General features: G+C 31.8%; 92 protein-coding genes and 1 pseudogene (1 of these 93 cut by a window edge). 30 read left to right on the forward strand and 63 right to left on the reverse strand.

The genetic code is table 11. The features are described from left to right. The 3 genes from BLW23_RS03795 to BLW23_RS03800 form a co-directional block, all read right to left on the reverse strand. Positions 1-401, reverse strand: partial view of a carboxypeptidase-like regulatory domain-containing protein gene (locus BLW23_RS03795; protein ID WP_093667895.1) — the 5' portion only. 283 nt of this gene lie to the left of the window's left edge; the window shows 401 of its 684 coding nt (coding positions 1-401); the start codon lies at positions 399-401; its stop codon lies beyond the left edge, outside the window. Positions 402-634: 233 nt separating this feature from the next. Beyond that, positions 635-808 (reverse strand): hypothetical protein, encoded by a 174-nt coding sequence (locus BLW23_RS23115; protein ID WP_176829746.1) that lies wholly within the window; start codon positions 806-808, stop codon positions 635-637. Positions 809-878: 70 nt separating this feature from the next. Next, entirely contained in the window at positions 879-1,283 is a 405-nt protein-coding gene (locus BLW23_RS03800) for a hypothetical protein (RefSeq protein ID WP_093667896.1), read from the reverse strand. 359 nt (positions 1,284-1,642) lie between these two features. Between BLW23_RS03800 and BLW23_RS03805 the strand changes: the two genes are divergently transcribed. The 11 genes from BLW23_RS03805 (at position 1,643) to BLW23_RS03855 (ending at position 14,407) form a co-directional block, all read left to right on the forward strand. Then, the gene (locus tag BLW23_RS03805) at positions 1,643-1,849 is read left to right on the forward strand and encodes a hypothetical protein (protein ID WP_143032103.1); all 207 of its coding nucleotides are present in this window, start codon (positions 1,643-1,645) and stop codon (positions 1,847-1,849) included. Positions 1,850-2,058: 209 nt separating this feature from the next. Next, positions 2,059-2,838 carry a tetratricopeptide repeat protein gene (locus BLW23_RS03810; protein WP_093667898.1) on the forward strand — a complete coding sequence of 260 codons (780 nt, stop codon included), beginning with the start codon at positions 2,059-2,061 and terminating at the stop codon, positions 2,836-2,838. Between the two features lie 20 nt (positions 2,839-2,858). After that, positions 2,859-3,302 (forward strand): IS200/IS605 family transposase, encoded by a 444-nt coding sequence (gene tnpA, locus BLW23_RS03815; protein ID WP_093667899.1) that lies wholly within the window; start codon positions 2,859-2,861, stop codon positions 3,300-3,302. Next, entirely contained in the window at positions 3,265-4,305 is a 1,041-nt protein-coding gene (locus tag BLW23_RS03820) for a sensor histidine kinase (protein ID WP_143032104.1), read from the forward strand. Before tnpA ends, BLW23_RS03820 begins: the two co-directional genes overlap by 38 nt. A gap of 2 nt (positions 4,306-4,307) precedes the next feature. Next, complete coding sequence (locus BLW23_RS03825) at positions 4,308-4,973, forward strand: DNA-binding response regulator (protein ID WP_093667901.1); 666 nt, start codon at positions 4,308-4,310, stop codon at positions 4,971-4,973. Between the two features lie 276 nt (positions 4,974-5,249). Beyond that, positions 5,250-6,065, forward strand: coding sequence for a hypothetical protein (locus BLW23_RS03830; protein ID WP_093667902.1), 816 nt, complete (start codon positions 5,250-5,252; stop codon positions 6,063-6,065). Between the two features lie 265 nt (positions 6,066-6,330). Then, a complete protein-coding gene (locus BLW23_RS03835) occupies positions 6,331-8,190 on the forward strand; it encodes a DNA topoisomerase IV subunit B (protein WP_093667903.1) in 1,860 nt (619 codons plus the stop codon). A 64-nt stretch (positions 8,191-8,254) separates the two neighbouring features. Continuing rightward, positions 8,255-10,969: a DNA gyrase/topoisomerase IV subunit A gene (locus BLW23_RS03840; RefSeq protein WP_093667904.1), complete on the forward strand. Its 2,715-nt coding sequence runs from the start codon at positions 8,255-8,257 to the stop codon at positions 10,967-10,969. A gap of 53 nt (positions 10,970-11,022) precedes the next feature. After that, positions 11,023-11,712, forward strand: coding sequence for an aspartate/glutamate racemase family protein (locus BLW23_RS03845; RefSeq protein WP_093667905.1), 690 nt, complete (start codon positions 11,023-11,025; stop codon positions 11,710-11,712). Next, the gene (locus BLW23_RS03850) at positions 11,712-12,563 is read left to right on the forward strand and encodes a mechanosensitive ion channel family protein (protein ID WP_093667906.1); all 852 of its coding nucleotides are present in this window, start codon (positions 11,712-11,714) and stop codon (positions 12,561-12,563) included. Before BLW23_RS03845 ends, BLW23_RS03850 begins: the two co-directional genes overlap by 1 nt. Positions 12,564-12,874: 311 nt before the next feature. Beyond that, entirely contained in the window at positions 12,875-14,407 is a 1,533-nt protein-coding gene (locus tag BLW23_RS03855; RefSeq protein ID WP_143032105.1) for a hypothetical protein, read from the forward strand. Positions 14,408-14,524: 117 nt separating this feature from the next. Here BLW23_RS03855 and BLW23_RS03860 read toward each other — a convergent pair whose 3' ends face one another. Next, complete coding sequence (locus tag BLW23_RS03860) at positions 14,525-14,833, reverse strand: DUF6787 family protein (protein ID WP_093667908.1); 309 nt, start codon at positions 14,831-14,833, stop codon at positions 14,525-14,527. A gap of 225 nt (positions 14,834-15,058) precedes the next feature. On the opposite strand from BLW23_RS03860, the gene BLW23_RS03865 reads away from it, so the two are divergent. Beyond that, positions 15,059-15,784, forward strand: coding sequence for a DUF542 domain-containing protein (locus BLW23_RS03865; RefSeq protein WP_093667909.1), 726 nt, complete (start codon positions 15,059-15,061; stop codon positions 15,782-15,784). 5 nt (positions 15,785-15,789) lie between these two features. On the opposite strand, the gene BLW23_RS03870 is transcribed toward BLW23_RS03865, so the two are convergent. Together BLW23_RS03870 and BLW23_RS03875 are read right to left on the reverse strand one after the other, a co-directional pair. Next, positions 15,790-16,506 carry a LytR/AlgR family response regulator transcription factor gene (locus BLW23_RS03870; protein WP_093667910.1) on the reverse strand — a complete coding sequence of 239 codons (717 nt, stop codon included), beginning with the start codon at positions 16,504-16,506 and terminating at the stop codon, positions 15,790-15,792. Then, positions 16,499-17,449, reverse strand: a complete 951-nt coding sequence (locus BLW23_RS03875) for a sensor histidine kinase (protein WP_255362727.1) — start codon at positions 17,447-17,449, stop codon at positions 16,499-16,501. The genes BLW23_RS03870 and BLW23_RS03875 overlap by 8 nt, the downstream gene beginning before the upstream one ends. A 399-nt stretch (positions 17,450-17,848) precedes the next feature. Between BLW23_RS03875 and BLW23_RS03880 the strand changes: the two genes are divergently transcribed. Together BLW23_RS03880 and BLW23_RS23120 are read left to right on the forward strand one after the other, a co-directional pair. Beyond that, a complete protein-coding gene (locus BLW23_RS03880) occupies positions 17,849-18,727 on the forward strand; it encodes an ABC transporter ATP-binding protein (RefSeq protein ID WP_093667911.1) in 879 nt (292 codons plus the stop codon). Between the two features lie 175 nt (positions 18,728-18,902). Next, positions 18,903-22,457, forward strand: a complete 3,555-nt coding sequence (locus tag BLW23_RS23120; protein ID WP_093667912.1) for an ABC transporter permease/M1 family aminopeptidase — start codon at positions 18,903-18,905, stop codon at positions 22,455-22,457. 120 nt (positions 22,458-22,577) lie between these two features. Here BLW23_RS23120 and BLW23_RS03890 read toward each other — a convergent pair whose 3' ends face one another. After that, entirely contained in the window at positions 22,578-23,903 is a 1,326-nt protein-coding gene (locus BLW23_RS03890) for a phosphatidylserine decarboxylase family protein (RefSeq protein WP_093667913.1), read from the reverse strand. A 273-nt stretch (positions 23,904-24,176) separates the two neighbouring features. On the opposite strand from BLW23_RS03890, the gene BLW23_RS03895 reads away from it, so the two are divergent. The 3 genes from BLW23_RS03895 to BLW23_RS03905 all read left to right on the forward strand — a co-directional run bounded on the left by BLW23_RS03895 (position 24,177) and on the right by BLW23_RS03905 (position 26,693). After that, positions 24,177-24,665 carry a hypothetical protein gene (locus BLW23_RS03895; protein ID WP_093667914.1) on the forward strand — a complete coding sequence of 163 codons (489 nt, stop codon included), beginning with the start codon at positions 24,177-24,179 and terminating at the stop codon, positions 24,663-24,665. Positions 24,666-24,743: 78 nt separating this feature from the next. Beyond that, a complete protein-coding gene (locus tag BLW23_RS03900) occupies positions 24,744-25,121 on the forward strand; it encodes a hypothetical protein (protein WP_093667915.1) in 378 nt (125 codons plus the stop codon). Between the two features lie 12 nt (positions 25,122-25,133). Further along, positions 25,134-26,693, forward strand: coding sequence for a metallophosphoesterase family protein (locus BLW23_RS03905; RefSeq protein WP_093667916.1), 1,560 nt, complete (start codon positions 25,134-25,136; stop codon positions 26,691-26,693). A 57-nt stretch (positions 26,694-26,750) separates the two neighbouring features. Here BLW23_RS03905 and BLW23_RS03910 read toward each other — a convergent pair whose 3' ends face one another. The 3 genes from BLW23_RS03910 to BLW23_RS03920 are packed head-to-tail and all read right to left on the reverse strand — an operon-like array spanning position 26,751 to position 30,799. Next, positions 26,751-28,748 (reverse strand): urocanate hydratase, encoded by a 1,998-nt coding sequence (locus BLW23_RS03910; protein ID WP_093667917.1) that lies wholly within the window; start codon positions 28,746-28,748, stop codon positions 26,751-26,753. Between the two features lie 2 nt (positions 28,749-28,750). Beyond that, a complete protein-coding gene (hutH, locus tag BLW23_RS03915; RefSeq protein ID WP_093667918.1) occupies positions 28,751-30,241 on the reverse strand; it encodes a histidine ammonia-lyase in 1,491 nt (496 codons plus the stop codon). Between the two features lie 27 nt (positions 30,242-30,268). Further along, positions 30,269-30,799, reverse strand: coding sequence for a GNAT family N-acetyltransferase (locus BLW23_RS03920; RefSeq protein ID WP_093667919.1), 531 nt, complete (start codon positions 30,797-30,799; stop codon positions 30,269-30,271). A gap of 94 nt (positions 30,800-30,893) precedes the next feature. Between BLW23_RS03920 and BLW23_RS03925 the strand changes: the two genes are divergently transcribed. Beyond that, positions 30,894-31,781, forward strand: coding sequence for a LysR substrate-binding domain-containing protein (locus BLW23_RS03925; RefSeq protein ID WP_093667920.1), 888 nt, complete (start codon positions 30,894-30,896; stop codon positions 31,779-31,781). 90 nt (positions 31,782-31,871) lie between these two features. Here the strand turns inward: BLW23_RS03925 and BLW23_RS03930 are convergent, their stop codons facing one another. From BLW23_RS03930 to BLW23_RS03965, 8 genes are all read right to left on the reverse strand, one after another. After that, positions 31,872-32,321 carry a DUF4442 domain-containing protein gene (locus BLW23_RS03930; protein ID WP_093667921.1) on the reverse strand — a complete coding sequence of 150 codons (450 nt, stop codon included), beginning with the start codon at positions 32,319-32,321 and terminating at the stop codon, positions 31,872-31,874. Between the two features lie 256 nt (positions 32,322-32,577). Beyond that, positions 32,578-34,167, reverse strand: a complete 1,590-nt coding sequence (locus BLW23_RS03935) for a GMC family oxidoreductase (protein WP_093667922.1) — start codon at positions 34,165-34,167, stop codon at positions 32,578-32,580. Between the two features lie 14 nt (positions 34,168-34,181). Continuing rightward, complete coding sequence (locus BLW23_RS03940) at positions 34,182-35,156, reverse strand: NAD(P)H-dependent flavin oxidoreductase (RefSeq protein WP_093667923.1); 975 nt, start codon at positions 35,154-35,156, stop codon at positions 34,182-34,184. A gap of 7 nt (positions 35,157-35,163) precedes the next feature. Further along, positions 35,164-36,501, reverse strand: a complete 1,338-nt coding sequence (locus BLW23_RS03945) for an NAD(P)-binding protein (RefSeq protein ID WP_093667924.1) — start codon at positions 36,499-36,501, stop codon at positions 35,164-35,166. A gap of 21 nt (positions 36,502-36,522) precedes the next feature. Then, positions 36,523-37,008 carry a styrene-oxide isomerase StyC gene (styC, locus tag BLW23_RS03950; protein WP_093667925.1) on the reverse strand — a complete coding sequence of 162 codons (486 nt, stop codon included), beginning with the start codon at positions 37,006-37,008 and terminating at the stop codon, positions 36,523-36,525. Between the two features lie 27 nt (positions 37,009-37,035). After that, complete coding sequence (locus BLW23_RS03955) at positions 37,036-37,689, reverse strand: OmpW/AlkL family protein (protein ID WP_093667926.1); 654 nt, start codon at positions 37,687-37,689, stop codon at positions 37,036-37,038. A gap of 32 nt (positions 37,690-37,721) precedes the next feature. Further along, a complete protein-coding gene (locus BLW23_RS03960) occupies positions 37,722-39,149 on the reverse strand; it encodes an aldehyde dehydrogenase family protein (RefSeq protein ID WP_093667927.1) in 1,428 nt (475 codons plus the stop codon). A gap of 1 nt (position 39,150) precedes the next feature. Beyond that, positions 39,151-40,722: a long-chain-fatty-acid--CoA ligase gene (locus BLW23_RS03965; RefSeq protein WP_093667928.1), complete on the reverse strand. Its 1,572-nt coding sequence runs from the start codon at positions 40,720-40,722 to the stop codon at positions 39,151-39,153. 162 nt (positions 40,723-40,884) lie between these two features. Here BLW23_RS03965 and BLW23_RS03970 point away from each other — a divergent pair, with 162 nt between their 5' ends. Continuing rightward, positions 40,885-41,778: a helix-turn-helix transcriptional regulator gene (locus BLW23_RS03970; protein WP_093667929.1), complete on the forward strand. Its 894-nt coding sequence runs from the start codon at positions 40,885-40,887 to the stop codon at positions 41,776-41,778. Positions 41,779-41,845: 67 nt separating this feature from the next. Here the strand turns inward: BLW23_RS03970 and BLW23_RS03975 are convergent, their stop codons facing one another. From BLW23_RS03975 to BLW23_RS04035, 12 genes and pseudogenes are all read right to left on the reverse strand, one after another. Beyond that, positions 41,846-42,634 carry a hypothetical protein gene (locus tag BLW23_RS03975; RefSeq protein ID WP_093667930.1) on the reverse strand — a complete coding sequence of 263 codons (789 nt, stop codon included), beginning with the start codon at positions 42,632-42,634 and terminating at the stop codon, positions 41,846-41,848. Next, positions 42,631-43,665 carry a Rieske 2Fe-2S domain-containing protein gene (locus tag BLW23_RS03980; RefSeq protein WP_093667931.1) on the reverse strand — a complete coding sequence of 345 codons (1,035 nt, stop codon included), beginning with the start codon at positions 43,663-43,665 and terminating at the stop codon, positions 42,631-42,633. The genes BLW23_RS03975 and BLW23_RS03980 overlap by 4 nt, the downstream gene beginning before the upstream one ends. Then, positions 43,665-44,063 (reverse strand): hypothetical protein, encoded by a 399-nt coding sequence (locus tag BLW23_RS03985; RefSeq protein WP_093667932.1) that lies wholly within the window; start codon positions 44,061-44,063, stop codon positions 43,665-43,667. Before BLW23_RS03985 ends, BLW23_RS03980 begins: the two co-directional genes overlap by 1 nt. Positions 44,064-44,271: 208 nt before the next feature. Further along, positions 44,272-46,224, reverse strand: a complete 1,953-nt coding sequence (locus tag BLW23_RS03995; RefSeq protein ID WP_093667934.1) for a thiamine pyrophosphate-binding protein — start codon at positions 46,222-46,224, stop codon at positions 44,272-44,274. A 201-nt stretch (positions 46,225-46,425) separates the two neighbouring features. Continuing rightward, a complete protein-coding gene (locus BLW23_RS04000) occupies positions 46,426-48,039 on the reverse strand; it encodes a glutamate synthase-related protein (protein WP_093667935.1) in 1,614 nt (537 codons plus the stop codon). A 182-nt stretch (positions 48,040-48,221) separates the two neighbouring features. After that, positions 48,222-50,526 (reverse strand): annotated as a pseudogene (locus BLW23_RS04005) (DNA topoisomerase 3). Positions 50,527-50,626: 100 nt separating this feature from the next. After that, entirely contained in the window at positions 50,627-52,855 is a 2,229-nt protein-coding gene (locus BLW23_RS04010; protein WP_093667936.1) for a M1 family metallopeptidase, read from the reverse strand. 69 nt (positions 52,856-52,924) lie between these two features. Further along, entirely contained in the window at positions 52,925-53,419 is a 495-nt protein-coding gene (locus BLW23_RS04015; RefSeq protein WP_143032106.1) for a DUF6702 family protein, read from the reverse strand. Positions 53,420-53,571: 152 nt separating this feature from the next. Continuing rightward, positions 53,572-54,351, reverse strand: a complete 780-nt coding sequence (locus tag BLW23_RS04020) for a carboxypeptidase-like regulatory domain-containing protein (protein WP_176829747.1) — start codon at positions 54,349-54,351, stop codon at positions 53,572-53,574. Between the two features lie 43 nt (positions 54,352-54,394). Further along, positions 54,395-55,198 carry a carboxypeptidase-like regulatory domain-containing protein gene (locus BLW23_RS04025; RefSeq protein WP_093667939.1) on the reverse strand — a complete coding sequence of 268 codons (804 nt, stop codon included), beginning with the start codon at positions 55,196-55,198 and terminating at the stop codon, positions 54,395-54,397. 324 nt (positions 55,199-55,522) lie between these two features. After that, positions 55,523-56,077, reverse strand: a complete 555-nt coding sequence (locus BLW23_RS04030; RefSeq protein WP_093667940.1) for a hypothetical protein — start codon at positions 56,075-56,077, stop codon at positions 55,523-55,525. Positions 56,078-56,315: 238 nt separating this feature from the next. Continuing rightward, positions 56,316-57,116 carry a hypothetical protein gene (locus BLW23_RS04035; RefSeq protein ID WP_093667941.1) on the reverse strand — a complete coding sequence of 267 codons (801 nt, stop codon included), beginning with the start codon at positions 57,114-57,116 and terminating at the stop codon, positions 56,316-56,318. 329 nt (positions 57,117-57,445) lie between these two features. Here BLW23_RS04035 and pepE point away from each other — a divergent pair, with 329 nt between their 5' ends. The 4 genes from pepE to BLW23_RS04055 all read left to right on the forward strand — a co-directional run bounded on the left by pepE (position 57,446) and on the right by BLW23_RS04055 (position 62,275). Next, the gene (gene pepE / locus BLW23_RS04040) at positions 57,446-58,147 is read left to right on the forward strand and encodes a dipeptidase PepE (RefSeq protein ID WP_093668449.1); all 702 of its coding nucleotides are present in this window, start codon (positions 57,446-57,448) and stop codon (positions 58,145-58,147) included. A 175-nt stretch (positions 58,148-58,322) separates the two neighbouring features. Continuing rightward, on the forward strand, positions 58,323-58,958 hold the full coding sequence (locus BLW23_RS04045) for a TetR/AcrR family transcriptional regulator (RefSeq protein ID WP_093667942.1): 636 nt from the start codon (positions 58,323-58,325) through the stop codon (positions 58,956-58,958). Positions 58,959-58,968: 10 nt separating this feature from the next. After that, on the forward strand, positions 58,969-59,445 hold the full coding sequence (locus BLW23_RS04050) for an Mpo1 family 2-hydroxy fatty acid dioxygenase (protein WP_093667943.1): 477 nt from the start codon (positions 58,969-58,971) through the stop codon (positions 59,443-59,445). Between the two features lie 61 nt (positions 59,446-59,506). Further along, complete coding sequence (locus BLW23_RS04055) at positions 59,507-62,275, forward strand: membrane dipeptidase (RefSeq protein WP_093667944.1); 2,769 nt, start codon at positions 59,507-59,509, stop codon at positions 62,273-62,275. Between the two features lie 1,269 nt (positions 62,276-63,544). On the opposite strand, the gene BLW23_RS04060 is transcribed toward BLW23_RS04055, so the two are convergent. From BLW23_RS04060 to BLW23_RS04130, 15 genes are all read right to left on the reverse strand, one after another. Then, positions 63,545-65,200, reverse strand: a complete 1,656-nt coding sequence (locus BLW23_RS04060) for a cadherin repeat domain-containing protein (protein ID WP_093667945.1) — start codon at positions 65,198-65,200, stop codon at positions 63,545-63,547. Positions 65,201-65,213: 13 nt separating this feature from the next. Next, positions 65,214-65,591: a hypothetical protein gene (locus tag BLW23_RS04065; protein ID WP_093667946.1), complete on the reverse strand. Its 378-nt coding sequence runs from the start codon at positions 65,589-65,591 to the stop codon at positions 65,214-65,216. Positions 65,592-65,684: 93 nt separating this feature from the next. Next, a complete protein-coding gene (locus BLW23_RS04070) occupies positions 65,685-66,248 on the reverse strand; it encodes a DUF6515 family protein (RefSeq protein ID WP_093667947.1) in 564 nt (187 codons plus the stop codon). Positions 66,249-66,360: 112 nt separating this feature from the next. Beyond that, positions 66,361-69,066, reverse strand: a complete 2,706-nt coding sequence (locus BLW23_RS04075) for a carboxypeptidase-like regulatory domain-containing protein (protein WP_093667948.1) — start codon at positions 69,064-69,066, stop codon at positions 66,361-66,363. Positions 69,067-69,076: 10 nt separating this feature from the next. Continuing rightward, positions 69,077-69,928, reverse strand: a complete 852-nt coding sequence (locus BLW23_RS04080; protein WP_093667949.1) for a GLPGLI family protein — start codon at positions 69,926-69,928, stop codon at positions 69,077-69,079. Between the two features lie 26 nt (positions 69,929-69,954). After that, positions 69,955-70,713, reverse strand: coding sequence for a hypothetical protein (locus BLW23_RS04085; RefSeq protein WP_093667950.1), 759 nt, complete (start codon positions 70,711-70,713; stop codon positions 69,955-69,957). Positions 70,714-70,848: 135 nt separating this feature from the next. Further along, entirely contained in the window at positions 70,849-71,562 is a 714-nt protein-coding gene (locus BLW23_RS04090) for a LytR/AlgR family response regulator transcription factor (protein WP_093667951.1), read from the reverse strand. 10 nt (positions 71,563-71,572) lie between these two features. Further along, positions 71,573-72,580, reverse strand: a complete 1,008-nt coding sequence (locus BLW23_RS04095; protein WP_093667952.1) for a sensor histidine kinase — start codon at positions 72,578-72,580, stop codon at positions 71,573-71,575. A gap of 442 nt (positions 72,581-73,022) precedes the next feature. Further along, positions 73,023-76,235, reverse strand: coding sequence for an AsmA-like C-terminal region-containing protein (locus tag BLW23_RS04100; RefSeq protein ID WP_093667953.1), 3,213 nt, complete (start codon positions 76,233-76,235; stop codon positions 73,023-73,025). Positions 76,236-76,305: 70 nt separating this feature from the next. Next, the gene (locus BLW23_RS04105) at positions 76,306-76,770 is read right to left on the reverse strand and encodes a hypothetical protein (protein WP_093667954.1); all 465 of its coding nucleotides are present in this window, start codon (positions 76,768-76,770) and stop codon (positions 76,306-76,308) included. Positions 76,771-77,004: 234 nt separating this feature from the next. Further along, the gene (locus BLW23_RS04110; RefSeq protein WP_093667955.1) at positions 77,005-78,468 is read right to left on the reverse strand and encodes an AAA family ATPase; all 1,464 of its coding nucleotides are present in this window, start codon (positions 78,466-78,468) and stop codon (positions 77,005-77,007) included. A gap of 71 nt (positions 78,469-78,539) precedes the next feature. Next, a complete protein-coding gene (locus BLW23_RS04115) occupies positions 78,540-79,673 on the reverse strand; it encodes a vWA domain-containing protein (RefSeq protein WP_093667956.1) in 1,134 nt (377 codons plus the stop codon). Between the two features lie 296 nt (positions 79,674-79,969). Then, a complete protein-coding gene (locus BLW23_RS04120) occupies positions 79,970-80,218 on the reverse strand; it encodes a hypothetical protein (protein WP_093667957.1) in 249 nt (82 codons plus the stop codon). 64 nt (positions 80,219-80,282) lie between these two features. After that, positions 80,283-81,251, reverse strand: a complete 969-nt coding sequence (locus tag BLW23_RS04125) for an alpha/beta hydrolase family protein (RefSeq protein WP_093667958.1) — start codon at positions 81,249-81,251, stop codon at positions 80,283-80,285. 947 nt (positions 81,252-82,198) lie between these two features. Further along, positions 82,199-82,813, reverse strand: a complete 615-nt coding sequence (locus BLW23_RS04130) for a hypothetical protein (RefSeq protein WP_143032107.1) — start codon at positions 82,811-82,813, stop codon at positions 82,199-82,201. Between the two features lie 466 nt (positions 82,814-83,279). Here BLW23_RS04130 and BLW23_RS23015 point away from each other — a divergent pair, with 466 nt between their 5' ends. Beyond that, complete coding sequence (locus BLW23_RS23015; RefSeq protein ID WP_143032108.1) at positions 83,280-83,510, forward strand: hypothetical protein; 231 nt, start codon at positions 83,280-83,282, stop codon at positions 83,508-83,510. 490 nt (positions 83,511-84,000) lie between these two features. On the opposite strand, the gene BLW23_RS23610 is transcribed toward BLW23_RS23015, so the two are convergent. Next, entirely contained in the window at positions 84,001-85,416 is a 1,416-nt protein-coding gene (locus BLW23_RS23610; protein WP_255362728.1) for a hypothetical protein, read from the reverse strand. 712 nt (positions 85,417-86,128) lie between these two features. Between BLW23_RS23610 and BLW23_RS23125 the strand changes: the two genes are divergently transcribed. Further along, on the forward strand, positions 86,129-86,305 hold the full coding sequence (locus BLW23_RS23125; RefSeq protein ID WP_176829748.1) for a hypothetical protein: 177 nt from the start codon (positions 86,129-86,131) through the stop codon (positions 86,303-86,305). A gap of 1,245 nt (positions 86,306-87,550) precedes the next feature. Here BLW23_RS23125 and BLW23_RS04150 read toward each other — a convergent pair. Beyond that, positions 87,551-87,928, reverse strand: coding sequence for a hypothetical protein (locus BLW23_RS04150; RefSeq protein WP_093667962.1), 378 nt, complete (start codon positions 87,926-87,928; stop codon positions 87,551-87,553). A 703-nt stretch (positions 87,929-88,631) separates the two neighbouring features. Continuing rightward, positions 88,632-88,784: a hypothetical protein gene (locus tag BLW23_RS23130; protein ID WP_176829749.1), complete on the reverse strand. Its 153-nt coding sequence runs from the start codon at positions 88,782-88,784 to the stop codon at positions 88,632-88,634. A gap of 457 nt (positions 88,785-89,241) precedes the next feature. Here BLW23_RS23130 and BLW23_RS04160 point away from each other — a divergent pair, with 457 nt between their 5' ends. Next, a complete protein-coding gene (locus BLW23_RS04160; protein WP_093667964.1) occupies positions 89,242-89,538 on the forward strand; it encodes a hypothetical protein in 297 nt (98 codons plus the stop codon). Positions 89,539-89,763: 225 nt separating this feature from the next. On the opposite strand, the gene BLW23_RS23135 is transcribed toward BLW23_RS04160, so the two are convergent. The 4 genes from BLW23_RS23135 to BLW23_RS23140 form a co-directional block, all read right to left on the reverse strand. Next, positions 89,764-89,910 carry a hypothetical protein gene (locus BLW23_RS23135; RefSeq protein ID WP_176829750.1) on the reverse strand — a complete coding sequence of 49 codons (147 nt, stop codon included), beginning with the start codon at positions 89,908-89,910 and terminating at the stop codon, positions 89,764-89,766. Between the two features lie 1,085 nt (positions 89,911-90,995). Next, on the reverse strand, positions 90,996-91,226 hold the full coding sequence (locus BLW23_RS04165; RefSeq protein WP_093667965.1) for a hypothetical protein: 231 nt from the start codon (positions 91,224-91,226) through the stop codon (positions 90,996-90,998). 20 nt (positions 91,227-91,246) lie between these two features. Beyond that, positions 91,247-91,369, reverse strand: a complete 123-nt coding sequence (locus BLW23_RS23615; RefSeq protein WP_255362729.1) for a hypothetical protein — start codon at positions 91,367-91,369, stop codon at positions 91,247-91,249. 18 nt (positions 91,370-91,387) lie between these two features. Continuing rightward, complete coding sequence (locus tag BLW23_RS23140; RefSeq protein WP_176829751.1) at positions 91,388-91,552, reverse strand: hypothetical protein; 165 nt, start codon at positions 91,550-91,552, stop codon at positions 91,388-91,390. Positions 91,553-92,629: 1,077 nt separating this feature from the next. Between BLW23_RS23140 and BLW23_RS04170 the strand changes: the two genes are divergently transcribed. Next, on the forward strand, positions 92,630-92,845 hold the full coding sequence (locus tag BLW23_RS04170) for a hypothetical protein (protein ID WP_093667966.1): 216 nt from the start codon (positions 92,630-92,632) through the stop codon (positions 92,843-92,845). 3 nt (positions 92,846-92,848) lie between these two features. On the opposite strand, the gene BLW23_RS04175 is transcribed toward BLW23_RS04170, so the two are convergent. Both BLW23_RS04175 and BLW23_RS04180 read right to left on the reverse strand, forming a co-directional pair. Next, positions 92,849-93,085 (reverse strand): hypothetical protein, encoded by a 237-nt coding sequence (locus BLW23_RS04175; RefSeq protein ID WP_093667967.1) that lies wholly within the window; start codon positions 93,083-93,085, stop codon positions 92,849-92,851. A 98-nt stretch (positions 93,086-93,183) separates the two neighbouring features. Continuing rightward, positions 93,184-94,089, reverse strand: coding sequence for a hypothetical protein (locus BLW23_RS04180; RefSeq protein WP_093667968.1), 906 nt, complete (start codon positions 94,087-94,089; stop codon positions 93,184-93,186). A gap of 659 nt (positions 94,090-94,748) precedes the next feature. Between BLW23_RS04180 and BLW23_RS04190 the strand changes: the two genes are divergently transcribed. Next, positions 94,749-94,952 (forward strand): hypothetical protein, encoded by a 204-nt coding sequence (locus tag BLW23_RS04190; protein WP_093667970.1) that lies wholly within the window; start codon positions 94,749-94,751, stop codon positions 94,950-94,952. A 156-nt stretch (positions 94,953-95,108) separates the two neighbouring features. Here the strand turns inward: BLW23_RS04190 and BLW23_RS04195 are convergent, their stop codons facing one another. The 6 genes from BLW23_RS04195 to BLW23_RS04220 form a co-directional block, all read right to left on the reverse strand. Next, positions 95,109-95,708 carry a DUF6642 family protein gene (locus BLW23_RS04195; RefSeq protein ID WP_093667971.1) on the reverse strand — a complete coding sequence of 200 codons (600 nt, stop codon included), beginning with the start codon at positions 95,706-95,708 and terminating at the stop codon, positions 95,109-95,111. 303 nt (positions 95,709-96,011) lie between these two features. Next, a complete protein-coding gene (locus tag BLW23_RS04200) occupies positions 96,012-99,098 on the reverse strand; it encodes an FAD-dependent oxidoreductase (RefSeq protein ID WP_093667972.1) in 3,087 nt (1,028 codons plus the stop codon). 709 nt (positions 99,099-99,807) lie between these two features. Beyond that, positions 99,808-101,052 (reverse strand): peroxidase, FMP-type, encoded by a 1,245-nt coding sequence (locus BLW23_RS04205; RefSeq protein WP_093667973.1) that lies wholly within the window; start codon positions 101,050-101,052, stop codon positions 99,808-99,810. A 40-nt stretch (positions 101,053-101,092) separates the two neighbouring features. Beyond that, complete coding sequence (locus BLW23_RS04210) at positions 101,093-103,198, reverse strand: flavin monoamine oxidase family protein (protein ID WP_093667974.1); 2,106 nt, start codon at positions 103,196-103,198, stop codon at positions 101,093-101,095. Positions 103,199-103,209: 11 nt separating this feature from the next. Beyond that, positions 103,210-104,940 carry an alpha-keto acid decarboxylase family protein gene (locus BLW23_RS04215; protein ID WP_093667975.1) on the reverse strand — a complete coding sequence of 577 codons (1,731 nt, stop codon included), beginning with the start codon at positions 104,938-104,940 and terminating at the stop codon, positions 103,210-103,212. An 892-nt stretch (positions 104,941-105,832) separates the two neighbouring features. Then, positions 105,833-108,217 (reverse strand): TonB-dependent receptor, encoded by a 2,385-nt coding sequence (locus BLW23_RS04220; RefSeq protein ID WP_093667976.1) that lies wholly within the window; start codon positions 108,215-108,217, stop codon positions 105,833-105,835. A 228-nt stretch (positions 108,218-108,445) separates the two neighbouring features. Here BLW23_RS04220 and BLW23_RS04225 point away from each other — a divergent pair, with 228 nt between their 5' ends. Both BLW23_RS04225 and BLW23_RS04230 read left to right on the forward strand, forming a co-directional pair. Beyond that, complete coding sequence (locus BLW23_RS04225; protein WP_093667977.1) at positions 108,446-109,531, forward strand: sensor histidine kinase; 1,086 nt, start codon at positions 108,446-108,448, stop codon at positions 109,529-109,531. Positions 109,532-109,543: 12 nt separating this feature from the next. Beyond that, entirely contained in the window at positions 109,544-110,296 is a 753-nt protein-coding gene (locus tag BLW23_RS04230; RefSeq protein ID WP_093667978.1) for a LytR/AlgR family response regulator transcription factor, read from the forward strand. A gap of 150 nt (positions 110,297-110,446) precedes the next feature. Here the strand turns inward: BLW23_RS04230 and BLW23_RS23620 are convergent, their stop codons facing one another. The 3 genes from BLW23_RS23620 to BLW23_RS04240 all read right to left on the reverse strand — a co-directional run bounded on the left by BLW23_RS23620 (position 110,447) and on the right by BLW23_RS04240 (position 115,134). Continuing rightward, positions 110,447-110,581, reverse strand: a complete 135-nt coding sequence (locus BLW23_RS23620; protein WP_255362730.1) for a hypothetical protein — start codon at positions 110,579-110,581, stop codon at positions 110,447-110,449. Positions 110,582-110,780: 199 nt separating this feature from the next. Next, positions 110,781-114,086: a M1 family aminopeptidase gene (locus tag BLW23_RS04235; RefSeq protein ID WP_093667979.1), complete on the reverse strand. Its 3,306-nt coding sequence runs from the start codon at positions 114,084-114,086 to the stop codon at positions 110,781-110,783. A gap of 181 nt (positions 114,087-114,267) precedes the next feature. After that, entirely contained in the window at positions 114,268-115,134 is an 867-nt protein-coding gene (locus tag BLW23_RS04240; RefSeq protein WP_093667980.1) for an ABC transporter ATP-binding protein, read from the reverse strand. Between the last annotated feature and the right edge of the window lie 209 nt (positions 115,135-115,343).

Here is a 115,343-nt window from a genome sequence, read left to right on the forward strand (position 1 = left end):
TTTATCGTTCCTTTAATTTTAAAACTTTCCGGTTGACTGATTTTTATAGGTTGTTCATGATTTTTTCTTAGCTCAATTTTGGGTGTATTCTTTTGAGCCATTATTTGTTGAGGAATAAACAAAGACAATAGCATCATTGCTAAACCATGAAAGAAAGTGTTTTTTTTTAATTGAGGAGGCTGTGAGTAAAGTACTTCTAATTGGTTGTTTTTAAATTTACCACATGTTTTGTTCGAGTTATTTTGTTTAAAGTAATTCAGTATTTCTTTTGACGACATATTGGTGAAATCAATCACTTCTTTTTTACACGCTGCGCAAAATCCACCTTTTTCGGTGGGTTGAAAATTTTTAAAATCTTCTTGACATGGTGATGTAATCGAAATCGAAAATTTTTCTTTCATATCTGTAGCTTTTAAGTTGAATATACATCAAACATATGGCGAGACATCAACCTTTAAAATCTGAAATGAGTGAACAGGCTATATGAGTAAGTGAAAAAGTAAAATGATAGAGTGTTGTATTTCGATGTGGTGAAAAAAACCTCAATTCTTAAGTAAATTTGAATTGAGGTAAGAGATATGTTTTTTATATAGTGATCTACTTATACCAGTGATGTTTGAAATTACAAATGGTATTAGTCTATAGTATTGTATTGATGTGAGTAAGTGGTATATAAAAACTTACTATTTTGAAAAGGTTTTAATTCTTTATTTACAGGAGTAATACTGCTAGTAGGAAGTTTTGTACTGTTTTCAGAGGCGATTGGATAATTTTCAGTTTCAATTTTTTTAAATATGTTAATATTCATTAAAACTACAGTAGTATTGGTGTACTGCTTATTATTTTTAATTTCTCTGTATTGGTAGTAAGTAATAATATTATCTGGCGACAGAAAGCAAACCATCAACAGAATGGAAGATAACGTTATTAAGTGGATGTGTTTTTTTTTTAAAACTTCCTAAAGACCATTTTTTGGTAGTTTGGGAGTTTTTAGTAATACTATTGCAAAAGTGAAGGTAGTTTAGGTAACCGAGGTATTCAGCAATACAATCCTTTAATTCTGTACTTGGCTCTTTTGATTTATTGTTTCTTCCTTCAACATGTTTTTCATAATAATTTTTCATGGTTTTAGCAGAAACACTAATGTGCTTGTATCTATGAAAAATTTCTTTGGTTAACACCTTTTCTTCAAAGAAATCAAAGCATCCAGTTTTGTTTTTTCTATGATTTTGGGGTTCACTTTTAAGCCTCGAGTAAAGTTTTTCTAATAATTCTCGTGTCATCAGTAGGTTTTTATTTATTGGTTAATCAAATGTAATAATGTGATTCATATTAATTTAAAGGAAACCCGTAAAAAATGGAAAATCTTTTCCATTTCTTTTCTATGAATTTTCCATATAAAACTTAGTAAGAATTCTAGTTTTGACAACGAATACTAAGAGAAGTTACTTTTAGTTTTTCATACAAAAAGATTACTCTAATGTTATTTAGAGGGGAAGTCTAAACTACCATTCAGAATAATCTTTTCTTCCCATATAAAAGAGTCGCGCGCCTCTTAAAAACAACTGCTTTCGAGCACCCTAAACTGAGTTTGGTTATTACTCAGCAGGCAATTTTATGCAAAATTTTAAATGTAGGAAAAATGAGAAAATTAAGTTTTATAGCAATAGTATTAGTAGGTGGTTTATTTACGGCATGTACAAATTCATCAGACGAAATGTTAAGCCAACCGCAGCAAATTGAAGTAGAAGAAATGAGTACAGGCGGTACTACAGGAGGAAATGGTCATGATACTGATCCGGAGCCTGATCCAAATCCCAAAGATTCGAATGATCAAACAGGTAATTAGTATATCATTTAAAGATTACTTAATATATAATGGAAAAAGGATTAGATTGTTGTCTAATCCTTTTTTCGTTTTTTATAAGGTTCCATCGAGAAGTTTCACCCCATTCTTTAATTTTCCTTGGATTTACCAAATAAGAATATATGTATTGTTAAAGTGTAAATTCGGCAAATAGATTTTTTAAAGCTTACAGAATTTAATATTTTAGGGGTATGAAACAAATGAAAGTGGTCCTTCTTTTCTTTTTTGTTTTGTATGCTAATGTATATGGACAGAAACGAAAGAAAATTAACTATAATCAAAAAATTGAAGAATTAAAAAAGGAACTTCAAGAAGATGAGGATGAAAAAATATTAGAGAACCGATACTATTCTATAGGCTATTATTTTAATAAAATAAATCAACCGGATAGCGCTTATAAGTACATATCAAAGTCAAAAGACTTGTGTTTAGAATTACAAGATACTTTAAAAACAGTCCAGAGGATGTTTAGTTTGGCAAGGATAGAATCTTTAAAGGAGTTTTTTACAAAAAGTGACTCTACAGCAATACAAGCTCTCAGGCTCTTGGGGACCAATAAAAACAAATATAAAATAACAGTTTCTTTGTACAATACGCTTGGAATTAATGCGAATAGTACAGGCCATTATCAAGAAGCTGTCAGGTGTTATAATAAAGTTCTAGAGATAGCTTCAGACTCTATAAGTATTATTGGATACAAAAGTAATATTGCTTTTAACTTTATTTATCTGGAAAAGTACGTTAAAGCGAATAGTATATATAATAACATTAAATCTAGTCAATATTTTGATAGTATTTCTGATTATATAAAAGCTAAAGTTTTGGATAATCATGCCTATTCTAAATTACTAGATAAAGATGGAGTTCAAGAATCAGATTTTTTGGAGGGGCAGAGTATCAAAAGACAGATAGGAGACATTAATGGTTTAATCGATAGAATTCCCCGAGGCTCTGCCTCGGGTGTAGCGTAAAGATATGTACTTTTGTAATTATGAGCGAACATATTTATAAGAGTCATAATAAAAGTTTGATTTTATATCATTTTGTATGTCCAGTAAAATATAGAAGAACAGTTTTTACTTCGGATATTTCAAAGACATTTAAAGATTTATGTTTGAAACTAGAGTTACGATATGATATTCAGTTTTTGGAAATAGGGATTGATGGTAACCATGTTCATTTCTTGATTCAAAGTGTTCCTATGAATTCTCCAAAAAAGATTATTGGAGCAGTAAAAAGTATAACGGCGAAAGAAATATTTAGACTTCATCCAGAAATTAAAAGGTTTTTATGGGGAGGAAAATTTTGGACAAGCGGTTATTATGTTAATACAGTAGGTCAATATGCAAATGAGGAAGTGATAAAAAAGTATCTTCAAAATCAAGGTAATTCAGATTATGAGAAGCTACATTCTGATCAACTCCGATTGTTTTGATACCTCGATGGCTCTGCCTCGAGGTAGTTCATTAACTAATTATCTTTACCTGTCGGAATATTATCAAGAAAAAGGAGATATTGAAAATGCACGGGAGCATGCCTATTTAGCACATGATTTGGTATTAGAGCATAATATGACAAGTTCTCAGATTTTAACTATAGATAGAATTCTATCTCTCGAGCCAGAATCAAGAGCTCGAGAATTAAGTATTGAAAAATCCAATATTTTAGACAGTATTCAAAAAGAGAAAAACGAATTCGCTACGACTATCTATAATTATAAAGACGAAGTCAATAAGCGAATTGTAGCAGAAAATAATTTGTCTAAAACTAAACTTCAGAAACAAAAATGGATTTTTGCTGTTTGTTTTGTTCTCGTAGGTTTTGTGGTGTATTTCTTTTATAAGAGAGAGCAAACGAAAAAAGAAAAAATTATTGAAGTTTATAAAACGGAAACCCGATTAGCCAAGAAAATACATGATGAATTGGCAAATGATATCTTTTTGGTGATGAATAAAGTGCAACAAAATGAAAATTCTGATGGAACTGTGTTAAATCACTTAGAAAAGATTTATATGCAAACCAGAAATATTTCACATGAAAATAGTCCAGTGTTAACAGGGAATAAATTTGAAACTTTTTTTAAACAATTGTTGTCTGAATTTTCAACGAACCAATGCCGAATCATTAGCAAGGGAATTTCAGATATCCAATTAAATAAGTTGTCTAAGGAGGCACAAATAGTAGTTTATCGTGTTTTTCAAGAGTTATTAATTAATATGAAAAAGTATAGCAATGCTAGTTTGGTAGTTATTAATTTTTGGGAAGAAAAGGACATGATTCATACTTCATTTAAAGATAATGGAGTGGGGGTAGATTCAATAAAAATAAAAAATGGGCTCCAAAATATGGAAACCCGTATTAAATCTATAAATGGTTCTATTACATTTGATTCAGAAGCCGATAAAGGCTTTCATGCGAAGTTTCAAATAAAAAAGTAATTATGTTTCAAAAAGTACTTATCGCCGAGGATACTGACTATATGTCTAGTGGAATAAAAATAGCCTTAGAAAGCTTTCAAATACCTCAAATTGAATATGCTCAATATTGTGATGAAGCTTATTTAAAACTGAAAAAAGCTTGGTTAAATGAAGAACCTTATGATTTGTTAATTAGCGATTTATCATTTGTAGATAACTACAGTCCTCAGAACTTAACTACAGGAGAGGAATTGATTGAAAAAGCGAAAGAATTACAGCCAAACCTTAAAACAATTGTCTTTTCTATTGAAGATAAGCCTTATAGAATTCAGCACCTTTGCAAAGAACTAATGGTGAATGCCTATGTTTGGAAGTCTATTCATGGACAGAAAGAATTAAAAAGGGCTATTAATTCGGTTTATGGGAACGATTTTTTTATCACACCCAAATTGGCACATTCTTTAAGAACAATAGAAACTTTTGAAATTACTGAATACGATGTTTCTTTATTAAAGCACTTGGCTGAAGGAAAAGATCAAAGAGAAATTAGTATCGATTTTAAAGAAAGGAAGATGAAACCTTCGAGTATCAGTTCTGTTGAAAAAAGACTGAAAATTTTGAAAGAAAACTTCAATGCTAGCAATCCAACACAATTGATCGCTATTACTAAAGATTTTGGACTTATATAGTAAACTAACGATATATGTAATGTAAAAAGTTTCAAATCTTGAAACTTGTGCCGTAATACTTTTAAATCTCACTGAATGATTTAAAATAAAACATAGTTTTAGCTAAGGTTTTTTTTAAACGAAGTAGAATGTAAAAAGAACTGTTCATATGCGAATTATCTATTTCTATATTCTACAATACTTAAAATTTTCATAACGCTATTTTAAACATAAAGTAAACTGTTTTTTTCTGAAAATGAAGAGATTTACGTCAGTTTAACCAAAAAATAGATACCAATGAAAAAAACTACTCAAACTTTAATGATGCTTGTAATAGGTTTACTTTTAAACCTCCAAGTATTCTCACAACAATCTGTTGATAGTGAGCTAGACGGAATGATCACTGCAACTCAACAGATAGAAACTAGTGCCAACCGAGCCAAAACAGCCTTAAAAACACTAGTGATAATGTATTTCGTTGACGGAACGACAACGGCTAATACTCAAGCTTTCTTAACACAGGTTTCCCATGAGTTAATAACAATTAATGGTTTATCAGGTGTTGTTTTAAATCATGTGTTTAATGCTGAATCAATAAACAATAACATCGATACCAATACTACTGAAGATCTAATACAAGAAGTTCAAGGAGCAAGATTTCAAGCGAATACGAATGCGATAGCATTGGTTAAAGCCATTGAAAATAACAATGCCAATGTTGCCTATCAATTAAATCGGTCTTTAAGAAGTAATTTCAATACAATTCTTAACTATTCGAAGCAACTTCAAACGGAAATTGAAAGTTTAAAGGCAGCTCCTAAAGTTTATAATATACGTATAGAATTGGTTGATTATAGAACAGGAGCACCTGTTACATCTGATGCAATTGATGGGTATGGAGCAACAAATGTAACAACTAATAGAAATTATTACTCAGAATACAGACAAGGAGAACCAAGAGATGTTATTTTAGGAGTACCTGAAGGAACATATCGCTTTGATGGGCGTGATGGTTATTTCGATGGAACAACTAGTACAACGTTAACGCTATCAGATAGTTTAGTTGAGCCTGATGGATTCATTGTTGTAACTCTTTCTTATTGGTACGAATAATGTTTTCAAAGATAAATAGTACAAATATCGTTTATGGAACGAAAAAATATTTTTAGAGTTATAATCTTCACTTCTTAAGGCAAGTTTTTATGAATTGAAAAATTCATATTCTTCTTAAGACTAAAAAAAAACGGTTATAATTGCCTGACGCCAATGTTTTTCAACAACATTGGCGTTTGTTTGTTAATTACTTTATGCAATTGCATTGGTAAAAAAATAACGTAAATAGTATATTAGCGGTTCATTCACGAATTTCAACTTATTTATGGCTCAAGAAACAAAATATACCGAGGATAATATACGATCACTGGATTGGAAGGAACATATTAGAATGCGACCAGGTATGTATATTGGGAAATTGGGGGATGGTTCTTCTCCTGATGACGGTATTTATATTCTTGTAAAAGAGGTTTTAGACAACTCTATTGATGAATTCGTCATGGGAGGTGGTAAAACTATTGAAGTTTCTGTGCAAGGAAATAAAGTAATTGTGAGAGATTATGGTCGTGGAATTCCTTTAGGGAAGGTTGTTGATGTAGTTTCGAAAATGAATACAGGAGGAAAGTACGATTCCAAAGCCTTTAAAAAATCTGTTGGTTTAAATGGAGTAGGTACCAAAGCCGTGAATGCCTTATCTGAATTTTTCCGAGTAGAGTCAACAAGAGATGGAAAATCGGCGTCAGCTGAGTTTGAAAAAGGAACCTTAATGAATCAAGATCTTCTAGATGAAACATCAAGAAGAAGAGGTACAAAGGTTACGTTTATAGCGGACGAAAGTATTTTTAAGAACTATAAATACCGTCCGGAGTATATCATTAAATTATTAAAAAACTATGTATATCTAAATCCCGGATTAACCATTGTTTTTAATGGAGAAAAGTTTTATTCAGAGAATGGTTTAAAGGATTTATTAGAGGATAATAACAATGTAGCAGACATGTTATATCCTATAATTCATTTGAGAGGTGAAGATATTGAAGTAGCCATAACACATAGTAAAACACAGTATTCTGAAGAATATTACTCTTTTGTAAACGGTCAAAACACTTCGCAAGGTGGTACGCACTTAGCAGCGTTTAGAGAAGCTGTTGTAAAAACAGTACGAGAATATTACGGTAAGAATTTTGATGCCTCAGATGTAAGAAAATCTATTATAGGAGCTATTTCTATTAAAGTAATGGAACCTGTTTTTGAAAGTCAAACTAAAACGAAACTTGGGTCTACAGAAATGGGAGGAGAGCTTCCCACTGTTCGTACGTATATAAACGATTTTGTTAAAAATAAGTTAGACAATTATCTTCACAGAAATTCTGATGTTGCCGAACAACTTCAAAAGAAAATACTTCAAGCTGAAAAAGAAAGAAAAGAGCTTTCAGGAATTAGAAAATTAGCAAGAGACAGAGCAAAAAAAGCGAGTTTACACAATAAAAAATTACGAGATTGCCGTATTCATTTCGCGGATATAAAAAGAGAAGGGTACTTAGATACTACTTTATTTATTACGGAGGGAGATTCGGCCAGTGGTTCGATAACGAAATCTAGAAATGTAAATACTCAGGCTGTATTTAGTTTAAAAGGGAAACCATTAAACTCATATGGTTTGTCAAAGAAGATTGTATACGAAAATGAAGAATTCAACCTTTTACAAGCAGCATTAAATATTGAAGATGGAATGGAAGGGTTGCGATATAATAATGTGGTAATTGCAACGGATGCCGATGTTGATGGAATGCATATTCGATTGCTATTAATTACCTTCTTTTTACAGTTTTTTCCTGAAATAATAAAAGAAGGACATTTGTATATTTTAGAAACGCCACTTTTTAGAGTTAGGAACAAAAAGGAAACGTTTTATTGTTATTCTGAAGAAGAAAAACAAACCGCGATAAAAAAATTAAGAGGAAATCCTGAGATTACCCGATTTAAGGGACTAGGTGAGATTTCTCCAGATGAATTCGTCCATTTTATTGGAGACGATATTCGTTTGGACCCAGTAATGTTAGATAAAGATATGTCGATTGAGCAGATGTTAGAGTTTTACATGGGGAAAAACACACCAGATAGACAGAAGTTTATCATTAGTAACCTAAAAGTAGAACTTGATTTACTTGATGAAGGAGCCTAATGCGTAAATTATCTGATATAAAACCAACAATAATTCCCTAACCTAAATAAACGGAGCTTTTTTTATGAGCGAAGACACTAACAATAACGAACACGAAGAAGACGTAAATTCACCAGCAGAAAATACAGAAACTATTACCAAAGTAACAGGAATGTACAAGGAATGGTTTTTAGATTATGCTTCTTATGTGATTTTGGAGCGTGCTGTTCCTTCAATAGAAGATGGTTTTAAGCCAGTGCAACGACGTATTATGCATTCTATGAAAGATTTGGATGATGGTCGTTATAATAAGGTGGCTAATATTGTTGGACACACAATGCAGTATCACCCGCATGGAGATGCTTCTATTGCCGATGCCATGGTTCAATTAGGGCAAAAGGAGTTATTGATTGATATGCAAGGTAACTGGGGTAATATTTTAACTGGTGATAGGGCAGCAGCGTCACGTTATATTGAAGCACGTTTATCTAAGTTCGCTTTAGAAGTTGTTTTTAACCCAAAAACAACGGAATGGCAACAATCGTATGATGGTAGAAAAAAAGAGCCTGTAAACCTTCCTGTAAAATTCCCATTGTTATTGGCGCAAGGAGCAGAAGGTATTGCCGTTGGATTATCTACTAAAATCTTACCTCATAATTTCAATGAATTAATTGATGCATCCATAAAATATTTAAAAGGGCGAAGTTTTACTATTGTTCCAGATTTTTTAACTGGAGGTGTTGCTGATTTTACAAATTACAGTGATGGTAAAAGGGGAGGAAAAGTAAGAGTGAGAGCTAAAATATCACAGCTAGACAAAAAGACACTTGTTATCACAGAAATTCCTTTTGCCACGACTACAACTACTTTAATCGATAGTATTTTAAAAGCAAATGATAAAGGGAAGATTAAAATTAAACGTATTGAAGATAATACGGCTGCAAAGGTTGAGATATTAGTGCACTTACCACCTAATGTTTCTCCAGATAAAACAATTGACGCTTTATATGCTTTTACGAATTGTGAAAATTCTATTTCACCCTTGTGCTGTATTATAGAAAATAATAAGCCTGTATTTATAGGTGTTTCTGAAATGCTAGAGAAATCAACAAACTTTACAGTTGATTTGTTGAAGCAAGAGTTAGAAATTCGATTGAATGAACTAGAGGAGCAATGGCATTTTTCATCTTTGGAAAGAATTTTTATCGAAAACAGAATTTACCGAGATATTGAAGAAGTGGAAACCTGGAAAGGCGTAATTGAAGCTATTGATTTAGGATTAAAACCACATACAAAACATTTAAAAAGAGAAGTTACCGAAGAGGATATTGTTCGTTTAACGGAAATACGAATTAAGAAGATTTCAAAATTCGATATTGATAAAGCGAAACAATTTATTGAAGGTTTAGAAGAACAAATAGCGGAAGTAAAGAAGCATTTAGATAATTTAATAGAGTTTGCTATTGATTATTTTAAAAACTTAAAAGCTAAATACGGTAAAGGAAAAGAACGAAAAACTGAAATCAGAATCTTCGATGATATCGTAGCAACGAAGGTTGTGATGAGAAATGCGAAGTTATATGTCAATAGAGAGGAAGGTTTTATAGGAACTTCATTGAAAAAAGACGAATATATTTCCGACTGTGCAGATATTGATGATGTTATTGTGTTTAGAGAAGATGGAACCATGATTGTAACAAAGGTTGCTTCAAAAACTTTTGTAGGGAAAGGAATCATGCATATTGCTATCTTTAAGAAGAAAGATAAAAGGACGGTTTATAACATGATTTATAAAGATGGTGCTCGCGGTCCTAGTTATATGAAGCGGTTTAATGTAACCAGTATTACACGTGATAAAGAGTATGATCTTACCAATGGAAGTAAAGGGTCTAAAGTATTGTATTTCTCGGCAAACCCAAATGGAGAGGCAGAAGTAATCACAATATTATTGAGAGCTGTTGGTAGTATTAAAAAATTGAAATGGGATATCGATTTTGCAGATTTATCAATTAAAAGTCGTAGCGTAAGAGGAAACCAAGTTACCAAATATGCTATAAAGAAAATTGAATTTAAATCGGCAGGGGTATCTACTTTAAAACCACGTAAAATTTGGTTTGACGATACTGTTCGACGTTTAAATGTTGATGAAAGAGGAGAATTACTAGGTGAATTCAGAGCTGAAGATCGCATACTAATAGCAACGCAAAGTGGAAAAATTAAAGCAGTGATTCCTGACTTGACGATGCATTTTGAGAACGATATGATTGTTCTTGAAAAATGGAAACCTCAAAAACCTGTCTCAGCCATTTATTTTGATGGGAACAAGGAGAAGTATTATGTAAAGCGCTTTTTAATTGAATCTACGGATAAAGAAGAGGTATTTATTTCAGATCATGAAAAGTCTAAATTAGAGATAATTACGACAGATTACCGACCAATGGCAGAAGTGATTTTTTCAAAACGTAGCTTAGAGAAAATAGACGTTAATTTTGAAGAGTTTATTTCAGTTAAGGGAATTAAGGCTTTGGGGAATCAATTAACAACAGATAAAGTTAGAACAGTAAATTTATTAGATTCGTTACCTTACGAAGAACCTGTCGAGAAAATTGAAGATATTGAAGTTCAGGAAGAGGAGGAAATTCAAGAAGAGGGACTTCCTTTAGAGATAGAGGATACGGACGAAAAAGATTTTACAAAAATAAAAGAAAATAAGGCAAAAAAGGCTTTAGAACGTGCGCTTCAAAAGAAGAAAAAGAATACTGAAGAAGACGATGATAGTCAAACAGCATTGTTTGAATAGCATTACATAAGTTCGACGCAGATCTAGTATGTTTCTGCATAACATTATAGCAAATGAACGCAATTGGATTAATTGGGGGAATTACTCCACAGTCAACCATTATGTACTATGAAGTATTAAATGGTTTAGCATCAAAAAAATATGGAAATAAGCATTCTGCTAAAGTAATCATCAACTCTGTAGATTTTGGTGAAATTTCGAGACTACAGCAGGAAGGAAAATGGGATGTTTTAGATAAAATTATGGCAGAAGCGGCTATGAGTTTAGAAAAAGCAGGAGCTGCATGTATTTTAATTTGTGCTAATACAATGCATTTAACAATTGATGCTATAAGAAAAGAGGTGGGTATACCCGTAATTCATATTGCCGATGCTACGTCTGAAAAAATAAAAGAAAAACAACTTAAGAAGGTCATTTTGTTAGGTACGAAGTATACAATGGAAAAGAGATTTTACATTGATATTCTCGAAAGTCATGGAATTCATGTAATTGTGCCTAATGAAGACGATAGAGAAATTATTCATAACGTTATTTACGATGAACTTTCTTATGGCATTTTAAAAGAGAACTCCAAAAGAAGTTACCTCAATATTATATCGAAATTGGTAGACGCTGAAGGAGCCGAAGGTGTTATTTTAGGCTGTACAGAAATACCATTATTAATAAAGCAAGAAGATGTTGTAATTCCTATTTTTGATACCACAACAATTCATGCAACTGAAGCATTTCAACTTTCTATTTAATGAAAGATTTTTTATCAAAATATCAGTTTAATTTAGATTCCTTTTTCGGTATACTCGGTTATGTCTTAGTGGTTGTATTTGTCGCTTGGATCGTATCAAGAATTATCAGGTATTTTATTGTTCTTCTAATTAAACACAAGAAAACTGATAGAGATGGTAGAACGAGTATTCAATTTTTCCGTAATTCTGTCAAGTTTTTTATAGGAATATTTGGTATAGTTTACATTATAATAACCGTTCCATTATTCAGAAGTAAGGCAGCATTTATATTCTCTGGGGCTGGGATTTTAGCGGCAATTATCGGTTTCGCGGCACAGGCCGCACTCTCGAATTTAATAGCAGGGGCTTTCATTGTTATATTTAGACCCTTTAGAGTTGGAGATTATATTAAATTAGATGAAGCTAGAGTGGGGATTGTTGAAGATATAACACTAAGACATACTGTTATTAACAACTTCGAAAATAAGCGATTAATTATTCCAAATTCGGTTATTAGTACAGATTCTGTTTTGAATCACACGATTGAAGATTTTCAGGTATTAAGTTTTAATAATTTTAAAATAGGCTTGAGAGGAGATATTGATCTTACGCGTCGAATTATTCAAGAAGAAGCGGTTAAATTACCTAAGGTTATCGATAATAGAACTCCTGAGCAAGTAATAGAAGGTATAGATCAAATTGATGTTCGAGTAATAGATATATATCCCGATCATATTCATATCAGAGCCTATGTATGGGTTAGTGAACCGTTCTTAGAATTTAAAACAAAATGCGCGTTAAAGGAAGCCGTTCATAAAAGATTTATAGAAGAAGGAGTTGATTTACCAATTCCAATTTTCGAACGTCTTTAATTTAAGCATACCATTTTATATAGTGTTACTATGTATTAAGACGGACATCGTTTTCGTTATTCTCTTTTTCTACACCCTGTTTATCAAAAAAACACCCAATTTATTATTGACTAATTTATAAGATATAAAATGTATACGATTTTTTTAAGGTCTTAAATGTCTATCTCATACCTAATTTTCAGCCTCTTATGTCTTTTTCTGTGCTGTAAGGTAAAGTTTTTTTAACTTATTGATACTAAAGGTGTTTTACTGTCTTTTGGCATAAATACCAAAGTATACGTAATCAACAAAAACGAACAAATATTTACATTATGAAAAATTATTGTATGTATGCGATAATAGCACTCATGCTATTTGCATGTAAAACCGAAAAGAAGGAAAAAGAAAAGAAAAAAATTCAAACATTTGGAATTACCACTATTCCCATGCCAAATACATTGGTATCAGGTCAAAGTTTCCCTACTGATTCAACAACGATTAATACTTGGGTCTCAGAAAGTAAAATAGTCAATAATTTAGAAACTAATACAGATATTATAACGCATGGTTGGGATATTTGGAATGCCTTGACGGAGGAAACGGATGAGAAAAATAATGGTCAGCCATTGAGAAGATTTGAGACATGGTATACACCGCAAGATATTCAAAAATCGCTTAGAGCGAAAACATCTAATACAGGATTAAGACTATCAAGTTTAGAAAGATTTGATACAGGGAATTTAGAAATTCCTCATCAGAACCAGCATGGTTTAAAGGTAAAAAGTTCAGATGTTGTGGGATTTGTTAAATGTGATCCTACTTCTGCACAACATATATACAATAACGAATTGTACTTTTTTGAAGTTTTAAAAAGTATGATTGAACCAGGTAAAATAGCTAATATTCCAGCGTTTCCAGCTTCAAGTGTATTGATAAAACCTGTTTTTTATCCATTAACTAAAACAGATTCCTTAAGTCCCAATACATATTCTTTACCTGCATGGCCAGGATACCATGATCAAGTTCCAATGGACTCTATTATCAAAAATGGTTTTGGATCAAACTATTGGAATAATGACATTACAATTACCACAACTGGAGAAACGGATAAGGAGAAAAAAGTGTTTTCAATAAATGATTTTATTCATTTTAAACTAAGCAAAACACAAGCAGCCAATATTATTAATGTTATTGATAATGGACAAGCGAAAGAAGGAGATTACGCCGTACTGGTAGGAATGCACGTAAATACTAGAGAAAATAGAAGATGGACATGGCAAACTTTTTGGTGGTCAGAAAATCCTAACTCGCCCCAAAGTCCTAGTTCTTCAACGATAGCGGAATTAAAGCCAACTACATTAGATAGAGCTTCGAAGCATTATTCAATGGCATTAGCTTATAATATGATTAGTCCTGCTCAGCCTTATTATGAAGGATCAAACTCTATAACGGAGGAAGAGCCTAAAAAGGAATCAATTTATGCATATAATCCGTATTTAGAAGCAGGATTCAATGCTGATACGTTTGATGTTTCTGCCTCTAGTCAAAACCCAAATAATTCGGGAGGAAATGATTCTATAAGAAAATATTATAGTGAAGGTTATCAAAAAGTAGGAGCGATTAGATTGAGTGAAAAATTATATGAAGGAGGAAAGTTGAATAGAGTAGGAATTGAAACTAATTGTATGAGTTGTCATGGTCAGGCAAGATTGTATGATGTAAAATCAATCAAAGATTCCTATCAGTATTATATTACAGATCAATATTTCGATTTAAACGCACCTTATTTTAAAAGTAGTGTGGTGTTAGATTTTGCTTGGAGTATTCAAGGAAGTTTAATTTATCGTGACTCCATATCAAAATAAATGATATCATTTATAATTTCAAGAACAACTGGTATTATAAAAAAGAAAAATCCCGATTCTATTATTGAATCGGGATGTTTTTTATGATTGACGAATCGTATTCTTTAATTTGATTTTTTATCTCTTCTTAAACAAAAATCCTAATCCTATTCTACTCAAAAATTTCTTTTCAAATTCCCAAAAGAATTTAAATTGTCCAAAGATCCATCCCACGATAGGCAGTGTAGTTTGATAAATTGGAAAAATTAACAAAATACGTAATGGCCAATAAAACCATGGTGATATTGTTTGTGGAGACAAGCCAATAAAGGCCGTTATAGGCTTAGCAACCCAGGCTGCGAATGAGCCATTAATAGCAAACACAATAAAAATGGCAATTAAATCCAAATTACTACTAATCCCCCAACGTTGTTTTAATTTTTCCATACGACAAAAGTATATAAAACTTAAAAAGAAGGCAAATACATATAGAATAATTAACCAAGTGTTTTTTATTTATAAAATTAACATAATTAATGATTTATTAATAAGTTTGTAGCTATGATTTTTATCATTTTTTAATAGAGTCATTATTTACATTTTTGTTTTTTAATCTAAATGATGAGAACAGTGATTTTTAAATTAACATTAATTATCTAAAACGATATTACTATGGTTGTTTCAGGGGGAGAAACGGTATCGAGTGTTGTTGTGGAAAATATAAAAACTTCTGAGGTTTTTATGAAATATGGTATTGATTATTACTGTAAAGGAAATATTGCCATAGAAAAAGTTTGTAAAAATCTAAATATTATATATGCTGAACTTAAAAGAGATCTTTCCGAAGTTGCTACCGTAAAAGATGTGTTCGAGGACTACAACAAATGGTCTTTAGATTTTTTAATTATTTATATTGAAAACATGCATCATTCCTATATTAAGAAGAGTTTGCCTGATATGTTAAGACTATTCGAAGCGTTGAAAAAAAACAGGGATGTATCAACAGAAGAGATCTCTAAACTTAATTGTATGCTGGTTCGAATAAATGAACTAACTCTATATCATTTAAAAGAAGAAAAAGAAGTCCTTTTTCCTTGTATAAGTAAACTTGTACTTACTTTAAAGAATTCGACTAAAGAAGGATTTACAATCGATGATAGGATTAGGAGTTTGATGAATAGATTAAAAAATAAACGGGTTGATATTGCAAGAGAATTAAAGGAAATACTACAATTTTTAGAACATTCTAACGCTCTCAATGTTTCAAATGCACATTGTAAAATACTACAGTCCAAACTTCAAGAATTTCAACGGGATTTACAAAGGTATTTTCATTTAGATAATAATATCCTTGAACCTAAAGTTATTCAATTAGAGAAGGAGTTATCTTCAAAATAAAGCCTTTAATTTTTATTGTGAATCAATAAGGTAATCTGATTTTTATATGTTTGACCAATTGGAACTGTGTGTTCTCCAATTAACTTCACTCTATTTCCTTCTATAGTTTTTATTTTATCTAAGGATATTATAAAGGATTTGTGTACTCTAATAAAATTAGGCTCAGGAAGAATTTCATCAAAAGAAGATATTTTCTCGTGACAAATAATAACTTCATTGGAAATAGTATATATTTTACTGTAATTCCCATAGGCTTCAACGAATAAAACATCGTTGGTATTAATTCGATGATGCTTCTTGTCTCCTTTGATAAAAAAGAAATGACTTTCTTTATTTTCAACAATTACTTTACTCGTGGTTTTAGGGGGTAGAACATTATCTGATACTTTATTTACGGCTTTTATAAAACGTTCAAAACTAAATGGTTTTAATAAGTAATCAAGAACATTTAACTCAAAACCGTCCAAAGCATACTCACTGTAAGCGGTAGTTACTATAATCTGAGGAGGATTTGAAAGGGTTTTTAAAAAGTCGAAGCCTTTTAGCTTAGGCATATTTAAATCTAAAAAAATCAAGTCAACTTCTTCAGTCTTCAAATACTCCATGGCTTCTATAGCGTTATAGCAATTTGTTTTTAAAGAGAGATTAGGAAGCATACCACAAAATTCCTCAATAATTTCATGAGCCAATGGTTCGTCATCTACAATAATATAATTAATCATGCATGTAAATATTTAATTGTACTTCAAATTCTTTTTCAAGTTTCTTAATACTTAAGTCGTACTTGTCAGGATACGTTAAAGCAAGTCTACGTTCCAAGTTTTTTAACCCAATACCACCAATAGCATCGTTCTCTTCTTCAAAGTTATTTTTAATGGAAAAGAAAATACCTTTTGAATTACTAACAAGCTGAATACGAATAAAAGGGTTTGTTGTTAATCGTTCTATACCATGTTTAAAGGCATTTTCAACCAAAATAATAAAAAGTAAAGGTGCTATTTCATTATTTTCAGTGTTATCAATATTGAATTGAATATCGTTATTATTTCTATATCTAATTTTATGAAGCTCAATATAATTTTTAAGGTAATTAATTTCTCTTTCAATAGGAACTCTTTCTTTTTCTCCTTCATAAATGGTGTATCTCATCATATCGGATAACTTCAAAATTACTTCGGGAGCCCTGTCAGAATTTTTTATGGTTAAAGCATATAAATTATTCAATGTATTAAAGAAAAAATGCGGATTGATTTGAGATTTTAATAAACTCATTTCTGCCTGTGTTTTTTCTTGCTTCAAAGTGTCTATTAATTTCCACTGCTCATATCCCCATAATAGGACTAATAAAGGAAGTGAACCGATTAATATAGGTAGAATCCATTCATTTTTAACGGCTAAATAGTGTTCATATTGATCTGCCTGAAAACGATAATAGTAAAAAGCTACTAATACCCCAGAATAGAAAACTATCAATATCTTTTTATACTTCTGGATAAACTTGGGAGCAAATAAATTAAAGATAACAAACCAAAAAACTAACATTAGTGTTATAGTTACTGGGTTATCAGGTATGTTAATCCAACGATCAATGAAAAGAGTTATGAAAAGTAATATTATGGAGATGCTAATCTTTATTCCTATCTTCTTTCTTCTCTTTTTTGTCATTTTTAACAAATTGTTCAATAGAAAAGAAAGCCCTATCCACCAAAAAAAAGTAATTACAAAAACTTCAATAGGCTGATTATTGGGGATATTGAGAACCCCAACCGTATGTAATATATACAGCAGTAAAATATGTATAGGTAAAACAATGACAAAAGCCTTGTATTTCTTTAAATAGGTTAAGATCATAGCGCAAAAATACTGATGTTAGTGAGGGGGAACAATTAATTTGATAAACATTGTCTTTTTTAGGATGTACTTGCTAAAAATTGGTATGAACCGCGTTGAACATAAATTTAACATTGAGTATATCAAAAACTATTTAGGTGGTCAATATAATTATAAAACAAGGCAACACGGGGGTACATTCGTATAACGATTTCAAAATATCAAAAACATTATATGAATAACTTAACTATAAAAAACATAACTAAACAATATGCCAACGGAGTAAATGCTTTAAATAAGGCTTCCTTAGAATTAAATAATGGATTATTTGGATTATTAGGGCCTAACGGAGCAGGAAAATCATCGTTAATGAGAACGATTGCGACTTTACAGGAGCCAACATCTGGAACTGTTTCTTTTAACGGAGTAGATTGCATACAAAACCCACAAGTTTTAAGAAGTCAGCTGGGATATTTACCTCAGGAATTTGGAGTGTACCCTAAAGTTAATGCAGAAGATTTATTGCATCATTTGGCCGTTTTAAAAGGAGTTGTTTCAAAAGGAGAAAGAAAGGATCAAGTGAATGCTCTTTTGGAACAAACAAATTTATACAATCACAGAAAAAAATCTGTAAATACTTTTTCTGGAGGAATGCGTCAACGTTTCGGAATAGCGCAGGCGCTTTTAGGTGCTCCAAAATTGATTATTGTTGACGAACCTACAGCGGGTTTAGATCCTGAAGAACGTAATCGTTTCTTGAATTTATTGAGTGAAATAGGAGAAAATGTCATTATCATATTATCAACCCACCTTGTTGAAGATGTAAGAGATTTATGTAATAAAATGGCCATTTTAAATAAAGGAAGAATAGTTGTTCAAGGAAATCCAATAGATTTGACAGAGACCTTATTAAACAAAACTTGGGTAAAAACGATAGCAAAAAGCGAAATAGAAATTTATCAGGAAAATTACCATGTTCTTTCTACAAGGCTTTTATCAGGTAAGACACAAATTCAAATTCTATCGGAAGAAAATCCTGGTAATAATTTTAATATCTATAAGCCCGACTTGGAGAGCGTTTATTTTTCTTACCTGAATCCAATATTGAAATAATACTATTTATATCCAAAACAACAAATGGTATAATAACGATCAAAAATCCATGATTATTATGACCTTACCTGTATTAGTCTCTCTTTTACGAATAGATAACATCTAACTAATAAACACTATTTCGTAGTGGCCAGACACCATTCTAGATAATAATCCTACAATTCAAAAATTACACATGAAATTAATCAACTTAATATTGTTTGAAATCAAATTTCAGCTCAAACAAAGAGCATTTATTGGTTTCAGTATTGTTTTTCTTTACTTTGGTTATCTTGTATCCAGTCAAGGATCCATTGCTCAAAATTTAGACTTTAATTCAGCTTATGAGATCAATAACAAAGTAGTATTGCTCAGTCTTGGAGCAGTCTTTGCCATTATGTTTTTCGCGGTGAGTGGTTTGCTAAGAGAAAAACAACATAAAATGGAAGCACTTATTTATTCGAGTCCAATTTCAAAAAAAGACTTCTTCATTAGCAGATTTTCAGGGGTAGTAATCCCTTCCATTATTGTTTTTAGTCTGAGCTTATTAGGACTCTACCTAGGGTTTAATCTTTCGGACTTAAACCCAGAGAGACTTCATAGCTTCCAATCAATTAAATATATACAAAGTTGGGCAATTTTTGTTTTACCGAATGTGTTTATATGTACTTCAATAATTGCTTCGATAAGTATACTCACAAAAAATAATTTAGCAACCTATGTAAGCGCTATCGCTATTTATACTAGCTACTTTTTATGTGCGATGTTTTTTAATTCTCCAATCATGGCGAATGCGGTATCACCTTCACCAGAAAACATGATGGTTGCCTCCTTGTTAGATCCATTTGGAATATCTGCTTTTTATGAACAAACTTTGTTCTGGACTCCAACGGACAAGAATTCAAAGATGATTTCTTTTTCTAATTTATTATTGTTTAATCGTTTATTATGGATGGCTATAGCTTATGTATTTATGTATATGTCATATCGTTTATTTTCTTTCAAACAAGGAAACAGGAAAGTCAAAAAAGAGAAAGTAGAGCAAAGCTATACTACTGCTAAGAAATATAAAAGTTTACAACCTCAATTAGGATTTTTAACTTCATTTAAAAGTTTTATATCAGTTTTAAAGCTTGAATTGAAATCAATTATTAGAAGTACTCCGTTTTTGGTTATTCTTCTATTGTGGATACTTGTTTTCGTTATGGAGGTTTATTCCAGAATTTACAGCGGAGGATCTTATAATGAAAGTTTATATCCAGCTACGAATACATTGATTGAAATTGTTGAAATCCCACTTCAATTATTATCACTGATATTAATTGTTTTCTATAGTGGTGAAGTAATTTGGAGGGAAAATTCCGATAAAATAAATCAATTAGTGTATACAACTCCAGCGTCAAATGTTGTGTTTTTTATGGCTAAGTATTTGTCAGTTTTTTTATTGCCTCTTATTTTATTTACAGTTAGTATTGTTGGTGCTATCGTTTTTCAAGTAATTGTTGGATATGATTATATTGAAATAGATTTATATTTAAATAGATTTTACTTTGTGATAGCCAATTACCTGTTTTATTTGTTCTTAGCATTCTTTATTCAAAGTGTTTCATCCAATAAATATTTGGGAATGGCTATTTCAGGATTATGCATTATCATTTTTGCTACCCCTTTATCTGGAATGATTGGATTAGAGTTACCTATTTTAAAATTAGGTAAACTACCAAAAGTAGGTCATAGTGATTTGTATGGGTATACGGATAATTTAAAAATGTTTAACTATTATGCTCTGGTATGGATGGTCTTAGGGGGATTACTAGCAGTATTATCTTTTAAATTATGGAAAAGAGGAGTAGAGTTTGATTTTCAACAGAATAAAAAGTTAGTAAGAAAGAAATGGAGTACTTCGCATAAGTTTGCTGTTGGCTTTTTAAGCGTACTTTTTATAATATCAATTGGAGGTGTATATTATAATACACATATTGTTACCTCTTATATGAACGCCGAAGAAGATTTAGATTTACGTGAAAATTATGAGCGCACTTATAAAAAATATGATGTCAAAAGACAATTAATACCGAGAGAATTAAAGTTTGAAGTAGATCTGTATCCTGCGGAAAGAGGTTATCAGGTTGTAGCAACATGTGTTTTGGAAAATAAAGGAGAACAGCCATTAAAAGAGCTATTGATTTCGGAAGTAATTCCTGTTGAATATATGCGAATAGAAGGAGCTGTATTAAAAAAACACGATAGTTTACATAATGTTAGGATTTATGAATTTAAAGAAGAGCTAAAGCATGGTGAAACTATCAATTATAAATACTCTTTGGAGTATAAAAACAAAGGGTTTGAAACGAGCAGAAGCATCGTAAAAAATGGTTCTTTTATAAATAGAGATTATTTTGATCCAGCTTTAGGGTATAGTTCTGGTTATGAAATTCAAAATACGCAAGAAAGAAAGAAAAGAGGATTACCCATTAGAGAAGAACACCATGATGAAGCCCATATGCATCTAAAAAGTGAGCACTACGAAAAGCTTGTTTTTGAAACTATTATTTCTACGCAGAGTGATCAAGTGGCAATTGCTCCTGGAGAATTGATCAAAGAATGGAAACAAGAAGAAAGAAACTATTATCATTATAAAGTTTCTAAAAAAGAAGCTCCTTTTATTGCTTTTATATCTGGTGATTACGAATTAAAGAAAGATGATTTTCAAGGAGTTCAGATAGAAAACTATTATCACGCTAATCATTCTTCAAATATTTCGGATATAGAGCATTTTACTAAAGAAACCATTGGCTATTGTCAGGATAATTTTGGGGAGTTTCCAAGTAATCATGTGCGAATTGCGGAAATACCTAATCATTTTAGATTTGGAGGAATTGCTTTTCCAGGAACTATTGTGATGGTTGAAGATAATCTTTATTCAATAGACAATAGAGAAACTGATTTTGATGTGGTTGCCAAGCGAACCATTCATGAAGTAGCCCATCAATATTGGGGACATAACTTAACTCCTAATAACGTTGATGGAGGAGGAATCCTCACAGAAGGTTTATGCAAGTACACGGAGGCTATTGTCATGGAAAAACTATTTGGAAAACAAATATTATGGCAATTAAACGAACAGGCAAATAATAGATACTTTTCTGGAAGATCGTATGCAACAGAAGAAGAAGTTCCTATTTATTTAGAAAATGGACAAGGGCACTTGATTTATGGAAAGGCTTGTATGGCATTTACAGCTGTAAAAGAGCTTATTGGGACCGAAATGCTAAATAAATCGATAAAAACGCTATTGGATACTCATAAAAATGAAACAAAACCTAGTGTTACATCCCATGATCTTATAAAAGCTATGTATGCCACTACTCCAGAAAAATACCACAAGTTGATTGATGATTGGTTTAAGCGTATTATAACGTATGATTTGACAATAGAAAAAGTTGAGAGCAAAAAACTAAAATCAAATGAATTTGAAACAACATTAATTATTAAAGCCAAAAGGTTTGAAGAGCAAGTAGGAGGGAACATGCTCGAAATAGACATCGATGAACCTATTCAAATAGGAGTTTTTAATGATCATCCTAGTATTGCAACTACTAAAGATGTTCTGCATTTGGAGCATCATTTAATGAATAAATCGAGGCAGGAAATTAAAATTGTAACGAAAGAAAAACCATTTTGTGTAGCTATTGATCCTTATGGTACTAGGGTTGAAGAACGAAGAGTAGATAATATTAAAAATCTATAATAGAAAAAGCCCGCATTTTTGCGGGCTTTTAGAATTTTATACCAAATGATATTACCGTAATAAATCATCATTTTCATTTGCCGTAATTTCTAATCATAATTGGTATTAATGTTTGGGGAATTATTTGATATTAGCAATGGCTATTTGAGCAGCCACTCGGATAAAAGGACCGTTGTTAGAATTATTGTTAGGTAACGGATTAACTACGGTAAATTGCTTAATAGCATTAGGTTGAAACACTAAACACATGCTTGAACCACCATAACTAAACCAACCTAATTCATCTCCTTTTTTAACATAGTCACCTGGTTTTATTTGAATCTCTACAGAAGAAATTTCAGTAATTCCTATTGGAATCACTGCTACTTTTCCAATCGCTGGATTCTCGTGCTCAATAATAACTAAGCCTCTTGTATTTACATTCGCTTCATAACCTTGCGAATATGTTCCTGCCGTTGGATCGAAACCATGATCGCCTTGATTTAGCAATTCACTAAACATATACCCAGGTATAACTTCTGCCTTAATAACTCTTCCAGAAATAGGAGCTCTCCATCTATGGTAATCATTACCACTTAAAAATGATTGGAATACAGTTCCTCCAACAAAATCATCTACAAAGTTGTTATCTAATAAATGTACCAGAGAATAAGGTTGGTTTTTAGCGTAAATATCGTCTTCACGTTTTACGTTTTCCGCAATTCGATAAACCGTACCATCGTTCGCTGAAACAATTACATGATCATTTCCAACACCATCTATAGGTCTTGATACAGGAATGATTTGTCTATGAAAGAAATCGTTAAAACTTTTAAATGTCCAATGACTTGGATCTTCTAGTTTCATTTCTTTGGTAACAAACTGGTCTAAATTATTCTTTATTACAGATTCAGGCGATAACCAGCCATCGCTATTAGTGGTTACTACATCAAGCGAAGCAGGTGAATCAAGATAAGCACACCATTCTTTTAAAATAAGTGAAAGTGCTTGATTAAAAGTTTCATTTCGAAATAAAATCCATCCATTTGGTGTAGCCATCATGTACACAAAAAGGCCTGACATTGGAAAAGCTGAATGACTTATGTTCGGTTGAAATTTAGGTGCACGAGTAATAATATAGTTAAGTGTAGTAAGTAAATTTTCTATAGTTTCGATCGCGTAAGGAGCGTCTGGTTCAAAATGTTTATGAACTTCCAATCCTTCTATGATTGTTTTATTAACAAGCTCCCTTAACTCTTGATCTTTTTCTAGCAATACTTGCAATGCTCTAACAGAAGGTTCATATTTTTCAACCTTATTTTCATGAGCTAATTTGACAATATCACTAAGCCATTTTCCAATTTGGGAGAGATCTTTGTCAATATAACCAGAAATTACTCCGTAACGATGCTCAAAGTTGTTTGAAAAACGTTCTCTCGCGGTTAGTTCTTTTTTTAAGGTTTCCATGTTGGTCAGTTTATAATTATTCAATACTTAAATATAACAGCAAGAATTGAGAAATTAACTAAGTGAAATTACTGAAAATGAACTAAGTATTTTTACTAGGTCTGATGGGTTTAACCCCCTTATCTGATTTTTTATAACAACTCAATGAGAAGCTTTTATTTTATTAAACATGATCAAATTGAAGTCAGATACCCCGAACTGACATGGCGTGATATATTTTTTACCCAAGTGCTTCCTGATATTTGAATAATTAATAATTAATAATTAAAAATTATGTCAAATACCGAAAAAACATTAGAAAGGAATTCAATTATTCCAGCTGTACCGCACAATGTAACATTAACCATACTAAATGAAACCGATACTATTATGAAATTAGAAGGTACGTGGTTTGATTCTGGTGAAATAAAGGAGGATTCGGAATTGCCCGCAATTATTAAAAGTGGAGACACACCAACAATTAAATTTGGAGTAAAAAAGCCGCATATAGCAGCAGGTGTAAGTGGTTATGTACAATACAAAATGAAAGATCAAGTAGTTACAATTGCATTTTCTAATCCATCGGTTGGAACCAATAAAGTTGGAATTGGGATAAGTGATAAAGATGGATCTAGTAATAAAATATGGGATAAAATGAGTAATCATAACTATAAAAAATTTAATGAACAATTTAATATAGCTTCTAATTACACCATTTCAGCTGAATGTTTATGCACTTCAGGAGGAAACAATACCTGTTATGTAGATTTAATTAAAAAGTAATTTTATAGAACTGTCATATTATAAACTATATGGCAGTTTTACTTTTTCCTATTTTAACAACTAATAGTATATCAAAATATGTCGAGTCAATTAAAATGTGTAGTATCAATTATAAACAATACCAAACATGTGATGCTCAGAAACAACGACCCTGTGAGCAAAAAGGGCACGTATAAATCTAAACCTCCAAATGTAATAAGTTCAAGTAAAAGTATACAGTTTGAATTAGTAGAAACCTTTCCAAAATCAGGAACATCTGGACTTTGTGAATATTATGTGTCACACCCTAATGGAACCAGCTTAATTCAATTTAGTTATAGTTGCCCTTCTTTATCGGATAATAAAGCCGATGCTATCATACTTTCAGGAAGAACTAACGATTTAGAAATTCAAATGATACCTAATCCACTTCCAGGAGGAGGACATCCAAATAAAATAGAATTTACAATATTTTAAAATACATAATTTATGTCGGAGATAAATCCCTTTGTTACCACAAGAAACCCCTTGCTAGCTCAATGGCAATCTTCTGCTTTTAAAATTGTAAAAGAAGAAATAAAAGATAATAATCCTACAATTTCTGAGAGAAAGTTAATTATCGAAGCCCATAATCACCCAATAATTCAAGGAGTTAATTTACATGCGACTCATTTTAATGAAGGTAATAAAATAGCTTTACAACAAGATGTCAACGCTTATGAAAACATGATTAATGCTTTGTTATCAGAGCATTATTTTAACGAATCACTTAATTTGTTGAACAAGAATGAAACTAACTTAGAGAAGAAGTTAGTTGAAGAAATTAAAACACCTTTTGGATTTCCTTTTAGTGATTATATTATCGATAAATGGATACAATGTGCCTATATATGGTTAAAGCAGGCGAATCCCAATAACTCGCCATATATAAAGGTTGATAACAATGGAGGTTTTGATTCTGATTTTCAAGTATTCGAAATACCAAACAATTCAAAACTAGTTGTTTTGGGTGATTTTGGTACTGGATTAAACGATTCTATAGCTATGTTAACTAGTATTTTAAGAGAGTTAAGTCCTGATTTTATAATCCATTTAGGAGATATTTATTATTCTGGTACTGAGGAAGAATGCCAAACCTATGTTAATACATTTAATAAAGCCTTTGAGCTTGCAAATAAAAAAGTTCCTGTATTTTCTATTCCAGGGAATCATGAATATTATTCAGGTGGTTATGGTTTTTTCAACAAAGTAATTAAAATAAACAAGGAAAATGGCTTTTTGAAATACGATCAAAAAGCGAGTTATTTTAGTTTAAGAACTCAAGATGGTGACTGGCAATTTTTAGGAATGGATAGTGGACTGAACTCTGTGAAAAATAATATTGCGATTAATTTATTTAAATTGATTGAGTCTAGAAGTTTTAAATTCAGTGATTTAAACCCAGATTATGGGCCATGGTTAGAGTTTGATGAAGCCAAATGGCATAGAGATAAGCTAGAAAATTTTAATGGAGAAACAATCTTATTATCACATCATCAGTTATTTTCGGCAGAAGAGCAAATAAATGGTGAATCAAATGTTTCCTATTTAACCGGAACCGATGTAAAAAGATTAAAATATTTAAATGAAAATTTGTTAAATGTCTTTAGTCCTTATTTTTCAAAAATTTCTGCTTGGTATTGGGCTCATGAACATCACATGGAAATATTTAAAAAAGAGCAATTAGGTTTGAAAAAAGGACGACTAATTGGAAATAGTGGCTATGAAGAATGGAAAGGGCAAGAAGTTTATAGAGAAACAGATTCGCCATTTTTAAGAGAACAATCAAATCCCAAACTAGGGGTGAGTTCTGTGCAGTTCAATTCTAAAGAATACGAGTTTTACAATCATGGTTTTGCTATGATTTCTGTAAATAAAGACGTGGGCAAGACTTCTTACTATGAATACCCTGTATTGTCACCAAATAAGCCATTAAAAGAGCCTTTTCCTCAAATAATGAAATTTAAGTTTGGGGAGGAAATACTTTTTGAAAAGGTTCCTACAATTTAAACAAACAAAAAAATCAAGAGTATTACCCTTGATTTTTTTGTTTATAAATATTTCAAATTAGAATAAATCTTCTAATAATGAATCCTCTACTAAATTAGCTACGGTTACTTTAAGATTAGGAGTACGTTGCATTTCACGTTTAATAGCGAATAAAGCTTCTTTATTTCTAGCCCAACTTCTTCTAGCAATACCGTTATTAACATCGTAAAATAACATCTTTTTTAAGCGAGCATCAGCCTCTGGAGTTCCATCTAACAACATACCAAAGCCTCCATTCATAACTTCACCCCAGCCAACACCACCTCCATTGTGGATGGATACCCAAGTAGCTCCTCTAAAGCTATCTCCAATAACATTGTGAATGGCCATGTCAGCAGTAAATTTACTTCCATCGTAAATATTAGAAGTTTCTCTATAAGGAGAGTCAGTTCCACTTACATCATGATGATCTCTACCTAATACCACGGGGCCTATTTTTCCTTCCGCAATAGCATTGTTAAAAGCCTCTGCGATTTTAGCACGTCCTTCAGCATCGGCATATAAAATACGAGCTTGAGAACCAACGACCATCTTGTTTTTCTTAGCATCTTTGATCCAAGTAATATTATCTTGCATCTGTAATTGAATCTCTTGAGGAGAGTTTTCCATAATTTCTTGTAAAACAGTCGCGGCAATTTCATCAGTAGTATCTAAATCCTCCGACTTTCCTGAAGTACAAACCCAACGAAAAGGACCAAATCCGTAATCGAAACACATAGGACCTAAAATATCTTGAACATACGATGGGTATTTAAAATCGATTCCATTTTCTGCCATTACTTCGGCTCCAGCTCTAGAACTTTCTAATAAGAAGGCATTTCCATAATCGAAGAAATAGGTTCCTCTTTCAGTATGCTTATTAATAGCTGCGGCATGACGACGCAGTGTTTTTTGAACTTCTTGTTTAAATACTTCAGGCTCTTCTCTAATTAGCCTATTAGACTCTTCATAAGATATATCAGCAGGATAGTACCCCCCAGTCCAAGGAATGTGTAAAGAAGTTTGATCAGAACCTACATGGATAAAAATTTCTTCTTCGTAAAATCGCTCCCATACATCAACAATGTTTCCTATAAAAGCTATTGATACAACTTCTTCTTTTAGTTGTGCTTCACGAACACGTGAAACTAATTCATCTATGGTATCAATTAGGATATCAACCCAACCCTGTTCATGTCGTTTAGTTGCTGCTTTTGGATTTACTTCTGCAGCAATAGTAATGCAATTGGCTATATTTCCTGCTTTTGGTTGAGCTCCACTCATTCCTCCTAAACCAGCAGTCAAGAATATTTTTCCTTTAGGAGTATCTCCTTTTTGTAATATTTTACGGAAAGCGTTCATTACAGTAATGGTAGTTCCGTGAACAATTCCTTGAGGCCCAATATACATATAAGAACCAGCGGTCATTTGACCATATTGTGTAACACCTAATGCATTAAACTTCTCCCAATCATCAGGAGATGAATAATTAGGGATCATCATTCCGTTGGTAACTATTACTCTTGGTGATTCTTTAGAAGAAGGAAATAACCCCATTGGATGGCCAGAATAAATATGAAGTGTTTGTTCGTCAGACATGGTTGCTAAATACTGCATTGTTAACAGATATTGCGCCCAATTTTGGAAAACAGCTCCATTACCTCCGTAGGTAATTAATTCTTCTGGGTGTTGTGCTACAGCTGGATCTAAGTTATTTTGAATCATTAGCATAATTGAAGCCGCTTGTAACGATTTCGCTGGATATTCTGCTATATCTCTAGCATGTATAGCATAATTCGGCTTAAAACGATACATGTAAATTCGCCCAAAATCATTCAATTCTTGAGCAAATTCAGTCGCTAACTCATAATGCCATTCAGCAGGAAAATAACGTAAAGCATTTCTGATAGCTAATTGCTTCTCTTCCTTTGATAAAATATCTTTTCTTTTAGGAGCTCTATTGATTCCTTCAGGATAAGCTCTTTTTTCAGGTAATTCTGACGGAATTCCCTGTACTATTAATTCTTTGAATATCATGGTTAGGCTACTTTAAATGCTTGTTCTTTTATTAATTCAATTAGGGCATAGATATCATCTTTTAATATTCTATCATCTTCTAACTTTGCTACTTTACTTCTAATTATCGCAAAGTTCTCTTCTATGATATCAGAAAAAGTATTAGGTCTTCTAAATTCCATAGCTTGTGCAGCATACATAAATTCAATCGCAAATATTTTTTCTAAATTCCCTAAAATTTGATTGAATTTTCTACTAGAAATACTCCCCATAGAAACGTGATCTTCTTGCCCCATAGATGTTGGAACGCTATCTGCAGAAGGAGGGAAGCATAGAGATTTGTTTTCCGTTACTAATGCTGCTGTGGTGTACTGTGGAATCATAAACCCTGAATTTAAACCTCCAGCGTTTGTTAATAAACGAGGCAATCCATATTTCCCTTCCAATAATAAATAACATCTTCTATCAGAGATGTTTCCTAATTCAGAAGCAGCAATTGACGCATAATCAAGTGCCATTGCTAAAGGTTGCCCATGAAAATTACCTCCAGATATTGCTTCGGTTTCACTTAAAACAATTGGATTATCTGTTACAGAGTTCATTTCAATTTCAGCCAATTCCTTTAAATGCGCATAGGCATTTCTTGATGCTCCATGAACTTGAGGCATACAGCGAATTGAATATGGATCTTGAACACGCTCACATTCGAAATGCGCTTCTAAATTTTGAGAACCGTCTAAAAGTGTTCTAATTCGTTCAGCAACCTTTAAATTACCTTTAAATGGCCTTATCGTGTGTAATTCTTCTCTAAAAGGTGAGCTACTTCCTTGAAATCCTTCTAAAGACATGGTTCCAGCAACATCTGCCAAATCCAACAAGTATTCCATTTTCTTTAATCCAGTAATTGCATGAGAAAGAATAAATTGTGTACCATTGATCAATCCTAATCCTTCTTTAGCACTTAATTCGATAGGTTGTAAATTGTGCTCTTTTAAAACTTTTCCAGCTGCTACAATTTCGTTTCCTACCCAAAAGTCACCTTCTCCAAATAATGGTAAAAATAAATGTGATAAAGGCGCTAAATCACCTGAAGCTCCAACAGAACCTTGCTCAGGAACAATTGGTGATAAGTTGTTTTCAATAAAGTAAATGATACGTTCAATTACTTCCAGTCTTACTCCTGAAAAACCTTGCGACAAGGCATGCACCTTGGTAATCATCATTAATTTTGATAAAAACTGATCGATAGGGTTACCAACACCTACTGCATGGGTAATCAATAAGTTTTTTTGAAGTAAACTCGTTTCTTCTGGAGAAATTTGAGTATCGCATAAAGGCCCGAACCCTGTGTTTATTCCATATACTGCTTTGTCAGATGCCGCCATGGTTTCTACTTTGGCTCTACAAATATTTATATTGTTGATGGCTTCATCGGTAAGTCCAGCTTCTAATTGGTTTTTAGCGATGGCAACAACTTTATCAACTGTTAGTGTATCAATTCCGTATTTAAACATTTTTCGTAACGTTTTTATTTAGTAGTGTTATATTCTATTTAATTTTAAGACCATTCGATCCATTCCTCTTAGTTCTTCTTTAAAACCAGGTTCGTCAATTCGTGTTTTACTGTGAAATTCGAAGCCTAATTTTTCGTAAAAGCCAATAGCGTCGTCATTTGATTCTACAACAGACAAGAAAAATTGTTTTTTTCCTAAATTTCTAATTAAGCCTATGAGCTCTTTCATAGCTTGTTTACCAATTCCTTTGCCGCTATATTCAGGCAGCATATAAATTTTTTCAAGTTCACTATCATGATTACTTTTAGACGTTATGTGATCTTTTATAAAGTTATTAAGTTTTATAAATCCGACATTAGCTCCATTGTGTTGGATAAAATAAAAAAGATGATCGACCCCTTCTATGTCGGACTTTAAACCAATATAACCCGCTTCCTTATGCAAGTATTGCTCCATTCCATCTTCAATCCAATGATTTGAAAATACAGAAGAATATGCCTTGACATATATTTTCTGCAATTCAGAAATATCATTTGTTGTTATGCTTTTCAATATCATATTAAATCATCTTTTTTAGAGTTATGGGAGGTTTTACAAATTTATCACTATTTTTGATAGACAACAATATTAATTAAAGCACAAATTAATAACTATGAGTTATCAATTAGAGTTACGGCATTTCAAGTATTTCTTGGCAGTTGCAGAAGAATTACACTATCGAAGAGCAGCAGAAAAGTTATTTATTTCGCAACCAGGTTTAAGTAAACAAATTAAACAATTAGAAGAAAATTTAGGAGTTCAGCTATTCGAGAGGCATAATAGAAAAGTAGCTTTAACTAAAGCTGGGGAATATTTAAAAGTGGAAATCACTAAAAATTTAAAGAACTTAGATAACATCCTGAACCATGCAAAATTAATTAATACGGGAAAAGATGGTAATTTAAAGTTTGGTTATGTTGGGTCGGCAATGCAAGACATTATTCCAAATTTGCTGGTACGATTAAATCAGCAGTACCCCAATATTACTTTTGGTTTAAAGGAAATGGATAATCAAAGCCAGCTTGAAAGTTTATTATCTAATAAAATAGATATTGGTTTTGTTCGTGTGGAAAAGGTACCAAAGAGCATTGAAAGAAAAACCGTTTTAAAAGAATCGTTTTGCTTAGTACTTCCAAAAAATCATCAAATAAATTCTTATAATTTTAAATCATTGAAAGAGTTCCAAACGGAGTCTTTTATTCTGTTTGATTCTAAGTATAGTGTTTCCTATTATGAAAAAGTAATGGAAATATTTCAACAATATCGATTTACACCAATAGTTTCTCATAATACTATTCATGCGGAATCTATTTATAAACTAGTTGAGAATGGATTTGGTATTTCAATTGTTCCGAAGTCTTTAACCAAAACAAATTACACAGGGATTCAGTTTATAGAATTAAATAGAATTCCTCAACGTACTACGTTATCTGCCGTTTGGAGTAGGGAAAATCGAAACCCAGTAATACAAAACGCGATTAACTTATTGCATTCATTTTAGTATAAAATACACAAGCCAAAAAAGTTTCAAAACGTATAATACAAACTAGCCATTTCTTACTATAATCAAAACTATACATAATTTCTAGTATTAACTCCTAACTTTAATACTCCATGTAAATTTAAATTCGGCGACAATATCCTTTGATTCATCCGTCCCTGTGCTGGTTAAGTCAAATTTTTTAGGAGTATTATGTGTTATTGCATTTTGAATAGCTTCTTCAATTTTTTGACCATCATGGCACGTAAAAATTATTTTACCAACGGCTTTTTTTGTGAAAAGAACTTCACTTTTTACAACCAACGAGGCTATGCTTTTCCCCGATGATTCAATTTTACTTAATAACATTAATCCTCCAGCAAACTCAGCGGCCATTCCTTCTACTGCCCAAAACATTGAACCAAAAGGGTTTTGATTAAGGAAATCTAGTTCTACTTTCGTTTTAAATGTTTGGTTATTATAACTTTCAAAACGAACTCCCGCTATCCAAGCAATGGGAATTTTTGTTTGTAAAATAGTATTAAATTTCTCTTCGTTCATCTTACCTATAAATTAAACTTAAAAAACTAACTAATCTTTATTCATGACTTCATAAACTGAAGCATATTCTTTTAAACTAAGTAGAGATATACTTTCCTTAAAGACTATATAGCTTTAGTTAATTCTTTAATTTTTCGGGCTATTTCAATTCCTGTATATTCTTCTACGAATTTCCTATATCTTTATATTGATATAAATGTTACTTCATTTGCAGCAATGCATTTAACCATTGACTTGTTACTGTTCATAACAGTATTTAATGATTCAAAATCATATCTGAAGCCTTTTCAGCGATCATTATGGTAGGAGCATTGGTATTTCCCCTAATTACATTAGGCATAATAGAAGCATCAACCACACGCAAATTTTGAATGCCATGAACTTTTAGCTCGGAATTTACGACTGACATATCATCACTTCCCATTTTACAGGTAGAAGTTGGGTGGTATAAGGTTTCGGCTGTATTTTTAATGTATGCTAAAATTTCATCATCACTTTCTAATGGTTTTTCAGGTTCAAAGAGACTTTTCCTGTAGGGAGAGAAAACATTAGCCTTTCCAAGTTTTTCAGCCAATTTGTAAGCCCAAATAGCTCTAACTCTATCATCTTCTGTATCTAAATAGTTGTGATCAATGATAGGAGAATCTTTAAAATTTGATGAAGCTAATTTTACACTTCCTTTACTTGTTGGATTCAGCACTTTTCCTCCAATTGAATATCCATTTCCTTTTTTGGGATTTCTTAATCCATGACTTACAAAAAATGTAGGAGCAAAATGAAACTGAATATCAGGAGAAGGTTGAGTAGAAGAGGAGCTAACAAATGCCCCAGCTTCGCCTACATTACTGTTAAAAGGTCCCTTTTTGTTGAGCGTATAATTGAGAAGGTTTTTAAAGACCACAGGGAAATTTTCTGCGGAATCTAAAGTCTTTTTGAAGCGACTATTAAAAATGGCGAAAAATACTAAATGATCCTGTAAGTTCTTTCCAACACCAGGCATGTGATGTTCCACTTCGACACCATGCTCCTTTAATTCTTTTTCATCTCCAATACCGGATAGCATTAAAATTTTGGGACTGTTATATGCTCCAGCGCTAACAATTACCTCTTTGTTAGCAAGTACATTGTGAGTGGTATTGTCTTTATGGTATACAACCCCTTTTGCGCTTTTATCTTCAATTATAATTCGTTCGACTTCAGCATTGGTAATGATTGACAAGTTTTTTCTTTTCGACGCAGGATGAAGAAACGCTCTAGCGGTACTACATCTTTCCCCATTTAAGTGAGTTACCTGATAAAAACCGAATCCTTCTTGAGAAACACCATTAAAATCTTGATTATAAGAATATCCAAGCTCTTTTCCAGCATTGACAAACATTTCTGATAATGGATTAGTATAATTACGATTAGTAACGTTTAAAGGGCCTCCTTTGGCGTGATATTCAGTATTTATGACTTCTTGATTTTGTGATTTTTTAAAATAAGGCAAGACTTCCTGATACGACCAGCCTTTATTTCCTAATTCACTCCATTCATTATAATCTTGTTTGCTACCTCGAATGTAAATCATAGCATTTATACTACTACATCCACCTAACATTTTACCTCTAGGTAAATACATTTTGCGATTGTTCATGTGTTTTTGCTCGCTAGTACTATAATTATAATCGCTTTTGGTTTTAAATAACTTAGGAAAGGCAGCAGGAATTTTCACATTGTTATTTTTATCACTTCCCCCAGCTTCAAGGATTAACACACTATGTTTACCATTTTCAGAGATTCGATTTGCAAGCACACAACCTGCAGATCCCGCCCCAATTATTATATAGTCAAATTGCTTAGTCATAGTTGTATGTTTTGTTATGTAATTAGTTTTGATAATCTGTTAGAAATAATTGTATTCGCATCTAACATAATTCTATCTATTAGTTCTTTACAAGTTGGAATATCATTGATTAAGCCTGCAACCATGCCACAGCTCCAAGCACCTACATCCATTTTTCCATTCATCATTACGTCTTTATATTTTCCAACTACATAGGGTGCTACTTCATCAAAAGAGATGTCTTTTCCTTTTTTTGCTTCTAGAGTTACCAATTCATCTACGGCTTTATTGCTAAGAACACGTTCTGTGTTTTTTAAATCCCTCATAATAAGTCTTGTGTCTAGCTCAGAAGCATTTACTATGGCTTGTTTTACGTTTTGATGTACAGGTGCTTCTTTCGTTGCCACAAAACGAGTTCCCATATTAATTCCTTCAGCACCTAAAGAAAGGGCTGCTACCAATTGTGATCCTGTTGCAAAACCACCAGAAGCGAGAAAAGGAATCTCCAGTTCTTCTAAAACTCTAGGTAATAGAATAAAATTCGGAATATCATCTTCACCTGGATGTCCTCCACATTCAAAACCATCAGCACTTACAGCATCACAACCTATTTTTTGTGCTTTTAATGCATGACGAACACTCGTACATTTATGAATTACCTTGATTCCATGTTCCTTGAGAGTATCCATGAATTTTTCTGGACTTCTTCCTGCTGTTTCCACAATCTTTACGCCTCCTTCAATAATGGCTTTTAAATACCCTGGATAATCAGGAGTGTTTACCATAGGCAAGATGGTTACATTTACCGCAAAAGGTTTATCGGTTAATTGATGGCATTTTTCTATTTCTTTTGCCAAATCATCGGGTGTGCGTTGTGTTAATGCAGTAATAGTACCTAAACCTCCAGCGTTAGATACTGCTGCCGCTAATTCTGCAAATCCAACATAATGCATTCCTCCTTGCATTATTGGGTGTTCAACACCAAACATTTCTGTAAATTTTGTTTTCATTACTTCATTATTGATAATTTCCTAAACGTTTTACAGCTTTTTTTGCTGGTTTTGATAAAAAAGCAGCCTTTATAGCATATCCAAAATATTTAAGGATTGGTTCATAACTCATAAAATTAAGTCGTGAATGATACATCCATAAAGGAAAATATTTATGTAACCTCAGTAAATTATCGACTGATACAGAGAGTTGCCTTGGCCAATCTTCAATTTTTTCTGGATGTGGTATAGGAATGACTTTATTTTTAGTTTTTTCGCTAATATTTACAAGTTCTAATCTTGCTATGGCCGCTGCGCTAAAAACCTGTTGACAAAATAGAATAGGTTGAAGTGTAATTAAATTACCTGAAAATACAGGTTCTTTTTTTAGTTTAGCTAAACCATTTGCGGTACAATCTATAAATATGGAATCCTCCTTGTAAGTAATGGTCTCTTCTTGTAAAATTAATTCTTTGGAGGTTATTCGATTTACATATCCTTTTTGTATAATATTAGTTACACTTCTAAGTTTTGTAAGTTCATCGGTACTTACCGTTGCGCATCTCCAATTAGTAGGTAGGGAAGAGGTGTCAATTCGCATAATACCTCCAGATTTTTCCATTTCTAAGAATATATCGTCAGGGCGTTGTGCTTTTGTCAATTTTGATACATGTGTTAAAATTTCGCCTGATACACATCCAACTTGGGCTATATCTCTATTAAAATACCAAGCATCACTTGGGGTTATCCAATGAATATTATCCGTTTTAATTCCCCGGCCTATCAAGTATAGAACGGCATCTATACCCGTTTTTCCATTACCGATGATATAAAAGTTTTTCCATTTTTTGTATTCTTCAACTAAATCATTCAAAGGTTTGAATGGGACACCTTCATCCACTAGATATTTAGGTTTTGTTGTAGAGGGGACTTCAACTTTCATATAGGAAGCATTAACTATTTTTTTTCTGATATTGAAATGCAGTACTTCATCGAGATTATCCATATTCTCTACCTTTCCGTTCCCTAAATAGTTGTGTTTACCTAAAAAAGTTACTTTTCCGCTATTTTCTAATTTTTCAATGGTTTTATTAAAATAGGTTAGAATCTCTGTTTTAGAAGAAAGATCTGTTGATCCATTTCCTAAAACACTAGAGTTTACACCATAATATGCTGCCGGTTGATGAAGCATTACATAAGGATATGCATTGTTCCAGTGCCCACCAACTTGAGGTCTACGATCTATAATGGTAATTGTTGCATGCGGATTTTGTGTATGCATTTCATCAGCAAAGGCCAGACCCATAGCACCCGCCCCTATAATTAGATAATCCGTGTGTATTTTTTTATGTAGTGGTGATATCATCCTTGAATTGAGATTTAATAATTAATTAGACTCTTTTGCTTTTTGAAAAGCACTTTTCATTAATATCCAAAAGGCAACAATCAAAACGAAAGCAAAAATCAATGCAGGCAATATGCCTATAACACCAGCAATACTTGTTTTTCCAAGCGGATTATCTCCAAAGGTTAAAGCTCGGTGATTTCCTGCAAATAAACCTCCGTAATAAAAGAGTGTATTGGCATATCCAGCTCCAACAAGCATCCAATACAATTTTTTGCATGTAAAAGTGGGTAGTTGCATTTTATTCATAACTACTGCAACTAAAATAATCATGAGCCCGTTCATAATTCCTCCACTATGTGCTCTTACCCATGCCGAAGGTGTTCCTGGCATTTCAAATTTTAAAATGTTTGTTGGGTAAATTTCAAATCCGCCTACTAAACTCATTACAAGACCGAAACCAGCCAAAAGTCCTATAATCATGATAATAGAACCATGACCTACCATTTTTAATTCTCTTTTATTCATTATAACATGTGTTGATTAGTTTATTTTTTAAAAGTTATATACCATACCAAATTGTATTGCTATTGGATTAAGTGTTAAGGTTGCCGTTGCGGGAGCTCCTCCTAAAACCGGAATTGCTGAGGCTACGGAACCTATGGCGTCAGTTTTTAGAAAACTATATGTAGCGGAGGCATTAATTCCTATTTTGTCATTGAAAAAATAGTCTATTCCTCCTCTAACAGATATTCCAAAAGCATTATCAGCTTCTAAGTTTGTTAAAGCATTATCTTCCGTATCAATAATTGCGTAGACAATACCAGCACCTAAAAAAGGTTTGAATTTATCAATATCAAAATGGTAGTTTCCTAGTAAAAATAAAGGAGTAATGGTAGCCTCACCAATGGTAAGTGTCGATAATGGACCTTCTCCTTGTATTGACGTTTTTGGTGGAATCGTAAGTACTGTAGAGAGTGAAATATTGTCATTCAAAAAATACCCTATCTGAATAGCTCCTGTACTAGGATCGGAAAGTTTTAATGTAGCCCCATCAATCGTATTTCCTGCAATACTTACAGAACTACTTTCTTGAAAGCTTATTTGCAAGAATCCAGCCTGCGCATAAAATCCTTTTTGAGCATTAGAAACTCCGATAGTAGATAAGAATAATAAAAATGTGATTAGTGATTGTTTTAAATTGTTCATCTTTATTGTGTTAATTATTTGTTAGTTCATCATCAAAAAAACTTAATAGTTAAGTCAATTAATTTCTGCTTGAAATCGTTGTAAGGAGGAAGTAACAACTCAAGAGCATTGGGAATATGCTGTTTTAGAATACCTCTTGGGTTTGAAAATGATTCAAATCCGTACCACCCATGTCCTTTTCCAATTCCACTATTGTTTGATCCTCCAAAGGGAAGGTTGGTGTTAAAGAAATGTACGGCTGAATGATTGATGCATCCACCTCCAGCTCGAGTATTTTCTAAAATGTAGTTGACATTCTTTTTACTTTTACTAAAAACATAAAGGGCAAGAGGTTTTTCTTTCTCATTAATTTTATCAATTATCTGATTGAGATTGTTAAACGTGTGAATAGGTAAAACAGGACCAAATATTTCTTGCTCCATAATTTTTGAATTCTCACCGACATTACTCAAAACAGTAGGAGAGATGTAGTTGTCATTACTATTTAATTGATTTCCTGTTTCAACGATTGAACCATTTTCTATTGCATTATCAATTAGTCTTTTTATTCTTTCATGATGCTTATTATTTACAATACGGTTATAAGAGTCTTCATTGGAAGCATTTTCAGAATAGAATTTTAAAATGTACTGTTTTACCTTTTTCAAAAAATCATTAGCTATTGATTCATGAACGAAAACGTAGTCAGGTGCTATACAAACTTGACCATTATTTAAAAATTTTCCCCAAGCAATTCTTCTAGCTGCGGTATCAATATTGGCGGTATTGTCGACAATAGTTGGTGATTTTCCTCCCAATTCCAGAGTAACCGAGGTTAGATGTTTTGAAGCTGCCTCCATAACTACTTTTCCAATAGAAGGCGCCCCAGTAAAAAAGATATGATTAAAAGGTAGACTCAATATCTTTTTAGAGGTCTCAATTCCTCCTTCGACAAGTACTACTTCATTTTCTTCGAATACTTCTGAAATTATTTTTTTCATTAATGAAGAAGAATGCGGCGTATGTTCAGAGGGTTTCACCATAATTGTGTTTCCTGCTGAAATAGCACTAACCAAAGGCCCTAAAGTAAGATTAAAGGGGAAATTCCATGGAGATATAATTAATACAACGCCTTTAGGTTCATATTTAATGAAAGAGCTAGAGCCCAGCAATGCTAAAGGAGTTCCTACTCTATGTTTTCTAGTCCACTTTCTTAAGTGCCTTCTAGCATGTTTAATTTCGCTAGTGACAGGATATACTTCTGTTAAATCAACTTCACTAGGATGTTTTCTGAAGTCCTTATACATCGCTTCTTTAATTTGAGGTCTGTATTTTAGGACTGTATCGTATAACTTTTTTAATTTTTTCTTTTTATCAGAAACACTTTCATTTCCTATTTTAAATTGATTTTGTTTAAGGAGTTGAAACTTTTCATCAATTATTGATGTACTGGTTTCTGGTGAAACTAATGTATTGTTCATATCATTTAGTTTTAAGTTTTGTTTTATCTATATTTCTAAGTTCTTTCTTAAGAATTTTACCGGTAGCACTCATAGGTAAAGTATTCACAAATTCAATTGATCTTGGATATTTATATGCAGCAATTTTTTCTTTTGTCCATTGAATTAAGGTTTCTTCAGAAAGCTCTTGCTTGTCTTTTAAAACGACAAAGGCTTTAACTTCTTCTCCGTATTGATTATCGGGAGTTCCTACAACAGCTACCATAGAAATTGATGTATGTCGCATCATAACTTCTTCCACTTCTCGAGGGTACACATTTAATCCTCCTCGAATAATCATATCTTTCGTTCTATCAACAATAAAAAAGAATCCATCTTCATCTTTGATGGCGACATCACCAGAGTACAACCAGCCATTTTTTAAAGCTTTTGATGTAGCCTCAGGTTTATTGTAATATCCTTTCATTACATTATGCCCTCTGTATATGAGTTCTCCTTTTTCTCCAACGGGAATTTCATTTCCTTTGTCATCTACAATTTTAACTTCTACTCCCCAAGCGGGTGTTCCAATACTTCCTCGTTTTCTTCCTACGGCTAATTGATTAAAGGTTACTACGGGTGATCCTTCAGACATTCCATAGCCTTCTAAAATTATCGCATTGAATTTAGATTCGAAATCTTCCAATATTTTAACAGGCAAAGAAGCCCCTCCTGAAACACATACTTTTAAATTATTACCAATATTCTTTATATCATAATTAGAAGTATCAGTACTTACTAACCCCCAATACATGGTGGGAACTCCAGCGAAAATGGATACCGAATATTGCTGCATTAAGTTAAGAACGCTTAGTGCATCAAAACGTGGTAATAAAACGCTTGTAGCGCCTTTGTAAATTCCAGAATTCATAAGGGCAGTCATCGCAAAAATGTGAAATAAAGGAAGCACAATTAATTGTATATCCTCATTTTTAGTACCGATAACTTCTGAACAAACAATGGCATTAAGTAATAAATTCGAATGGGTGAGTTCGGCTCCCTTTGGATTCCCTGTTGTACCCGAGGTATAGATGATAATAGCAGTATCTTCGGGTGTTGTTTGAATAGTCTCGAAATCGGTAGATTGATCTCTTGTTAAATCATTTAATGTTTTTACGCCTTTTATCGTAGGAACTCCTTCAGGATTAGAAGTAATCATGTAAAAGTCTTGACATGAATCAACTTTTTTAAATCCTTCATAATTGTGTTCTCCCATAGGTAACTGAGCGGTTCCTTCGAAAGAAATACAGATTTTTGCTTTGGAATCTTTAAGATGATAGGCAACTTCATCTTCCTTTAGTAGAACACTCAAAGGAACCACAACACCTCCTACTTTTAGGATACCGAAGTAAACTATTGGAAAATAAGGTAGATTTAGGCAATTTAAGGCTACTTTATCTCCTTTTTCAATTCCTATTTTTTTTAATCCATTAGCAACTTGATTCGCTTTTTTATTTATCGTTTCGTAATTTAAATGAGTATCTCCAAAAATAAATGCACTTTTCTTGGGATACGTGCGAGCACTGTCTTCTAGTATGTTACTTAAGTTTAACATTTATATTGAATTTACTATATTTTTTTGTTAAGTTTTTATTGTAATTGCTTGGAAATTATTAAATTAGCAAAAGCTTGTAACAAACAAATGAAAAATTCTTAACAAAAAGAAAAGGGATAGTCTCAATTAATGCTTCAATAGTCTCAAATTAAGAAAAGAGATATGATAGATTTTTCAAAGCCCTCATCGCAAAGTGCAAGATTTACCGCAAAAAATTCAGAGCTCTACATGAGTTATGATGTTATTAACGAAAATCGTGAATATCAATTCGATAATCTGGTTTTCGCCTATAACACACAAGGAAGTAAAAATGTTGATATAGCTAATTCTCTTTCAATTAATTTACAGCCAGGTACTGTAATCATGGGCGCTACTAAATTTGAAGCAAAGACAAGTTTGCCCAATGCTTCTCTTGATATACCAACCGTATGTTTAGTAATAGAAATATCAAAAGAAAAAGCATGGAAAGTTTTGGAAAAGGTTAATGAACAATATCAACTTCCTCATTTAATCAAAGAAGAAAGAAAAATTGATCCTATGGATGTATTTCATGGGAATGGAGGCAATCTTGTTTTGAATACACTTAAAAGTTTACAAAATCTATTAGCTGAAGATATTGCTTTTAAAGACTATTGGATAAATCTTAAAATAGAAGAACTTATTTTGTGTTGTTTACAAACTAATATGAGAAAGGTTCTTTTAGAAGGTTATTCTAAGAATTCGTTAATCAAACACCCCTTAGGTTTTGCTATTGAGTATATTAGGGAGCACTATAATACACGAATTAATATAAAAACGCTTGCAGACAAAGCTTGTATGAGCAAAGCCACTTTTTTTCGTCAGTTTAAAAATCATCTCGGTATGACGCCGATAACCTATATTCATTGTGAGCGTATGAAAGAGGGGAAAAAATTGTTGACTATGACTACGGAGTCAATTACGGAAATTAGCTATCGTTTGGGGTATGGTAGTTCTTCCTATTTTTCTTCGCAATTTGAAAAAAATTATGGATGTTCTCCAAAAGAATACAGGAAATCTTTAAAAGATATAATTTAAAGATAGACGGTTGTTATAAATCGAGTTTATTAAACAAAAAAGGTACTGAACTTTTCTTTTACATATATTATTTAGAATATATACTTGAAGAGTTGTTGGATACACGAATGTTTGCAATATCTATTTTTAGAAGATACCAATCATCAAGTTTTTCTACCAAACCTGTTATTTCTGAAGGCTTACCAATAAATGGTAAAACCTCTTGATTTATTGGTTTTCCATCTAAGTCCGTCAATAAATAATATTCTGAAATATTTTTTTGGGTTGAAACAAAAACGGGAGGTATCCCACCAGATATACAGCGAATGGCGCAACTTCTGTGAATTTTTCCAAAACCTGGTTTCATAACTCCAAAGTAACATTTAGGGTCTACAATTTCTCCTTTTAAAACAGCCTCTCCTATAGTTGTTTTTTGAGGTAAGTTTCCTTTTCCTGAAGTCAGGGATACTTTGTTTTCGTCAATTACCTGTAGAAGTGTTTTTCCATTGTAAAAAATCAAGTTTCCTTCAATGGTAAGGGTTTGTCCTTGTAAATCGGATTTCTTCTCTAAAATTACTCTTAAATAGGGATTAACACTTGATTTACCAAAGCCCAATAGTAAAACATTCTTAGAAATAGTATCATTAATCTTAACCCTTAGCATTGGATATGGAGAAATATGAAAGGTTCCTGTTATTTTTGTTAATTCGGATAATTCAAAAGTGCTATTTTTAAAAGGTTTCTGAATAAAACTAAAAATTAAACCACCTATAACTAGAAAACTAAAGGCAAAAAAGGCAAATCGTCTGAGCGTTTTCTTTGTTCTGGTTCCAAGACTTCCGTCAATATAGGCTACAAAAAATTCTTTATTCTTCATAATTCAATAGATAAAGGTTCAATTTCACTTCCTTCGGGAAATGCTTGTGGGTTGATAAAAACAAAACTATTTTCCAATTTTAATTGATACGTAGCGACTTTTTCATTAAATGGAGGAGGTGATTGCCCATTTTGAGGAAGGTATTGATAACCATGCCAAGGAGAGGTAATACAACCATCAATAATTTTACCTTCTCCTAAAGGACCTCCTTGATGCTTGCAAACATTATGAATAGCGGATAATTCACCATTATGTTTAAAAATAGCTACTCGTTCTTTTTTAGTAGTAAAAATTTTAGCTTTTGTCTCTTCAATCTCGTCAATATGACATACTTTAAGCCATTGGCTATTTTCGATGTATTTTGAATGATCTATTTTTCGTTCTTTAAACGCCGTTATTAGATGAAGTGAAGCAATTCCGATAAATCCTAAAACCATAAAACCAACAGTAAATAAAGATGCTTCTTGCTGAAAGGCTCCTAAGAATACATGTCCAATTAATAAAGCATAAGCTATATACACCATCATGTGTAACCTTTTCCATACTTTGGCAGAAAGGTTTGCTAGAAAGAAATCATGACTAGTTGATGCCATTATAAACAAGATAATTAAGGCTAAAAAACCTAGAACTTGGAAGGGAAAATTAACCAATGAATTATACTCGACGTTGGATATAAACAGTGAATATATTGGATTTGTGTTTCCTAAGGCATGAAATTGAAAAATTCCAAATCCCCCATGAATTAAAGCTGCGATAAACATACTAACACCTAAATGCCTTCTATTGTATAAAATTGGTAGAAAATTAGTGTTCAATCTGCTTAATGGACCTATTACAAGAATAACATGTAACATAATAATAGCCAAAGATCCAAAAGCTCTTATAACTAAGGTTTCAATGCTAGTTTCTGAGTTATAAGTAATGGTAACCAGAGCAAAAGCAAAGAGATAAACAAACATACTCACCGCAATAATGATATCGTATTGTTTCTTGTATTTATTCCAAATGACTAATTTGTAATCTAATCCCATTAAAATTTAATTTTAGTGATTTCCTTTTGTTTTAAGGTGTCGTATATAGCTATCTCGACAATATTTTCTTTTAAACTGAAATAGTGAGCTTTACCTGAATTAAAAACCTGACTTAATAAGATTTCTTTTCCATTTTTTTTCCGACCATAAACCAAAGAAAAAGATGACTTTAAAGGTTTTATTAAGGTTATAGAAATAGTTTTATTCTGTAACAGTTCTATTTCAACCAAATCGTTATACTTAATGTTTGGATTAGAAGGAGTAGCTTGGGTAATTAACTTCTCACTAGTATGTGTATTAAAATGAAGTTCTTTAATTGAAAAGAACATGAAAACCGTTATTGTGATTGTTAAAACAAACCAAATAATACGATGAGTTTTACGTTGCTTTAAATCCATATTATTTTGTTTTGAATAGTTTTCTGATTAAAAATGGCCAAGTACTAACTACTCCGGGTAAGAGTAAAAATCTCACTACTTTTCTACTATCCTTTAATAATGGATCAATCTTCGAGGCTTTTATTAGAAAGAATAATCCGAAAATAAAACCGATAAAAAAATAACCTCCCAATACCCCTAGAAAGAGTTTAATGATAAGTTCCATAGTTTAAATTAAATTTACATCCGCTATTATTTCGAGTACACCAGCTTTCGGTTGTTCATACAGTTCTTTCATGGCTGCTTCCAAATCTTCTTGTTTTTCAACTCGTTTTCCCCAAGCACCGCATGATTGGGCAAATGCCGCGAAATTGGGATTAGAAAGTGTTGTTTTCCATACATCGAATTCTCCAGCACGCTGTTCTTTTGATATTTTACCTAATTCATGATTGTTAATTACAATTAGTTTTACGGGCATATCATAAGCTACCAATGTTGTAATTTCTGCTAAATATTGACAAACGGCTCCATCGCCAGCAACTGCAATGATAGGTCTTGAATCTCCAACGGCTGCCCAAGCTCCAATGGATGCAGGTAAAGCGAAGCCAATGGATCCTAAATAGCCAGACATTAAGAAATCTTGATTTTTGGTTTCAAAATAGCGACCGAAAGAATAAGCATTGTTTCCAACATCCACACACATTACGGCATTTTCTGGTGTCAACTCGTTCATCGTTTCGAAAATCGCTATAGAACTAATTCCTTTATCAGAAGTTTCAGTTAAACGTTTCGCTTTTTCTTCCTTCCAGATTTTCCAGCGGTCTCTAATTTCATCTCGCTGATTGATTGTGTTAGTTTTACCTTGGATCTGTTCTTTAAAAATCTCTAAAGTTCTTGAAATTTCACCCCATACAGCAACTTCAACTTGATGAAATTTACTTAGTGCTAATGGATCAAAATCTATTTGAATAATTGGTTTTTTCGGAGTAATTCCAGTATGATTTGAAAACGAAGCTCCAAATACAATAAGCAAATCGCTTTCATTCATAAACCATGAAGCAATTGGAGTTCCACTTCTTCCTAAAACTCCTCCACCTAATGGATGGTTATCGGAAATGAGACCTTTCCCTTTAAAAGTGGTTACAACGGCTGCGTTTAATGTTTCTGCGAAATTTACAACGGCTTTTTTATGTTCACGAGCACCGTGCCCCATAATGATAACAGGACGTTTTGTTTTTTTAATTAATTCAAGAGCTTCAATGACTGACTCTTTGGGAGGTGCTATTGTTAATGGTGTTATTCTATTTTTAGAAGTTTTGGCTTTTGCTGTTGGTTTAGCTTTTAATTCTTGAATTTCATCAGGAAGTGTTAAATGCGATACATCTCTTTTTAAAATAGCATGTTTTATAGCCAGAGACATTAACTCGGCATGACGACTATCTTTTTGGATACGTTGATTGAATTCAGTAACGCTATTAAATCCTTGAACTAAATCTACTTCTTGAAAATTTCCTGTACCAACAACCTGTGTTTTAACCTGACCTGTAAGTGCTAAAATTGGAGCTCGATCAACCTTGGCATCCCAAAGCCCTGTATACATATTTGTTGCACCAGGACCTGCAATTGAAAAACAGGCAGCTGGTTTGCCTGTAAGTTTCCCATAGGCGGAAGCTGCAAAAGAAGCGGCTCCTTCGTGGCGAATTCCATAGAAATTAAGATTCCCTTGAATTTCTTGTCTTCTCATAGCATCTGCAAAGCCAAGATTGGAATGACCAACCATTCCAAAAACCTTTGTAACTCCCCAATTAATCATGGTTTCTACCATTATATCTGAAACTGTAGTCTCGTGTGGTTTTTCTTGTTCTAAACCAACAAAAACGACCTCATTTTCTTCCTTAACAAGGAAAGTATCAATCCCATCATCGTAGCCACCTGGAGGGAGACCAGTACAAGGATCAAAATCCCAACCATGCCAAGGGCAACGTAATAAACCATTTTCAATAGAGCCTTCTCCTAATGGACCTCCTTGATGTGGACAACGATTATCTAAGGCAGAAAATTTCCCTTTAAAATGTGTCAAACAAATTCCTTTATGTGCGGCAGTAACTGTTTTTACGCGACCCTCTGGTAGTTCTTTTTTGTTATTTAGTACTTTATGCCAAATGATGTTTTTGTGAGTCATGCTTTGTGAATAATTAATGTTTAGGTTTGTTATTTTTTAAGAAAAAGAATGTATTAAGGCTCCAGTGATTTTATAGTATAATAGTAATTGTATCAAGGCTGTTTAATTGTGAAGCATATAAAGAGTAAAACCAGCTGCAATTACAAGTAGTTTTATCTAATCACTTATACCAGCTATAAACAAAAAGGAGCTCTAATTCTTTTAAGGATTGATTCCAGCATAATGAATTCCTGTCAAATGATGTATATCTTTATTGAAAGTGGACAAATCCTCTTTATTGAACTTTTGAATGGCATCATACCCACAAGATCGAGCAACTACTTTAATCAAATCATTCGTAGCATTGAAGTAATTGTATAGTTGTTTCGCCGATTGTTCAATAATAATTCTACTACGCAGTGATTCTTTTTGTGTGGCTATTCCTACGGGACAATTGTTTGTTCCGCAAGCACGCATTCCTAGACAGCCTATGGCTTGTAAAGCGGAGTTAGAAACAGCAATGGCATCCGCGCCGAGCATTAATGCTTTGGCAAAATCTTCGGCAACTCGAAGCCCACCAGTGATAATGAGTGTTACATCAGATGCTCCGACTTTATCAAGATATTCTCTAGCTCTAGCCAGAGCAGGAATGGTAGGAACGTTAATATGATCTCTAAGAATAGTAGGAGCGGAGCCTGTTCCACCGCCACGACCGTCGAGAATTATATAATCGACACCAACGTCTAATGCAAATTGAATATCTTTTTCTATATGACTAGCTGCTATTTTAAAACCTATAGGAATACCTCCAGTACGATTTCTAACCTCATTGGAAAACTTTTTAAAATCATCGACAGTATGAAAATTAGGGTTTGCAGCGGGTGATATTGCGGTTTCACCTTCATTTAATCCTCTAACTTGTGCTATTTCTGCAGTAACCTTACTACCAGGTAAGTGGCCTCCCGTACCTGTTTTTGCTCCTTGACCTGCTTTAAAATGAAATGCTTGTACATGATCTAATTTATCCCATGAAAATCCAAATTGAGCAGAAGCTAGTTCATAAAAGTATTTAGAGTTATTAGCTTGCTCCTCAGGTAAAACACCACCTTCACCTGAGCAAATTCCTGTTCCAGCCATTTCAGCTCCCTTTGATAGCGCTATTTTTGCTTCTTTCGATAAAGCTCCAAAACTCATATCACTCACAAAAATAGGAATGTCTATTTTTAAAGGTCTTTTCGCTTTGGTGCCAATAATGGTTTCCGTTTTTACAGGATCATGATCTAATAAAGGACGAGAAGCTAGTTGTGCTGGTAGGAATTGAATATCATTCCATTTGGGCAAAGTATTTCTATCAACTCCCATGGATGCCGAAAAACCATGGTGACCAATTTTTTTAAGTTGGTTTTTCGCTAATTCTTTAATGTAACCGGTATATGGTTCGATTTCCTCGGGATGGGTATCAGCATAAGTTCCAAGGTAATCATCACGATTAAATGGCTGTGGATGAGTGATTTCAAATGCAATGATTTCATTCTCATCAATTAAAAGAGAATCACCTTCTATAAAGTGATTGAATTTATGGAGATATTCGTCATTATTATATTCACTTATTCCTGTATCATAACGATAATCCCAACCATGAACTCCGCAAATAAGGTTGTTACCATCAATGTGCCCATCAGCCAAAAGAGCACCCCGATGATGGCATCTTCCATATAATACAGAAATGCCAGTTTCATGTTTGATAATTACTAAATCTGTGTTTTTAACTAGGGCGTAGGTTGGTTTTTTTTCTTGTAATTTTGATAGTTTTGCAACTTCAATCTTTTTTATCATTCTCTTAAATGGTTAATTTAAACTTTTCAATTCATTTTGACGAATAGGTAACCTACTCATTACAGTTAAGTTAATGAATTTTTAGTTTATTGTGATAAAAAAGTTTAAAATGTAAAAATAATAGTATATATGTTGTTAAATTCTTTGTGAATTGATAAGAATGATTAAGAGTATTCTTGAATTTAGCTAGATATAATTTGATACACCAATTCTTTAGTCAATGGTTTTCCAGCGGCCATTTTTTTGATGTTTTCAAAGGTGAATACAAAATCGCAACCATTTTTATAATTTGAGCAACCATAAGCTGTTTTTCCTTTCAGTAAATCTCCTGTTTTACATTTAGGACATTTTGGAGTAGGGGAGTTTGTAGCCGCTGTTTTCTCCGTTTTTTGTTTAGGTTCTAATTTTAATTCGAAATTTTCATTGAATCGAAGTAAAGCTTCAATTTTACCTTGATCGGTTTTCCATCCTTTTAAATTAGTGGTACATCCTTTGTCAACAAGTCTTATTAATTGACTTTCAGATAACTTTTTTCCCATAAATTCAAAAGGGAGCATTAATTTACAGCCATTACTATATTCCGAACATCCATAGGCTTTTTTTCCTTTGAGTAACTTCCCTTTTTTACATTTAGGACAATCTTTTCCTACAAGTGTTTTCTTCTTAGAAGTAGTTTTTTTCTTTGCCGGAGTAATACTCTTTTGGGATTCAAAAGAAATACGTTTGTTTTTATTACTAGAACGAACTTCATACACTAAGGTATCTACCATTTTTTTCATTTGTTTGATGAAAGTACTTGGGTGGTATTCCCCTCGCTCAATTTCTTTAAGTCGTTTTTCCCATAGCCCAGTGAGTTCCGCAGATTTCAGTAGTTCGTTGTCAATTATATTAATTAGGTCAATACCAGTTTGAGTAGGAATGATTAGTTTTTTTTTGACGTTCTATATATTTTCTTTTAAAAAGAGTTTCAATAATACTAGCCCTGGTTGATGGTCGTCCAATACCATTTTCTTTCATTAATTCACGCATTTCATCATCATCAACTTGTTTGCCAGCTGTTTCCATGGCTCTTAACAAGCTAGCTTCGGTATAATTTCTTGGTGGTTTTGTTTCCTTTTGTAAAAACGAAGGCTCATGAGGACCTTTTTCTCCTTTTTCAAAAGTAGGTAATACTCCAGATTCGGAAGTTTTTTTAGTTTTTCCTTCAACTTCAAAAACGACTCTCCATCCTTTAGTTAATACTTCTTTTCCAGTAGTTTTAAAAGAAACGTCGTCGGCCTTTCCTGTAACAGCAGTATTGGCTATATCACTATCTGGATAAAATACACCAATAAATCTTCTAACAATTATATCATATACTTGTTGTTGATTGTATTGCAATTTTATTTGAATTCCTGTAGGTATAATAGCATGGTGATCCGTTACCTTTTTGTCATTGAATACTTTTGATGATTTTTTTATTTTCTTACCGAGAAGAGGCGCCGTTAAACTAGCGTATGCGGATAGATTTTTTAGGGTGCCAGGTACTTTTGGGTAAATATCATTTGGAAGAAAGGTCGTATCAACTCTAGGATACGTAACTACTTTCATTTCATATAGTTTTTGAGCTATTTTTAAAGTATCATCAGCAGAAAAGCCAAATTTATTATTACAATAAACTTGTAATCCTGTTAAATCGAATAATTTAGGAGCATACTCTTTTCCTTTTTTCTTCGTTACCGAGGTTATTTCAAACTCAGCTTCTTTTACTTTATTGGCAAAGCGTTCTCCGTCTTCTTTTTTTAGGAACCTACCTTCTTCACAATTAAACAGTGTTTCTCTATAGGTTGTTTGAAGTTCCCAATAAGCTTGCGGTTTAAAATTTCTAATTTCTGAATAGCGTTCAACTAACATCGCCAGGGTAGGAGTCTGTACTCTACCAATGGAAAGAACTTGGCGATCTCTACCAAATTTCACCGTGTATAAACGAGTAGCATTTAATCCTAACAACCAATCTCCAATGGCTCGTGAATATCCTGCATAAAATAGATTGTCGTATTGTTCTTCTTCTTTTAAATTATTAAAACCTTCTTTGATAGCCTCTTCGGTAAGAGAAGAAATCCATAATCGTTGAACTTTCCCTTTATAATTAGCCTGATTAATTACCCAGCGCTGAATAAGCTCTCCTTCTTGACCCGCATCCCCACAGTTTATAACAACAGCTGCTTTATCGAATAATGACTTTATAATATTGAACTGCTTTTGTATTCCGTTATCATCCGAAACTTTTGTATTGAAGCGTTCGGGAAGCATGGGTAAATTATTTAAATCCCAACTTTTCCAATAAGGTTTATAGTCTTTAGGTTCTAAAAGGGTACATAAATGACCGAAGGTATAGGTAACGGCATATCCATTTCCTTCAAAGTATCCATCACGTTTAGTATTGGCTCCTAAAATATTAGCTATTTCTCGAGCAACACTAGGCTTTTCAGCTATACAAACTTTCATTCAATCCTATTTAGAAAATCGAAAGTACTATATTTTGTGGTATTTATACAAACAAAAAACGTGGCTTATGCCACGTTTTTTCAACAATTACTATGTTTAGTTATTGTTTTATCTTGTTTTTGAACTTGTTAAACTTGTTTGCCTCTTGTTTTGGCCAACTATTGTTTGAAGTATCAATATCTGCAGTTTCTAGATCTGGATCAATCGCAAAACTTTTTATTTCTTTGTCTGACGAGAATACTCTTACTACGCTATTCTCATTTTTTTTCCAGATTTGAACAGGGTAGGTTTCACGTTTTTTAGTTCCATCAGCATATGTCATTTCAACAATGATAGGCATTACTAAACCTCCTGGCTTTTCAAATTCTACTTGATAGATATACTTTGGTAGTTTCTTTAAGTTAGCCTTCTTATCAGCTGGTAAACCATTTACATATGCTTCAATATCTTTATAGTTAGCATCTGCCTTTTCTGTGGTTAGATAAACCAATTTACCTAAGTTATTGAAATATGCAGGATATTGCTCTTGAAGCTTTTTGGTTTTTTCATTTGGCTTATCTGTAACATACAATGGTTTAACTTCTTTAATACCAATATCAGTATAATCTGTAGTATAGAACCATCCTCTCCAGAACCAGTCTAAATCCATTCCTGATGCATCTTCCATTGTTCTAAAGAAATCAGCTGGAGTAGGGTGCTTAAACATCCAACGCTTAGAGTAGGTTCTAAATGCATAGTCGAATAATTCAGGTCCCATAATAGTTTGACGTAACATATATAGTCCTGCAGCAGGTTTTGTATATGCGTTAGGTCCGAAATTATGAACATAATCTCCTTGAGACATGATTGGCGATAAACGCTTTTGATCTAAACTCATATAACGAACAATGTCTTTAGGTAAGTTATTCGTATTAAATGTAGGATCGTAATCAAGTTCTGCTAAGATCTCAACAAAAGAGTTTAATCCTTCATCCATCCAAGTCCATTGACGCTCATCTGAATTTACAATCATAGGGAAGAAGTTATGTCCTACCTCATGAGTAATTACACCGATCATTCCATTTTTGATACGATCAGAATAAGTTCCATCAGGGTTTGGTCTACCATAGTTGAAACATATCATAGGGTATTCCATACCTTGTCTTTTCGCGTGTACTGAAATTGCTTTTGAATACGGGTAATCAAAAGTCATTTTAGAATATTCTTCTAAAGTATTAGCAACAACTCTTGTTGAGTGCTCTTCCCATAAAGGATTTCCTTCTTTTGGATACAAAGAAACTGCCATTACAGATCTGCCGTTAATATTTACGGCCATTGCATCCCAAACATATTTTCTTGATGAAGCAAAAGCGAAGTCACGAACTCTATTGGCTTTAAAGTGCCAAGTTTTTGTTTTGGTAGCTCTGCTTTTTTCATTTTTTTCAGCCTCTTCTTGTGTTACAATGAAAACAGGGTTTTGATAAGATTTTCTTGCTTTTTCCCAACGTTTACGTTGTTCTTTAGACAAAACATCTTTTTCATTTTGTAAATCTCCAGTTGCGTCAACAATATGATCAGCTGGAACCGTTAATTTTACATCATAGTCACCAAATTCTAAGGCCCATTCACTACGTCCCCAGAACTGCATGTTTTGCCATCCTTCAACATTGTTATAAACAGCTAAACGTGGGAAGAATTGTGCTACGGTATAGTTTTTATTTCCATCAGGAAACGATTCAAAACCAGAACGACCACCATCATTAACGTAGTCAGGAATTAAAAAGTTCCATTTAATTCTAAACTTAAAAACATCTCCTGGCGCTAAAGACTTAGGAAGATTAATACGCATCATTGTACGATTAATCGTATGAGCTAAATCCCTTCCATCAGCATATTTTACAGCTTCAATATTGTAACCATAAGGTTTTGGTTGAGCCATATTATTTTTTACAAAATCAACAGGAGTAGAAAAAGAATCGGCTCCTTTTGAATCAGCCAAAGGGCTTTTTGAATCAGGTGCACGCATGTTTTGATCAAGCTGAACCCATAAATATTCTAAATGATCTTTAGAATTATTGTGATAAGTAATTGTTTCATCACCATATAATTTATTAGTAGCTTCATCAACTCTGATGTCCATTACATAATCTACCTTTTGTTGAGTATATGCATGTCCAGGAGCTCCTGAAGCTGTACGTTGATCATTTGGAGTTGCCAAAACGTCTTTTAACTGACGAAATTTGTTTTGGTCAGTATGACCTTTCTGCGGAGCTTTTTTTTCTACTTCCTGAGCAAATAAGGAAGCTGAAGCTAAAAAGACCGAAAATAGAAGCGATACGTTTTTTCTCATTTGTGCGTTTAAAAATTTGATTAAATTGTGTTGAAAATTAATATTAATATTAGTAAGATTAAGGTTTTATTAAAAATTTAACAAACCTTTATCATTTGTTTTGGTTAAAAAAAGACTTTTTCGATCTTTCCTTACCGTTGCTTTTATTAAGTTTTGTTGTTCTGGAAAATACTTTACCAACATGCTATTAGTTACATGAATAGATGCTACTTTATCTATGTTTTCGACTTCAAGATAAAAATAGAGGATATCCCCGTCATATTCTTTACCAATAAACTTATAAGTTTTTCGTTGATCGTTAATTTTTATTTTAAGATGCTTACTCAGATAATCGTAAAACAATTCATCTGCATTATCTATTTCAAATTTAGTGGCTAAATTTAAATTGGTAGCGTACTCTTTATTAACGGCTAGCTCAATGTCGTCTATAAAAACGTTCATAACCATTTCAACGCTCTTATTTTTTTCATTATGCTCTATTTCTGTTAAAGCGATATAATATTTATGCAAAGAAGTATATGATAAACATATAAAAGATATGCAGATAAGTATTACTTTTTTCACTGTTTAGTTTTTTAAATTAACCAATTGAAGAAGAGAACTGATGGTTCATTTAAGTTGTCATAACAATAGTAACATCATTTCATTCATTCGAAAAAAATGTACTCTTAAAACTGTAATAAATCAAGTAGCCCCTTTATGCAATTTAGTTGCATTTAGCCCCCTAAAGTAGTATTTTTATTGTAAAAATCAGATTTTAATTTCTTAAATTCTAAAGATTTGGATTTAATAAACTCAATAACAGCAAATTCTCCTTTTTGAAGTTCTAATTTGAAACCACGATCTTGTGCTAAAAAGTAAATAAACTGATATACATGATCTTCGTTAATATTTAATTCTCCGATAATATAATGAGTATAACTTTGTTTTAGTTTTTTTACAAGACTTTCTAAATCTTCGATGTCCTTAAGCTTTCTCAATTTTTTTATCCTACCCGATATGATGTTTAACATATAATCAGGAGACATTATAAAACCAAATCCAGTAAACATAACAGCAGAAGGCATTCCATTTGTAGCCGTATAAAGTCTTCTTTCTGCCACCGTTAATTTGGGAATACCAGCAAACGGAAGGTCTAAAGTCTCGGCATCAATTTGCTTTTCATGTTTTACTAGTTTGCTGTCAGAGGCTAAACTACCAATAAGATCAGTTTTTCGTATTTCTACTTCATTAAGATCAATTGATTTCTTCTCGAGGTAAATAACATTTCTTTTTATTCCGAAATGTTGTTTTTTTACCACCCAAGTAATATTCTTATAGCCCACAAATGAGATTGATAAGCTGTCATTTTCTTTTGCGTTTATCTTAAACTCACCGTTAACATTTGTGAAAGTACCATTTTTTGTTTGCGTATTAATAATATGAACATCGGGTAAAAAATCAAACTTATCCCTAATCTCAGCAAAAAAGAATGCTCTTTTTTCTTGAGAACTCATTTTTGCAATAATGAATACTAAGAGTAGGGAAGTAGCTATTTTTTTATTTATGTTCATTAATAACTTCGCTATACGATTTACTTTCGTTTTGTAGTATTTTAATTACTTCTAACTTTTCTCCTTTTTTATAATGGTTTTCAATGCCCAAAGGATTACAATATTCTAAAAAGTGATAGTATTTTTCTGGTGGAATTCCTAAATCAATAAAGAAAAACTTTGCTCCTAGTTCTTTCATTAGTTTTGCTGGCATTCCTTTTTTAAAGGCAAGTTCTTTTCGAAGGTTCCATAATTTTTTTGAATTTCCAAAAGGCATATTAACCGCAGTACCAACTCCTTCAAATAATGTTGTAGGGTCGGACTTTACTACGTCAGGACGCACATTTTTGTCGATATAATCATCACCATCTAAAATTCTCATATCAATTTCTGACAAATCCATTGTTTCCATTAAAGCATTATCCTTATAATTAACTGGAGTTTCTTTGATATCGGTTGTTATCGTTCCAATTAAATTATGCCTTCTAAGCTTAATTTCGTCAAGTGTATAGGTTGTTTTTTCAATAACGAATACATTTTTCTGAATACTTAGGTTCTTTTTCTCTATGATGACAAACTTGGTTTCGTACCCAACATATGAAAGTCGCAATAAATCATTAGGTTTTGCAGGTATTTCGAAATCACCGTCATCATTTGAATAAGTAGCCTGATTACTTGTTGTATTTACAATGTGTACATCGGATAACGATCCTAAGCGATTTAAAATTTTTCCCTTGATTAATTTTTGATTAATCTGAGAGAAAGCATGCAGTGAACAGAATATTACTATGTAGGTAAGTACGTTTTTCATTTGTGTTTTTTTAAGGAAAATAGGGGTTTAAATAAAAATTGATCTTGTTTTAATTGTGGGTTAATGACCAACAATTTAATTATCCAATGCTCGATTGGGTGTTTTAAAAAATTTCTCAATTAGACATCCTGTAAGAGTTTATTAGGGCGGTTCATTTAGTAATTTTTAATTGTTTCAAGATACGAAATACTTTCCTGTTGTAAAACATTTTTTATGCAATGGGTAGTACGGAATTAAATAAATCTCGAACAATTAGCAGTTTACAACTGGGGGTGGTTCGAGATTTATGAAGTTCGAATAAAATAAGATATCAATAGCTTATCTTTATTTCAATGGTTTATGATATAAAATACTTTCTTTTTTAAGAAGTTCTATTAATTCGAATGTTTTATTGTTTTGATATAACTCCTCTGCGTTACTATGTGAGCAGAATGTGATAAAATGATGATATTTTTCTTTTGGAATACCTAATTCTTCAAAGAAAAAATGATTTCCAAATTTCTTTAGTAAGCTATCTTCAAAGTTCAAATTTTGAGAATCCGGTTTCTCAGGTGTGCGATTATTTCTATTACTTTCCCAAAATACTAAACCTTGATTGTTTGGATTCGTTTTTTCGAAAAAGGGATCTGCTATACCATTTAGAGTTCTACAATCTAATTGAAGAGTATAGGGTATAACTGCACCGGGTTTAAACAAATGTAACTCGTCATGAGATTTTGGAAAAAAGAATATATCCTTATGAAATTTATCGATTTGTACTTTTAAATCATCGTTAAAATTATCTATTTTATAATTTAACGGAGTTTGCAGTGTTTTTTGCGCGATTGCAACATTAGCTGCGAAAAAAAAGGGAACGGAAATAAGTAGTGTTTTTAACATAGACGTTTGAGTTTTCTCAAATATAACTTTTCTCTTCTTAACTTTTAGTTAACCTTTGGTTAATATTCAGTTAAAAATAAAAGCGCTACGTTCGATAGAACGTATTAAAGTCGTTATGCATTAGAAGAGAGGATATCTCGGTACAACATTATTTCTCTTTTTATTGGCAAGGAGTATACTCGAAGTAACAAAATTAATTATACTAAATCATTGTTTAATAATGATATCATTTTAAAGTTTACTTGCTATTACTTTCATTAAGGTAACGTAGGCTTTCCTTTTTAAGAATTTCAATTAAAGGTAGTATTTCATTGGAATAAAAGAGTTTTTGAATGCCTTTGTATTCACAAAATGAGATAAAATGATAGTGTTTTTCTTTTGGGATTTTTAACTCATCAGTAAAGAAGTGACTTCCCAACTCTTGCAATAGTTTATGAGGAAAGTCTTGCTTTTGTTGTAATCGTTTTTTTCGTTCTCTTTCCTTTTTTAATCTTTTTCCGCTAGAAGAACTTACTCCTAAACCTTGAAATTGATTGGGCAAACCAACAATTGGAGCTGCCGAATAACGAATTTCATCACTTCCAATGGGCATTCTTGAAATCTCTGACATCATTCCTTTAATTCCAGAGGTCATTTTTCCAACTCTTTCTTCTTTATAATTAGTTGGCGTTTTTTTTGTATCAGATAATAAGTCACCTGATAATTGATGTTTTTTTACAACGACTTCCTTTAAAAGGTTGGTTTTAGTAGCCAATTGTATCGTCAGTTTTTCGTCGTTTATAATCACTTTAACCATTGTAATTATTTTAGTTTGATGTTGTATTGAGGTAATTTGGAGTTGATCATCTAAAGAAACGGTCATAGAAAAAGAACCTTCATCATTACTAAACGTACCTTGTTTTGTTGTTAGGTTTATAATATGAGCGTTGGTTACAATATCATGCTCGTCTGTAATTATTCCTTTTATAATTTTAGTCTTTTTTTGAGAATAGACTAGGGTGGTGGGTAGTAGTAATATAAAGAGTAGTGTTTTATGCATGAATATATGGTTTAGAAGAGTTTATACCATTTACAGGTGAAATTTACTGGGATAAAACATCATTTTCTTTTACAGTAAATTCAAATCATAAATGGCATTAGTTGTTTTACAAAGTAATAACTAATCCTTCTTAAATATGTTTTAAGAGCGTTGTAAACTTTTGTTAAAATCATACTTAATAGTTTTCGTATTTAAATTTTAAATGAATTTATTGGGGAATTTTGATAGAATACCTAGTTTTGATTCATATTTAATCAAAGAGCTGTTGTAATAGGGGAGGTTCCTGAAGGCAAATGAGCTCTAAATTTCCGATCATTAAAAACAAACAAATGAAAAAGCTGATTGTCGCAAGTACATCTACTGTTCATGGAAGTGGATATTTAGAATATATATTACCAAGGTTAAAAGATCATTTTAAGGATGTTACAGAACTATTATTTATTCCGTTTGCTAGGCCAGGAGGCATAAGTTACGATGGTTATACGCAAAAGGCGAAGGAGGCTTTTCAAAAGATAGGTATTTCGGTCAAAGGAATTCATGAATTTGATTCGGCAAAAGAAGCCGTAAAACAGGCAGAGGGAATTTTTACAGGAGGAGGAAACACCTTTGAATTGGTAAATCAGCTCTATAAAAATGAAATTGTTGAAGTTTTAAAGGAGGTATTAGAAGCTGGAACTCCATATTTAGGAACCAGTGCTGGAAGTAATATTTGCGGCGTTACGATGATGAATACTAATGATATGCCGATTGTATATCCACCGAGTTTTGATACTTTAGGAATGATTCCTTTTAATATTAATGCGCATTATTTAGATCCTGATCCGAGTTCAACACATATGGGTGAAACCCGTGAAACTAGAATAAAAGAGTATCATGTATTTAATGAAACGGCTGTTTTAGGTTTGCGTGAAGGAAGTTGGTTAGAAGTTTCTGGTGAGTCTACTGTATTGAAAGGAGAGTTAACAGCAAGACTATTTAAACCTTCAGCTGAACCCGTAGAATTAGAATCTAATACCGAAGTGAGTATCTAATAGCAAGAATAGATACTTTAGAATATAGCTTATAATATCATCTTAAAATCATTGTATTTTAGGGTGATTTTACTTTATGAATATGTTGTAATTACTTGATAATTTGGTTTTTATTTTAAAATTAGTATATTTATCCTAATAATTAGTACTCTTATACTAATTTACGTATTTCAAAATGAAACTCAAAACCAAAATATTATTGAAAGCAATTGAGCTATTCAATTCAGAAGGAATTGCGAATGTCTCTCCTAATAAAATAGCCAAGGCTCTTAATATTAGTGCAGGAAATCTAACCTATCATTATAAAACGAAATTAGATTTACTTACAGCCATCTTTGAGCGTATGGTAGCTGAATCTAAAGATTACTTAGGTTTCGGTACGCAACCAGCTTCATTAATGGAATTAAAACAGATTCTTTCAAATTTCAGGAAGTTACAGATCGATTATAATTTTATTTTTATTGATAATGTATTCATTACCAGAAAATATCCTACGATAGGGGAGCTGTTTAAACAATTAAGTTTAATAAGATTTGAAAATGGAAGAAAATTAATTGATGCTCTTATTGAATCTAAACGTGTAATTCCTGAGAATAACTATACAAACTACAATAATTTGGTTCATGTAATTTGGTTCATTAATATTTACTGGTCTTCCCAAGATGAACTGCTTCAAAATCATCTGAACAATAAAACCACTACTATTTCAACAGAAATCATCTGGAATTTGATTTACCCTTATTTAACCCCACTTGGAAAAAATGAATATGAAGAGATAAATGCATATAACAACGGAGTATTAAATAACTAAAATAAAAGAAATGAAATCAGTAGAACAATGGTTCGATGAATACGAAGTTAGTCATCAAACACCTTTTAATAAAACGATTCATTATATTTGTGTACCGCTTATATTTATAAGTACTGTAGGTCTTTTTTCTTCCATTCCTGTAGGTGATCTTTCAAGCATTTTTCCGTTGTCTATTGTTTCTTACGTGCATTTTGGAACTCTATTAATATTCTTATCACTGGTTTTTTACAGTACTTTATCAATTCCAATATTTGTAGGAATGTATGTCTTTTCAATGTTAACGTTATATATAAACCATTTAATGGCCGCGTATATAAACTTTCCTTTTTGGGCGCTATCCTTAATCATATTTGTGATTGCATGGATATTTCAGTTTATTGGACATAAGCATGAAGGAAAAAAACCTTCGTTATTCAAAGACATTCAGTTTTTACTGATTGGGCCAGCGTGGATATTAAATAAGCTTTACACTTTTTTTAAAAAGTAGGTTCACATCTTTTTTTAGTGATAAATCGCTAATTGACAATATCAAATTAATTCAACTTACTATGAAACAATTGTTTACACTTTTGATTCTGACATTGTACACTTCTGTATTATCTGCAGCAGTGAATGACCCAATTTATAGCTTGGCCAATACCTGTCAAAATATAAGTTTATTAAATTCAAAAGGAAAAGTCATTACAACAAACACCTATTTCCTAAAACCGTCTGCGTTAGGGGAGTTTATGTTGTACAAAAATGGCTCAGTACTGGTTGATGCCAGCGGAAATGTAGTTCTAAAAAACATTTCCACAACATATCATGGGCATGATTATTTGGTTTGGACTATAGAACAGTATGGTAGCACTTTCGCTTTTAGAAATAAGAGTACAGGAAAGTATATTAAAAAGAATGATAGCTGGTGGACATGGCTTCCTTGGGTGAGTGATTGGATTTCAACGTCTGATATAAATTCTGCCTCTAAATTTACGATGTCTCTAGCTGAAAATTGTGAAACTTTTCCGGAAATACCACTAAATGCTACTGTTACTGGAGATTTAGCTGGTAAAAACGCAGATGGAACACTTTATGGAATGGCTAATCTTCATGACCATTTCTTATCGGATAGAGCCATGGGAAATTTATTATTCACCGGACAAACGCATTCTCCTTATGGTGTTTACGATGCCTTTAATTGTTATGAAAGTCATGGAAGTCGTGGTCTTGACTTAACGAGTTTGGTTGCAATCGTTCATGATACTACAGTAGATACAGGGATTCATAACATTTTAAATCCAAATTTCAACTTATTTGGTTTTGCTGAATCTCATGATCCATATTCATATCCTGAATTAAATGCGTATCCTTCAGTAAAAGATATTGGACATCAAAAAGTATATTATCAATGGTTAAATAGAGCTAGGTTAGGAGGGTTACGATTAATAACCATGTTGTCGCAGTCGTCAAAATCGATTGTTCGTATTGCAAATCATGGTTTGGTAAAGAATTTATTACCATTTTTTAGCCCAGGAATGCAAATTACCCCAGTAATTACTGGTATGGAAGAGCATGAAATAGCTATGGGGAAATTAACAAGTTTAATTGACTATGTAGACGCGCAGGAGGGAGGTCCTGGAAAAGGGTGGCTGAAAATAGCCTATTCTCCCGCACAAGCAAGAAAGATTATTAATGATGGTAATCTTGCCGTAATAATAGGAATGGAACATCCTGATTTTTTGAACTGTACTGAAAATAGCACGCCTTGTACAAGAGCTTATATTGTTTCTGAACTCGACAGATTACATGCTCAAGGAGTTCGTGTTGTTTTTCCAACACATCATTATGACAATCAGTTTTCTGGTAGTAGTTTATTTTCTGAATCTGTTGAATTATTAGCTATGTTAGATACAAACAAGCCAATAGAATACCAAGTATCCGATGAAAACTTACCATTTAGTACCGAATATATACCTTCTTTAAGAAATGGTAATGTATCCATTGTTTTAAAAGGATTATTAGCAATTTTCGGATACAATCTATTCAATGGGTTTTCAGATATACCAAGAGATGTCAATGGAGAATTGTTCCATGGTTATGAAAATGCTAGAGGATTGACTCAAACAGGTGAAATTTTAGTAGAAGAACTACTAAAACGAGGGATGATGATTGATATGTCTCATATGAGTCCGCAAGCTGTTCGCGATGTTATTGCCATTACCGATGAATACGGATATCCACCTTTGTTTACGCATTTTTCAATTGAAGAAGGAGCACACCATGAAAGTGATGCGAGTTATATTTACACAAGAGGAGGAATTGTTTCACCACAAATTGATAGGAGCCAGGATGGAAGAGATTGTGCTTATACATCAACGAATTTAATTGCGGTTTTTAATGATACTGGCGATGTTTCTGAACAGCATAAAGGATTGCGATCTGCGAGCATGTCTACCGACTTCTTTGGGACGCTTACAGGACCAGGACCAAGACTGAACAATACGTTTAATCATTGTGAAAATTCAACTTCATTTGGAGGAACCATGGAATATCCTTTTACATCAAGAGACGGAAAAGTGGTTTTTGAGAAACAAACCTCTGGAAATCAGACGTACGACTATAATTATGATGGTATGGCACATATAGGTTTATTACCTGATTTAATTGAAGATATGAGAATTCAGTCTGATTCGGAAGGAGCCATTGCTGCTTTGTTCAATGGAGCTGAAGAATATGTGCGATTCTGGGAGGAATGTGAAAGAGCAGCATCAAGAGTAGAGGATAGGAGAGCTATTGTTTCAAATCCTGAAAAACCAAGAAACTTGAATCGACTTGAGGATCAAAATAGTATGAATGGATTGCCAATAGAGTTATTGGATAATTCGGTTGTTAGTGAGAATCTTGCAGCTTTACAGTCAAATACCCAAGCTGTAGAAAGTATCAAAGACTTGTTTAATATTGATATAACGAATCTCACTTCGGATGAGATTATCCATACTTTAATTGATGAATATCAGATCACTGCAGAACAAATTGAATTAGCAAATGATATCAACGGTACTGATTTGAACTTGAATGCTATTTCGAATTCACAAGAAGAAACTACAAACGAACCTATTTTCTCAAAGAATAGAATTAGCGTATATCCAACGTATGTGGAGAATAAAGTTAATGTAGAAAGTATTGAGGATGTTCGTGATATAACTGTGACGATTACAAATATTTCAGGAAAAGTAATTTTCACTCAGGAATATAAAACTTTGAAAGCCGAAACTATGCAAGGATTTCAAAAGTTTTCACCAGGAGTTTATATTTTAAAGACAAGGCAGGAAACATAAATCAATCGTTTAAAGTGATTAAGAAATAAAACACAAATAGGTTTTTATTGTTTGGTAAGTTGAATTGTTGGTTCATATTTGGGGGGATATGGCTAACGTTCAATTTACCTTTTTTAATTTTTGGTTTTCAATACAAGAATATATTTTTAAGTTTTAAATATTCTATTTAACATAATATTAATTATAGTACAAATATAATATATGAGTAAAATGGCGAATACAGCGTATTTAGCATAATTATAGATATAACTAACGCGTTCAGCGTTTTATATCGTCAACAATTATGTTACAGCCATTTTACGACCTAAGTTTCATTTATATTCGTAAGCTATAATTCTCTATTATGTAAAATATCCCAGGAAGTCTTGTACACAAAATAAACTGCAGTACTTGGGTCATTAAACATTTGGCTTTAGTGCTAAATAAGAAACATCCTGCTGTTTGTACTATAATTAGACGCTATGTAAAATTGCCGCGCCCAACCGCTTTATTGTTTTTAAAAAATTAAATGCTTTATGGCATCTATTTTTAAACTCAATTTGCCAAAGCTTGGCCACACCAAAAAAAGCTAAACCTTTTGCTCTTAATTATAATTCTCGTATTCGAGGAAAATCCCGTAAAATTTTTTTCTACGACATTCTCGTTAGCATTACGCAACAGTACAAAATTTTCCTTTGCTCAAATCCTTACTTAAAAATTTCTGTACACTTGCTTTATTCTTACTTCCATTAGAGCATTCTTTTAATTGTAACTTCTAATATTATGTAAAATAGAAATTGAAACTGTAGAACTTCTTAAGGTTTGATTTATCTTTTTTTCTTGGATAAAAAAAGAAACAAAAAAATCAAGGCTGCACAAACCTTTGGAAACAATGTACGGCTCAATCGCTATATTTTAGAAAACATTATAACGTTTTAAGACTACTTAGAGCTTGCATTAAAATCTGTTAGTATTAAGAATATGTATTGCTAGCTCTCTAAAATATGTACGCTCTTTCACCTATTGTTTTAGCCAAAGTTTTCTGAGGCCGTTTTGCCATCGCTACATCTGGATAAAAAACACAGATTCTATTTTACATAATATTATAGAATTATGCCTTTTATTATCTCAAATCTTACTTTGTAATCTTAGCACTTTTTTCTATCTCAAAAATCAATAGGCGGATTTTAAGCAACTACTTTATACTTAAATAAACGCAATAGCGGTTTAAGTTTTCACTCAAACCGCTATTGTTATACACCGTTTTAGGTGCCGTTATTGATAATATTTTTAGTTTGTTATACGCATCGGGTTATCTAATGCTATAATTACAGGTTCTAAATCCCTTGGTCCAGGCTGTGTGTAGTTAACGTTTGAAAAAGGTGTTGTTCCTGGTCCGCCTGGGTTATAAAAAGCATCATAACCACCTTCTAAACTTGGAATTTCTACGAATGTAATGTTTCTTGCCGCAGCCTCATCACCTTCAATAATAATGTCTATGTAATTGTCTCTATCTTCCATATAGCAATCTCCATATACTGTGCCATTAAAGCCTTCCACGTTTCCTAAATCTGATAATCCCAATACTTTTAGGGTACCACCTTCAACTTGGTAATCCACACCAACATCTTCGATTAAAACTGTTGAACCGTCTGTAGCTGTAGCATGAATTCTAAAAAAACGTTCATAATCTGTTGGTAGTACTCCACGAACTCCATCTGGTGAAAAACCACCTGAGGTTAGCACACGAAGTCGGAAATCGCCACCACCATATAAATCAAATTCGTCGTTTTGCGGCAATTGCGCGTTCACAATAGGATTGCTAATACCTTCACCAATTGCTTGTGTTCCTACGTGGTTCAGTTTAGCGCCCACCAATCTTGGTCCATTATTTGGGTCGTATGGGCTTGTAGTGGTTTCCCAAGATAGCCCCACAGCGCTTACCATTTGGTTATTAGGCCCAGCCAACATTAACGGTGTGTCACCTGCTACGATTTCTACTCTTACAGGAAAACGTGCATCTGAGTCTGTACTAGGCAGTCGGTTACCAAATTCACCAAAAACTACGATACAGTTACGTTCATTATTTTCAAAATTAGGTAGTATACCAATTGCCATTGGCGAAACTACTTCTCCCGTATTCAATGTAACTTGAACATCATTTATATCTATTGTATTGGTTAACACAGGCCAACTGAACACAATAGGCATACCATCTAAACCTAAAGCACCATCTTTTAAAAACTGCTGATAAGGAGTTTTTAATATATATCCATTAGCTAATTGCTGTTGCGTTACTGAAGAAGTTAAGGATCCTGTATTACCGTTATCACAATTAACATCGGACAGCCAAGCGCCTCCTGCTTGTTCAACCAGTTGTTGATTGATTTCTGTACTAGGCAATCCAATAATATCTCCAAAACCATATGATGCCGAAAGGATTTCTGGAGTTTCTGACCAATAGTCAGCTCCAACTAAAGTTCCATCATAAAAAAGTGATAAAGGTCCTTGTGGGAAAGTAACGGTTATTTCAACCAAGTTAATGGTAATAGTAGCATTAGTATTATTTTGTCCATCACTAACTTGCACAGTTAACGTATATGTTGTGGTTGGATTTAGTGCTTCTGAAATGGTAATCATTCCGGTTGTACTGTCTATTGCAAATATGTTATCGTCATTATTCGCAGTAATGCTGTAGCTTAAAATATCGTTATCTTCGTCAGTAGCTAAAACCTGTCCTACTGAAGTACCTATGGCTGCGTCATTTGTTATTGAAAATGTTTGATTTTCCATTAAAGGCGCTGCGTTATTTATAGAATTATCGTCATCATGAGAGCAACTTAATAAAAGAACTAATGTTCCTAATATTAATATTGTTTTCGAATTCAGTGCTGTTAACATATCTGACATAAATGTTCTAAAGTTATATTTTATCGTTTTAATCATTTTGTTTGCTTTTTTAATTTCTACTTTTACGTTCTTCCTTCATCTTCTTTTGTATTTCCTTTTGGGTCTTTTTATACATCTTATATTGTTCAGCAGAAAGCAATGTTTTCATTTCTTTGTTTTTAGAACTTTTAATCGATTTAAATTCCTTGTACTTAGCAAATTTACTCTTACCACTCGCTTTTAATGTTTTCATTTGAAGTGCATACTTTTTCGTAATTTCTTCAAATTTTGGTTGCTGTTCTTCGGATAAATCTAATTTCTCAAAGTACAGCTCTAACTTCTGTTTAACCTGCTCTTTTTGTTCTTCTGTAAATTCTCTGTCTTGTGCAAAAGTTATCGTGCTAACTAACAATAGGATTATTACGATACTAGTTTTTAATAATTTCATGTTTCTATTTTTTATTGTTTTTTAATTATTATTATAAAAAGATTACTGAGTTTTTAATTGTTTTTCAAAATTCGGGCTATCATTTCGAATTAGTTATTCTTCTAAATTACCCACAATTTTAAAACCTTTACCATCTGGAGTGGTAACTACTTTATACAATTTACCATCATATTCATAAAATGTTTTTCCATCTATTTCTACCTGTTCTGCTTCCTCTGGCAATTCATACACTATGATATTGTCGGGCGCTTCTACCACTTTATAACCATTGTTAACAGGAACATAATAAACTCCTTCAAAATAAAAGTAGGGTCTTCCTGCAATTACAATTCTTCTGTAGCCAACAGGTAACACTTTAACTCTTACGCCTCTTGGTGCCGTAACTACAATATATCTTCCTCTATTATATCTGTAATAACGACCCTTGTAATAGTGATATCTAATACCGTTACGTTTTATAACAACTGCTGTAGCAGGTAATGTTCTTACTGCTCTTACAACAGGTGTAGGTCTTTTATAAACAACTCTGGGACTCGTTGTTCTTACAACTGTTCTATGAGGCGTTTTTACAACTACTCTTCTTTGGGCATTTGTTATCTGAGTGATAAAAAGCATTCCCAGAATAGTTAGTATGGTTACTATTTTAACTGACTTCATTTATATTGATTTAAATTTACACTACTCTTCAAAAGTAGCATGGAAGACAAGAGGATTAAAATTTACTATACAGAGCCTTAAAATGTATAGATGAATCCCCTCTTTAAGGGATTTATAAATTATAGGTAACCGTTAAAAAACCGTAACGCGGTTGTACAAAATATTCCGATGTGGTAGAAAAAGCTTCGTTATATTTATTTTGATTTATAGATTGGGTATTGAAAATATTCTTAACACCTGCTCTGTATTCCCATTTACTGTCTTTTTTCCCATAATAAAGATTTGCATTTAAAAAAGAATATGAGTTTAGCGTCTGATGATCATCAGAATAATTATAGAAGCTATAATCGGATGTAAAAGAAAAATTTGTAAAGAATACCATTTCTAACTTTGCAAAAGGATTGTCTGTATAAAAGGTGTTTTTAGTACCTGAATTTGTAAAATCGCTTATAGCACGTTGGTAACCGACCTCAAAATTGGGGCCTTTTTTAAAATTTGTCAAAACACTTGCTTTATAGCGCTGTGTTAGTGATTCTGATTCGGTTATTTCACCGTTTACCAAATTAAAATTATTGAGCCAGGACACATTAGCGTTTAAGTTAACTTTATACTTACCCATGGTTTTATCCCAACGAAATATTCCGTTAAGGCTTTCATCTGTTACGATTGAATTAATAGGTGTAGATACCGAGTTGATTCCTTGATAGCTAAGACTATTTTTAATGGGGTTATTCATTTTTTTATATCGTAATGAAGCTAATACATTCGTATAATTAAACAAACTAAAACTACGATAGTTTAAACTGAAACTATCGTACAGACCATTTTTAATCTCATTATTTCCTTGAAATAGTGAATTATAATTATTGAACACATAGCCTTGTGCGACACTATTTACATCAGGGTATTCTACAGTTTTAGAATAGTTAAATCGTAAACTTTCCGATTTTTTAAATTGTAGATTAGTATAAAAATTAGGTAATAGCTTGGTTTGCCTATCTTCCTGTTTTTCTTCGAGTTGTTGGTTAGTGTACGTGTAGTTATGAAGGGTTACTCCTGGTGCAAATGTGAATTTTCCAGTAACAAATTTATACTTTGCCCCTACGTAGATATCTAAAAAGTTAGCAGTAACATCATTACTAAACGTATCTTCTGAAAAGTCATTGATACTTCCATCGTCCAAGGTTTGAAAAATTGAAGAATCAAAATGCTGTTTACTATTTGTCCCTCCAATAAAAAAGTTTAAATTACTGGTTTTATTTAGTACATTGTAATAATTCACTTTAGCATCCAACTTATGGGTATTGATTGTTTTATCTTGATGTATTCCGTAATCTTCTTGCGCGGTATCATAAGGAAAAACCGTAGAAAACGGCAATACTACTACACTTGGATTTTCACCTAATCCTAAAAGTGTTGCATTGTAAAAAGGGGTTTCTTTAGACCATAAATGTTGTACTTCGGCTGAAAAAATATGTCCATCGTTTAGTGTATAATAGAGATTTGCATTCTGGTTAATCGAAAAAGGAGTATCTTCTTTTAACTCATTTATGGAATTATTTGTAATAGCTGTCATAGACAAAACGCTACTACTTTCTTTTTGTTCTGATCCTTTAAAAAACACGTCATAATCTAATTGAAAGTTGTTATGCGGTTTATAAGAGGCACTTATTTTTCCAAGACCTAAATTGTTATCTTGAACAGAACTTGTTGTGGTTTCCTCTGTTAAATTATCTAAAATGTAATCTCTTGTGGTTATTTCTTCAATATCATTTTTTGATCCAGAATAAATAAAGAATCCACTTATATCAAGGCTTTCACTTGGTGCATAGCTAAAATTTACTGCTCCAAATTTAGTTTCAATTTCATTTGCCATATTGTTTTGCAATAATGAAAAGCCCAAATTATCGGAAGTTAAATTCAGGGCAGTACCAGTACCTTCTAGGTTTTTAAAACCTCCCGAAAATTTAAAATAGTCTCTGCGAGTAAAAGGTATTTCACCTATATTATTGATGTCGGTTATAATATTAATACTGTTTTTCGGGCTGTAATAAAACAACTTGGGGTGCACTAAATATCGTTCGTCTGGTCCACCACCAGCTGTAATATCCCCAAACCAGAAATTCTTTTTTCCTTCTTTGAGTTTAATATTAATAGCCATGCTATCTTCATCATTCATTACACCTTTTAGTTGTGATATTTCATTATAGTTTTTAAGTACTTCTACTTTTTCGATAGCACTAGAGGGAATGTTTTCTACAGCCAGTTTAGAATCGCCATCAAAAAAGTCTTTTCCTTCTATCATTACCTTTTGTACTCGGTTGCCTTCAACCTCAATTTCTCCATCATCATTAATTTCTACTCCTGGTAATTTCTTAAGTACATCACCTAATTTTTTTTCTGTTCCGTTCTTAAAAGAATCAGCATTGTAGACAATAGTGTCTCCTTTAACTGAAACTGGCATTTCATAGCTAATTACCACTTCATCTAATTGACTATCGTCTTTATTAAGAATAAAGTTTTTTTCAAAATCTATTGACGATTCAGTTACCTCTATAGTCTCAGAGATAGTTTTGTATCCTATAAAGCTGACTTTTAAAATGTAATTAGCGTTATATTTAAGTGAGAATTGATATTTTCCTATATTATTTGTAACCGAGTATGATGCTAACTTTCTTGTTACGCTGTTTATGGCAACCACATTGGCATATTCTAATGGTAAGCCAGTATTATCTTTAATAAGTCCTGAAACTTTTACCTCTTGAGAGAAGGTATTAACAAAAAATATCATGAATGGTATGAATATAATTTTTCTCATAACTTATTTTTTAATTTCTCCATCTAACAATATCTCCACGCCCTCTTTGAAAATTTTCTCTTAGCTCTTTTGCCTTTTTCTTTACAAGGATATCATACTTTTCTTGAGTTATTTTCTTTCCTTTTTTAGGTGGATTTATAGTTTCTTCTTTTGTATTCAATGCTATTTTTGAGCAAAGAATTGTAGTATTTCCCGCATTTACTTCTAAAATTAACCCTGGTAAACCACAATACATTGCAGGTCCTTGAGAAACAGGGATATCGAGAGTAAACCAAGCGGTTACTATGATTATTTCCTCTTTTATTTTTATTTCTTCTTTCGAATTCTCTGCCCGTTGCTCTCCCAGACGAAAGTTGGCTGGTAATCCTTTATTTTTTACGATGGCCGTAGCCTTAAAACAGGTATGTTTTCCAATCGTTTTTATGTCATCAGTAATTTTCCAATCTATCGTTTGAAGTGAATCTTGAATTAGGAATGTTTTTCCATAAAGGTCTACTTGATGTTTGTACGTATTGTTAGTATTATTCTTGTAAAGTTTACCATTACTACCTTGATTAAGAATCATTCTTAACATTCCCATTCGTTGTGCTTTTATTCCATTGCCCTGATCTTGTGCTAACTTTTCTTCTTCGACATATATGGAAGAATTTTTATTAAAAGAGAGTATAAAATTATTAGTAGACATATTATTGATACGCTCTTGTATCATGGCCTTTTGAGCCTCTGGAATTTGACGATTCCCTAAGTTTATTTTTACACTATTTTGTAAAACATAATAGGCTTTACCATTGGTGTTTTGTGCAGAAATGGATACTGAAAACAGCAGTATGAATAGTACTATTATTTCTTTTAGACACTTCATTTTTAATAATTTTAATTAGGGAATTTCTACTTTAATTTAATAGGAATCCAAATGTTAATATTAGTTAACATCTCTTTTAATTGATTTATATCAATGTTGTTTCCTTTCATACCGCCACGCATTGCTAAAGCTCGTTTTATGCGACCTGAAGATTTTGCACCCATAGGTAATGTACCATTACTTCCATCAGGTTTTTTCATACCTTTAATAGAAATTCCTATAGATTTAGTACTAGACGGCGATGCGATATACGAAAGCGGGACTTTCAATGTATAATACAAGCCTTCAAGAGCTATTTTATGATTTACTGAAATTCCTTCACTGTTCAATTCTTTATTAATTATTCGATCTCCTTCACTTTCGGAAATACTAATATCTGTACCCAATGAAGTCATTATTGTTTGTAGCATTTCTTGTTGATTTCCCTGTTCTCTCATTTTTTTTATTTTTTCAATATCAAGGGGCTTATTTTCTTTTACTACAGGGTATTGTACCGATATGTTATTGTTCTTTTTCCCATCATTATCAAAGAGTATAGTTACACCATTTCGCAGCATTTTCACCTGTGTTCCTCTATCCCGAGTAGTTACTGTAACATATAGATGCGAGTTATCTTTAGTAATAGTATATCCTAACTTATTAGTGTCGTCATATACTGTGCTTGTGGATTGTTTATTTTGGTCGTAGGATGTTACAGAATATGCAATTTGTTTACTACTGCCACAGGAAATCAGTAAAAGATTAAGAAAAATAAAGCCTATTATGAATGTTTTTTTCGTGTTCAACTTTGTCCATTTTTAACGTTTAACATCAAAGTTACGAGCAACTTGAGTGCAAGAAAAAAATGATATACGCACAAAAAAAAAGTATCGACAAACAAGGATTATTTATAGATACTTTTGTTTAAGTGTAAAAGAGATTTAGACTCCAAGTCGTTTTAGAACGACTTCTTTGTAGGTTTCTCCAATAGGTATTCGTACGTCATTAATAACAACATTTGTTTTTTGTAACGCCCGAATGCAATTAATATTAATAATATAAGAGCGATGTGTTCGAATGAAATTTGAAGGTAGTTTTTCTAAAATTGCTTTAAAACTAGACAATGTTAACAAAGGTTTTGTTTGATCTTTAAGATGAATTTTAATATAATCTTTCAACCCTTTAATATACTCGATGTCGTTTAAGTTAACCTTAATGTTTTCATATTCTGATTTTACAAAAATAAAGTCGTTATTAGTTTCTATAGGAGAAGTATTTGATTGTATTGCAATGGACTGTTCTAACTGAAACTTTTCTTTGGCCCGAGATACTGCTTTTAAAAAACGTTTAAACGGAATAGGTTTTACCAAATAATCGGTTGCATTTAATTCAAAACCTTCTAAAGCGTGTTGTGGATAAGCCGTTGTAAAGATAAATTGCGGAATGTTCTCCACTGTTTTCACCAAATCTAATCCTGTTAAATTAGGCATTTCGATATCCAAAAACACCAAATCTACCTGATGCTTATTTAATATTGTAATCGCCTCTAATGGATTATTGCATTTTGCAACAATTTCCATCCCTCCTATTTTATTGACATAGGTTTCTAAAACATCTACTGCCAATGGTTCATCATCTATAATTACACATTTCATCTGTTGTATTTTAATCTAATTTTAATTTTAAATCAACCCAAAATTTATTGTCCTTTTCCACTGTGGTTAACCAATGTTTATTAGGATACAATAGCTCCAAACGGTTTTTGGTGTTTTGCATTCCTATACCAGAACTCTCCTTGTCTTTAGCTTTATTCCCTATGTTATTACTACACTTAAAGTGTAATTCACTATCCGCTATACTAATAGTTATTTCGACCTCAGTATTTCCTTTAAAATCTGTCCCATATTTAAAAGCGTTTTCGATATAGGATATAAAAAGTAAAGGGCTAATTTTTTGAGAGGTTATAATGCCTTTTATGTTTGTTTTTACATTTTCGTTTTTTGCTATTCTTATACGTTGAAGCTTAATATAATTTTCAATATATTGAATTTCGTCTTTAAGTAATACTTTACTGTCGTTAGTTTTATATAACATATATCGCATTAATTCAGAAAGCATAATAACAGCTTCTGGGGCATCATTAGATTTTTTAACGGTTAACGAATAAATACTATTTAAAGAGTTAAACAAAAAATGAGGGTTTAGTTGATTTTTGAGGGCTTCTAATTCTGTTTTATTTTTTTGAATTTCAATTTTCGTTTTAATCTTATCATTTTCTATCCATTGTTCGTATACTCTAATTACGATTCCTATAATAATTATTACAGCATTGAAAAATATAATTATTATAAATTTTGAAGGCCGTTTATCTAGAAGGTTTTGATTCTTATAAAAGTCAAAATGGAATACATTTGAAATGATCAAATAGGCTACTATTAAAAGAATGATAATAGACAATAGATAAAGTATTTTCTTCTTCTTAAGTAATAAATGCGGCACTAATAAACTATAGTTCGTATAAAAAATTACTGCTCCAAACGCAATTCTCAAACAAATTTTAAGCGTAATTTCTTTACCTTCTGAATACAACAAAAACAGGATAACTGAATAAAGTATTGCCCATATAAATATGTGAATCGAAAACTGCCTTCTATTTTTTATTGTTTCTCCCAAATTTGATAATAGTTATTTTGTAAATCTACATAATTATTTTATCCGAGGTATTGAATTAGTTTTACAAAACTTTCAAATATATAAGCTGCCAGAGTATTGTTAAAATAAGATAGATGAACAAGTGCAATTACCATACGAAAAAAGAATAATTATAGATAAACATGGCCATTCCATACACATTTTGCCTCCACTCCTCTGCACTTTCTGCAAAAAGAGTATTCCATTACATTTTTAAAGAAACTTTTAGAAAGAAAAAAATCCAAGAAAATTGGGTTAAAGAACTTCGCTTTTACCAAAGCAAAGTAACATAACGCAGTACATTAATGGGTTTCATTACATTTTTGAAGATACTCTAGGAAAAGAAAAAAAATAAAGAAGATTGTTACTGGTAAAGCTTTTTATCAAATCAAAGTTGCCTTTCAATTTTTTCAGGATGTATAACTTACTTCTTCTTTTTAGCTTTCTTCATGGAAACTTTAAAATCATCAACAGTTCCATGTAATTTTATATTTAAGTATTTTACTTTTTTAGTAGGATCAACTTCTATAATTTCATCCTCTTCTACTTTATTTCCACTATTTTTTTTACTACTAAATAATTTATATCCAATAGCTTTCTTAACGATTTTCCAGGGAATTCTTAAGTAATATTCAATATTATTATTCAAATCTTGTGTTCCAGACAATTCCATATGTCCTAATGTTGATTCAATCGTCATGTTAGGGATGTTTATGCGTCCGTTAATGATATCTATATGGTTTTGAATGGTATCAAATTTGATATTGTTAAGATTTTTATCACCCATATAACTCGATAACATTTTCATAGGTTCATAATTCTGTAATTTTCCATTAAAAACTTTTACATCCATGTGAATTTCAGATTGATCTAAATCTGGCACTAAATCAGGATATACTCTAATTTTTCCATCTATTGTAGTAGAAACATGTCCTTTTAAATTATCAGAAACCAAATGATCTTGTCCAAAATTTTCAAACTTAAATAAGAATTTATCAAGATCAACATTAGTCGCTTCTATAGAAGGTTTTAGATAAATTTTCTTCGGATTGCTACCGTTAAAGTAACCAGACATATTAAAATTACCTCCAGCTGCATTCATATGCAATGTATCTACATAAATGTAATGATTCTGAGTGGTGCGTAATTTTGCTTTTATCTCTTGTAAATGAATTCGTTGATACATAAAATAATCTACATCTACATCAAATTTCATATCCGTAAATGGTAGCTCATACAAATTAAAAGCTTCTGCATGCGCAGCAACATCTGCAGTTTTTGATTTTACAGTTATTGTAGCCTTCTCTGTTGTTTCATCAGGAGGAAATAGTTGGTCGTAATCAATATAATTTGCTTTAAAACTAAGGTAATTGTCTCGTTTTTTAATTGCGTCATTATCGCCTAAATAATAGTTCAAGCCAATATTAAAAGAAGTTCTTCCTATTTTACCTATAAAATCTTTCACTACAAGATGGTCATCTTCATAATGAAAATCACCTGTAAAGTCTTCAAATCGTAATGGATGTACATGCATTTTGGTATTCAGCTTGTCCAATTCTACATCTATAGAATGTAATTTAGATGCTTTATAATGCATGCTAGAATTCGCATGCAATGCTAGTTTTTTAAATTCTTCATGTCTATATTCTTCAGGTACATAATTTTCACCTTGATACGAGAAAATGTCTTCCAAACGCAATAAATCTGAAGTTAAAGAAACATCTAGATCTACATCACCATTCAATTCTTTTTGCATCCAAAAACCATAATTATGTACAAGTCCGTTAAAATGAAAGTCAGAATCATCAATAAACCCCGTAAAATCTTTGATTTTAAGATCTTTATCGTCGATTAATACATCTACATGAAAATCGTGGAATTTATGCGGATAATGCTTTAGTTTCGCGTTAAGACTATCTACAAAAAACTCTCCTTTAGGTAAATATTTACTTTCTGTAAAAGCCTTTGCTGAGGATTTAAATGAAAATCCAGCCGTTAAATCTTTAATTAGCTCATCTATACCTGCACTTATACTATCCGTAGCAGAAAACTTTGTAAGTTCAGCAATATCTAATTGCTTGGACTTAATATCTAAATGAGTAACGACTAATTTATCTGTATGATGTACAATAGCGGGTAGATCTGATACATATCCAGTTATTGAAATATCAGATTTACCTAAAAGCATATCAAATTGATTAATTGTTGCTTTTTTTCCATTCATTACCACATGTGCATTCAGTTTTTTTAATGGTGCTGGAAGATCTTTCGAAGATAAACTTAGACTATCAATTTTTAACTCACTATAATAAGCCTGATTTAATTTACTGAGTGCTTGTTCTGGATTATCAATATCTATAATATCATGAAAATTCATTTTTAATGAAACATTTCCTGATGCAATATCTACTTCACTTAAGTTCAAAAAATCAGCTATAAATTCAAGATTGCAGTCTGCATTTAATCGCATATCTATTTCTGGTTTATCGAAATTATTGATTACGACATTTCCTAAAATTTTTCCTTTTCCTAATTTGGCAGTCATATCTTCTAGTGAGAATGTTGTTGTACGAGAACTTCGTTCACTGCCATTCGTAAAATGCCCTTTAAAGCCAATGTTTTTGACTCGCTTACCTTTGTTGGTGTTTTCTAAAAAAGCTTCACTGACACCGAAATTTACATCAAAAAAAGGTACTTGTTGATTCAATGTAGGTCCCTTAACTACTGCATTAAAGTAAATTTTCCCTGCATTTTTATAACGTTCTAGCACAGGTATAAGGTCTTCTGGAGCAAAGGCGATAAGCATATCAAAATTTGGCTTCGCCCCTTTTATTACAAGATCAAGATCTACGTCGTTTTTGGTGTCTATTTTTCCTTCTAGATCAAAATCACCATGTTCCATAGTAACCCGAGAAGGTTCAATGGTAAGCAATCCAGTATCTTTATTAAGACTAACATCTGTATGAAGATCAAAGTGTTTGTGCTTTATATAAGTAGTATCGCCATTATATAGTACATTCATTTCAAACTTAGTATCAATATGTCCTGAAACAACTTCATTATCAATATTGAAACCGCCATCAGCCTCATAAATAAATGTTTCTAAGTCTGTATTTTGACCTTCATCTTTTTTGTGGATATCTAAATTGTGTAATTTAATTTTTTGAAGCTTAAAATCTATTGGTTCGTCACTTTTTGTGTCATCAAAGGATTTTAATGCGTTCAAAAGATTTAGACTTCTATCTTCATGAATTACAATATCAAAAAAACCGTCTTCTACAATTAATGATTTGATGGTATAATTTCCTTTTAAGATATCCCACAAATTAAATCCTACGTAGATGTCTTTAACGTCCAGAATAACTGGTGAATTATCCTTTTTAGTTTCATTTATTTTTAGATCGTCTACTTTAAAAGAAATATTTGGAAAATTACTAAAGAGTGATAAATGTGTGTTTCCTATAGCAACAAAACCTTTATGGGTTTTGTTTAGATCGGCTATATGATCTTTTATAATACTATTTTGTTTTGTATTTATATATAATACCGTAGCACCCAGAAAGAATAATGGTAAAAGTATTACAGAAGCAATAAACCGTAACCAGAATTTTCTTTTTTTTAAGGCTTCAAATTTCATATTACTTTTTATTATTATAGCAGTATAAGGTTATTAATAAATGTTTAAACTAAAAAAAACAACTAAAATTTTATGTGGTCATTTTTTTAATTTTTCTTCCTTGTATAATAAGGTCTTTAAAATGATTTACTTCACCAGGAGAAGAAGTTTGGCTTACTAGTTTATGTCCTAATTCCCGCCTTTCCTCTATTATCGATTTTGATTTCTTAGACATTTGATAATTAGAGTTCGTAATTTTTAATAGGTGATCTTTTGGCCATTTGAAATTATATTTCTCAAAGTAATGCTCTAAATCGGTACTCCATAGCCAATTTCCATCTGTTTTTAAAGTACCATAATGTGTAATCCATTCTTGAGAAAAAATACATTGAGTTCTATCAAGTGTAATTTTTTCAAAATCACAAATACTTAAATAATTCAAATAAAGACTTTTATTCATAACAACTTTATTAGATCTATGACATTCGAATAAATATTGATCTGTAATTTCATAGATTATTACTTCATCATCTTTAATATTTAGAATTTGTCTCATATTAAAATTGATTTTACTTTTTGGTAGTTCAAAGTATTTTTAAGATGCAAATATAACTGTTGTAATAAAATTTACTTAGCCCAATCATGTCATAAAATTTTTATTTTTTAGATGTTTTACAGAATTTGCATTTTGGTTAAACCCCATGATACTTCTCTTCTAAGTTTCTATAATCTTAAAATGAGCTTCGAAGCGGAAATTAGAAGAGAAGGAGTTAATAAATAATAAGGAAATTTAAATACCTCTTATATAACTATCCAAAGGATCATTAAACTGATAACCTGTAGTAAAACGTTCCTTATTTAAAATCTTATATTCCGATAATGCCCAAAGGATAAACTCTTTTAAGAATGGCACGTCTTTTTCAGAGGTTGTAGGCTGGTGTTTCTTTATCAAGTCTGTTAAAGGCGCTATTGAATCTAACTGATCTCTAAAATAAGTATCGTCCATATCGTCTAGTAGTTCCACGGCCTCTTTAGATGAAAACCATGCTGAAATGGTATCATAAGGTGATGGCTCTCCTTCTTTTTTCAATTTTTTAATTTCAGGAAATAAGGTGTTAAAAGTTGTTTTTATCGCATTATTAAGCAATAATAGCGCAACATTGTCCGCTCCCTCCTGCTCTCCTTCATACACCAACTCTATCTTCCCTGTAATCGCAGAGATGGTTCCTAAAAAGTCTAAAACACGTATAGAAGTTTTTGTTTCTTCGTTCAGCAACGACCTTCGTTCGGCAGTGCTTATAAGATTTTCAAATATGGAAATACTCATTCGGGCACTTACCCCACTTTTTACATCGATATACTCACTTTTTCTTGCTTCAAAAACTAGTTGTTCTATTAAATCTCTGGCAAGTTCAGGTACGTGTATCTCATCTTTCTGATCTTGAAGATAGGTCGCTTCTTGCGAAGTAATTTTTTTGGCGATTTCTATAGATTTTGGATAATGTGTTAGAATTTGAGAACCAATACGGTCTTTTAAAGGCGTTACTATACTTCCTCTATTGGTATAGTCTTCAGGATTCGCGGTAAAAACAAACTGAATATCTAATTGCAAGCGCAATTTAAAACCTCTTATTTGGATATCTCCTTCTTGCAATATATTGAATAAAGACACCTGGATTCGAGCTTGTAAATCAGGAATTTCGTTAATTACAAAAATACAGCGATTGGCACGTGGAATCATTCCAAAGTGAATCACTCTATCATCTGCATAATTCAATTTCAAATTCATTGCTTTTATTGGATCTACATCTCCAATTAAATCGGCTACTGTTACATCGGGAGTGGCTAATTTTTCAAAAAAACGTTCATCTCTATGAACCCAAGCAATTGGTGTATCGTCTTGATGTGTTGCTATTCGTTCTTTTGCATATCTTGATAAGGGTTGTAAAGGATCATCATTAATTTCTGAACCTTGTACAATAGGAATATACTCATCGAGTAAGGAAACCATTAATCGTGCTAGTTTAGTTTTTGCTTGGCCTCTTAATCCTAAAAGGTTAATATTATGCTTCGACAGAATTGCGGTTTCTAATTCAGGAATCACTGAATCTTCATAGCCCCAAACGCCGTTGAAAACTGTTTCTTGTTGCTTTAATTTTTTTATTAAATTGTTTCTTAACTCGTCTTTTATAGAAAGAGATTGGTAGCCTATAGCTTTTAATTCTCCTAATGTCTTTATGTCTTGGTGATTCATGTTCTGTATTCAATTAAAGTATGCCTAAAAAGGATACTTTTTTATTAAAATTTATATGCTTAGGAAGCTTTTTAAATTCTTCTTATTCTTTTTTTTCTATTTTGTTCGTAATCTTCAAAAATCATTTCGCCCAAACCTTTTAAGCCAGTATAAAATGCCTTTCCTTGGTTTGCTTTTGTAAAATGCTGAATGAATTGCATTAGATAGGGATCTCTTGCGATCATAAAAGTTGTTATGGGGATGTGCAATTTTCTGGCTTGAGAAGCCATATTGTAACACTTTTCTACAATATACTTATCCAAACCATTACTATTCTTGTAGTACGTACCATCTGCCATTCGTAAACAACTAGGTTTACCATCGGTAATCATAAAAATTTGCTTGTTGGTATTCCGTTTTCTTCGTAAAATGTCCAAGGCAAGTTGCAAGCCTGCAACGGTATTGGTATGATAAGGTCCCACTTTTAAGTAAGGTAAATCTTGCACTGAAATCGTCCAAGCATCATTTCCAAAAACTAAAATATCAATAGAGTCTTTTGGGTAGCGAGTTCTAATCAACTCCGTTAAGGCCATGGCTACTTTTTTAGCGGGAGTAATTCTGTCTTCTCCGTATAATATCATACTGTGACTTATATCTATCATAAGTACAGTACTCATTTGAGCCTTAAAATTGGTCTCTTGTACAATTAAATCTTGCTCCGTTAAGGAGAAATCACCAACACCATTATTAATCTGCGCATTTTTTATACTTTCGGTCATAGAGATTTGATCTAGAGAGTCTCCAAAATGAAAATTTCTGAATTCTCCTGTATGCTCATCTCCACTCCCAATTGCTTTTGTTTTATGATTTCCAGAACCACTTTTTTTCATTTTTCCGAAAATTTGATTTAAAGCGTTCTGCCGTAATGCTTGTTCTGTTTTTGAAGTGATTTTAATTTTTTGACCTCCATTCCCCTTACCATCATCCAATTCCTCTCTGATATAACCTTTATTTTTTAAATCTTCTAAAAAATCGTCAAGTGTATATTTTGGAGTAGTCAAATTATATTCTTTATCCAGTTGTTCCAACCATTCAAAGGCTTCATCAAAATCTCCAGAAGTATATGTTAAGAGTTCTTTGAAAATATCAAAAAGCTTATCGAATGGAGGGAGTTTTTTTTCCTTAAATTTTTCAAAACGTAATCCTTTATTAAACTGTCTACTCATAGTATAAAAATACGGCTATTTGTGTTTTTATACCAGTTAATTTATATATTACTTTAATTTTTAATGCTTATAAATACAGTGAATAAAGAAATATAATTGCAATTTAACATGTTTTTAATGATTAAAACACTTGTAATTAAAGTTTGGAATGGCTTACAGCGATAAAATTATTAAAATCGATATTTTTGTTTAATGTGAAGTATATTTTAAGGAATATGAGATAGCTCAATTTTAAAAACTTGTCAAAGTTTCTAGCAGTAGAACTACCGATAGTTTGTAAGTGTTATTTAATTTTATTAGCTATTGAATAGATTGCAATATTCATCGATAATGTCATCATCAACTCGCCAATTATCTCCTTTAGTCTCATACAAACAGATTAATCCTAATAGCTCCAGTGCACCATATGCTGAAAAAACGAGATTATCTTTTTTAGCCAATATGGAGTCTTTCTTTTTTTCAATACGATATCCTTTATCGATAATTAATTTATAAGCTGGAGGTTCGGTATTTCCTGCTGATGCAATAGTTATAAATCTGCTCATTTATTTAAAATGTTTTATTAGTATTACGTTTAAGTGTCTTATGCATAAATACAAGTTTATAATTCTAATGACCATGATATTCTACATTAGGTAGCTTTTCATTATTTTTTAAATATCTATTAAACCATTTTAGAACTTGCTCATTAACTTCATTACTATGTCCTGTTAAACCGTGGTCTCCTCCTTCGAAAACAACTAACCTGTAAGGAATTTTATATTTTTCAAATTGTAAAGCCAAATTCAAACTATGTTTTGCCTTTACTCTCCAGTCAGAACTTCCATGCAACATAAGTATTGGAACATTTTTAGGAAATTTGTCTACCCATTTTATGGCTGATCGTTTCTCCAATTCTTTCGTTTTATTTTCCCAATAATTAGGTATTAATTCTGCATAAACACCTTTTTCAAACTTAGGTCTATCCATAATTGTTAAATCTGATTGTCCTCCACCTACCACCGCGGCCTTTATTTTATTTGTCTTTGTTAAAGCAATATAGGTCATCATTGAACCGCGACTCCAACCATAAATACCAATCCTATCAGTATCGGCACCTTCAATTTCTTTTAACACATCTGGCAGTATTAAAACATCATTTACGTCCTTGCCTCCAAACTCTTCTTTTCCTTCACTTCCTCCATTTCCTCTATATTGACTAGCAATTACGATATACCCCTTGCTTACAATAGAAGCGAAAAGATGCAAAAGTAATGGTCCTGATACTTTCGAAAAATCTCTATTCCCACCACGATTGAATATAATGCAAGGATATTTTCCCTGTGTTTTCGGTTTCATCAAAAAACCATTCACCTTTAAACTGTCACTTAAATATTGTATAGCATAAAGTTCAACATCGTCAATTTTTTTATAGGCATCTCTCCAAACTCTCTTTCCATTGGTCTCTTGGGTTAGTTTTGAGTGTTTTAAATATTTTTGCGTGCTAATTTTTTCCTTTTTCAAAAGAAGCCCATTATGCTGAGCAACGGTATTACTTATTGTTAAAACCAGTAGTAATGATAGCTTAAAGTATTTCATAGTATTTCAATGTTTTGATAAAACGCAAGATACAACAAAAGCAACTATTTAAATTGGACGATTTATTCTTGACTTACCATTATTGTAGCATATTTTTTCCGCTTTTTAGGTATTGGAGAGGCTACTTTTTTTACTATATTTTGTTTTTACTAACATTACTACACGAAAAAGATATACCTCACCTACTATCCTATTTTTTTATTATGCTTTGAGATCCTAGTTTTTTCAGCTTTAATATTCCTAAGTTTTACTTTTACGTTTTACATTACAAATATTGGGTAGTTGTATTTTACTCTATTGTATTAATAATCTCTATTATCAATTTGCTATATTCTTACCGAATTAAATTCTGGAAGGGGTTTGTTTTAAATATACTTGGTTGTATTAGTTCCCTAATTCCAACAATTCTTCTTTTTTTGGAGTACTATGGCAAATCCGCTAGGTTTTTAATTTAGGTAGTTTTACCTAGCTTTGTTAAGGGTTTGTATCTATTTGATATTTAGGGTTTTTAGGTGTTTCAGTTTCTTTTATTTAATGTTATATTTGTTTATATTCATTATAAAACTCCTATTATCTGCCCCCTCAAGATGAAGGAGTTTTTTAAATTTTCACTTTTAAACAAGTTTTATCAATTCACATTTTTCTCTTTAGCTACTATTTAATTATTTCCTTTTTTTATATTCGCGTTTACTTTGTATGTTGTTTAAGGGGCAATAGACAAAGTTTCTTTAACTAGTATTCTGCGTATTAACCAAACTTAATTAACTATTCTTTTCAAAAAAGTTAATGCGCAGTTCTTTTAACTACGATTAAAATGATATCTATTGATGTCGTTAAACAAAACCTTTGACAATAAAAAAAGCTTTAATCGAAGCTCTTGTTGTAAGTTTTATTGTACTGCCTTCCCTTTTTTGTGTTTTTTAAACCCTATATTATTTGTTCGTATTTTATTCAACTTTAAAATAGAAATAACTTTCTGAGTTCGTTGTATCTATCCAAGCAGTACTTCCACATTGTATAAATCCAATAGTTTGATTAGAAAACTCGTCGATCCTATAGTGTTCCATGATAAATTCATTTCTATTTTCATTATGTATTATACTTTCATGACAATAGATAAAAAAATCTCCTTGTGTTAACGGTTTTAACCCTATTTTGTAATTATAAAACAAACTGTCTTCCGAAATTTCGGCATAGGTTATGATTCGTTTTGTTTCACAAAATGAATCGACATTAATTACACCAACATTTCTGATTATTTGAAAATTATCTCTTGCATCAATGCAATTTACATTTTGAGTTGGTTGAATAAATTTCATGATTTTTAATCTATTCTCTTGATGTGCATCAAAAAAAATGGAATCATTAATTTCTTCATAATAGGCCTTGGAAGAAACAGTACCCTCTATCCAAATGGTATCACTTATAGAAAAAGAAGATTGGCCTGTTATATTTACCCTGTATTTATTAATTTTTAAAGTGGGTAATGGTTCTTCATTATTGCATTGAAAGGCCATTAAAAGGGTTGTGCTAGCGAGTAGTTTTAAAATGTTTTTAAACATATCTTTTTCTTTACTAGATGCCACTATTACAAAAAGGTTGCGTCCAATTTTTTTCTAATTGAATATATTTAAACTAATGTCTATATCGTGCAACATACTACAATAATGTGAAAGAATTTTTTGGTTTTTAAGATGTTATAGAACCTATTGTTTTAATGGTTTACACTTAGTATAGATTTTTAATTTTTTTAACTAATATACCAGCTATTAGTTCTTCAAATTCTCCTCCTGTCGCATTAAAACGGTTTTAGCTTTATCGGTATAATTGGTTAGCGATTTTATATTCGCACCTTTCATATTACTGTTTTAATATAGTTTAACTACATTTGGTAATTGTTTATGCATTAATATAAACTCCTGCATTTTCAAAACGATACTATTAGCTATTAATTCTTCTTAACTTTTTATTAACTACGTTATATTTTATGAAATCCTTAACTTTTACTTACTTTTTAAAACCATTCCTTTGGATCTACTATTAATACAAAATTTTATTATGTTAAAAAACATTTCTAATCTTGGTAAACCATTAAATAAAAACGAACAACTTTCAATAAATGGTGGAAAAATGATTTGTAACGAATCGGCCTGTGCAAATAGCCGTGGAGCATTTAATGCTTGTAGGACGAGTAATCCGTCTAGCATTGGTGCTTCTTGTTATATTTATAAAATTGGCGTGGCAGTGCATTGTTGCTAAATAATTTTAGCGAACTTCGGTTCGCTTTTATTTTGTCTTATAGATTGTTCATACTACTCTTTTACTTTATTTTTACTCTATGGAACACAGCTATGAACAACTTAACACCGAATTTGTAGAACCAAGAAAAGTTTCTACTCTAACGAAGTTAATTTCTGTACTGTTGATAGTAATTTTTTTTTCTGTGCATTTATCCAAAATTACGCCAGACTTTCAACGCTGTATTACAGTTTCTATAAAGGGTTGCTTGGGAATTTTACCTTCTCCTATTTGTTATTGCTTTTAACTATTTTTTTTAATCTGTTAAACCTTCGTATTTAAATTGGTCAAAGTAATGTTGCTCTTCTACTATGCCTTGTAATTGGTCATCGTTTAAATTTGAGTTATTCATAATTCTACTAATTATTTACATTTCATTAACTTATATCTTAGACATAAAAAAACACCTTAAGAAAGGTGCTTTATGGTAAGTATGTTTTCAAAATTATCGTTACTTTTTATCCTTTAATAATTTCTGAACTAGATTTCTAATTTCAAAGTTTTGTTTTTTCAGTTCTTCAATCTCCTTTTTCTGAGTGTTAATTTCTTCTTGCTGCTGATCGAAGCTATCTCTTTGAGTTTTCAACTTCTTTTCTTGCTCAATAGTGTATAAAGTCAACTCCTCAATTTTTTGAAGCAACTGAATTTGAAAATCACCAATATTAACACCATTTTTCTGCATTTCTTTGGCAGATGCTATTTCAGGTAAATGCTTCTTTTCTTTAATATGGTTTTCGATTGATTTTAAAGTGGGTAAATTATAATCTTCTTCAAAAACGAAATCAGCAGTTGGAGTATTCGTTACCTTTATTTCTTTAGATTCCAATTTACCGAAAATAGAAACATTTCCTTTAAAATTTGCGCTTTTATCAGAACCTTTTAATATCAAAACATCACCAGTGTTATGAACACCACCAATACCAAATTTTATAACCCCATTACTATTACCATTTGTAAAATATAAACTACCTCTATTTCCCATAATACCATATCCACTAATTTTTAATTGATTTATAGATGCTATGGTGTTTGAGTTGTCTATTCCATTAATATATAAATGCGTATCGGCTTCTATAACACCTTTAAAGTTTGCGCTTTTATCAGAACCCTTTAATATCAAAACATCACTAGTGTTATGAACACCACCAATACCAAATTTGATAAACCCATCACTACTACCATTTGTAAAATATAAATTACCTCTATTTCCCATAATGCCATATCCACTAATTTTTAATTGATTTACAGACGCTATGGTGTTTGAGTTGTCAATTCCATTAACATATAAATGTGTATTAGCTTTAATAGAGCCATTCACCTTCAAATTTCCGGAGGTATCCAAACTCATTAAATTATTCCATATAATATTTCCAGTTCCTGAATTATTTGTATGTTCCCAATTAAAGCCTCTTAGACCAGTGGCGATATCTCCACCTACAGTATACCTACTCGCTCCGACAGTTGAAGTTCTCAAGTGTTTCCAATTTCCATTACTATCTCTATAGGCATTAAAACCTATATAGGCTCCATAGTCTTGTGTTCCATCGACAGGCTGACCTGCTCCCATTGAACCAAAAACTGATAATCCATCTCCATTTTGACTTCCTAAAAGGATTTTGGCAAATGTTTTCGTATTCTCTAGGTCACCACCAAAACTTACTTTACCATTACTTGAAAAAATAGTTTGTTTTGACCAATCCCAACCAGTATTATCTGTTTTTCTTGAAGTAACATGTAGATTGGTACTTCCATTATCTGGAGTATGAAAAATCCAAGAATTATTTCCTCCGCTTATTAAGTCTTGAGCCTTAACTCCCAAATTCATTCCAATCATAGCAATGACAGCAATTTTTATTGTTGTTTTCATAATTAATAATTTTAAGTTGTAAATATTTGCAATTAATTGATTGTAATTTTCGTTTTACGCTGCAATTTTTTTTGCAAATATAATCTTTAAACTAAAAATATTCTCTTTTTTTTTAAGAGATCTATTTCTTATTTACCACAATATGTCAAAGAACTTTTCCCTTTATATTTCTTTTTTATAGCTCAATCTATTTTATTATCACTAGATTCGTAATCACTTAAGAGACGTCTTAAGTTCTTTTTCATAGCAATTTTCCCGCTCAATCTTTGAGTGGGTTTCTTTTTATCACTGCTTCTTAACTATAGGGGGTTTACCTATCTTTCTAATGGTTTCTATCTACTTGATTTATAGGGTTTTCAGGTATTTTAAGTTCTTGTAATTTATAATATATTTGAATGCAATTGTTTATTTACTTATTGAAACTCTTGTATATCCCCCCAAAAAAACTCTTTTGTTATCCCCTAAAACGAAAGAGTTTTTCTACGTCAATTTGAAATGACTTTTATTAATAATCACTTTATGAGCATACTTGGTTGGTGATTTTATATTACTATTATTTTGCTTTTACTACATTTGTTTAATGTCATGATTACTTTCATTTATCGTACTTGGAATCATTTTTCCAGTCCTTGCAAATTATTTGGATGACAAGGAAAATGGATAGAGAGGATTAATTTACTGTTTTTGTATATTTCAATAAACTAGATTAGATATGAAGTGCATAAAAGAGGGAGCTGAAGTGACATACGTAACCCCTGTTTCCAATAATAAACAAAAGGTTATGATAATAACTATAGACTCTATTGATACTGTAACTGTCATCCCTATCGATTCAGTTGATCCTAACGAACACTTTCTTTGCTCTGTACTAGAATTAAGTTTAGAATAAGACAAATAGCTTACCATGATTTCCACTGTTTTACTTTATTTTGGTTTTATTATTTTTACTGTATGGAACATAGCTATGAACAACTTAATATTGAATATGTAGAGACTCGAAAAGTTTCTTCAAACATTAAATGCATCGCTATCATATTCGCTCTAATTTTTATTTTTATTCCACTTGCCGAACTTGTTAATGAATTTAACTATCATTTTATCAAAACCGAATTAAGTTTCTCTTGCTTCCCTAGTTATAGTATTAATTCATACCCCATACCAGAACCCTTAAAATTTAAAGAGCTTAAAACTAGTGAGTAACTAGTGTTTTTGTGATTTCTTATATTTGTTAGTATTTATAAATTGCATGATTTTTATTTTTTTCCTGTTCACGTCTTTGATTCAATTTCTATCCTACTTTCTTAAGGATAAATTGATAAAGAAGTTCTCAAATGATAAACAATTATATCTTCCTGATTTTTTAGTGTTCATACTTTTTATCTTTCTTTATAATTTTATTTTACCTCGATTCTTTTATCCAAAAAAGAAACTTCTATTAGATGTGGAATGCCGATTTTAGGGATTCATATAGGGGTTTTAATTTTTGGAACCATATCAGCGGTAATTGTTCACATTACTCGAATAGTTGAAAAAAAGGTCTTTCGAAAATAGAACAGAACTAAATACAACTCTTTTACTTTATTTTGTTTTTACTATTTTTACTCTATGGAATACAGCTATGAACAACTTAATATCGAATTTATAGAACCGAGAAAAGTTTCTCTTTTTACTAAATTAGTCTCGATCCTACTTATTTTTATAAGTGTTCCACTTTCACAAATTTTACCTGAACTCAAACACTGCTTTTGTATTGGTTATTCATTACCGCCAGGTTCATGCATCTTGGTGGGTAACTGCTTTTGCTTTTAACTACAATTAAAATTTATTTTGTTTTATTATTTTTGGTTTATGAATGAAAAAGAATCTCACAACTCCGAATACTATTTAAGCTTTTCAATTATTTGCTTGTTATTGATTGTTTCTATTTCTATTAGAATTTATGACAATAATCAAATTGCTATTATTGATTTATTTATTCTTATCCCTCTTATACTTTTAATTATATTCTCAATTAATCGATTTATAAAGCTTAAAAGGAAATAACTACTATTAGTTTATAATTCGTTTGTTAAATCTTGGACATAAAAAAACACCTTGATTAAGGTGCTTTGTGGTAAGTTTACTTTCTTAACTTTTAATTAAAACTATTCATGAGATGAACAGTTTTTTTCTTACTTTGATATTCACCTAGATGAACATGAGAATAGCTAGGTTCTTTAGAGGAATAATTTACAATTACTTGTTTTCCGATACAATTGTTTTTCTCAAACTCAGAAAAATGTTCAACACCTACAATTTCAAAATATAATCTTCCGTTTACTTTATATTTATATCTTAAGCCATGTTTACTTGTTGAATCGTCATAAGAAATAATTATACCAATAGCTTGTTTTCGGTAATTATTAATTAAATAATCTTTCCTCAACTCATAACCGATACTTCCTAAAATAATTGATAGGGCAAAAAGTCCACCCACCAAATTTGATACTTTATTTTTTTTCTTCTCTTCCATTTTTATATTAATCTAGAAAATCAATATTTTACGACAAAAATATGAATTAAATTAGTTCTGCTGTTTCAAGCTTACCACAATATGTCAAAGAACTTTTCCCTTTATATTTCTTTTTTATAGCTCAATCTATTTTATTATCACTAGATTCGTAATCACTTAAGAGACGTCTTAAGTTCTTTTTCATAGCAATTTTCCCGCTCAATCTTTGAGTGGGTTTCTTTTTATCATTTTTTTTTTGATTAATTACCATTTTATGGTAGGGTATTTAAACAATCTATTGTTTTAAAAAGAAAATTTGATGCCCCCTTAATATTAGCTCCTTCGGGAGCTTTCCTTTTTCATATCTTTGTTTCATGAAAAATGGCTATGAACAACTTCATACAGAATTTATAGAACCAAGAAGAACATTACTTTTTACTAAATTAGTTTCTATTATAGTGTCTTTTATTTTTATAAAAATTCCTTTAGTTGAGATGATCCCTGGTCTTGATTATATTTACAATATTTGTACGCTATGCATTTATCGCTATGGTTGTATGGTATCGAGTTCTCCTTATTGCTTTCCTTTCTTTTAAAACCTACTCTTTTACTTTATTTTTACTATTTCCGCTAAAAAATGTTATTATGATTATTCTTGATATACTTGCTTTTATTCTACACAGAAAATTGACTAATTCTAAAAAGGTTAGTAAATAACCTGCTATTATTTTGTAACTCCAATAAACACTAAACCTCTATTTTCAAAAAACTCAATAAGTTTTGAAGTAAGTTCCAGCCTTTCGTTTTCTGTAAATTCAACATCATCTTTTTCCTTTTGTATTTCTCCAGATATGGTAATTCTTATATTATCTTTCATTTTTTCTACAGATTTAATGATTTAATCTTTTTTATAAACCAACTCTGTCTGTCTGAAACTTCATTTGATAAATTATCAGCAATTGTGTCAATGCTTGAAATTAATTCTTCTTCTGTTTCTCCTTCTAATGGAAAACCAGACCTTGACTGAATGTTTTTTTAATTTCTTCTAACTTCATATTATTGTTTTTTCTACTCTTATTTTATAATTCTTTTGCTAAATCATGGACATTCAAAAAATCAACATTTGTTAGATGTTGATCTATAGTAAACAATTCTTTTGTTATATCATTTTCTTATCTTATTACAAATAATAACTGTTTTATGCCATTTTATTAAAAATTCAAATATTTAATCTTCACCTTTAAACTGAAATTGCAAAATATACAGTCGATTGAAAAGGTGGATTCTGAAAAACCTTTATTAAATAGAGTAGGAAACATTAAATATTAATTAAAATGAAAAATCAACTAAACTTAGCCGATGTACAACCAACGCGAGAAACTGTGACTTATCATTGGTCTATGAGCTTGTCAGAATACAATGGGAAGTGCCTAATTCAATACTCAACTAATTATCCCCCGGGAGTCCAGGGTGAAATTTGGCTTGTTAATACACATGGAAAAGTAAAAGCAAAAAATCCCGTAAATAGTTCTGGAAAAGACCAAACAAATGAAACTTGGGGGTCTGGCTATTATGCCATTTGGGTTATAGATGGTGTTTATACTATAGCTTGGACACCTCCCACAAAATAAAATAGCTAATAATAAAAAATGCATAAATACATAGTTTATTCAACCAATAGTATATTTTTATTAGCTGCTTATACTAATAACAAAAGCATCCTAAAAAGGGTGCTTTCTTTCCAAACAAACGACTATACAAATAGTTTATTTTAAAGTTTTCCTATTAAAATCAATCTTATTTTACTTACCACAATTATGTCAAAGAACTTTTCCGTTTTTAAGGTGTCGGAGAACCTACAGTGTTTTTGATATATTGAATTTTCCAAAATCTATACCGTCTCTAGTCATCAATGAATTTGCATGATCCTCATCATAGGTTAATACCTTTATTTCTATGTTCTTTAGTTGGTTTTGAAACCAAAATATTTTTAATGGTGGCATATCTTAAATTTTACTGTTTTTTATTATTATTCACTTTTAAATTATCTTTGTCCTAAATATTAAATTTATCACGTATTTGATATTTAGAGGTTTAAAGTAGTTAACTGAGTGAAGGCAGTTAGCTACTTTTTATTTATCTAATTTTATAATTCAATCAATTTTATTATCGCTAACTTCGTTATCACTTAAGAGACGTCTTAAGTTCTTTTTCATAGCAATTTTCCCACTCAATCTTTGAGTGGGTTTCTTTTTGCCGCTCATTCTTAACTACCGTTTTTATATTTCTATTTGTTTTATATCTTAGCATCAACTTCGAATGTTGTTTAAGGGGCAATAGGCAAAGTTTTATTCAACTAGTAATCTGCGTATTAACCAAACTTTCTAATTATACCACCCCCACAAAAGTGTTAGTGCGCAGTTTTATTTATTTTATCCGAATTCACTTTATTAACTTGTATAATATCACGTTACTCTCTTAATCTACCTAAGAACTTACATCTTTCAGGTTTCGAGAGTTTTTTTATTGAATTCATATATCTTATTAAAATTGCTATTCATCCTCTTAGAATATCTAATTACCTAGTTTTTATTTTTAAAGTGACTAAATAAATTACTTTAGTATCACCCCTGTATCTCTCAAGACATTTCATTTAATGAAATAACTTGGGAGTTCTTTTTATACTACTCTTTTACTTTATTCTGTTTTTACTATTTTTACTCTATGGAACACAGCTATGAACAACTTAATATCGAATTTCTAGAACCGAGAAAAGTTTCTCTTTTTACTAAATTAGTTTCGATCCTACTTATTTTTATTTTTATAAGTGTACCACTTTCACAAATTTTACCTGAACTCAAACAGTGCTTTTGCATAGGTTATTCATTACCGCCAGGTTCATGCATCTTGGTGGGTAACTGCTTTTGCTTTTAACTACACTTTTTTAGTTGTTTGGCGGAGCGCGCCTCGCGCGCCTTTTCCGCTTCCTAAACAACTACATAACTTTCGTTATTAAATTAGATTTAGCTTCTACAATGGGGAACGCCATAAACCTCTCACTAAATCCTATATTGCGTTAATTACTGTTTTAAAATTGTTCTATTCTTTCTGTTGGAGCATACCACCAGACAAAGGGTTGTAATATTCCATTTTCATAAGGATCGGTTAAAGTATCTGTATGAAATTGCCATTCGTTATCTTCGAAATCATAAAAGCCGATATTTAAAAAACCATCAGGATTTGATGTAATCACATCAACACTATAATTTTTATCTCCTTTTGAAACTTGCGGACACTCTGTATTTTTGTGAAACTTCATAGTTGCTATTTTTACTACTGTTATTTATGTTTGTTATATTCTAATTCCGCATTGAGTAAATCAAAATCATTAATTAACTCACTATCATATTCGTTGATTACCCAACCAATAAAATCATTAACAGCTTGTTTTTCTATACTCATATTTCTGCACTTATTTAATTATCTATCGTGTTCCTTTCTATATATTTCTAGTATTTGACTATCTGTCAAATTTCCAGAAGAAAACAAAGGCAAGTCGTAACCTAGCGAGCAAGCGTTTTGCATTACATTTGAAAGCTCGACAAACCACTTTTTAGCTACTTTAATTTCATTTTCGTTACTCATAATTCTACTGGTTTTTTGAACGTTTATATCTTAATTCTCCTGTCTGAAATATTCTAATTTGAAAACCAAAAAAACAAAAGAAGTATGAGTAAGCTCTATTGTAATATCTTCTGAATACTGACAATAAATGCCATTCATCCGTTTTGAATTCGTGCCAATTATTAATCAATTGCACCCTATATCCAAATAATGTACCCAGTATGTAATATTCTCTCCAAAATCCCATAACTACAGTTTTTTATTATTATTCACTTTTAAATTATCTTTGTCCTAAATATTAAATTTATCACGGATTTGATATTTAGAGGTTTAAAGTAGTTAACTGAGTGAAGGCAGTTAGCTACTTTTTTATTTATATAATTTTATAATTCAATCAAATTTATTATCGCTAACTTCGTTATCACTTAAGAGACGTCTTAAGTTCTTTTTCATAGCAATTTTCCCACTCAATCTTTGAGTGGGTTTCTTTTTACCACTCATTCTTAACTACCTTTTTTATATTTCTATTTGTTTTATATCTTAGCATAAACTTTGAATGTTGTTTAAGGGGCAATAGACAAAGTTTTCTTTAACTAGTATTCTGCGTATTAACCAAACTTTATTAACTATTCTTTTCAAAAAGTTAATGCGCAGTTCTTTTACCTACTATTTTAATGGTTTATACCTATTTGATTCTTAGGGTTTTTACCTATGTATTTCTTTTGAATTTCTTTTTAAATTTATCTCAACTTAAACTTTTCAATTAGGGACAATGTTGATTAGTAAAAGTTGTTAATATATTCTGCGTATTAACCAAACTTGATTTACTAACTTTTTAATCTGTTATGATTTAATACGCAGTTCTTTTTACTACTGTTTAAATGTTTAAACCTATTGTTATAAATAATCTTCTTTCTGAAATTTTTAGTCTGATAATTTCAAGACACAGAAGAGTAAAGCTCCTTTTGTACTGAAATAAAATATCTGAAACTTGTTTTAACTGATTTAAAGTTTTGCAATTCCTAATAATTATCTCTAATTCTGGTATTGTATACATACTACTCTTTTACTTTATTTTGTTTTTACTATTTTTACTCTATGGAACACAGCTATGAACAACTTAATATCGAATTTGTAGAAACTCGAAAAGTTTCTCTTTTTACTAAAATGGTTTCAACTGGATTGTCTTTAACTCTAGTTGCAATTCCTTTGGTTGAAATTCTTCCTGATTTCAAATACATCTACAATATTTATGATTATTGCATGTATGGTTGTCTGATACCTATGGGAATTAACTGTTTTCCTTTTTTATAAAACCTACTGTTTTAATATTTTTTTAGTTTGATTGTATATGTCCAGGACATCATTATGACCAAGCCTAATCTTTAATTTTCTCTTATCTGTTTTTAAATGTATTTCCGAATGCAAATGCTCAGCCCACTCACTAACATTAATTTTATCAGTAGATAGCTCTAATGTTTCCCTAATTGATATTGATGGTTGTGTTTGTTGCTTATTATTTACTCTTGGCGTCGTATTTTCAATTATTGCCATAACTACTCTTTATTTATAATTCGTTTACTAAATCTTGGACATAAAAAAAAACACCTTAAAAAAAGGTGCTTTGTGGTAAGTATATTTGAAAATTATCTTTAATTTTTATCTTTTAATAATTTCTGAACTAAAGATTCAAGTTTTTCGATTTTCCTTTGCTGTTCTTTAATTTCAGAATTTTGTTTTTTTAATTCTTCAATTTCTTTTTCTTGCTCAATGGTGTATAATGTCAGTTCTTCAATTTTCTGTAAAAGTTTAGCATCCATTTCACCTAAATTAATACCATTCTTTTGTACCTCGGATGCACTCGGTATATCTCTTAAATGTCCTTTCGATTTTATATGTTTTTCAACCTCCTGAAGAGACGGTAGGTCATAATTGTCTTTAAAAACAAAATCAGCCCATGGAGGAGAAACAGCTTTAAAAGTGGTTGCACTCAATGTACCATTTTGAAAAATTTTAATTCTATTAACACTTGATGCCTTAGGTCGAAATTCTAAGTAATCATTATCACCATATTGTCCTATATCCCAAAAATTAGACCCAGTCCCTTTAATTCTAAAAAAAGCCCAATTATTTGCATTTGTATTCTCTAGAAACAATGAAGCTCTAGAATCTCGTATATGTAAATCAGCGTCATCACTAGGTAGACCTTTTATACCTAAATTTCCATTTTGTCTTAAAAATAGCCTATTAGCACTTGATGCCTTAGGTCGAAATTCTAAGTAATCATTATCACCATATTGTCCTATATCCCAAAAATTAGATCCAGTCCCTTTAATTCTAAAAAAAGCCCAATTATTTGCATTTGTATTCTCTAGAAACAATGAAGCTCTAGAATCACGTATATGTAAATCAGCGTCTCTATTGGGACTTTCTGTTTTTATTCCAATTCCATTACCTTCTATACTTTTTACTTCTATTTCGGGAGCATATAACTGAGCTTTAACTCCCAAACTCATTGCCATCATGGCAATGACAGCAATTTTCATTGTTGTTTTCATAATAATTAATAATTTTAAAATTGTAAATATTTGCAATCAATTGAGCATGATTTTCTTTTTGCTCATCAATTTTTGGTAAAGATAATATTTAAACTAAAAGTATTATTTACTTACCACAATTATGTCAAAGAACGTTTTTCCGTTTTTCAGGTATCGGAGAACCTACTGTTTTATTGTTTACTTATATTTGCCCCCATGAAATTTATGTCAAAGAAAAAATTGGGAGCATTATTATTGCTAATAGGATTACTAATGGTAGTCAGTTTTAAGTTATCAACGTATTTAGATTCAATTATAAAACCGGTAATGTTTAAGGATAACGCGATTATTGTAACAAATAAAGTCAATAGCTCCAATACTACTAGAATACTGGGATTAACTGTTGTCCTACCTCTATTTAGCTTTTTTCTATCATTGTTTCTAAGTTTTATTCCATATAAGAACCTTAAGTGGTCTGAGAAATATTTAGCTTTCGGTTTATTTACAACTTTCATTTTTTTGATTATATCTGTAGTATCCTTATCATTAAAAATCATATTGCTTTAATTACACATTTAATATTCCAATCATCGTTTATACATTTATTCCTTACCTTTTTGAAGTTTACACCATTTGTGTCTCTTTTCTCGTTTCTTTTGAGTAAGTTAAAATTTATTAAGATGTTAAAATCAATTTCGAAATTAGGTTCAGTATTAAATAAAGCTGAACAGCAGTCTATTAGTGGAGGTCGCGTAAAATGTACGTATCCTGATGGAACAGGGTGGGATTTAGATTATAGATCCGAACAATCTGAATTTTTAGCTGGAGACCATTGTGTAAAAACAGGTGGAACGGTTGAATTTTATGAAGGTCTAATGCAATAAATTTTTTAAGTAGAAGGCGAGCTAAGGTTCGCTTTTTTCAATTGATAATGTGTATCAAAATAACCTTATTCCAATTCTTTATATTTTGATATTGTTCTTTGTAATTTGATTTAAAGTAGTTTGTGAATCACTAGTATATTAGGTATTTGGACAGTATCAGTAATACAATCTAAAATCAAGTAGTTTACAAAGTTTATAATGCTTTTGATGTAACTCTTCCACCACATCTAACATATTATCGTCTTCATTAAACAAATTAAAAAATACGATATCAAGATTTGCACTGGCAATTCCATTAAATTCATTACCATAGCCAGAAATAGCTTTGGCTCCCGTAATATCTAGAAAATACTGTGCTTCTTCCTGGTCTAAATCGAGAACTTTGGCGTTTGAAAAATGCAGTACTTTGTTATTTAACCTTCCTTCAAAAATCTCAGCAATTTCTTGTAAACTATAGTAGTAATTGTTTAAACAAATACTATTGGCTTCACCTGTCATTACCAAATAGATAATTTCATAGTTTTTAAAATGATGATCATCCAAAACCAATGTATTTAAGCTAGCCTCTAAGCCCTCAATAGAGTCACAAGTTTTATGAATGCTTGCGATTCCATAATGCATGGTTAGTTCCTCTAATTTGTGTTGTGTTTGGGTAACCTCGTCCATTTCTATATCATCGACAGCTTCTAAACAGAAAATAAAATAATCTGCATCAATGATTTGTTTTTGGGGTAACTGCTGTTTTTTCTCTAACAAATTTCAAGATTTATAAGAAATATAATACAAAAATAAAACAACTCTTTTATTTTTTAAAATATCTGATATAAAAGATATTGTATTAACCCCCTCTACTTTTATCTTTTTTAATTCAAAAAATAATTCTCTTGAGGCGGACCTCAAGAGAATTAAATATAGAACTCATTTAAACTTTTTGAGTTTAAATGAGTTCATAGTATGAATGATACTCTATATCATGGAAGTATAGGAGTTCAGAGAAAATCTTTTTAAAACCTTCAATACAAATTTCTTGTATTTGAACTCCCGGTTATCGATGTTTAATTAAACAGTCTCAATGATAGGAAGTTCGTATTCCCATCCTAAAAAGTAATCAGTAGGAATCCAACTAGGACGTTGTAAATTGTAGCGATGAAGCATTACCTTTTCGGCTTCACAAAAAGCTCCTTCAACCCAACCTTGTTGGTCTGAATAGGCTTCTCCAACAATAAAAACACGTTCATTGGGCTGTGGTTGTCGTATTTCTGGCATTTTATCAGCTACAACAAACCCTGCTTTCCAAGCATGGTAACCTCCTCCATAAGGATCATGACTCCAATCTTTATAGGCAGAAGTATATGGTTCAGGAATATTATCAGTACCATGCATTTCTCTTACTTCTTTCATAACTTCGGCAACCATACTTTTAGTTGCAGGAGGTACTTCTTTTTCTAGATACTCTTGAAGTCGTTTTCGTCGTGTAGCTGTTGCCGACAAATAATCTGTAGTTTTTGTTTCAAATAATTCATCATTTTCCATGGCTTTCCAAAAAGAAACTGTTCTCATGTCATTATAACTAGCCAAAAACAATGAATGATTATTGGCATCAGTTCCAAAATAGTAACATTGTCGCATAGGCAAATCGGTTACTGATGGCGATTGATAATTGGCTGGATCTATTGGCCACCAAGGATATTCGAAACCTAATAGAATTTTTAAAGCAGGTTCATTCATTACGGATTTAATATTTTGATGTAATGCTTTGCTTTCTTGTTCGAATGGATTAAATAAGAAATTACTTTGATCTAATAATTCTAAAGATCTTCGCGGCATTCCTAAAATAATATCATCTGCATAAGCAACCCATTGGTTGGCTTTGTTACGTACTTGATAATTATGCTTTTCTCCAGTGGCAACATTTTCAAAAATAAGTTTGTATTTTCTATCGGTTGGATCATTTGCAGTAGTTTTTTCGAAATTTACTAATACGTTATTAGGCTTTATTGTTCCTCCAGCATTTATAAAATTATTTGCCGTAACTCTTAACACTTTATCAAAACCACCTTCAATAGTATTATAGGTAACGTCATCATCAGAAAAATCACCTACCATATACGGAAATGCTTCAGCAGCATTCCAGTTGATAGTATTGGAATAATAACCACCTGCATTTGCTAAAAATTCATAGCACTCTTGAGAGCTTTGATCTTTTAATAAGTTCCAAAACCCTATTTCATAGACCTTCATTTTATAAAAAGGACCGTCAAAATTATAGACTAAATCTCTTTTTACACGTCTCCACTCTTCTTGTGGATCTGAACTGTTTTGTATAGCCTCGATACTTTCGCCATCGGCCTTTAAAACAGTATTTATAATATCATTGAAAACATAATTAGCAGATTTTCCCTGATATTTTAGTTCTACATCATATCTGGTTTTAAAACCGGGAACATCATAATCTTCTGCATGATAACGTTGTTTTCTTAAATAAATTAGTTGATTTCCAGAATCTCCCATTTCAAAAGGAATGGATTTTAACAATCCGTCTGTTTGATATTTATCTATAAGTCCCGTGATAATTTTTTGAGTATCCATATAGCGCATTCCTCCAAGTTCGGCTGTAACTTCCATTCCAGGTAATTCTACCGAATCTAAACGCCCACAAATACGATCACTTGCTTCGAAAATAGTTACTTTTAGGTTTAATGGATTTCCATCGACATCTACCCCTGTTCGTAGTCGATATCCAGAATATAACCCCGAGGCTCCAGCACCTACAATAGCGACATCTAAATCTAAGCCTGGCTCAGGGGTACTAGAAAATTTTTTATGGCCTTTATGAGTGGGTTTCGTTGTTTCTGCTTCAGAAGACCTCAGTAATTGTTTTTTACTTTCTTTTTTATGTAAATGTGGCGCATAGGTATCAAATGGAAATTTCCAATCAATAGTCATATAATCTAAAAAGTAATTATCTTCTTCAGAAAGAGTATTCAATAACATTTTAGAAATTAAATCTCCAAGTGTAGGTATAAACTTTGCAGCCCAACCAGCCGTATATACTACTATGTTTTTATTGTTACTGATGGTATTGGGTAGATAATCTAACAATATTTCATTTTCTGATTTTGATATGGCAACCATACATGTTGAGAGCAATGATGCTTTTGGTTCAAGACCAGGCATATGATTTTTCACCCAATCTGTAGTATATCCAATATTTTTTAAATCTGGTTGATGTGTACTCTCTGAAGGATGATCTATAATTTCATCTGCTACAGCATTCGCAACACGAACATACCCTGGATTTGCCCAAGGCACTTCATTAAATCCATAGAACAATCCTGTTTCATTATTTTCATAAACATAATAAGTAGTTCCTATTTCTGCTATTTCTGGATCTAGGATTTTATAATAAGAAGAAGACATTGTCCAAATATCAATATCAACTTTTAAACCAAAATGACGTACAAGATCATTGATGTATGGTCCAGGTGTTAATGCTAATTTTTCAGTTTTATAACGAACGATGTCTTCTGAATTGTTCTTGTTTTTAACGGTAACATAAATATCATCATTTGAAAGTGATTCAATATCTATTACTTCTGTAAAGTCTTTTAAAACTACATTCTCATTTTTTTGTAGCTCAGCCAACATAAACTCTTGAGTGGCTGCAATATCTAATATTCCTCCATCTGCTTGAAAGAACCCCTCATAATCAAGTGGAAGATCTTTAAAATTGAATCTATCCATAATTTCTTCACCACTTTTAAAGGGGGCGTAAGGTATACCTAACTCATCCATTACTTCTATGGCATCGTTTATTCCTCCTTCTGAAGAATTTAACTCTGGGTCACCGAACCATAAGGCACCTACCTGTTCCAGTAGTTCTTGGCGAGAAGCTTCATTAAAATCGAGCCACTGATCCTTTGCGCGCAAAGCCAGTTTTGCCATGGGTACAGTATCGTATTGTACACGAAATTGACGAGATTTCCCTGCGGAACTCACTTCGTCATTTACAAATTTAAATTGTTCTACTACAAGTATCTTTTTTGTAGAGTCTTGTTTACTTAGGTGATATGCAGATGATAATCCAATTGGACCACCCCCTATTACAATCACATCAAATTCTTGTTCTTTTGTTTGGTTTTTCATTTTTTTAGGGTGTTTGTAAATATATTTTGTGCTATAATACTTAGAAAATACCTCATACAGATGTAGATAAGAATGTAAACTTCTTTTAAAGTATTGATGAAATTGATCAGCTATTTATTACAATTTATCTCAACTTATACCATTTGTGATTTGAAATTACCGGAAAGAGAAAATGGTATTATATTGTTGGTAATTTCAATTTGTAGATGGTATTATTTCATTCTGACCTATATGATAGTATTTTTTAGTATTAAAGACGTATATATAAATTGACTTTAATTAAAATTAAAGTGTTGGTTAATTCGTAAATAAATTTAGGTGTCATTGATATTTCAAAACGTATTATAACCACAAGCGTGTCTATTATCGGTATAAGAGATTCTATTTCAGGTATAAGAGTAATAATTAACAATAATTGAATAGGTTTTCATATCATTTACTTTGATGGAACCTTCAATTCTAAATAATGATTTAAGATGTTTATTGTTTTTGGAAAAATATATTTGAAAATGAAGGAGTTTATTTCACCTCTAAATAATATTTAAAAAAAATGTAAAGAAAGTTACAATATAACATCTAACAGAAACAGAGTAATATCAATAGCTTCAGCCTTTTATTATAACAACAAAAAAACTCAATAACAGCTTAATAGCGGTTATTGAGTTTGTATTATCATTGAAACGTTCTTCTTTATTTGACGTATAGAAGTTTAATGACGTGTGTGGTTCATCATTGGGCAAACCGATCCTTGAGTTTCATCTACTTCCTCAGAAGCCTCTGTTGGTAATTTAATAGACTTTAAACGTTTATTTAATGGAACATCTTTTTCACGACGTAGTGTGTTTACTTGAATATGAGGCCATAATGTTGTACCGCCAGTAGAACCAAACATAAACTCAAAATCAACAATTTGTTCATATTGAAGTTGTTCTATATGTCCTCCAAACTCTTCATCATAAACTTCTTCTATCCACATACGGTATCGCATTCTTACCACTTTGCAATAACGATGAATCATAACGTTATTGATGGTAGCTCCTTGAACTCCTGTGTTATGAAATGAATCTAATTCAATCAAATCATATCTCTTCACATCCATGTTTTCAATAGCATCTGACAACTTCAAGTTTGGTTGAACTGTATACGGGAATTTAGCACCAAATTGATCATAATTAAAAATGGATTCAAAATAAGCACGTCCACTATTTACACCTCCATCTTTTTGATCTTCACGAGGAAGTTCAGTCCAAAGGGGTTTTTTACGTGATCCAGGTATTAAATCTTCTTCTGGATGAATTCCCATACTTGGAGATACTGCTAAATATTGTTGTTCCCAAAGATTGGCAATATGGGGTGCACCTTTTTCAGATTCTGTAATATTCCCTGTAATATGAATAGTGGTTCCATGAGGAATAACACCTGAACGAGAGATTTGATATGGTGGTACAAATTGTGGTCCGAGTGCACCCGATTCTATAACCGGTTTTCCTCCATCGGTTTTTACAGACTCTTCGCTTGACGCATGTTTAAACATGTTTGGTGGGTTCTGATATGGACTGCTTGGTTTCCAAGGCATTTCATGATCTCCTAACCATAAATACATTCCATTTTCAAAATGTTGAAGATCATCATTGTTATCGATAATAGCAGTTTCATATTTCACAGCTGCATTAAATTGCTCATTTGATCCCGCTCGGTTACGAACCGGTGCGTTTACTTGTGTGAATTTCAGTTGTTCTCTATATTCTTGAGATTTAAAATGAAAGACACCAAAAATGGTTTCGGAAGATGTTCCCGGCGAGGGCATAGGAGTTGTATGTAAGCCCTTAGGACCACCTTTCCAATTCACCCAAGTACCATGGAGTTTTGATAAAATACCAAATTGAGGTCCAGTTGGTTGTCCTTCTTCCCATTCAATATAGGGTTTTACTGACGATTTTTGTGTTTCGCTCATAATATGTTAGTTAAATTGTTACTAGTTTGATGTTATGTTTTTATGCTGGACAAATAAAAGGGTACTCTGTATCGTCTATGAGTTTTTCAATATTGAAGAAATCGTTTAAAACAGACTCTGCTGTACAAAAGGCACCTTCTACCCAAGCTTGATCGTTAGAGTATGTAGATCCCACAATAAAAAGATTGCTGTCTTTGCCTTTTACTAATGATGATGGTTTTCGTATTTTTTGTTGTACATCACCTATATTATAATGAGAATAGTATGCATGATATCCCGCATTAAATGGTGGCAATGACCAATCCATATATTTGGTTTCCAAAGGCTCTGGAATGGCTGAATAACTTGCTTGAGAACCAAAATGTAACTTGGCCAGTTGTTGGCGTAGCATTTTTACCATAATAGCTGGTGCTTTACGTGGCCCATCTAAAGGCTGAGTATCTTGTGACTCCGCAACTTTACGCTCCCTATTCGGTCCTATCTCTAATGCTTTCCAGAAGGTTGTATATCGTATATCATCGTAGCTTGCTAAAATTCCGTAAACTTTTTTACCTTTTTCCTTACGTGCATTGTCTCCAAAATAAACCACCTGTCTAATCGGCATATCTGTTGCACTAGGACCAATGGTATCTAAATGTGCTACACTGGTAATTTGTTGTTTCTCTTCATAGGTAAAATTAGCTTTAACAATACTTTCCGCAGCTATTAAAAAATCGCTTTCTGTGTCATAGCTAACCTCTATAAGAGAGGTTACTGAATTGTCATAGGCCTTATTTTTCGATTCAGCTTTTAATTTTGCTTTCGCAGCTTCGGAATTTGCTTTTTCAATTGCTTCAAGATATTTCTTAGGGAACTTATCTTTTTTAAGCACTTTAATCCCTTCCTGAGTTAAAAAATAACTATTTAGTTTTGCTGGGTATTTTGGTGGTGAAGGAATGTCATCTCTCCACCAAGGAGAATCAAAAAACATTCCTATTTTGTAGGATGGTTGCATTAAAACAGATTCTAAATATAACTGAACTTTATTATCATTTAAAACATCAAAATCGTCGTCACTTTTATTCATATAACGTGTAGCCTGAGCAACCAAATCAATGGCATATCTACCCATAGCTAAAAAGGCTGCATTACACGTTTTGGAATGTAATTCCTTCGTAGGTTCTGCCCTACTCGCTGTAGTAAAATGGATTGTGCTTTTATTTTCTAATATTGAACGTAACCTTGTATTTGGATGATATTTAAAGTTGATACCTTTTTCATCTGCAAGTTTTACTATTTCTTGGAAAAGAGTAGAAAAAATACCAGAATAGCCAATGGTTAAGGTCTTATATAAAGTTCCTGGTGTAAATTCGTTATTAACTTCAAAGGATTGTGCTGAATTTGTGTTAACCACATTAGAAGAATAGCCGTTTCCATCCGCCAAATAACTGAAACCTTCTTGCCCTAAAACGTCATAAGCTAAATTCCAATAGCCAATATCCTTTAGCTTTTGCCCTTTTTCAAAGATGGATTCATCGCCTAAATCTTCAGTGATAGTTCCTTCTTCATAAAATTTACACCATTCATTTCTTGTTGGTGGTAATGCATCGTCGGAAACATTAATTCCAACACTTTCAATTTTTGTAAACCCGTCATCAGGGGCGGTGTACTCTCCATAATTATTTACATTATAGGGAGCGGGATTAACGGCATTAATATCGGAAGTGTACATGCTTTTTGCTCTTAATGATAATAATGGATCGCTGGCTTCGTTAAAAGGAACAGAGTACTTTTCTAAACCAATTTCATCGATTGTTTTGGTTACCAAGCGATGTCCAGGATTGTTAGCATCGTTAGGATTTGGATTGTTCTTAGTCTTCTTATAGTCCCAAGCAGAATAACGCATACCTCCTAACTCTAAATACGATGCATCTTTATCTTCTTTATAATGCCAAGTACAAACTCTAGCTCCCGCTGCTCTTGTTCCTTTTTCTTCTTTTGAAAATTCATATTTTCCCCAATCGTATAACTCTAAAGTATCTCCTTTTTGTAAGTTTTTCGATGTGTCTTTTTGATTTGCTGGTTTTCCTTGAAGTAACCTCCAGGCTGTATATAAACCTGCGGCACCTGCTCCAAAAATTGAATAGGTTTTGTTTTCGTTTGTCATTGTTATTTGTTTTAGTGATTACAATTCATTACTTGAGAGGTTAAGTTTTTCATTTGACCTGCTAAATCTTTTTCAGGAATGATAACTTCGACCAAAGTTGGTTTGTTTGTTTTTTGTGAGGTAATGGTTTCCAATACATCATTCAGTTGTTCAATAGTACTTGCTCGATGACCATTGGCTCCATATGCTTTGGCCAATGCCATATAATCCCATTTTGGTAAATTATCGAATTCATCGAATGAACCCTTTGGGCAAAAGGCATCTATATCAACAAATACTTGTTCAATTGCATAAACTTGATTACTCATTACAAAAATGACGCTGTTTACGTTGTATTTGGCTAAGGTTGAAAGTGATTGGCAAATCATCATAAACCCTCCATCTCCAGCAATTGTCCATGATTGCCTTTTACTTCCTAATTGAGCTCCGAGTGCGGCACCAGTTTCATAGCCAATGCATTGCCAAGCAGCAGAACTAATAAAACTATTTTGTTTCATGCCGTAAATATTGGTAGCTACATACATCGCTGAACTCACTCCAAAGGTTAGGTTAATGTCATTCCAAAGGTTTTTATCCTCTATATGTTTTACAGCGTATTGAAAAAATCGATTATAAGTAAGTATTTCTGGTGTACTGTTGTATTTCGGATCTGATGATGAAGCCCAAGGTTCAGGGTATTTTGGTTGCTTTGGTGCTTTATTTTTTAGTGGATATGACTTACTTTTTTCAAAGCGTTCCAAAAGGGCTTCCATAAAGTCTTTCATAGTAACATCCTTATAGGTAAAATACCCTACTCTCATTTCCGTCGTAGTAGCCAATATCATGTCCGAAAATTTATTTTCAACAAACCACAAATAATCATCTGTAATAAGGGTTCCTAGGGATAAAAAACAATCTGAATCTTTTACATAGCTTGTAACATTAGGTATAGATGCAGCATCTGAATAAGTACCAATGAACTTATCTCCCTCTTCGTCCAAAACTGTTTTTCCGAGAGATGTAGTGGTGTATACGAACCCACTGGCATCTATTATTTTTTGAAGCAAGTCCGATAAACCATGTCGTAACACTTCTACTCCAGCAAAAATCATGGGTTGTTTAGCTGCCTTAATTTGCGACCAAGCTTGGTCCACAGCATTATTTAAAGCACTTTTTTTACTCTTTTTTATTTTTGGTTGTAATTTCTTTTTCGATGGTGGCTTACAAGGTTCTCCCCAAACTTCGCTATAAGCGGCAATATAAACTGGCTTTTTATGAGTAATTGCAGCGGTTATTACCTTATCAATTTTTTTATCGGCACCAACTGAAGTGCTAAGAGTTTCTGAAGCTACGGTTACATGATTGTATATTTCTTGATCTGCTTTTAGGTTACCTGTAGAGTGATGATACAAAACATTATACATATTCCCTATTTGTCGATCGTTAGAGCCAGGAGTGGCGCTGATAACAATCATAGGGCTCGATTCTACGTACGCACCTGCAACAGCATTTAAGGCGCTAAAAGTACTTACTCCGTATTGTAAGGAAACAGCTGACAATCCTCTGGTTCTACCATAAGCATCTGCTGCATAAGAAGCATCTAATTCGTTTGATGTTCCTATGGTTTCAATACCATCAAATTTTTCTAATGCTTGTGTGAAATTTTTTACATAATCTCCTGGAATTTGAAATACTTCCGTAACATCTAGCTGTTTTAGGCGAGTTAATAAATAATCTGCCACAGTGAATGTGTTGTTTTGCATGGGTTCAAGGTTTAAGTTATTTTGATTTACCTAACTAAAACAATTACATTCACTTGTCATTTTCCTACGAAATTAAGGATCGTTTTTTGAAGCTATTGTATATTTAAATTTTGTACGTTGTAATTTCCTTTTAATTGAATTATATTCAATTTTCTTCCAGACTCAGTAATCGTAAGTTGCTGATTTATTTCTACGTAATTTGAATTGTTAGTTTGTTATATCATCAAACATATTCGTTTGATTGTATTCTTAAAATTGGTGAAATAATAGCATTGATCTTGAAAAAAGGTCTTAAATGTCAGGTTTTTGATCATAAAAGAGTTCTTTGAAAGTATCAAGTTTAAAAGAAAAGATTATATAGCTATTTTTTAAGAAAGAAGTTTCCTCAGTTTATAAATCAAAATCTTTTCGCCTAGTTCTCTAAACTTTACGAAAATATTTAACACATAGATGGTTAGGAAATCAATGATTTTAATGGTTTATTTTTCTAATTAAACTTGAGATAGTTTATTAAAAATGACCTATTATGTTGTTTATCTATCTGATAATTTAAAAATAGGAAGAACCGTAGTAGATTAGATTAATTTCTTTGTAGTCGAAAAGCGTATTATTGAATTTGATTACTTGGTTGGTCTCAAATATGCACAATGTTTTACTCCATGGGCTTACCTGACGGTAGTGGATAAAAATTTTTAAAAGGAAGTTAGAATAGCTTGAAGTGCCTTAAAACGGGTTCTTTTTAAAAAGACCTATTAATCAATTGTTAAGATGATTGCCTTTTCTTCTATTAGAAGTATGTTGTAAAAAAATTGATGGGGCCCATATATCCAGTTTAGTTAACAAAATATACACAATATTTAGGGTATACAGGCAACACCATCAAAATAAATTATTAAAATTGAAATTTGTAACCTACATCAGGAAAAAAGCCTATTTGATCTACTTGATCGATATTATTTGTTAATCTATTATAACGTTTAGTAAAAATATTTTTGGTGTCTAAGACATTCTGTAAATCCACATAGAACTGATGTGAACGTTTTTTAGTTTTACTATTTAATTTAATACCGAATTTAAAATCCAATCGTAAATAATCATCATATTGTAGACTATATGCTGCATCTTCTTGTAACACTTCAAATCCAGCCGTTTTTGATGCTAAAAGATCTATAGGTGTGTAATAACGACCACCCGCCATTGTAAATCTAGTATCAACAAAAAGTAGATTCGTTTTTTCTTTACCTATTTTAAATTCTTTACCTGCTAAAAGGTTAAAAACATAACCATTATTAAAAGGCGTATTTCTTTCAACACCATCACTACCCGCATATTTACTTTCAAAAATTGAGGTCGTTAAAAGTCCATAATAACTATTACTAAAAAATTTCTCAACGGTTAACTCTAAACCGTGATTAAATCCAGTTCCTTCATTTACTAATGAAACACGATTATTATTAAAACTAAAATCGGCGCCTTCGGTTAAAGAAGAGTAACTTGATGGAAAATTATCAACTGCTGCTTTCGTTATATCTTGCCTATAAGCTTCAATTTTAGCTCTCCAATTCCTTCCAATATTTAAATCATATCCTAAAACATAATGTTCACTTCTTGTGAAATCTAAGTCTCTATTAGTTTGCACCAATGATCCATTTACAGATTCATTTAAAAATAATAAAGGCAACGCTACATTTTGATGATGTATTCCATAGCCAAAACTCACGGCATGTTTACGGGCAATTTTGTAATTAACAGAGGCTCGTGGTTCTATAACAAATTGTTCATTTAAAGAACTGTATTGAGAATGTAAACCAGCATTAAAAGTTATTTTATCGGTTAGTCTATATTGACCTTGTATATATGGTTGAAAAAGTAAAAAATCATCATCTATATCTCTAAAAGTAAAGAAATCAGGGTCGCCATCATTGTTGTTGTCTGCCTGCTTATCTCTGTCTTTTAAGAATGATTTAACGTTAAAAGACTCCACTAGCATTCCTACTCTTAGTGTTGCCTTTTTGTTTAATTTCGTGTTGTATAAGGATGAAAAAGTAATACGGTTTTCTGAATTATCTACTTCTGTAAACCTAATAACACGTTCTTGGTCTGTATTTTTGTCAATATAACGATCTGCTTCATAAATATTTGAAGAAGAAGAAAAAGTTACACTAGACTTTAAATAACTTCTATCTCCTGTAGCAATTTTGTGTTTTAGTCCAATCACACTAAAACCAGAGGTGTTGAATGCATCTTCATCTTCAGCTGCAAATAGGTCAGTATCATCGACATCATCACCTAAAAAATCGATATCAGAATTCCCTATGATTCCAAATAAGGATAAATTTCCAAATTTCCCTGACCCAAAATCTACATTAAAAGAGACGTCACTATAGTTAGGAATAGCTGATGTACCTCCAGCTCCTCCAACACCTAAAAGTCCTGTTAAAGAATATCTCGCTGCCACTAAAAAAGAACCTTGTTTTTTACCTAAAGGACCTTCAGCCATGGCTTCGACACCTGTAAAAACCCCCATTTGTGCTGTGAATTCATAAGTATCAATATTTCCTTTTCTAAAGCCTAAATCTAAAACCCCTCCGATAGCGTTCCCATATTCAGCAGGAAAAGCGGAAGTAATAAAATCGGAATTTTTTAACATGTTTGTATTTAATGCTGAAACAGGACTTCCTGTAGTACCAGCAGTAGAGAAATGATTGGGACTCGGTATTGGTACCCCTTCAAGTCTCCATAATAAACCAGTAGGAGAATTTCCACGTATAACAATATCATTTCTACTGTCATCAGGAGCAGAGACTCCTGCAAAATTAGCCGCTAGCCTTCCTACATCACTTCTACCTCCTGAAAATCTATTTACCTCTTCCAAACTAATTTGCCTTGCAGAAACCGCAGCCAATTTATTTACTGCTTGCCTTTTATTAGGTTTTGATACGAGTACAACTTCATCTAATTGTGCAAAAGATTCTAAAAGACTTGCATTTACAAAGGCACTTTTTCCAGCTGTAACAACAATATTAGGAATGGTAACGGTATCATACCCTAAATAAGTAATTCGAACAACCTGTCTGCCTAAAGGAACATTTTCTAATACAAAATAGCCGTTTTCATCTGTTATCGTTCCTATTTTTGTTGACGTATCAATGAGTTCTACAGCAACTCCTAATAATGAAATTTCAGATTGCTTATCTAAAATTCGCCCTTTAATAGTCCCGGTTTGAGCAAACGATATAGAGCATATCATAAATGTTAAAAACTTAATTACTTTCATATTTACTTTTATTTGTTGCTCAAATCTCTAAAGCTTCGATGGGATTATAAAAGTCATTATTATGAACTGTAGATTTAATGTTTTGGATTGTAGAGTTACACTCTAAATAACGAAAATATGCTTGTTTATGGAAGAAACGACTTGAACTAAAGATTTCGACAATTGAACAGAAATAACAACAACTGAGCATTTATAGCTATATATTATTTACTATTTGATTTATATTTGATGCCAGCAAAAAATGAAAATGCAATGTCTAAAGCTTATTTAAAAAAGTTAGGTTTACGGTTTCTAGTGATTAACATTGTATTTATCATTGTTATATCATTCATTGATGATACTTTTACTGAAGATGACGGTATAATTAATAGTACCACTGGGTTTTATTATTTATCTGCTTTTATCTTGTTTATGGCTTCTTGGGAAACGAATGACTACTTGATTCGGAAAGCAAAAAAAGTAAAGATTACCAATGAAATACTTACACATATTAGAATACTAACAATAACTGCTTTAATTGAGATTTTTTTGTCATGGATTATCTATTATTTAGGTGTTTTTGAATTCAATTCAATATGTAATATTGAGACGAACGAACCCTGGAGAGTTTTTAAAATAGATATGTTTAGAGCGTTTGGAATAACGCTTGTTTTTTCGATATTTAATCAGTTTTTCTGGATATCTACCGATAAAAAGAAATTAGAGCTTTCTGTATTGGCTTTAAAAAAAGAGGTAATGAATTCTAAATATACATCTCTTAAAAGTCAAATAAGTCCGCATTTTCTTTTTAATAGTTTAAATACATTAACGTCTTTAATTTATGAAGACAGAGATCTAGCTTCTGATTTTGTTAGTAGATTAGCTTCTTGTTATCGGTACATTCTAGATAATACAGAACAAAGTTTAGTGACCTTAGATAAAGAAATTAAGTTTTTAGATTCTTTTATATTCATGATGAAAGTACGACATAATGGCGCTATACTTATACATACAAATATCAATAAAACATACTTTTCAAAGTTAATACCCACCTTGTCTATACAAATGTTGGTAGAAAATGTTTTAAAGCATAATTATTATTCTAAAGAAAACCCCATTAAAATTGAAGTTTTTATTGAGAATAATAGAATACTAATTACAAATAATTTACAAAAAAGGATAGATTCTCAAGAGTCAACACAACTTGGGCTTAAAAACATAAAAAAAAGATATGCTTTTTATACACAGGAGAAAGTTATAATAGAAAACAATACTCAAACTTTTAAAGTAAGTATGCCTTTACTCTCTGAAAAGAATTTACAGAAAAAACTTTAATAAACGAATACTATGAAAGCCATTATTATAGAAGATGAAGATATTGCTTCTAGACGTATAAGAAACCTAATTGAGGAATTGGCTCCTGAATGTGAAATATTGGAACAAATTTCATCTGTAGAAAGTGGTCATCGATGGTTTGAAAATAATGAATTACCAGATCTTATTTTTTTAGATATTCAATTAAACGATGGTTATGGTTTTGATATTATAGATAGATTAGAAAATCATCCACCAATAATTTTTACAACGGCCTATAATGAATATGCTATTAGAGGTTTTAAATATAACGGACTTGATTATTTATTAAAGCCAATAGATAAAAATGAACTTCAAAAAGCTCTAAAGAAATACACAAAAACAATAGAAAAAAGAAGTGATAAATCAACGGATATTGAAGCTATAAGGCATTTGTTTAAAAAGGAGTACAAACGGAGATTCATGGTCAAAGTGGGGAACCAATTCAATACTTTTAATGTTGAAGACATCGCCTATTTCATGGCAGATGATGGGGTTATTTTTTTACTAAATAAAAAAGGCAAAAGATTTCCTATTGAATATACTTTAGATCAATTAGAAGATATATTAAATCCTATTAATTTTTTTAGAATAAATAGAAAATATATGATTTCTGTTTGTGCTGTAGAAGAAATTCACTCATATTTTAATAGTAGGCTATTAATAAAATTAAAACCAAATCAAGAAGAACAAATAATCGTTTCTAGGGAACGAACAAGTAATTTTAAAAAATGGTTGGATACTTAAAAGTGTAAATTTTGTGTTTCTTCTTTTATCATACTTTTTAAAAATAAAGTTAAAAACCTCCTCAAAGAGTGCACAAAAAGTGTGTTTTTTGGGGAAGTCTTATTAAGGTTTATAAATACGTTTCTTTCTGTTTTTTATAAACCTATTGGGTTATTTCTTAGTCGATTTACTCGGTTTTAAAGAAGGTTTGTTTCCAGGGGTGTCCTTATTATCCCTTCTTCTTTTATCGAGAGTTCCATCTTTCTTTTTAGGTTTTGGTCCTGGTTTAATAGCTTGTATTTCCATGATTTTTAGTTTTTTAGATTATTCAGTATAACTCATATTGACTTATACATACCGTATTGATTATTTTCAATCTTGGATTTAAAAGTAATAGTTCCTTTGTTGTGTCTTTTGAGGTAAACCTTAAATTGCTAAAATTATTTAAGTAAATAAAGAAAAACTCCATTCTTATAGGAATGGAGCTGCAAAATCTGTTTTAATTTTAAAAGAAGGAATCTTGTTCAATTATCTTTAAAACATCTGCATTTGTTGTCTCAAACAAATCACCTATAACATATTGTAAATGTTGAGGAGTTACTCCTTTAAAGTATCCTAATAAGTCTTTAGAAGTGGCATACTTCTCAGTTTGCATTTTGATAACTCCTTTATAGCTATGCCAATCGTTGATAAATCGTTGTAAGGCTAAATTTACCTGCTTCTCTCCTATCATTTTTTGTAGTTTATACATGGCGATGGCACCTTTGTTATAATACACAAAATCTTGATTTTCAACCATACTTAACGAAGATTCCGAAACAGCTTTCTTACTTTTTTTATCATAATCTTCCTTTTGTAAGGCTAAGAATTGCAAGACTTTTTCTTCTGAATAAAACTCTTTTAGTACCATTATCGCTCCATACTGTGCCAAGGTTTCCAAAACAAAGTTCTTTCCTTGTACATTGGCGGCTTGGATTTGCATTCCAAACCATTGATGTGCTATTTCATGGGCAGTAATATAAAACGCCATATCAACATCAGTTTCGTCATCAATATCCAACACAAATCCCAACGCTTCCGAAAAAGGAATGGTATTCGGAAATGACTGTGCAAATTCCTTATATCGTGGAAACTCCATAATTCGTAGCTGTTCATATTGATAAGGACTAAAATGAGTACTAAAATAGGACAACGAAGCTTTCATTCCTTTCATCATTCTATCCAAATTATATGTATGTGCTGCATGGTAATATATTTCCAAGTCAACGGGTTTTAAAGCTGTGTTTGTGCCTATCCATTGTTCTTTCATTACTTCATATTTAGCGGAAACAATACTATAAAAATTAATAATTCGTTGGTCGGTTTTATAATGGAAATAGTTGCGATTGTTTTTCGTCCATTTATCGATTAATTTACCTGCTGTTACTGCCGTTTGATCTTGGTGAGTACCAATAACTACTTCCAAGTGAATTCCATCAGAGTCTCCGCCAGAGCGTGCATTCATTAATTCCTCTGAGTTATCAATTTTAGCTTTATAATACCTTATAGGTAACTTAAGTTTTGAGCGTTCATCACTGTTATTTATTTCATAATCTCTATTGTAACCGAGGCTTGGAAGGATTCCATTGTTGAAGAAAGTACCATTGTTTACAAATTGTGTGCTCGAATTATTGTCTTTGAAACCTAATGGTTGATACACTTGCTTAAAATTCACTTTTATGGTTTTTTTAGGTAATAAAAGCTTCGATAATGTGTAAATCGAATAATCAAATTCCTGATATTTTGAATTTAACGTTGCTCCTCCTTCAAAAGTCACTTCTTTTAAATCAACATGTGAGGCTATTAACTTTTGAATATGGATTTCTCTAATTGGCTTATCGGTTGTATTTTCTAAAATATAGGATCCTTTTATTTCATAGCTTCTTTTTTTAGGATATAGTTCTATATCTAATTTAACATCTACTATTTTAGGTTGAGGGAAGTATTCTAAAGGTTTGAGCGTTGTTTCGTAGTCCGCTCGAAAATTGAGTTCCTGAGAGTTTACCCAATTTGGGTTTAAAATGTTGGTATTATAAAATACATAACTCCCTAAAAATATAAATATTCCTATTGACGTAAAACCAAGATAGGTGATTGGTTTGGTAATTCGACGCTTTATGGTAGTTATACGTTTCCAGAAGCTTCGCTCCTGGCCTCTTTGTATGATTAGAGCACTTATTATTAAAAGAATGACTCCAAACACTAGCCAATACGTTTTAATCCATAGATAAGGCTTTAAAAAATGTCCATATCCATTCATTTCTGAATAAATACCTAATGGGTTTCCTCCGAATTTGTAAAGACTATGGTTAAATCCTAAAGCTTCCAAACCTCCTATGACAATAAAAAAGAATAAAGTTAAAAAGATACCAATAAACTTGTTTTTACTAATGCTATGAAAGAAAAATGCGGCAAAGGTGTAAAGCGTTAGAAATGGAAGTATTTCTATAAAGAACCCTGAAAAATAAACGCCAATTTTAAATTGATAATAGCCACTCGCTATTTGAAAGAGGATTCCAGTAAGGATTAAACTTACAATTAGCACAATATAAATGGTATTCATAGCAATAAACTTGCTCGTTAAATTGATTAAACTGCTAATAGGAGTAGCATCGTTTAAACCATATTGATTAATAGATCGTTCTTTCCAGATAATTTCCCCAGAATAGAATAGCAAAATTATGAGAAAGAAGTACATAGACATTTCTTGTAATTCTGAAATGATAAAATGGGTTGCAGGATAACTATCCACTCCATAAACAGTTCCTAAATTGACAGAATTGATCACAATAATGATGATACCACAGATAATAATCCCCCAAAATGAAGCCTCTTTTAACAGCGAAAGTGTATAAAATTTGGAAAGTTCAAAGAGTTGATACCATTTTGACTTTAATGAGTGATTTATATGGAAATTAGGAGCTATTTGATTTTTAAACTCTCTGTTTATGGTTGTTTCAGCTCTTTTTGATTTTCCTTTCACTTTTTTAGCAAGCATGCTAAAAGAGAACTTACGATAGCCCAAAAGAAGTACAATCCATCCTAATATCATCCAGAATAGTTTGTTGTGTAGCAGAATGCCACTGAACGTTATTCCCGTTGTATTCAATTCATTAATAGACCAATGTTTCGTAAACTGAGTAAGTGTGGTCAAAGAAAATGGGTCAAATATTCCTTGCCAATAGGCATTAGTAATGGATTTAGTTAATAAGAAAACTACGAATAATACAATGCCTTGAGTATATACTACCAATAATTTTTTACTAAGCATACCAGTAACAAAAAATGTACAAGCTCCAAAAAACAGTGAAGGTAACACTACCACTACAAACGATTGAATATAAGTAAGTGCATTAAAGGCTACCATTGTTTCTTTAGTATGCCAAGGCATTTGAGAACCGATCATCATTCCTATGAGTAAGCCACTAAAAATGAATACTAAAATACTAAATGACCCTAAAAATCGACCTAAGAGATAATCTCTTTTAGATATCGGATTTACAAACATAAGAGCTTCTGTTTGATATTGATAGTCTCGTAAAACAGGAACTCCCATAATCATTGACACCATGATCATAAAAATACCTGTTATGGCTCCCATTGTTTTAGCTATTACAAGTGGAGCATTCCATTTCATAAGTCCCATTTCAATACCTTGAAAAATAAACACATCACCAACAATTGAAAATAACAGCAGAAAGATGAAAAATAAATAGGTTTCAGGACGTCTGATTCTATAGTTGAGTTCAAATTTGAATATTTCGTACCACATAATAAATAGATTAGGTTAACCTTCACGATTTTAAGATCTTTGACTAAAGCTTGTCAACTCGAGTGTTGAACGACAGTGAGACGTATCGAGAGTTTGTCAACAACATCTCGATACTAATATGTTAGCATAATCACTCGATGTGACATCGGAAAAGGTTAAGGTTTTTAATGTTGAGTTGTTTTTAATGGTTAATTTGAGAGAAGTACACATCTTCCAATCCTGCTTCAATGGGTGTAAATCCTTCGTTTAAGGGCACATCACTAAAAACATGGATAATGGGCTTCCCAAGGAAAAGTTTATCGTTAATAACGGTATATTGCTTTTTATAGGCATCCAAATCGTTTCTTTGAATGGATTTTTGATAGATTTTGCCATTCAATTGATCAATGAGTTTTAAAGGATTCCCTTTCAAAATCACTTCTCCTTGATTAATAATTGCCATATTGGTGCATAACTCCTTGATGTCGTAAACTATATGTGTTGAAAAAATGACAATGGTATTTTCAGCGATTTCACTTAGTAGATTGTAAAAGCGATTCCTTTCTTTAGGATCTAAACCTGCCGTAGGCTCATCAACAATAAGTAATTTAGGATTATTTAGCAGGGCTTGAGCAATACCAAAACGTTGTTTCATTCCACCAGAAAAACCACCTAGGTTTTGCTTTCTCACTTGATATAAGTTGGTTTTATGCAATAGGTAGTCTACCATTTCTTTGCGGTTATTTTTATTGGTAAGTCCCTTTAACACTCCAAAATGATGTAGTAGCACTTCTGCTGACATTTTAGGGTATACTCCAAACTGCTGTGGTAAATAACCCAGAAGTTTTCTAATAGTATTTTTATCGGTTTGCACATTTAAATCTCCTAATGTTATGCAACCACTATCTGCTTCTTGAAGGGTTGCAATGGTGCGCATTAAAGTAGATTTTCCAGCACCATTTGGTCCAAGTAAACCAAACATTCCTTTTGGTATTTCTAATGATACATTTTGAAGTGCTTTTACTCCGCTATCGTAGGTTTTATTTAAATTATCAATAATTAGCTTCATGTATAGGTTCTTTTTGATTCCTAAAGGCAAACCTATGCTTGAAGCTTACGTTTATAAAAATTGTGGGATGTATTTGTCTGAAAATGTGATGTAACTAGTATTTTGAACCACGAAGGATGTTTATCCCATTTTTTGGTAGGTTGATGCAAAGTTTAAAGCCGTTTATCAATTGATTTGTTCACACGTATTTATTTAAGTAATATTGACTT

Origin of the sequence: Tenacibaculum sp. MAR_2009_124, from assembly GCF_900105455.1 — a bacterium.
Classification (GTDB): domain Bacteria; phylum Bacteroidota; class Bacteroidia; order Flavobacteriales; family Flavobacteriaceae; genus Polaribacter.

Coding starts and splice junctions, on each gene's coding strand:
- BLW23_RS23610 (WP_255362728.1), bottom strand. CDS start 85,416: ATGAAAACAACAATAAAAATTGCTGTCATTGCTATGATTGGAATGAAT.
- BLW23_RS04075 (WP_093667948.1), bottom strand. CDS start 69,066: ATGAGAAAAATTATATTCATACCATTCATGATATTTTTTGTTAATACC.
- BLW23_RS03870 (WP_093667910.1), bottom strand. CDS start 16,506: ATGATTAATTATATTATTGTAGATGACGAACCATTGGCTCATGAAATT.
- BLW23_RS04090 (WP_093667951.1), bottom strand. CDS start 71,562: ATGAAATGTGTAATTATAGATGATGAACCATTGGCAGTAGATGTTTTA.
- BLW23_RS03940 (WP_093667923.1), bottom strand. CDS start 35,156: ATGAAAACAAAATTTACAGAAATGTTTGGTGTTGAACACCCAATAATG.
- BLW23_RS04100 (WP_093667953.1), bottom strand. CDS start 76,235: ATGAAATTTGAAGCCTTAAAAAAAAGAAAATTCTGGTTACGGTTTATT.
- BLW23_RS03895 (WP_093667914.1), top strand. CDS start 24,177: ATGTCAAATACCGAAAAAACATTAGAAAGGAATTCAATTATTCCAGCT.
- BLW23_RS04230 (WP_093667978.1), top strand. CDS start 109,544: ATGAAAGCCATTATTATAGAAGATGAAGATATTGCTTCTAGACGTATA.
- BLW23_RS03835 (WP_093667903.1), top strand. CDS start 6,331: ATGGCTCAAGAAACAAAATATACCGAGGATAATATACGATCACTGGAT.
- BLW23_RS04175 (WP_093667967.1), bottom strand. CDS start 93,085: ATGGCAATAATTGAAAATACGACGCCAAGAGTAAATAATAAGCAACAA.
- BLW23_RS04030 (WP_093667940.1), bottom strand. CDS start 56,077: ATGTTAAAAACACTACTTATTTCCGTTCCCTTTTTTTTCGCAGCTAAT.
- BLW23_RS04025 (WP_093667939.1), bottom strand. CDS start 55,198: ATGAAAAACGTACTTACCTACATAGTAATATTCTGTTCACTGCATGCT.
- BLW23_RS04210 (WP_093667974.1), bottom strand. CDS start 103,198: ATGACAAACGAAAACAAAACCTATTCAATTTTTGGAGCAGGTGCCGCA.
- BLW23_RS23130 (WP_176829749.1), bottom strand. CDS start 88,784: ATGAAAGATAATATAAGAATTACCATATCTGGAGAAATACAAAAGGAA.
- BLW23_RS03805 (WP_143032103.1), top strand. CDS start 1,643: ATGAGAAAATTAAGTTTTATAGCAATAGTATTAGTAGGTGGTTTATTT.
- BLW23_RS04105 (WP_093667954.1), bottom strand. CDS start 76,770: ATGAGACAAATTCTAAATATTAAAGATGATGAAGTAATAATCTATGAA.
- BLW23_RS04000 (WP_093667935.1), bottom strand. CDS start 48,039: ATGATAAAAAAGATTGAAGTTGCAAAACTATCAAAATTACAAGAAAAA.
- BLW23_RS23115 (WP_176829746.1), bottom strand. CDS start 808: ATGAATATTAACATATTTAAAAAAATTGAAACTGAAAATTATCCAATC.
- BLW23_RS03960 (WP_093667927.1), bottom strand. CDS start 39,149: ATGAACAATACATTAGTTTCACCAGAAACCAGTACATCAATAATTGAT.
- BLW23_RS03935 (WP_093667922.1), bottom strand. CDS start 34,167: ATGACTAAGCAATTTGACTATATAATAATTGGGGCGGGATCTGCAGGT.
- BLW23_RS04080 (WP_093667949.1), bottom strand. CDS start 69,928: ATGAAGTGTCTAAAAGAAATAATAGTACTATTCATACTGCTGTTTTCA.
- BLW23_RS03900 (WP_093667915.1), top strand. CDS start 24,744: ATGTCGAGTCAATTAAAATGTGTAGTATCAATTATAAACAATACCAAA.
- BLW23_RS03865 (WP_093667909.1), top strand. CDS start 15,059: ATGGTTGTTTCAGGGGGAGAAACGGTATCGAGTGTTGTTGTGGAAAAT.
- BLW23_RS03830 (WP_093667902.1), top strand. CDS start 5,250: ATGAAAAAAACTACTCAAACTTTAATGATGCTTGTAATAGGTTTACTT.
- BLW23_RS04120 (WP_093667957.1), bottom strand. CDS start 80,218: ATGAGCAGATTTATAACTATTGCATCAGCAGGAAATACCGAACCTCCA.
- BLW23_RS03860 (WP_093667908.1), bottom strand. CDS start 14,833: ATGGAAAAATTAAAACAACGTTGGGGGATTAGTAGTAATTTGGATTTA.
- BLW23_RS04010 (WP_093667936.1), bottom strand. CDS start 52,855: ATGAGAAAAAACGTATCGCTTCTATTTTCGGTCTTTTTAGCTTCAGCT.
- BLW23_RS04170 (WP_093667966.1), top strand. CDS start 92,630: ATGGAACACAGCTATGAACAACTTAATATCGAATTTGTAGAAACTCGA.
- BLW23_RS23120 (WP_093667912.1), top strand. CDS start 18,903: ATGAAATTAATCAACTTAATATTGTTTGAAATCAAATTTCAGCTCAAA.
- BLW23_RS03800 (WP_093667896.1), bottom strand. CDS start 1,283: ATGACACGAGAATTATTAGAAAAACTTTACTCGAGGCTTAAAAGTGAA.
- BLW23_RS03975 (WP_093667930.1), bottom strand. CDS start 42,634: ATGAAGAATAAAGAATTTTTTGTAGCCTATATTGACGGAAGTCTTGGA.
- hutH (WP_093667918.1), bottom strand. CDS start 30,241: ATGTTTAAATACGGAATTGATACACTAACAGTTGATAAAGTTGTTGCC.
- BLW23_RS04205 (WP_093667973.1), bottom strand. CDS start 101,052: ATGAGCGAAACACAAAAATCGTCAGTAAAACCCTATATTGAATGGGAA.
- BLW23_RS03825 (WP_093667901.1), top strand. CDS start 4,308: ATGTTTCAAAAAGTACTTATCGCCGAGGATACTGACTATATGTCTAGT.
- BLW23_RS04190 (WP_093667970.1), top strand. CDS start 94,749: ATGTTAAAATCAATTTCGAAATTAGGTTCAGTATTAAATAAAGCTGAA.
- BLW23_RS04180 (WP_093667968.1), bottom strand. CDS start 94,089: ATGAAAACAACAATGAAAATTGCTGTCATTGCCATGATGGCAATGAGT.
- BLW23_RS04020 (WP_176829747.1), bottom strand. CDS start 54,351: ATGAGTTCTCAAGAAAAAAGAGCATTCTTTTTTGCTGAGATTAGGGAT.
- BLW23_RS04065 (WP_093667946.1), bottom strand. CDS start 65,591: ATGAAATTATTAAAAACTAGTATCGTAATAATCCTATTGTTAGTTAGC.
- BLW23_RS23125 (WP_176829748.1), top strand. CDS start 86,129: ATGAAGTGCATAAAAGAGGGAGCTGAAGTGACATACGTAACCCCTGTT.
- BLW23_RS03840 (WP_093667904.1), top strand. CDS start 8,255: ATGAGCGAAGACACTAACAATAACGAACACGAAGAAGACGTAAATTCA.
- BLW23_RS03850 (WP_093667906.1), top strand. CDS start 11,712: ATGAAAGATTTTTTATCAAAATATCAGTTTAATTTAGATTCCTTTTTC.
- BLW23_RS23140 (WP_176829751.1), bottom strand. CDS start 91,552: ATGAGTAACGAAAATGAAATTAAAGTAGCTAAAAAGTGGTTTGTCGAG.
- BLW23_RS23135 (WP_176829750.1), bottom strand. CDS start 89,910: ATGCCACCATTAAAAATATTTTGGTTTCAAAACCAACTAAAGAACATA.
- BLW23_RS04240 (WP_093667980.1), bottom strand. CDS start 115,134: ATGAAGCTAATTATTGATAATTTAAATAAAACCTACGATAGCGGAGTA.
- BLW23_RS23615 (WP_255362729.1), bottom strand. CDS start 91,369: ATGAGTATAGAAAAACAAGCTGTTAATGATTTTATTGGTTGGGTAATC.
- BLW23_RS03880 (WP_093667911.1), top strand. CDS start 17,849: ATGAATAACTTAACTATAAAAAACATAACTAAACAATATGCCAACGGA.
- BLW23_RS04070 (WP_093667947.1), bottom strand. CDS start 66,248: ATGAAGTCAGTTAAAATAGTAACCATACTAACTATTCTGGGAATGCTT.
- BLW23_RS03845 (WP_093667905.1), top strand. CDS start 11,023: ATGAACGCAATTGGATTAATTGGGGGAATTACTCCACAGTCAACCATT.
- BLW23_RS03965 (WP_093667928.1), bottom strand. CDS start 40,722: ATGTTAAACTTAAGTAACATACTAGAAGACAGTGCTCGCACGTATCCC.
- BLW23_RS03810 (WP_093667898.1), top strand. CDS start 2,059: ATGAAACAAATGAAAGTGGTCCTTCTTTTCTTTTTTGTTTTGTATGCT.
- styC (WP_093667925.1), bottom strand. CDS start 37,008: ATGAATAAAAGAGAATTAAAAATGGTAGGTCATGGTTCTATTATCATG.
- BLW23_RS04035 (WP_093667941.1), bottom strand. CDS start 57,116: ATGCATAAAACACTACTCTTTATATTACTACTACCCACCACCCTAGTC.
- pepE (WP_093668449.1), top strand. CDS start 57,446: ATGAAAAAGCTGATTGTCGCAAGTACATCTACTGTTCATGGAAGTGGA.
- BLW23_RS04220 (WP_093667976.1), bottom strand. CDS start 108,217: ATGAAAGTAATTAAGTTTTTAACATTTATGATATGCTCTATATCGTTT.
- BLW23_RS03955 (WP_093667926.1), bottom strand. CDS start 37,689: ATGAACAATTTAAAACAATCACTAATCACATTTTTATTATTCTTATCT.
- BLW23_RS04165 (WP_093667965.1), bottom strand. CDS start 91,226: ATGAAGTTTCACAAAAATACAGAGTGTCCGCAAGTTTCAAAAGGAGAT.
- BLW23_RS04225 (WP_093667977.1), top strand. CDS start 108,446: ATGCCAGCAAAAAATGAAAATGCAATGTCTAAAGCTTATTTAAAAAAG.
- BLW23_RS04200 (WP_093667972.1), bottom strand. CDS start 99,098: ATGAAAAACCAAACAAAAGAACAAGAATTTGATGTGATTGTAATAGGG.
- BLW23_RS03970 (WP_093667929.1), top strand. CDS start 40,885: ATGATAGATTTTTCAAAGCCCTCATCGCAAAGTGCAAGATTTACCGCA.
- BLW23_RS04235 (WP_093667979.1), bottom strand. CDS start 114,086: ATGTGGTACGAAATATTCAAATTTGAACTCAACTATAGAATCAGACGT.
- BLW23_RS04050 (WP_093667943.1), top strand. CDS start 58,969: ATGAAATCAGTAGAACAATGGTTCGATGAATACGAAGTTAGTCATCAA.
- BLW23_RS03945 (WP_093667924.1), bottom strand. CDS start 36,501: ATGATATCACCACTACATAAAAAAATACACACGGATTATCTAATTATA.
- BLW23_RS04215 (WP_093667975.1), bottom strand. CDS start 104,940: ATGCAAAACAACACATTCACTGTGGCAGATTATTTATTAACTCGCCTA.
- BLW23_RS23620 (WP_255362730.1), bottom strand. CDS start 110,581: ATGGAAATACAAGCTATTAAACCAGGACCAAAACCTAAAAAGAAAGAT.
- tnpA (WP_093667899.1), top strand. CDS start 2,859: ATGAGCGAACATATTTATAAGAGTCATAATAAAAGTTTGATTTTATAT.
- BLW23_RS03980 (WP_093667931.1), bottom strand. CDS start 43,665: ATGGGATTAGATTACAAATTAGTCATTTGGAATAAATACAAGAAACAA.
- BLW23_RS03820 (WP_143032104.1), top strand. CDS start 3,265: ATGAGAAGCTACATTCTGATCAACTCCGATTGTTTTGATACCTCGATG.
- BLW23_RS04110 (WP_093667955.1), bottom strand. CDS start 78,468: ATGAATCACCAAGACATAAAGACATTAGGAGAATTAAAAGCTATAGGC.
- BLW23_RS04130 (WP_143032107.1), bottom strand. CDS start 82,813: ATGTTTAAAAACATTTTAAAACTACTCGCTAGCACAACCCTTTTAATG.
- BLW23_RS04115 (WP_093667956.1), bottom strand. CDS start 79,673: ATGAGTAGACAGTTTAATAAAGGATTACGTTTTGAAAAATTTAAGGAA.
- BLW23_RS03890 (WP_093667913.1), bottom strand. CDS start 23,903: ATGGAAACCTTAAAAAAAGAACTAACCGCGAGAGAACGTTTTTCAAAC.
- BLW23_RS03875 (WP_255362727.1), bottom strand. CDS start 17,449: ATGACAAAAAAGAGAAGAAAGAAGATAGGAATAAAGATTAGCATCTCC.
- BLW23_RS03910 (WP_093667917.1), bottom strand. CDS start 28,748: ATGATATTCAAAGAATTAATAGTACAGGGAATTCCGTCAGAATTACCT.
- BLW23_RS03930 (WP_093667921.1), bottom strand. CDS start 32,321: ATGAACGAAGAGAAATTTAATACTATTTTACAAACAAAAATTCCCATT.
- BLW23_RS04045 (WP_093667942.1), top strand. CDS start 58,323: ATGAAACTCAAAACCAAAATATTATTGAAAGCAATTGAGCTATTCAAT.
- BLW23_RS03855 (WP_143032105.1), top strand. CDS start 12,875: ATGAAAAATTATTGTATGTATGCGATAATAGCACTCATGCTATTTGCA.
- BLW23_RS03985 (WP_093667932.1), bottom strand. CDS start 44,063: ATGGATTTAAAGCAACGTAAAACTCATCGTATTATTTGGTTTGTTTTA.
- BLW23_RS04060 (WP_093667945.1), bottom strand. CDS start 65,200: ATGATTAAAACGATAAAATATAACTTTAGAACATTTATGTCAGATATG.
- BLW23_RS04055 (WP_093667944.1), top strand. CDS start 59,507: ATGAAACAATTGTTTACACTTTTGATTCTGACATTGTACACTTCTGTA.
- BLW23_RS04125 (WP_093667958.1), bottom strand. CDS start 81,251: ATGAAATACTTTAAGCTATCATTACTACTGGTTTTAACAATAAGTAAT.
- BLW23_RS03905 (WP_093667916.1), top strand. CDS start 25,134: ATGTCGGAGATAAATCCCTTTGTTACCACAAGAAACCCCTTGCTAGCT.
- BLW23_RS03920 (WP_093667919.1), bottom strand. CDS start 30,799: ATGATATTGAAAAGCATAACAACAAATGATATTTCTGAATTGCAGAAA.
- BLW23_RS04160 (WP_093667964.1), top strand. CDS start 89,242: ATGAAAAATCAACTAAACTTAGCCGATGTACAACCAACGCGAGAAACT.
- BLW23_RS03925 (WP_093667920.1), top strand. CDS start 30,894: ATGAGTTATCAATTAGAGTTACGGCATTTCAAGTATTTCTTGGCAGTT.
- BLW23_RS03995 (WP_093667934.1), bottom strand. CDS start 46,224: ATGACTCACAAAAACATCATTTGGCATAAAGTACTAAATAACAAAAAA.
- BLW23_RS04150 (WP_093667962.1), bottom strand. CDS start 87,928: ATGGAAGAGAAGAAAAAAAATAAAGTATCAAATTTGGTGGGTGGACTT.